The 115,343-nt window shown below is 69.1% G+C and carries 86 protein-coding genes (1 of these 86 running past the window's edge); 41 read left to right on the top strand and 45 right to left on the bottom strand.

The window, feature by feature from the left end; all coding sequences use genetic code 11:
• The 4 genes from RN729_RS10155 to RN729_RS10140 all read left to right on the top strand — a co-directional run.
• On the top strand, positions 1-1,429 hold the 3' end of the coding sequence (locus RN729_RS10155; protein ID WP_310784430.1) for a tetratricopeptide repeat protein. Its footprint begins 1,691 nt before the window's first position; the window shows 1,429 of its 3,120 coding nt (coding positions 1,692-3,120); its start codon lies beyond the left edge, outside the window; the stop codon is at positions 1,427-1,429.
• Positions 1,426-3,222 carry a CRTAC1 family protein gene (locus tag RN729_RS10150; protein WP_310784428.1) on the top strand — a complete coding sequence of 599 codons (1,797 nt, stop codon included), beginning with the start codon at positions 1,426-1,428 and terminating at the stop codon, positions 3,220-3,222. The genes RN729_RS10155 and RN729_RS10150 overlap by 4 nt, the downstream gene beginning before the upstream one ends.
• A gap of 110 nt (positions 3,223-3,332) precedes the next feature.
• Positions 3,333-5,858 carry a choice-of-anchor B family protein gene (locus RN729_RS10145; protein ID WP_310784427.1) on the top strand — a complete coding sequence of 842 codons (2,526 nt, stop codon included), beginning with the start codon at positions 3,333-3,335 and terminating at the stop codon, positions 5,856-5,858.
• A gap of 142 nt (positions 5,859-6,000) precedes the next feature.
• Complete coding sequence (locus RN729_RS10140; RefSeq protein ID WP_310784425.1) at positions 6,001-9,570, top strand: FG-GAP-like repeat-containing protein; 3,570 nt, start codon at positions 6,001-6,003, stop codon at positions 9,568-9,570.
• Between the two features lie 187 nt (positions 9,571-9,757).
• Here the strand turns inward: RN729_RS10140 and RN729_RS10135 are convergent, their stop codons facing one another.
• Both RN729_RS10135 and RN729_RS10130 read right to left on the bottom strand, forming a co-directional pair.
• Entirely contained in the window at positions 9,758-10,816 is a 1,059-nt protein-coding gene (locus RN729_RS10135) for a hypothetical protein (protein ID WP_310784423.1), read from the bottom strand.
• A gap of 20 nt (positions 10,817-10,836) precedes the next feature.
• Positions 10,837-11,463: a Uma2 family endonuclease gene (locus RN729_RS10130; RefSeq protein ID WP_310784421.1), complete on the bottom strand. Its 627-nt coding sequence runs from the start codon at positions 11,461-11,463 to the stop codon at positions 10,837-10,839.
• Between the two features lie 209 nt (positions 11,464-11,672).
• Here RN729_RS10130 and RN729_RS10125 point away from each other — a divergent pair, with 209 nt between their 5' ends.
• The 3 genes from RN729_RS10125 to RN729_RS10115 all read left to right on the top strand — a co-directional run bounded on the left by RN729_RS10125 (position 11,673) and on the right by RN729_RS10115 (position 12,832).
• On the top strand, positions 11,673-12,035 hold the full coding sequence (locus RN729_RS10125) for a cupin domain-containing protein (RefSeq protein ID WP_310784419.1): 363 nt from the start codon (positions 11,673-11,675) through the stop codon (positions 12,033-12,035).
• A 135-nt stretch (positions 12,036-12,170) separates the two neighbouring features.
• Positions 12,171-12,404, top strand: coding sequence for a YlcI/YnfO family protein (locus tag RN729_RS10120; protein ID WP_310784417.1), 234 nt, complete (start codon positions 12,171-12,173; stop codon positions 12,402-12,404).
• Entirely contained in the window at positions 12,401-12,832 is a 432-nt protein-coding gene (locus RN729_RS10115) for a type II toxin-antitoxin system VapC family toxin (RefSeq protein ID WP_310784415.1), read from the top strand. The genes RN729_RS10120 and RN729_RS10115 overlap by 4 nt, the downstream gene beginning before the upstream one ends.
• A 20-nt stretch (positions 12,833-12,852) precedes the next feature.
• On the opposite strand, the gene RN729_RS10110 is transcribed toward RN729_RS10115, so the two are convergent.
• On the bottom strand, positions 12,853-14,076 hold the full coding sequence (locus RN729_RS10110; protein WP_310784413.1) for a Uma2 family endonuclease: 1,224 nt from the start codon (positions 14,074-14,076) through the stop codon (positions 12,853-12,855).
• A gap of 166 nt (positions 14,077-14,242) precedes the next feature.
• Here RN729_RS10110 and RN729_RS10105 point away from each other — a divergent pair, with 166 nt between their 5' ends.
• Genes RN729_RS10105 through RN729_RS10095 form a run of 3 tightly spaced genes read left to right on the top strand, consistent with a single transcriptional unit; the run spans position 14,243 to position 21,887 of the window.
• The gene (locus RN729_RS10105; protein ID WP_310784411.1) at positions 14,243-17,464 is read left to right on the top strand and encodes a hypothetical protein; all 3,222 of its coding nucleotides are present in this window, start codon (positions 14,243-14,245) and stop codon (positions 17,462-17,464) included.
• Between the two features lie 51 nt (positions 17,465-17,515).
• On the top strand, positions 17,516-20,197 hold the full coding sequence (locus RN729_RS10100; protein ID WP_310784409.1) for a TonB-dependent receptor: 2,682 nt from the start codon (positions 17,516-17,518) through the stop codon (positions 20,195-20,197).
• Between the two features lie 49 nt (positions 20,198-20,246).
• Positions 20,247-21,887, top strand: coding sequence for an amidase (locus tag RN729_RS10095; protein WP_310784407.1), 1,641 nt, complete (start codon positions 20,247-20,249; stop codon positions 21,885-21,887).
• Positions 21,888-21,908: 21 nt separating this feature from the next.
• Here the strand turns inward: RN729_RS10095 and RN729_RS10090 are convergent, their stop codons facing one another.
• From RN729_RS10090 to RN729_RS10070, 5 genes are all read right to left on the bottom strand, one after another.
• Entirely contained in the window at positions 21,909-22,694 is a 786-nt protein-coding gene (locus RN729_RS10090) for a hypothetical protein (RefSeq protein WP_310784405.1), read from the bottom strand.
• A 30-nt stretch (positions 22,695-22,724) separates the two neighbouring features.
• Positions 22,725-23,582, bottom strand: a complete 858-nt coding sequence (locus tag RN729_RS10085; RefSeq protein WP_310784404.1) for a DUF4097 family beta strand repeat-containing protein — start codon at positions 23,580-23,582, stop codon at positions 22,725-22,727.
• On the bottom strand, positions 23,582-24,334 hold the full coding sequence (locus RN729_RS10080) for a zf-HC2 domain-containing protein (protein WP_310784402.1): 753 nt from the start codon (positions 24,332-24,334) through the stop codon (positions 23,582-23,584). Before RN729_RS10080 ends, RN729_RS10085 begins: the two co-directional genes overlap by 1 nt.
• Positions 24,335-24,342: 8 nt before the next feature.
• Positions 24,343-24,924, bottom strand: a complete 582-nt coding sequence (locus RN729_RS10075; RefSeq protein ID WP_310784400.1) for an RNA polymerase sigma factor — start codon at positions 24,922-24,924, stop codon at positions 24,343-24,345.
• Positions 24,925-24,998: 74 nt separating this feature from the next.
• On the bottom strand, positions 24,999-25,883 hold the full coding sequence (locus RN729_RS10070) for a DMT family transporter (RefSeq protein WP_310784398.1): 885 nt from the start codon (positions 25,881-25,883) through the stop codon (positions 24,999-25,001).
• An 88-nt stretch (positions 25,884-25,971) separates the two neighbouring features.
• Here RN729_RS10070 and RN729_RS10065 point away from each other — a divergent pair, with 88 nt between their 5' ends.
• Both RN729_RS10065 and ggt (RN729_RS10060) read left to right on the top strand, forming a co-directional pair.
• Positions 25,972-26,841, top strand: a complete 870-nt coding sequence (locus tag RN729_RS10065) for a cyclase family protein (protein WP_310784396.1) — start codon at positions 25,972-25,974, stop codon at positions 26,839-26,841.
• 100 nt (positions 26,842-26,941) lie between these two features.
• Positions 26,942-28,678 carry a gamma-glutamyltransferase gene (gene ggt / locus RN729_RS10060; RefSeq protein ID WP_310784394.1) on the top strand — a complete coding sequence of 579 codons (1,737 nt, stop codon included), beginning with the start codon at positions 26,942-26,944 and terminating at the stop codon, positions 28,676-28,678.
• Positions 28,679-28,718: 40 nt separating this feature from the next.
• On the opposite strand, the gene RN729_RS10055 is transcribed toward ggt (RN729_RS10060), so the two are convergent.
• The 3 genes from RN729_RS10055 to RN729_RS10045 form a co-directional block, all read right to left on the bottom strand.
• Positions 28,719-29,462, bottom strand: coding sequence for a hypothetical protein (locus RN729_RS10055; RefSeq protein WP_310784392.1), 744 nt, complete (start codon positions 29,460-29,462; stop codon positions 28,719-28,721).
• Positions 29,459-30,034, bottom strand: coding sequence for a PadR family transcriptional regulator (locus RN729_RS10050; protein WP_310784390.1), 576 nt, complete (start codon positions 30,032-30,034; stop codon positions 29,459-29,461). The genes RN729_RS10055 and RN729_RS10050 overlap by 4 nt, the downstream gene beginning before the upstream one ends.
• A 130-nt stretch (positions 30,035-30,164) precedes the next feature.
• Entirely contained in the window at positions 30,165-31,826 is a 1,662-nt protein-coding gene (locus tag RN729_RS10045; protein ID WP_343218919.1) for a D-aminoacylase, read from the bottom strand.
• 189 nt (positions 31,827-32,015) lie between these two features.
• On the opposite strand from RN729_RS10045, the gene RN729_RS10040 reads away from it, so the two are divergent.
• Together RN729_RS10040 and RN729_RS10035 are read left to right on the top strand one after the other, a co-directional pair.
• Positions 32,016-32,861 (top strand): prohibitin family protein, encoded by an 846-nt coding sequence (locus RN729_RS10040; protein WP_310784386.1) that lies wholly within the window; start codon positions 32,016-32,018, stop codon positions 32,859-32,861.
• A 102-nt stretch (positions 32,862-32,963) separates the two neighbouring features.
• Positions 32,964-33,902: a PDZ domain-containing protein gene (locus RN729_RS10035; protein WP_310784385.1), complete on the top strand. Its 939-nt coding sequence runs from the start codon at positions 32,964-32,966 to the stop codon at positions 33,900-33,902.
• Here the strand turns inward: RN729_RS10035 and RN729_RS10030 are convergent.
• Complete coding sequence (locus RN729_RS10030; RefSeq protein WP_310784383.1) at positions 33,899-34,984, bottom strand: PA0069 family radical SAM protein; 1,086 nt, start codon at positions 34,982-34,984, stop codon at positions 33,899-33,901. The genes RN729_RS10035 and RN729_RS10030 overlap by 4 nt on opposite strands.
• Before the next feature lie 110 nt (positions 34,985-35,094).
• Positions 35,095-35,715, bottom strand: a complete 621-nt coding sequence (locus RN729_RS10025; RefSeq protein WP_310784381.1) for a hypothetical protein — start codon at positions 35,713-35,715, stop codon at positions 35,095-35,097.
• A gap of 192 nt (positions 35,716-35,907) precedes the next feature.
• On the opposite strand from RN729_RS10025, the gene RN729_RS10020 reads away from it, so the two are divergent.
• Positions 35,908-37,683 (top strand): amidohydrolase, encoded by a 1,776-nt coding sequence (locus RN729_RS10020; protein WP_310784380.1) that lies wholly within the window; start codon positions 35,908-35,910, stop codon positions 37,681-37,683.
• Between the two features lie 29 nt (positions 37,684-37,712).
• Here RN729_RS10020 and RN729_RS10015 read toward each other — a convergent pair whose 3' ends face one another.
• The 6 genes from RN729_RS10015 to RN729_RS09990 form a co-directional block, all read right to left on the bottom strand.
• Positions 37,713-38,819, bottom strand: a complete 1,107-nt coding sequence (locus tag RN729_RS10015; protein WP_310784379.1) for a hypothetical protein — start codon at positions 38,817-38,819, stop codon at positions 37,713-37,715.
• A 34-nt stretch (positions 38,820-38,853) separates the two neighbouring features.
• Positions 38,854-39,570 (bottom strand): hypothetical protein, encoded by a 717-nt coding sequence (locus RN729_RS10010; RefSeq protein ID WP_310784378.1) that lies wholly within the window; start codon positions 39,568-39,570, stop codon positions 38,854-38,856.
• A 159-nt stretch (positions 39,571-39,729) separates the two neighbouring features.
• The gene (locus RN729_RS10005) at positions 39,730-41,550 is read right to left on the bottom strand and encodes a DUF4153 domain-containing protein (RefSeq protein WP_310784377.1); all 1,821 of its coding nucleotides are present in this window, start codon (positions 41,548-41,550) and stop codon (positions 39,730-39,732) included.
• Positions 41,547-42,713 carry an aminotransferase class I/II-fold pyridoxal phosphate-dependent enzyme gene (locus RN729_RS10000; protein WP_310784375.1) on the bottom strand — a complete coding sequence of 389 codons (1,167 nt, stop codon included), beginning with the start codon at positions 42,711-42,713 and terminating at the stop codon, positions 41,547-41,549. Before RN729_RS10000 ends, RN729_RS10005 begins: the two co-directional genes overlap by 4 nt.
• On the bottom strand, positions 42,710-44,665 hold the full coding sequence (locus RN729_RS09995; protein ID WP_310784373.1) for a cation:proton antiporter: 1,956 nt from the start codon (positions 44,663-44,665) through the stop codon (positions 42,710-42,712). Before RN729_RS09995 ends, RN729_RS10000 begins: the two co-directional genes overlap by 4 nt.
• Entirely contained in the window at positions 44,662-45,573 is a 912-nt protein-coding gene (locus RN729_RS09990) for a DUF3810 family protein (RefSeq protein ID WP_310784372.1), read from the bottom strand. The genes RN729_RS09995 and RN729_RS09990 overlap by 4 nt, the downstream gene beginning before the upstream one ends.
• A gap of 155 nt (positions 45,574-45,728) precedes the next feature.
• Here RN729_RS09990 and RN729_RS09985 point away from each other — a divergent pair, with 155 nt between their 5' ends.
• A complete protein-coding gene (locus RN729_RS09985) occupies positions 45,729-46,238 on the top strand; it encodes a hypothetical protein (protein ID WP_310784371.1) in 510 nt (169 codons plus the stop codon).
• A gap of 30 nt (positions 46,239-46,268) precedes the next feature.
• On the opposite strand, the gene RN729_RS09980 is transcribed toward RN729_RS09985, so the two are convergent.
• The 4 genes from RN729_RS09980 to RN729_RS09965 are packed head-to-tail and all read right to left on the bottom strand — an operon-like array spanning position 46,269 to position 49,615.
• Entirely contained in the window at positions 46,269-47,927 is a 1,659-nt protein-coding gene (locus RN729_RS09980; RefSeq protein WP_310784369.1) for a hypothetical protein, read from the bottom strand.
• 28 nt (positions 47,928-47,955) lie between these two features.
• A complete protein-coding gene (folK, locus tag RN729_RS09975; protein ID WP_310784367.1) occupies positions 47,956-48,465 on the bottom strand; it encodes a 2-amino-4-hydroxy-6-hydroxymethyldihydropteridine diphosphokinase in 510 nt (169 codons plus the stop codon).
• Positions 48,462-48,830 (bottom strand): dihydroneopterin aldolase, encoded by a 369-nt coding sequence (folB, locus tag RN729_RS09970; RefSeq protein WP_310784365.1) that lies wholly within the window; start codon positions 48,828-48,830, stop codon positions 48,462-48,464. The genes folK and folB overlap by 4 nt, the downstream gene beginning before the upstream one ends.
• On the bottom strand, positions 48,830-49,615 hold the full coding sequence (locus RN729_RS09965; protein ID WP_310784363.1) for an SDR family oxidoreductase: 786 nt from the start codon (positions 49,613-49,615) through the stop codon (positions 48,830-48,832). Before RN729_RS09965 ends, folB begins: the two co-directional genes overlap by 1 nt.
• A gap of 209 nt (positions 49,616-49,824) precedes the next feature.
• Between RN729_RS09965 and RN729_RS09960 the strand changes: the two genes are divergently transcribed.
• Entirely contained in the window at positions 49,825-50,811 is a 987-nt protein-coding gene (locus RN729_RS09960; protein ID WP_310784361.1) for an NADPH:quinone reductase, read from the top strand.
• Between the two features lie 13 nt (positions 50,812-50,824).
• Here RN729_RS09960 and RN729_RS09955 read toward each other — a convergent pair whose 3' ends face one another.
• The 3 genes from RN729_RS09955 to RN729_RS09945 form a co-directional block, all read right to left on the bottom strand.
• Complete coding sequence (locus RN729_RS09955; RefSeq protein WP_310784359.1) at positions 50,825-52,498, bottom strand: serine hydrolase; 1,674 nt, start codon at positions 52,496-52,498, stop codon at positions 50,825-50,827.
• 160 nt (positions 52,499-52,658) lie between these two features.
• Entirely contained in the window at positions 52,659-54,332 is a 1,674-nt protein-coding gene (locus RN729_RS09950; protein ID WP_310784357.1) for a serine hydrolase domain-containing protein, read from the bottom strand.
• 298 nt (positions 54,333-54,630) lie between these two features.
• Positions 54,631-56,061: an amidohydrolase family protein gene (locus RN729_RS09945; RefSeq protein ID WP_310784355.1), complete on the bottom strand. Its 1,431-nt coding sequence runs from the start codon at positions 56,059-56,061 to the stop codon at positions 54,631-54,633.
• Positions 56,062-56,191: 130 nt separating this feature from the next.
• Between RN729_RS09945 and RN729_RS09940 the strand changes: the two genes are divergently transcribed.
• Both RN729_RS09940 and RN729_RS09935 read left to right on the top strand, forming a co-directional pair.
• Positions 56,192-59,344: a PD-(D/E)XK nuclease family protein gene (locus RN729_RS09940; protein ID WP_310784353.1), complete on the top strand. Its 3,153-nt coding sequence runs from the start codon at positions 56,192-56,194 to the stop codon at positions 59,342-59,344.
• Positions 59,341-62,976, top strand: coding sequence for a UvrD-helicase domain-containing protein (locus tag RN729_RS09935; protein WP_310784351.1), 3,636 nt, complete (start codon positions 59,341-59,343; stop codon positions 62,974-62,976). The genes RN729_RS09940 and RN729_RS09935 overlap by 4 nt, the downstream gene beginning before the upstream one ends.
• Before the next feature lie 5 nt (positions 62,977-62,981).
• Here the strand turns inward: RN729_RS09935 and RN729_RS09930 are convergent, their stop codons facing one another.
• Positions 62,982-63,572, bottom strand: coding sequence for a hypothetical protein (locus tag RN729_RS09930; RefSeq protein WP_310784349.1), 591 nt, complete (start codon positions 63,570-63,572; stop codon positions 62,982-62,984).
• 179 nt (positions 63,573-63,751) lie between these two features.
• Here RN729_RS09930 and RN729_RS09925 point away from each other — a divergent pair, with 179 nt between their 5' ends.
• From RN729_RS09925 to RN729_RS09905, 5 genes are all read left to right on the top strand, one after another.
• Complete coding sequence (locus RN729_RS09925; RefSeq protein ID WP_310784347.1) at positions 63,752-64,765, top strand: M14 family zinc carboxypeptidase; 1,014 nt, start codon at positions 63,752-63,754, stop codon at positions 64,763-64,765.
• 52 nt (positions 64,766-64,817) lie between these two features.
• A complete protein-coding gene (locus RN729_RS09920) occupies positions 64,818-66,632 on the top strand; it encodes a M66 family metalloprotease (RefSeq protein ID WP_310784344.1) in 1,815 nt (604 codons plus the stop codon).
• Between the two features lie 8 nt (positions 66,633-66,640).
• Positions 66,641-67,189, top strand: a complete 549-nt coding sequence (locus RN729_RS09915; RefSeq protein WP_310784342.1) for a hypothetical protein — start codon at positions 66,641-66,643, stop codon at positions 67,187-67,189.
• Between the two features lie 176 nt (positions 67,190-67,365).
• Positions 67,366-69,300, top strand: coding sequence for a prolyl oligopeptidase family serine peptidase (locus tag RN729_RS09910; RefSeq protein WP_310784340.1), 1,935 nt, complete (start codon positions 67,366-67,368; stop codon positions 69,298-69,300).
• A 103-nt stretch (positions 69,301-69,403) separates the two neighbouring features.
• Complete coding sequence (locus RN729_RS09905) at positions 69,404-69,610, top strand: hypothetical protein (protein ID WP_310784338.1); 207 nt, start codon at positions 69,404-69,406, stop codon at positions 69,608-69,610.
• 69 nt (positions 69,611-69,679) lie between these two features.
• Here RN729_RS09905 and RN729_RS09900 read toward each other — a convergent pair whose 3' ends face one another.
• The 5 genes from RN729_RS09900 to RN729_RS09880 all read right to left on the bottom strand — a co-directional run bounded on the left by RN729_RS09900 (position 69,680) and on the right by RN729_RS09880 (position 76,637).
• On the bottom strand, positions 69,680-71,413 hold the full coding sequence (locus RN729_RS09900) for a serine hydrolase (RefSeq protein WP_310784336.1): 1,734 nt from the start codon (positions 71,411-71,413) through the stop codon (positions 69,680-69,682).
• A 52-nt stretch (positions 71,414-71,465) separates the two neighbouring features.
• Positions 71,466-73,070: a PQQ-dependent dehydrogenase, methanol/ethanol family gene (locus RN729_RS09895; RefSeq protein ID WP_310784334.1), complete on the bottom strand. Its 1,605-nt coding sequence runs from the start codon at positions 73,068-73,070 to the stop codon at positions 71,466-71,468.
• Positions 73,067-73,888, bottom strand: coding sequence for a c-type cytochrome (locus RN729_RS09890; RefSeq protein ID WP_310784333.1), 822 nt, complete (start codon positions 73,886-73,888; stop codon positions 73,067-73,069). Before RN729_RS09890 ends, RN729_RS09895 begins: the two co-directional genes overlap by 4 nt.
• A 62-nt stretch (positions 73,889-73,950) precedes the next feature.
• Positions 73,951-76,017, bottom strand: coding sequence for a S9 family peptidase (locus tag RN729_RS09885; RefSeq protein ID WP_310784331.1), 2,067 nt, complete (start codon positions 76,015-76,017; stop codon positions 73,951-73,953).
• A gap of 2 nt (positions 76,018-76,019) precedes the next feature.
• Positions 76,020-76,637: a hypothetical protein gene (locus RN729_RS09880; RefSeq protein WP_310784329.1), complete on the bottom strand. Its 618-nt coding sequence runs from the start codon at positions 76,635-76,637 to the stop codon at positions 76,020-76,022.
• A gap of 106 nt (positions 76,638-76,743) precedes the next feature.
• On the opposite strand from RN729_RS09880, the gene RN729_RS09875 reads away from it, so the two are divergent.
• From RN729_RS09875 to RN729_RS09855, 5 genes are all read left to right on the top strand, one after another.
• Complete coding sequence (locus RN729_RS09875) at positions 76,744-78,741, top strand: prolyl oligopeptidase family serine peptidase (protein ID WP_310784327.1); 1,998 nt, start codon at positions 76,744-76,746, stop codon at positions 78,739-78,741.
• Between the two features lie 107 nt (positions 78,742-78,848).
• A complete protein-coding gene (locus tag RN729_RS09870; RefSeq protein ID WP_310784324.1) occupies positions 78,849-80,282 on the top strand; it encodes an Ig-like domain-containing protein in 1,434 nt (477 codons plus the stop codon).
• A 207-nt stretch (positions 80,283-80,489) separates the two neighbouring features.
• Positions 80,490-82,127, top strand: coding sequence for a hypothetical protein (locus tag RN729_RS09865; RefSeq protein ID WP_310784321.1), 1,638 nt, complete (start codon positions 80,490-80,492; stop codon positions 82,125-82,127).
• Positions 82,128-82,210: 83 nt separating this feature from the next.
• Positions 82,211-84,646 carry a CehA/McbA family metallohydrolase gene (locus RN729_RS09860; protein WP_310784318.1) on the top strand — a complete coding sequence of 812 codons (2,436 nt, stop codon included), beginning with the start codon at positions 82,211-82,213 and terminating at the stop codon, positions 84,644-84,646.
• On the top strand, positions 84,643-85,110 hold the full coding sequence (locus RN729_RS09855; RefSeq protein WP_310784315.1) for an NUDIX domain-containing protein: 468 nt from the start codon (positions 84,643-84,645) through the stop codon (positions 85,108-85,110). Before RN729_RS09860 ends, RN729_RS09855 begins: the two co-directional genes overlap by 4 nt.
• Before the next feature lie 31 nt (positions 85,111-85,141).
• Here RN729_RS09855 and RN729_RS09850 read toward each other — a convergent pair whose 3' ends face one another.
• Complete coding sequence (locus RN729_RS09850; RefSeq protein ID WP_310784312.1) at positions 85,142-86,602, bottom strand: sodium/solute symporter; 1,461 nt, start codon at positions 86,600-86,602, stop codon at positions 85,142-85,144.
• Positions 86,603-86,845: 243 nt separating this feature from the next.
• Here RN729_RS09850 and RN729_RS09845 point away from each other — a divergent pair, with 243 nt between their 5' ends.
• The 4 genes from RN729_RS09845 to ggt (RN729_RS09830) are packed head-to-tail and all read left to right on the top strand — an operon-like array spanning position 86,846 to position 91,332.
• On the top strand, positions 86,846-88,141 hold the full coding sequence (locus RN729_RS09845; protein WP_310784310.1) for a pyridoxal-dependent decarboxylase: 1,296 nt from the start codon (positions 86,846-86,848) through the stop codon (positions 88,139-88,141).
• 29 nt (positions 88,142-88,170) lie between these two features.
• The gene (locus RN729_RS09840) at positions 88,171-88,842 is read left to right on the top strand and encodes a hypothetical protein (protein WP_310784307.1); all 672 of its coding nucleotides are present in this window, start codon (positions 88,171-88,173) and stop codon (positions 88,840-88,842) included.
• A 3-nt stretch (positions 88,843-88,845) separates the two neighbouring features.
• Positions 88,846-89,484 carry a thymidine kinase gene (locus RN729_RS09835; RefSeq protein WP_310784304.1) on the top strand — a complete coding sequence of 213 codons (639 nt, stop codon included), beginning with the start codon at positions 88,846-88,848 and terminating at the stop codon, positions 89,482-89,484.
• Entirely contained in the window at positions 89,485-91,332 is a 1,848-nt protein-coding gene (gene ggt, locus RN729_RS09830) for a gamma-glutamyltransferase (protein ID WP_310784301.1), read from the top strand.
• Here ggt (RN729_RS09830) and RN729_RS09825 read toward each other — a convergent pair.
• The 6 genes from RN729_RS09825 to RN729_RS09800 form a co-directional block, all read right to left on the bottom strand.
• The gene (locus RN729_RS09825) at positions 91,314-92,222 is read right to left on the bottom strand and encodes a Kdo hydroxylase family protein (protein WP_343218918.1); all 909 of its coding nucleotides are present in this window, start codon (positions 92,220-92,222) and stop codon (positions 91,314-91,316) included. The two genes, ggt (RN729_RS09830) and RN729_RS09825, sit on opposite strands and share 19 nt — an antisense overlap.
• A 28-nt stretch (positions 92,223-92,250) precedes the next feature.
• Positions 92,251-92,697 (bottom strand): RidA family protein, encoded by a 447-nt coding sequence (locus RN729_RS09820; protein ID WP_310784298.1) that lies wholly within the window; start codon positions 92,695-92,697, stop codon positions 92,251-92,253.
• 52 nt (positions 92,698-92,749) lie between these two features.
• Positions 92,750-94,873 carry a PQQ-dependent dehydrogenase, methanol/ethanol family gene (locus RN729_RS09815; RefSeq protein WP_310784295.1) on the bottom strand — a complete coding sequence of 708 codons (2,124 nt, stop codon included), beginning with the start codon at positions 94,871-94,873 and terminating at the stop codon, positions 92,750-92,752.
• Between the two features lie 86 nt (positions 94,874-94,959).
• Positions 94,960-95,379, bottom strand: a complete 420-nt coding sequence (locus RN729_RS09810) for a type II toxin-antitoxin system VapC family toxin (protein WP_343218916.1) — start codon at positions 95,377-95,379, stop codon at positions 94,960-94,962.
• Positions 95,376-95,675: a type II toxin-antitoxin system prevent-host-death family antitoxin gene (locus RN729_RS09805; protein WP_310776559.1), complete on the bottom strand. Its 300-nt coding sequence runs from the start codon at positions 95,673-95,675 to the stop codon at positions 95,376-95,378. The genes RN729_RS09810 and RN729_RS09805 overlap by 4 nt, the downstream gene beginning before the upstream one ends.
• A 69-nt stretch (positions 95,676-95,744) precedes the next feature.
• Complete coding sequence (locus tag RN729_RS09800; RefSeq protein WP_310784290.1) at positions 95,745-97,499, bottom strand: amidohydrolase family protein; 1,755 nt, start codon at positions 97,497-97,499, stop codon at positions 95,745-95,747.
• A 138-nt stretch (positions 97,500-97,637) separates the two neighbouring features.
• On the opposite strand from RN729_RS09800, the gene RN729_RS09795 reads away from it, so the two are divergent.
• Together RN729_RS09795 and RN729_RS09790 are read left to right on the top strand one after the other, a co-directional pair.
• Positions 97,638-99,710, top strand: coding sequence for a S9 family peptidase (locus tag RN729_RS09795; RefSeq protein WP_310784287.1), 2,073 nt, complete (start codon positions 97,638-97,640; stop codon positions 99,708-99,710).
• Positions 99,711-99,759: 49 nt separating this feature from the next.
• Positions 99,760-100,995, top strand: coding sequence for a CoA transferase (locus RN729_RS09790; protein ID WP_310784284.1), 1,236 nt, complete (start codon positions 99,760-99,762; stop codon positions 100,993-100,995).
• 34 nt (positions 100,996-101,029) lie between these two features.
• Here the strand turns inward: RN729_RS09790 and RN729_RS09785 are convergent, their stop codons facing one another.
• Positions 101,030-102,055 carry a YpdA family putative bacillithiol disulfide reductase gene (locus tag RN729_RS09785; protein WP_310784281.1) on the bottom strand — a complete coding sequence of 342 codons (1,026 nt, stop codon included), beginning with the start codon at positions 102,053-102,055 and terminating at the stop codon, positions 101,030-101,032.
• Between the two features lie 137 nt (positions 102,056-102,192).
• Between RN729_RS09785 and RN729_RS09780 the strand changes: the two genes are divergently transcribed.
• Positions 102,193-102,975 carry a class II aldolase/adducin family protein gene (locus tag RN729_RS09780; protein WP_310784278.1) on the top strand — a complete coding sequence of 261 codons (783 nt, stop codon included), beginning with the start codon at positions 102,193-102,195 and terminating at the stop codon, positions 102,973-102,975.
• 6 nt (positions 102,976-102,981) lie between these two features.
• On the opposite strand, the gene lhgO is transcribed toward RN729_RS09780, so the two are convergent.
• The 5 genes from lhgO to RN729_RS09755 form a co-directional block, all read right to left on the bottom strand.
• A complete protein-coding gene (gene lhgO / locus RN729_RS09775; protein ID WP_310784274.1) occupies positions 102,982-104,181 on the bottom strand; it encodes an L-2-hydroxyglutarate oxidase in 1,200 nt (399 codons plus the stop codon).
• Positions 104,182-105,000 (bottom strand): hypothetical protein, encoded by an 819-nt coding sequence (locus RN729_RS09770; RefSeq protein ID WP_310784271.1) that lies wholly within the window; start codon positions 104,998-105,000, stop codon positions 104,182-104,184.
• A gap of 89 nt (positions 105,001-105,089) precedes the next feature.
• Positions 105,090-106,169 (bottom strand): hypothetical protein, encoded by a 1,080-nt coding sequence (locus RN729_RS09765; protein ID WP_310784267.1) that lies wholly within the window; start codon positions 106,167-106,169, stop codon positions 105,090-105,092.
• Positions 106,170-106,257: 88 nt separating this feature from the next.
• Positions 106,258-107,415, bottom strand: a complete 1,158-nt coding sequence (locus RN729_RS09760) for a crosslink repair DNA glycosylase YcaQ family protein (RefSeq protein WP_310784265.1) — start codon at positions 107,413-107,415, stop codon at positions 106,258-106,260.
• A gap of 44 nt (positions 107,416-107,459) precedes the next feature.
• Positions 107,460-109,655 carry a S9 family peptidase gene (locus RN729_RS09755; RefSeq protein ID WP_310784262.1) on the bottom strand — a complete coding sequence of 732 codons (2,196 nt, stop codon included), beginning with the start codon at positions 109,653-109,655 and terminating at the stop codon, positions 107,460-107,462.
• A gap of 80 nt (positions 109,656-109,735) precedes the next feature.
• On the opposite strand from RN729_RS09755, the gene RN729_RS09750 reads away from it, so the two are divergent.
• From RN729_RS09750 to RN729_RS09730, 5 genes are all read left to right on the top strand, one after another.
• A complete protein-coding gene (locus RN729_RS09750; RefSeq protein ID WP_310784259.1) occupies positions 109,736-110,995 on the top strand; it encodes a DUF418 domain-containing protein in 1,260 nt (419 codons plus the stop codon).
• Positions 110,996-111,035: 40 nt separating this feature from the next.
• On the top strand, positions 111,036-113,099 hold the full coding sequence (locus RN729_RS09745) for a M1 family metallopeptidase (protein ID WP_310784256.1): 2,064 nt from the start codon (positions 111,036-111,038) through the stop codon (positions 113,097-113,099).
• 99 nt (positions 113,100-113,198) lie between these two features.
• Entirely contained in the window at positions 113,199-113,489 is a 291-nt protein-coding gene (locus RN729_RS09740; RefSeq protein ID WP_310784253.1) for a hypothetical protein, read from the top strand.
• Positions 113,486-114,421 carry an ABC transporter ATP-binding protein gene (locus tag RN729_RS09735; RefSeq protein WP_310784250.1) on the top strand — a complete coding sequence of 312 codons (936 nt, stop codon included), beginning with the start codon at positions 113,486-113,488 and terminating at the stop codon, positions 114,419-114,421. The genes RN729_RS09740 and RN729_RS09735 overlap by 4 nt, the downstream gene beginning before the upstream one ends.
• On the top strand, positions 114,418-115,251 hold the full coding sequence (locus tag RN729_RS09730) for a hypothetical protein (protein WP_310784248.1): 834 nt from the start codon (positions 114,418-114,420) through the stop codon (positions 115,249-115,251). Before RN729_RS09735 ends, RN729_RS09730 begins: the two co-directional genes overlap by 4 nt.
• The last annotated feature ends 92 nt before the right edge of the window (positions 115,252-115,343 follow it).

The raw sequence follows: 115,343 nt of genomic DNA, 5'->3' as shown, positions 1-115,343 counted from the left end.
CGGGATGGTGCGCTCGCACCGTTTCCTGGCCGTGAACACGGCGCTCCCCTTCCTGCGCGGGGACACGGCGACGATCCGCCGCATCGAGGAGTTCCTGCGGGACGAGAAGCTGCGGGTCGACATCTTCGCCATCCGGCGCGGTCCCAACGACGACCCCGAGATGGGGCTCGATCTCTCGCCTCCGAGCGTGTCTCCGGGGGAGACGGTGATGTTCGAGGTCGTGGTCCGGAACCAGGGCGTGGGCCACACCTTCCCCGGCGGGACGAACGACTCCAACGAGGGCTGGCTCGAGTTCGAACTGGTGGACGCCGAGGGCCGGCGGATCGCGATCAGCGGCGAGATCGGCGCGGACGGACACCTCGATCCGATGGCGCACTTCTTCAAGTCGGTGATCCTCGACCGCGAGGGGCGGCCCATCCAGAAGCGGAACGCGCAGGACATCCACGTGACCGCCGCCGTGAACGTGATCGGGCCCGGAAGCGCGGACGTCGCCCACTACCGGATCACGCTGCCGCCCGACCTGCCCGAGGGTTCGCTGACAGCGCGGGCGCGCCTCCTGTGGCGGAAGTTCGACCGGGCTTACACGGAGTTCGCGTTCGGCGCCAACCCGCAGGGGTTCGCGGAGTTCGACGACGTCCCGGAGCTGCCGATCACCGAGATCGCCCGCGACGAGGTCACGATCGGGGTGGGCGGCCGCGTGGATCCGGTCTCGACCGAGGAACAGGATGAGGAGATCTGGGTCCGCTACAACGACTACGGGATCGCCCTCCTCAGGGAAGGGAACGACCGGCTCGCCGAACGCCCCTTCGAGCGCGTGGCGGAATTCTTCCCGGACCGCGTGGACGGGCCGCTCAACCTGGCCCGCATGGCGCTCATCGCCGGCAACCTCGACGACGCGTTCGACAACCTCGAGCGGGCCGAAACCATCGAACCGGGCAACCCGCGCGTGGCGTGGGTGTGGGGCGGCGCGCACCAGGAGGACGGCGCGTACGATGCCTCCGAGGCGGCGTACCTGGCGGTGCTCGACGCCTTCCCGGAGGACCGCGAGGCTTGGTTCCAGTTGGGACGGACGCGATACCTTGCCCAGCGGTACGAGGCGGCGGTCGAAGCGTTCGACCGGACGCTGGCCATCGATCCCGAGCACCGGCAGGCGCACTACAGCCGCATGCTCAGCCTGCGGGCGCTGGGGCGCGACGAGGAAGCCGCGCTGGGCGAGGCGGCGTTCGAGCGTTACCGGATCGACGAGGCGGCGCAGGCGATCACGAGGGCCTACAGGGCGGAGAACCCCGGCGTGAACCTGATGGCACAGGACATCCGCACGCACGAACTGCGGCCGATCGCGCGATCGGAGGCCGGGAGTCCGGCGGGTCCGGCGCCCGCGGCGGGTTCTGCGGGGCCCGCGCGACCGGGCCGCGGCGGAGGTCGATGAACGCTCGCCGCGCCGGACCCCTCTCGATCTGCCTCCTCGCGGCGGCGACGGCCTGCGGTCCCGACGAACCGGAAGACGCGGAGGCGCCGTCCTATACCCAGACGCGCCCGAGCTTCACGGCGCGCGAGGGCAGCGACGCGACGACCTCGATCCGTTTCACGGACGTCACCGCGTCCGCGGGGATCGACTTCGTCCACGCCACGGGCGCCTTCGGAGAGAAGTGGATGCCCGAGACCATGGGGAGCGGCGTCGTCGTGCTCGACTACGACGGCGACCGGTGGCCGGACCTCTTCTTCGTCAACAGCACCGGCTGGGAGGGGCGCGCGGAGGACCGGGGCGCCCGGTCCATGCTCCTCCGGAACCTCGGGGACGGGACGTTCCGCGACGTCACGCGCGAGGCGGGCCTGGACCGGCCCATCTACGGGATGGGCGGGGCGGCGGCCGACTTCGACGCGGACGGGGACACGGACCTCTACCTGACGGCGGTCGGGGACAACCGGCTGTACCGGAACGACGGGGGACGATTCACCGACGTGACCGCGGAGACGGGCACGGCGGGGAACGCGCCGGGCGCGGCGGATCCCGCCTGGTCCACGGCGTCGGCCTGGTTCGACGCGGACGGGGACGGCTGGCTCGACCTCCTCGTCTGCAACTACGTCGACTGGACGCCGGAGACCGACCTCTTCTTCACCCGCGATGGGGTGAATAAATCCTATGCGACCCCCGAGGAATACAACGGCGAATCCTGCCGCCTCCTGCGGAACGAGCCGGCCTCGGTGGAGGCCGGCGGCTCCTCGGTTCCGGGCGCGGCCGCCCGGATCTCCGCGCGGCGCTTCCGGGACGTGACGGCCGAATCCGGCCTCGAGAACCCCGAGGGGAAATCGCTCGGCATCGTCATCGACGACTTCACCGGGGACGGTCGCCCGGATGTCGCGATCGCGAACGACACCTACCAGAACTTCCTGTACGAGAATCTCGGGGAAGGGAACTTCGCCGACGTGGCGCTCGATGCGGGCGTCGCCTTCGACGAGTTCGGCCGGGCGCGGGCCGGGATGGGGGTCGACGTCGGGGACATCCTCAACCGGGGGCAACTCTCGATCGCGATCGGCAACTTCTCCAACGAGCCCGTGTCGCTCTTCACGCAGATCCAGGCGGGGCTGTTCCAGGATCTGGCCGGGTCGGCGCGGCTCACGCGGTCGACGCTCCTCCCGCTGACGTTCGGGCTCCGCTTCGCGGACTTCGATCTCGACCGCTACGTGGATCTCGTGCTCGGGAACGGCCACATCGAGCCGGAGATCGAGGCGATCCAGGGGGACGTGACCTTCGCCCAGCCGCCGCAACTGTTTCGGAACGACGGGCGCGGGGGGTTCGTCGACGCCGGCGCGATGGCGGGCGGGGGATTCGATGAGCCGATCGTGGCGCGCGGGGTGGCGACCTTCGACTACGACCGCGACGGGGATCTCGACCTGGTGATCTCGACGAACGGCGGGGCGGCGAAGCTCTTCCGGAACGATCTCGAGCCCGGTCCGGGCTGGGTCCGGTTGCGGCTGGAGGGGGCGGCGCCGAATCTCGGCGCCATCGGGGCGACCGTGCAGGTGTTCGTGGGAGACGTGGCGCAGCGGTTCGTGGTCTCGACCGCCTCGTCGTATCTCTCGCAGTCCGAGGCGAACCCCGTGCTCGCGGGCCTGGGCGGCGGCGCGCGCGCCGACAGCGTAGTCGTCGTCTGGCCGGGAGGTGCCCGAACCGTCACCGGACCCGTTGAGGCGGGCGCGGTACTCACAATCCGCGAGTAGCCCTCCGCCGGCGCGGCGGCGGCCGTCGCGAGGGCGATGGCATCTGGCGCGAGCGCCGACCGAAACCGATCATTCGTCCGCCAAGACCCGCCTCCAGGAGACCGTCCGCGATGACCCCATCGAGCCCCACGCGCCTCGCCGCCGCCCTCCGTCCCGCCACGCCGCAGCCCGCCCTGCTCTTCGTGATCGCGTGCGCCGCCGCCGTCTTCGCCGGCACTCCGGTCGCCGGCCAGTCGGGCTCGTTCGGCCACTCGGTGCTGATCCACGAAGGCGAGCTCCTCGTAGGTGAGCCGACCACCAACTTCCGCCCCGGAGCCGTGTATGTGTACACAAGGGGAGAGGAGGGGTGGATGGAGTCCGGCGTGATTCGCGGGCCGGACCCCGAGATCGCCGATGGCTTTGGCACGGTGCTGGCCGCCGCCGGCGACCATCTCTTCATCGGCATGCGCGGGACCGGCATCCAGATCTTCGGGCGTGGCGAGGGCGGCGGGTGGGTATGGCGGGACGCGATCACGGCCGATGAGGTCCGCGGTCTTTCGCCGGACTGCCGCTTCGACGGCTATTGCGGGACCGACTTCGGATTGGCGCTGGCGGCGGAGGGCGAGTGGCTGATGGTGGGCACGCCCGACCCGGCCGATGGTCCGGGCGGAGGGGGGCCGGACGTCCGGGACGATGCCGGCGCGGCGGGCACGATCCACGCGTACCGGCGCGGCGCCGACGGCCGGTGGACGAAGCGGACGGAGTTGCGCCCTTCGGGCGGCGGCCCGGGCGACCGCTTCGGAGCGGTGATGGCCTTTACGGAACGCGGCCTGCTCGTCGGTGCACCGGGCTGGGGTCCGCGGATCGAGGGAGGCGGCGAGGCCCGGGGCGAGAGCCGCGAGGGGACGGGCCGCGTCTACCGCTTCGACCTGAGTGGGGACGGCTGGACGGAGACCGGATCGATAGGGTCGGCGGAAGGCGCGGGCTCCGGCTTCGGTGTCGCGCTCTCCGCGGAGGGCGACCGGCTTCTGATCGGCGCGCCGGGCGCGGACGCCGATCGCGGGGCGGTGCTCGTGTACGCCCGGGAGGCCGGCTCCGGTTCGTGGGTGGCCGAGGAGCGGATAGTGCTCGAAGGCGGCGCAGAGGGCGACCGCTTCGGCGCGGCGGTCGCCTTCTCCGGACCCGACGTGTGGGTGGGTGCGCCAACGGAGCGCGAGAACGAGACCGGTGCCGTCCTGGTCTACGAGGCCGAAGCGGACGGCACCCTTCCCCGGCGGCCGCGCCGCATCGCCCTCCCTCGCGAAGAGACGGTGGAGCGCGACCGTTTCGGCGGACTGGTGGTCGCGGACGGAGCGCTCGCGGCGGTTGGAGCGCCCGGCATGCACCATCAGTCGGGCTCCGTCCACCTCTTCGAGAACAGCGGTCCCGGCTGGGCGGCGGCGGGCATGCTCGCAAGCGCCCCCGATGCCCTCGAGCCCATGGTCGGCGAGGAGCGCCGCTGCGTGGAGGGCAGCGTCGGCCCCTTCGATTGCAGCGAAGTCGAGCTGCTCGCGTTCATTCCCAACTCCATTCTGCGGGCCGAGGGCAGCGCCCGGGGCGTCCGCGCCAACGACAACTGGGGGTGGACCGACCGGGAGACCGGGCGCGAGTATGCGCTGGTGGGACGCAACGACGGCACCTCGTTCATCGACCTGTCGGATCCCACCCGTCCGGTCCTGGTCGGCGATCTGCCCAAACCCGACGGCACGCCGCCGTCGCAGCTGTGGCGCGACATCAAGACGTACAAGGACCACGCCTTCATCGTGGCCGACGGAGCGGGCGACCACGGCATGCAGGTCTTCGACCTCACCCGCCTGCGCGACGTGGCGCCCGGCGACATGCCCGCGCTCTTCGAGCCCGACGTCCACTACCGTGGGGTGGCGAGCTCGCACAACATCGTGATCAACGAGGAAACCGGGTTCGCCTACGCGGTGGGTAGCGGCGCGGGGCGCGAATCCTGCGGCGGCGGTCTTCACATGATCGACATCAACGACCCCCGGAATCCCGAGTTCGTCGGGTGCTTTCAGGAGGACGGCGGCACCCACGACGCGCAGTGCGTGCTCTACCGGGGTCCCGACGAACGATACGAGGGGCGCGAGATCTGCCTCAACTCGAACGGACGGTACTTTCAGATCGCCGACGTGACCGACAAGGAGAACCCCTACGCGGTGTCTCGCGCGACGTCGCCCAATGCCGCCTACATCCACCAGGGCTGGCTCACTCCCGATCACCGCTACTTCTATCAGGACGACGAGTCCGACGTGATCGCCGGCGCGGTCGAAACCACGCGGACCTTGATTTGGGACTTGAGCGACCTGGAGGATCCGGTGCTCGTCAACCAGTTCATGGGCTCGCTTCCCGCCAGCGCCCACAATCTCTACCTGAAGGACGGCTTCGCGTATCAGGCCAACTACCGCTACGGCCTCCATGTGCTCGACATCTCCGATCCCGTGAACCCGCGCGAAGTGGGCTTCTTCGACACGGCCCCGTATCAGGAGGGTCCGGGCTTCGGCGGGGCGTGGAGCACGTATCCGTTCTTCGAGAGCGGCACCATTATCGTCACGAGCATGCGCGAGGGGCTCTTCGTGCTCAAGAAGAGGGTGCAGTCGGTGAGTTAGCAGTCCGTGGCAAAACCCTGCGTCAGCGCCGCTCGAACGTAGCGGGGTTTTGCCACGGACTGTTAGGGCGGTATCGGGCTTTCCGGCGGCGCTCGAAGCGGCGGGGCGGTTCGCGTAATTCCATGGACGGGAGGAGTGTGCGGTGACGGAACCGAAGCGGTCTAGGAAGTCGAGCCTGGGCGGTGCCCCGATCCGAGTTTGCGGGTTGACCTTCCTCGCGCTGATCGTTGGCTGCGGGGAGGCGGGGGCGCCGGTGCCGGAGGCGTCTCTGGCGGAGATCCTCGCGACGCGCGGGACGGCGGACGCGGCGCTTCAGCAGGACCGCCTGGAGGACGCGCGGATCGACTACCAGCGCCTCGTCGAGATGGCGCCGGCGGAGGCCGCAGGGTACGCGGGACTCGGCCTCACGGCGCTCAAGGCGGCGGACTACGAGACGGCCGAGGAAAACCTCATCGAGGCCCGGGAGCGGGCGCCGGACGATCCGGAACTGGCGCTGGCGCTGGCCACGCTGCGGACCGAGACGGGCGACTTCGGGGAGGCGCGGGCGCTGCTGGACGAGACGCTGGCGGCGGACCCGGGCCACGCGCGCAGCCTGTGGGGGCTGGCGGAGGTGGAGGCCCGGGCGGCGGGCCCGGACTCCGATGCCCGCGCGGACGTGTTGGCGCGCCTGGCGGCGGCCGCGCCGGGCAACCTGGCTGCCCTCGCCGCGCTCGCCGATGCGCAACTCGCGCGCGGCGAACTCGACGCCGCCCTCGGCACGATGGAGAGCCTGCGACAGCTCGCGCCGGACTTCCGCCCCGGGCCGCGCGCGGCCTTCGAGGCCGCCGAAGATGCCCTCCTGGATGGCGACGCATCGACGGCGATCGGCCAGCTCGCGGATTTCCGCGCCGCATTCGAGGTCACCTCGCCCTACCAGGCGAGCCTCGACGAACTGAGGCAGCCGGGCGGCCCCCTCGCCGGCGTCGCCGCACTCGACTTCAGCTTCCTCGTCACCCTCCGCGTCCAGGAGCCCGAAGCCGTGCTTGCCTCCCTCCGCTACACGAACGCGTCGACCCTCGCCGGGCTGGTGGGCATCCTGCCGGCGCACGACGGAACCCCTCCCCCCGCCACGATCGCAACGGGCGACTTCGATGGCGACGGCGACGAAGACCTTCTCTGGAGCCACAGCGGGATAGGGCGCGTCCTTCGCATCGACCTCGGCCGCTACGTGGACACCTCCGGCGATCTCGGCACCCTTGACGCGGGGGAGGCAGAGGCGGCGGCGATCTGGGTCGATTTCGACGACGATCGCCGTCTCGACGTGTGGTTCGCGGGGCGCTCGCCGCGCGCGTACCACAACGACCCAGCCGGAGGTTTCCGGGAGATCGCGCTCCCATCGGCTGCCACGGGGGAGGCGGGCGACGCGGCCAATGACGTCTTCGCGGCGGATCTGGACCAGGACGGCGACCTCGACCTGTTCGAACCGCACACCGGTGCGAACCGCCTCTTCCGCAACAACGGCGACCTCACCTTCGCGGAGATGGCGGTCGACTTCGGACTCGCCGGCCCGGCGGACGCCGACACGCGCGACGCGGCCTTCGGCGACCTCGACAATGATCGCGATCTCGACATTGTCCTCGCGGAAGGCTCGGGCGGCCTCCGCCTGCTCGACAACGAGCGCGCGGCCACCTTCGCCGACCGCACCGACCGTCTCGGCGCGGAGGGCGAGGCGGCTGCGGAGGAAGCGCTGGCCGTGGCGGTCGGCGACGTGAACGGCGACGGCCGGCTCGATATCGTGGCCGCCGGAGGGGACCGCGTTCGCCTCCTGCACGGATCGGCCGACGATTTCGCGCTCGCGGCGACGGTGCCGCTGAACGGTCTCGTCCCGCGCGACCTGCTCCTGGTCGACTTCGACAACGACGGTCGGCTGGACCTCGCCGTCGCCGGCTCGCCCCCGGGTCCGGCCTCGGGCGTTGGCTTCACGACCGGCCCCGGGTTGCGGCTCTTCCGCAATGAAGGGAATGGGCGCCTCGTGCCGGCCGACGAGTTTCTCCCCGATGTCGCCTCGGGAGATTTCCGTGATGTCCGTTCGTTCGATTACAACGAGGACGGCGACGCCGACCTTCTCCTCCTCGGTGGTGACGGGCACCCAACCCTCTTCCGTAACGACGGCGGGAACGCGAACCACTACTTCCGACTCGACCTCGCGGGCCTGGGGGAGGGAAGCCGCAAGAACAACCGCTTCGGGATCGGGGCGCGCGTCGAGGTGCGGGCCGGCGACCTCTTCCAGGTCCACACCGTCACGGACCCGACCACCCTCATCGGCCTCGACGGCCGCCTGAAGGCCGATGTCGTCCGCGTGTACTGGCCGAACGGCGTCCCGCAGGACCTCTACTTCCCGGGCACCGACCAGGACCTCGTCGAGGAGCAGACGCTCAAGGGTTCCTGCCCGATGCTCTACGTGTGGGACGGCGACGGTTTCGAGTTCGTGGGCGACATGATGTGGAAAAGCGCGCTCGGCATGCCCCTCGGCATCCTCGGCGGCGGCCAGCGCGCCTACGCCCCCGCCTTCCCCTCGCAGGAGTACCGGCGCCTCCCCGACGGCGTGCTTCAGCCGCTGGACGGCGAGTACGTGATGCAGATCACCGAGGAACTGTGGGAGACGATCTACGTGGACGGCGTGAACCTCGTCTCCGTCGACCATCCCTCGGAGATCGACGTGTACGTGAACGAGGCCTTCATCCCCCCAGCGCCCATCGACCTCGAACTGTGGCGGGTGGGCGAGCGGCACGCCCCGGTATCGGCCATGGACGAGAGCGGACGGGATCACCGGGATGCGCTCGCCGAACGCGACTTCGACTACGTGTCCGCGTTCCGGCCCGGCCGCTTCCAGGGGATCGCGGAGCCCCACGAACTCATCCTCGACCTCGGCCCCGAGGCCGCCTCCGGCGATGTCACGCTCTTCCTCACTGGGTGGATCTTCCCCACCGACGCGAGCATCAACGTGGCGCTGGGCCAGTCGGACGCGCTTGCGCCGCACTTCCCGGAACTCGACGTGATGGGCCCCGGCGGCGAGTGGCAGCCCGCGGTGCCCGGCCTCAGCTTCCCGTCGGGCAAGGACAAGACGGTCGTCGCCGACCTGCGCGGCCTCTTCCCGACGGACGACCGAAGAGTGCGGATCCGCACGAACCTCATGGTCTACTGGGACGAGGCCTTCTTCACGACCGGCCCCGCCCACCCCGCGGCGGACGAGCATCGCGTGACGTCGCTCGCCCCGCGCAACGCCGACATCCACTACCGCGGCTTCGCGCGCGAGTTCAGAAAGGGGGGCCGCTACGGCCCCCACTGGTTCGACTACGATTCCGTCACCGTCGAACCGCGCTGGCACGACCTGTTCGGCCTCTACACCCGCTTCGGCGACGTGACCGACCTGGTTACCGAGGGCGACGACCGCTACGTGATCCAGAACGCCGGCGACGAGATCACCCTCCGCTTCGATGCCGAGGCGTTTCCCGCGCTGCCCGAGGGCTGGAGGCGCACCTTCCTCATCTACTCCGACGGCTGGGTGAAGGACGGAGACCTCAACACCGCCACCGGCGACCGCGTCGTGCCGCTCCCCGCGCGAACGCTGTCCGGCTATCCGCCGTCCCCGGAGGAGGGGCGCGCCGAAGCTCCCGACGCGGCACTCGCGGACTACCTCACGCGCGTGATCCCGCCCCCGGAGGACCGATGAGCGTCATGCTGCTGGACGAGATCGAGCGCTGGGAGAATCCGTTGCGATGACAGACAAAAGGCAAGTCCTCGAACCCGAATTCGCGCCGCTCTTCAGCCAACAACAACTCGATACGGCCCGCAAACGTCTCAAGGAATTGGGTTACGAGGTCGTAACACCTTGAACGACGACGTCTGAGCAACACTGGTCACGATCCACGCGCGTCGGTACTCCATGCCGCAATTTGAGCACTCGTCGCCTTGTCGAGGCGGTAGTAGCCACGGCGCGGAGATGTGATGACGAAGCCGCGGACCGGCTTCCCGTGCTTCGCCAGCCAGCGACATGCAAAGTAGATGGCGGAGCCCTTCCCGCCACGCGGCCCGGCGTACCCCTGCTCGAGTACATGGGCCACCACGTCGTGGAGTCGGACCGCTTGATTCTGGCCTTCCAAAGCGATCAGGCCCAATACCAACGCATCGTCCCTGAAGAGCCCCCCGTAGCGCCCCGTCCCTCCTGACTGCGGCACCGGGTGGTCCATGACGGCCCGTGAAGGCGGGGATGAATCATCCTTCGCATCCGTGCTGCCCAGTATTGGACGTGTCGTTTCCTTTGGCCACCGCCCGCCACGTTCTCGGTTGGAGGGATGCAGGAGCACGTGCCATTCGACGCCAAGCCGATCGACGGAACTGGGGATTCGTCGGAATCGAGGCTTGGCGAAGACCGCGCCTTGGAACACGACGACGTGCGGCGCAAGGAGGCGTACTTCTTCCAGGAGCAACTTGGTCTCCAGATGGCGGTCGACGTGCGTGCGATCCTGACCGCCCCCCTTTTTCCCCCGGTTCTTCGTCACCCACTTGTAGAAGTTCGTCAGGGCAACGTACGACAGCGGATTGCTTCCGAGTGCGTGACCGTCCTTCAGGATAGCTCTGCAGGTCTGGTCGCGGTCCTTGACTTGGTCCCAGCCCTGGCCGGGGCAGGCGTACTTCAGGGCCGTGAAGTACGTGCCTGCGATATGCGCGTTGAGTTCAGGCAACGGCGTGCACTCGATGGCTTGACGCCTCTCCTCGAAGTGCTGGAGTCGACCCGGTGTCTCGTCCGACCCGATGTCGAGTCCGACAACGAGGAGCCTCCTTACATCTGGATCCGTGCCGTACCGCGAGCCGATGTACGGATAGGCCGCGAACTTCCGGTCGGCTTGCCGCGTCGTCGTCCCCGTCTCCGGATCGATCTCCATGTCGCGAAAAAAGTGCCGGTAAGCGGCTTCCACCCGCTTGCGGTATCGGATTTTCAGGAGTCGGGGCGGAAGACGTCCCGCAGGTCGATGGTGCCGAGGCGCTCCGAGCCGAGCCGCACGGGGAGCGTTGTCGTGTGGCGCTCGTGCTCGGGATCTTCACCGAAGCGCCACACATCCACGGCGTTCGCGTCCGGATCGACGATCCAGTACTCGGGCACGCCGTGGCGCTCGTACAGGTCCCGCTTCTTGCTCCGGTCGCGGCGGGCCGTGGAGGGGGAGAGGATCTCGGCCACCAGATCGGGCGCGCCCCGGATCCAGTCCTTCCCCACGATCCCCCTCCGCTCGGCGGACACGAACATCAGGTCGGGCTCGACTCCCTCGCCCGTGACCGGGAACTCAACCCCGACGGGTGCCCAGAACAGCTCTCCGCGTCCTGCCTTCACGAGCAGAGGATCGAGGGCGCGGAAGAGCCGTCTGGTGATGCGGTGGTGGCGGATCGAGGGTGCGGGGGTCACGTACAGCTTGCCCCCGATGACTTCGTAACGGTTGCCGTCGTCCGGCATTCGCTGGGCGTCGAGCCAGGTGAGGGGTGCGGTCGAGGATTGCGGCATGGTCTGCACATCATAGCTCCGGGCGGGGGTGAAACCAAAGTCCAACCCCACGGTCCGGCCCCTGCTCATCCAGCTCTCAACCGCAATGCCGCCCCTCTGGCGGGGCCGGAATGAGCCGCGAGCAATTCCGGCTCGACGCTCCCGCTCGACACCCCGCACCTACGAGGCATACCGTGACTCGGTATGACGCATCGTTGTGTTGCTCATGGAGATCGGGATATGGACCTGCGGGAGGCTCAAGTGACGACCGAAGCGAACCACGGAGCGGAGAGTCGAGGATGAAGGAAGCCGTCAACCTGGAGGAGAAGTTCGGCAAGCTGCCCGACTACTGGCAGCCGCGGGTCGTGGCCGAAGTCAACGACTACCAGTTCAAGATCGTGCGGGTGAAGGGCGAGTTCGTGTGGCACGACCACGCGGACACAGACGAGGCGTTCTTCGTCCTCGAGGGCACGCTCCGGATCGACCTCCCCGACGGCGCCGTCGAGATCGGCCCCGGCGAACTCTACGTGGTCCCGCGCGGCGTGCGGCACCGCCCGGTTGCCGAGGAAGAGGTCAAGCTCATCGTCGTCGAACCCCGCGGCGTCGTGAACACCGGCGAAGAACGCGGCGACCTCACTGCCGAGTCTGACGTCTGGATCTGATGGAGGTCCGGCAGTAGGCGCAGGCCAGCGGGCGTTGGTGGATCCTGTCCACGCCAAAGTACGCGACCGAGGCGCGCAAGCTGGCTCCACGTGGAAGTACTTGCAGGCATGACAACAGCATGCTAATGTCATGCCATGGCCAATCTACAGGTGAAAAACGTACCGGAGGCCGTCCACGAACGGCTGCGTCGGCAGGCACGGGAGAACAATTGCACCATGAGCGCCTTCGTGCTGGCCGCAATCGAGCGCGAGTTGGCGCGATGCGAGTGGCGGGAGCACCTGCGCCGGCAGCCGACGACGGATCTCGGTGTCCAGGCCGCGACGCTGATCAGGGAGGAACGCGGCATGCGCGACGCCGGCGCCGAGTGACCCGGTACGTCGTCGACGCCTCAGTAGCCGTCGAATACCTCCTGCGGACACCGCTCGGCCTCGCTGCGGCCGATACGCTGGACAGCGCCGCTCTGATTGCTCCGGAACTCATGGACGTCGAAGTGGCGTCAGCGCTGAGGAAAGCAGTGCTGCTGGGGCGTCTCGACGAATCTCGTGCGCTCACCGCGGTCACCGACTTGGCTCGTTGGCCCGTCGACCGCATTTCCCATCAGGCCTTGACCCGCGTGGCTTGGCGTTACCGTCACAACGTCAGCGCATACGATGCGTTCTACGTTGCAACTGCTCATTCGTACCGAGTGCCACTGCTTACGGCCGATGGCAAGCTGGCGGGAGCGTCCGGCCTCGACATCACGGTCCAGCACATATTCGGTAGCTCAGGCCACGTGATGGAACGCGGCCCCGAATAGCACCGGATCCGACGGCGCGATTACAGGTCGGGGGCGAAGACGGCTTCCAGGTCGATCGAGCCGACCTCTTCCGTTCCGAGTCTGACCGGGAGGGTGTTCGTGAAGCGCTCGTGCGCGGGATCCTCCCCGAACCGCCACACGTCGACGGTGTTCTTGTCGGAATCCACGATCCAGTACTCGCGAACACCCTGACGCTCGTAGAGGCGGAGCTTGAGGCCCCGGTCACGGCTGGCGGTGGAGGGAGAGAGGATCTCGACGACGAGATCCGGCGCTCCCGTGAGACCCGCGTTGGCAATGAGTCCGCGCCGCTCGTTGGAGACAAACAGCAGGTCGGGCTGCACACCTTCTCCGGTGGCGGGGAACTCGACCCCCAAAGGCGCGGACACTACGACTCCGTGTCCGGGCTCTTCCAGGATCCGGTCGAGCGCCTTGCCGAGCCGGTGGCCTACGCGCTGATGACGGAACGTAGGGGCGGGGGTCATGTAGCTACTGCCCTCGATCGCCTCGTAGCGATTGCCGTCGTCCGGAATCTGCTGGACGTCCTGCCAAGTGATCGAGGGGATTTCCATGGTCGGCACGTCATAGCTCCGGGCGGGAGTCGTCTCCAAGTCCGAGCCTATGATCGCCGGCTTCATCATCCTGCCCTCAACGGAGCACCGTGTACCGCTTCTGCGAGCCACGCTTTCGTGGGACCGGAACAAGTCTCGCGAGAAAACGACGTCCAGGTCGATCGTGCCCACCTGATCCGCACCAAGCCGTACGGGTAGCTCCGTCTTGAAGCGTTCCTCCTCGGGTTCCTCCCCGAACCGCCATACGTCAACGACATCCTCGTCGGGATTGACGATCCAGTACTCGCGGACTCCCTGCCTCCTGTACAAGTCGAGCTTGATCCCGCGATCCCGGTCTTCCGTTACTGGAGAAGTGATCTCGATCACCAGGTCCGGCGCGCCCACGAGCCAGTCCTCCGTGATGATCCCTCGTCGTTCGTTGGACACGAACATGAGGTCCGGCATGACGCCTTCGCGCGTCTCCGGGAACTCGACGGCCGTCATGGTGATGAACGTCTCGCCGTATCCCGGCTTGTCCAGGACGTGTCCCAGCGCGGTGAGGAGACATCCGCTGACAAGCTGGTGGCGCGTGCTCGGAGCCGGCGTGCCGTACAACTCGCCATCGATCGCTTCGTGGCGACGTCCGTCCTCCGGCATCTGGAGGGCATCCTGCCAAGTGATGTAGGGAAGTGACATGGTAGACTCACGATAGGCCCGCGGGCGGACCGCAGCCACTTTCGAGGCACGGTATCCCGTTTCTCCGAAAGGGGCCGGCGGGTCTTGTCAGCCGGGCTCGTCCGGCGCACCGTGCTTGCCCGGCACATTTCCGGCATTCGTCCAGTTCAACCCGGCGAGGCACAACATGCGCGTCCGACCTTTCTGCGCGTTTTTCGCGCTTCTCATCCTCTCCCTTCCGGCCGTCGCACCGCTGGCGGCGCAGTCCGCTCCCGATCCGGCCGCCTACGAGACGCTCCGGTGGCGGAACATCGGTCCCGAGGGGAATCGCTTCAGCGCGGCGGCGGGGATCCCCGGCCAGCCGTACACCTACTACGTGGGCGCGGCCTCGGGCGGGATCTACAAGACGACGGACGGCGGCGTGAACTGGGACGAGATGTTCGACGACCAGCCGGTGCAGTCGATCGGGTCGCTCGCCGTCTCTCCCACGGATCCCAACATCGTCTGGACGGGGACGGGAGAGGGGAAGATCCGGAGCCACGTCTCCATCGGTCAGGGCGTCTACAAGTCGACGGACGCGGGAGAGACCTGGACGCTCATGGGGCTCGAGCCCACGGGACGGGTCCCGCGCCTCGTCATCCATCCGACGAACCCGGACATCGTCTACGTGTGCGCGCTGGGCCACTCCTACGGGCCGCAGCCGGAGCGCGGCGTCTACCGCACCACCGACGGCGGAGAGAGCTGGGAGCACGTCCTCTTCATCGACGAGGACACGGGGTGCTCGGACATCGCGATGGACCCGACGAACCCGCGCGTCCTCTTCGCGGGCACCTGGCAGCTCGAGATCCACACCTGGGGGCGAACGAGCGGCGGTCCCGGCGGCGGCCTCCACGTCTCGCGCGACGGCGGGGACACGTGGGAGAAACTGAACGGGCCCGACAACACGATCGGCCTGCCGAAGAAGCCGGTCGGCAAGGTGGCCGTGGCGATCGCCGCCTCGAACACGCAGCGGGTGTACGCGATGCTCGAGACGGGGGACGGGATCCCTTGGGACGGCCAGCCCACCGAGGACGGCCAGTTGTGGCGCTCCGAGGACGGCGGCCGGACGTGGGCGCTCATCACGCGCAACCGCAATGCGATGGGGCGGCCGCACTACTACTCGCGCGTCGTGATCTCGCCGGATGACGAGGACGAGGCCTACTTCCTCACCGCCTCGTTCACGGTGTCGACGGACGGGGGACGCACGCTGGACGTGATCCCGCGGGCGCAGGCGCCGGGGGGCGACCACCACGACATGTGGATCGATCCCACGAACCCGGACCGCATGATCGTGGCGCACGACCAGGGGCTCTCGATCTCGATCAACCGCACGAAGACGTGGTTCCGTCAGCGGCTCACGAACGCGCAGATGTACCACGTGACGGTGGACAACGCGGTCCCCTACAACGTGCTCGGGAACAAGCAGGATGAGCCGACGTATCGCGGCCCCAGCAACAGCCGGATCCTCGGCGTCCGGCGCATCAACCACATCCCGCGCGGCATGTGGCACCACGTCGGGGGCGGCGAGAGCGGCTTCGCCACGCCGGACCCGACCGATCCGAACGTCGTGTGGTCCTCGGCCTCGGGGTCGGGGATGGTGGGCGGGATCGTCGTCCGCTACGAGGAGGAGCGCCGGCAGTACCGGCCCGTCGAGGTGTGGCCGGAGCAGAGCCGCGGGCCGGCCTCCGGCGTGCGCTACCGCTTCATATGGGACGCGCCGGTCCACATTTCGCCGCACGACAACGAGACGGTCTACGTGGGGAGCCAGCACGTCCACCGCACGCGGAACCGCGGGCAGAGCTGGGAGGTCATCAGCCCGGACCTGACGCTGAACGACCGGAGCCGAATGGGACTCTCGGGCGGGCTCACGGGCGACAATATCGGCGTCGAGTACGCGGGCACCGTGTTCGGGATCGCGGAGTCGCCCATCGAGGCGGGGCTCATCTGGGCGGGGACGAACGACGGCAAGCTCCACATCACCCGCGACGGCGGAGAGAACTGGACGGACGTGACGGGCAACGTCGCCGGGCTTCCGGAGTGGATCGCCGTGCGCAGCATCGCGCCCTCCCGCTACGACGCGGGCACGGCCTACATCGCGGCGGACGGCCATCAGGTGAACATCCGCGACCCGCACGTCTACCGGACGCGCGACTTCGGCGCCTCGTGGGAGAAGATCACCGACGGGATCCCGCCCAGCATGCTGAGCTACACGAAGATCATCGTCGAGGATCCGGTGCGGCGGGGGATGCTCTACGTGGGAACGGAGAACGCGATCTACGTCTCCTTCAACGACGGGGACGACTGGCAGCCGCTGCAGAACAACCTGCCGGCGGCGCCCGTGTCGGGGATCGTCGTCCAGGAGCACTTCAACGATCTCGTGGTGGGCACGTACGGGCGCGGGTTCTGGATCTTCGACGACCTGTCGCCGATCCAGCAGATGACGCCGGAGGTGATGGCCTCGGCCTCGCACCTGTTCGCGCCGCGCGATGCGTACCGCTTCCGGCCCATCACGCCGCCCTCGATCCCGTACGACGATCCCACGATCGGCGAGGATCCGCAGTACGGCGCCTCGCTCAACTACTGGCTCGCGGCGGAGGCTTCGGAGGCGCCGACGATCGAGATTCTGGACGGGTCGGGGACGGTCGTGCGCACGCTGGAGGGGCCGAACCGGGCGGGCGTGAGCCGGATCCACTGGGACCTCCGGGATGAACCCAACGAGCCGATCCGGATGCTCACGTCGCCCAGGTACGCCGAACATATCGAGGTCGGCGACGAGGGGAGGCCTGCGCCTGGCGGGCAGCAGATCTCGATTCTCATGCCGCCGGGGCAGTACACGGTGCGCCTCTCGGTGGACGGGGCGACGCACGAGCAACCGCTGACGGTCCTCAAGGACCCGCATTCGGCGGGAACGGAGGCGGAGATCGCCGAGCAACTCGCCTTCATTCGCGAGGTGCGTGAGGATGTCGTGCGGGCGGGCGATGCGGTGCACCGGGTGGAGGCGATGCGCGTGCAGCTGAGGACGCTGGCGCGGTTCGCGGAGGATGAGGATCTCTCCGCATCGGTCGAGGACCTGCGGCAGAAGCTGATCGACCTGCAGGAGACGATGGTCGACCTGCGGCTCACGGGGCAGGGGCAGGACGGCGTCCGCTTCGAGGCGCGGCTCCTCCAGAAGCTCGGCTACCTGGTCGGTGCGCTCTCCATCGCGGACTTCCGGCCCACGGACCAGGAGATGGAGGTGAAGGTGATCCTCCACGATGCGCTGGAGGCACACCTGGCCGAGCTGGAGGAGCTGGTGCGGACGGACGTCGCGGCGCTCAACGAGACGCTGCGCGGGCTCGGCATGCTCATCATCACCGATGACGGGTTCTGAGTCGCGGCGCCTGCTCAGGCTCGCTGCGGGACCCTGCGACTGGAGGAAGCAATGAACCCGCGATCTGCGCTGGCCCGAAATGTCCTGGTCGCGGCCCTGTTCGCGGCGTCCTTCACCCCGGTCGCCGCGCAGCAGGGGACCATCACCGGCCGTGTCACCGACATGGAAACGGGCGCACCGGTGACGAATGCTTCCGTCCAGGCTCTGGGCCAGCCGGACGGCCCGGTCGCCAGCGACGAATCCGGCGCCTTCCGCCTCTCCGTGCCCGCCGGCACGCATTCCGTTCTGGTGACCCGGATCGGGTACGAGACGTCGCGAACCGATGGTGTGACCGTAGACGCGGGCGGTGCCGTCTCCGTAACCATCGAACTCCGCTCCCGGGCGTTGACGCTCAACCAACTCGTGGTGACGGTCTCGCGGAGGGAGGAGAAGGAACTCGACGCGCCGGCCTCGATCTCGACGCTCAGTGGCGAAGAGATTTCCCGCCTGATCTCGCGCACGCCCGCCGACCACATCAGGACGCTCCCGGGCGTCGACATGGCATCCACCGGACTCACACAGAGTTACGTGGTCGTGCGGGGATTCAATAACGTCTCTTCCGGACGCCTGCTGAGCATCGTCGACAACCGCTATGCGCGCATTCCGGCGCTCAGGATCAACGCCATAAACATGATCCCGACGACGGACATGGATATCGAGCGGATCGAGTTGGCGCGCGGCCCGGGTGCGGCGCTCTACGGCCCCAACGCGGCCGAGGGCGTCATGCACATCATCACACACTCCCCGATCGACAGGCCCGGATCGACGGTGACCCTGGGCGGCGGCGAGCGGTCGCTCTTCCAGTTTCTCGGCCGGAGCGCCCACCGGGTGTCGGAGCGCTTCGGTCTGAAGGTCTCCGGCCAGTATCTTCGGGGCGACGACTGGGAGTACGTGGATCCCTGGGAGGTCTCGGCTCGGGAGCAGAACCCGGGGCATCCGCGCATCGGCGTCCGCGATCCGGTCAACGAGCGCTATTTTGCCGATCTTCGCGCCGACTATCGATTTGCCGGCGACGGGGAGTTCATCCTCTCGGGTGGGCTCAACAACTCGCTGAGCAGCATCAACCTCACCACCGTCGGCTCCGCGCAGACGCACGACTGGCAGTACCGCTACGGCCAGGCAAGGCTGCTCAAGGGCCGTTTGTTCGGGCAGGTCTTCCTCAACCAGACGCACTCGGGCGACAACAGCTACCTGTTGCGCAGCGGGGAACTCATCGTCGACCGGTCACGCACGATGGCCGCCCAATTGCAGCACGGCCTCGATCTGGGCGACGGGCAGAGCTTCACCTACGGCGTCGACTGGCAGCGCGTCGAACCCCGTTCGGAGGGCACGATTTACGGGCGCAACGAGGACGACGACATACTGATCGAGAGGGGTGCGTACCTGCACTCCGAGACGCGCCTCGGCGACCGGATGGATCTTGTCACGGCCCTGCGGGTCGACGACCACAACCGGCTGGCCGGGGTGAACATCTCTCCCCGCGCCGCCCTGGTCTTCCGGCCCGCCCAGGACCAGAACCTGCGCCTGACCTATAATCGGGCCTTCGCGACGCCTTCAACCTCCAGCCTGTTCCTGGACCTCCCGACCGGAGCGATCCCGGTCGCGCCGGGCGTCGGCTACACGCTGCGGGCGTTCGGCGTTCCGGCCGGCGGCCTGACCTTCGCCGACCGGTGTCCGGGCGGGCTCATGGGGCACTGCATGCGCTCCCCGTTCCGCCCCGGCCAGCTTCCTGCGAGCGCGGCGCTGTTCTGGGACGCGCTGATCACGCAGTTGGCCCCGCGGACCCTGCACGACTTCCTGCTGGAGCCCGGGCGTCTCCCCGCCGACCCCCAGCTGGGCACGGTCTTCCGTCGCCTGGACCCGAACGCCCTGGGTTCAGGCGGCGAGATCTTCCCCCTCGACACCGGCCCCGCCGACCTTCCCGAACTCGTGCCCACGGTGTTCAACAGCTTCGAGGTCGGGTACAAGGGGTTGATCAGGGATCGCGTGAGTCTGGCGGCGGACCTGTACCTGGCCAACGTCGAGAATTTCGTTGGCCCGCTCAAGGTCGAATCTCCCAATGTCTTTCTGGATCCCGCTTCGGTCGGCGCCTTCCTCACGAGCCGGCTTGCTCCGCTCATTCAGGCGGGGCAGATCACTCCCGATCAGGTCACCGAGCTGGCTGCCGGGCTCGCCGCGGTTCCGGTCGGTGCCGTGACCCCGGATCAGGTGGACTCCGCAGATCTGCTGATGGCCGCGCGCAACTTCGGGTCGGCCAGCTACTGGGGCGTCGACCTGTCCGCCCGCATCCTGGCCTCCGACCGGCTGAGCCTTTCGGCGGCCTATTCGTTCCAGAGCACGGAGTGCTTCGACTTCGACGAGGACGAACACTGCCCCGGATCGGACGACCTGACGCTCAACGCACCGAGCCACAAGGGCTCGATCGGGGTCGCGTTCACCGATCGAGCCGCAGGCCTCTTCCTGAATGGGCGCTGGCGCTTCGCCGATGCCTTCGCCATGGCTTCGGGCGTCTTCGCCGGCATGGTGGATGCCTATCACGTTCTCGACGTGTCCGGGGGCTATCAGCTGCCCTTCCAGACGAACGCCCGTGTCGAGCTGACCGTGTACAATCTGCTGAACAACCGCCACCGGGAGTTCGTCGGTGCACCGGAGCTGGGAAGGCTCGCGCTCGTGCGGGTGCGGTACGACTTCTGAGCGGAGCAGTGTCGGCGTGAGAAGTGACAGGAGGCCAAAGGGGACCGCGATGATCGATCGACGAGGCTTTATCGGGGCCAGCGTGGCCGGCGGACTGGGGGCCGTGGCGGCCGTGTCGGGCTGCGCGTCCGACGGCGACTCGGCGGGCGCCGGGGCCGGGGAGGAGGCCGGCGCGACGGCGGTGCCGCCGTTCGAACTGGACGAGGCGACGGTCGATCAGCTCCAGGCGAGCATGGCGTCGGGCGAGCGCACGGCCCGTTCGATCGCGGAGATGTACCTGGAACGGATCGAGGCGCTGGACGGGCAGGGGCCCGCACTGCGTTCGATCATCGAGACGAACCCCGACGCGCTCGCGATCGCGGATGAACTCGACGCGGAGCGCGCCGCCGGCAACGTGCGCGGCCCGCTGCACGGGATCCCGGTCGCGCTCAAGGATAACCTCGATACGCACGACCGGATGACGACGACGGCCGGGTCGTTGGCGCTGGAGGGTTCGGTCCCGCCGCAGGACTCGTTCATCGCCGCCCGGCTGCGCGAGGCGGGCGCCGTAATCCTCGCCAAGGCGAACCTGAGCGAGTGGGCCTATTTCAGGGGCATCAGGGCGACGAGCGGATGGAGCGCGCGCGGCGGCCAGTGCCGGAACCCCTACGCGCTCGACCGGAATCCGTGCGGTTCGAGTTCCGGCTCCGGCGTCGCGGCGTCGGCGAACCTGTGCGCGCTCACGGTGGGGACGGAGACGGGCGGCTCCATCATGTGTCCCTCCTCGAGCAACGGGATCGTGGGGATCAAGCCGACGGTCGGGCTCTGGAGCCGAGCCGGGGTTATCCCCATTTCCCATTCACAGGACACCGCGGGACCCATGTGCCGGACGGTCCGCGACGCCGCCATCCTGCTCGGCGCGTGCATCGGCGTCGATCCCCGGGATTCCGCCACCGCCGGGAGCGAGGGCCGCGGGCATGCCGACTACACGCAGTTCCTCGATCCGGCGGGGCTTCAGGGCGCCCGCATCGGGGTCGTGCGCAGCTTCCCGGGCTTCGATCCGCGCGTACTGGCGCTGTTCGACGAGGCGGTCGAGGCGATGCGGGCGGAGGGCGCGGTCATCATCGATTCCGCGAACATGGACGCGGCCGCCTGGAACGACCCGCTCTCGCTCGTCCTGCTTGAATACGAGTTCAAGGCCGATCTCAACGCCTATCTCGCCGGGCTGGGTCCGGACGCCCCCGTGAAGAGCCTCGCCGAGGTCATCGACTTCAACGAGCGCAACGCCGACCGGGAGATGCAGCACTTCGGCCAGGAGCGCCTGATCGCCTCCCAGGCGAGGGGACCGCTCACGGACCCCGAATACCTGAACGCGAAGGCGACGATTCAGCAGGCAAACCGGGAGGATGGGATCGACCGTCTTGCCCGCGAACACGGCCTCGATGCGATCATCGCCCCGACGCGGGACCTCCCGTGGCCGACCGACCACATCAAGGGCGACAGGCTCGACGGGGGGTCGTCAGCCGCGCCCGCCGCGATCGCCGGCTACCCGGACATCACGGTGCCGATGGGGTTCGTGAAGGGGCTTCCGACGGGGGTCTCCTTCTTCGGTCCGGCCTGGACGGAGCCCACGCTGCTGCGGATCGCCTACGCCTACGAGCAGGCCACGCAGCAGCGCCGGGCGCCCACGTTCGCTACGACCCTCGGCTGAACGCTCGTTTCACCGAGCGTTTCAGCCGCCGCGGACGAGGGCGATGCTCCCGTTCACCGTGCTGAGTTCGATTTCCGGTCCACCGGCACCGATCTCGCCGGAGGCGGACCTGGGGCCCCAGCGCCCGCGGATGGTGAGCGGGAAATCCGTGTCGATGGCGCCGTTGACCGTCCGGATGTCGACGTCGGCATCGGTCCCGTTCGGGAGCACGAGCCGGATCCCCCCGTTCACCGTCTTGAAGCGGAGGTCTTCGGAAGGCCCGCTTCCCAGCCGCGCCTCGATCGATCCGTTCACGGTCTCGGCGGACACCGGTCCGGCGCTTTCGATCGCGATCCCGCCGTTTACCGTTCGCGCCTCCACGTCATCGGCGATCCCGCGCGCCTCGATCTCTCCGTTCACGCTCCGGGCCTCCAGTTCGACACCGGCCGGAACCTCGACCGTGAAATGCACCTTCACGTCATTGTTTCGGACATTCATCTCGTAGGCGTCGCCCCGGCCGCACCGGTTCGGGTCCCGCCCGCGCCTCGAGGGGTAGACGGCGCAGATCAGCACGCCGCGCGAATCCTCCACCACCTCGATGCGGACCGAATCCGGATCGTCATCATCCCATTCCTTCGTGGCCCGCACCTGTACCTGGCTGCCGCTCGCGGCGCTCGCCGTGATTGACCCGTTCACGCCCCGGATCGTGACCGCGTCTCCGCGATCCACGGACCCCTGCCATTCGAAATCCTGGGCCTGCGTTTCCGCAGCCCCCCAGATCATGAGCCATGCCGCCGCCGCGGCGAGTTGTCGCACTGTTTTTCGCATCACGCTGCTCCCGGTTTCGTGGATTCGCTGTTACTCGAGTTCGAGGTCGGGGGTGCGCTCCCCCGGCCGGATGAGGAGGATGTCTCCGTCGAACGACTTCAGCGTCACGGCGGCGGAGCCGTCCCCGACCGTGAACTCGCCGCCCCGCAGACGGCCTCCGCGGAACTGGATGGGGAACGAGGGGACGAGTTCTCCATCGAAGGTGGACACGGAGACGCGGGCGCCGGCGTTCTCCGGGACGGCGAACGTCACATCGCCGTCGTGGGTGCTGAGCGAGTAGCTGCCGTCCGCCTGAACGGCGCCGTCGTACCAGACATCGCCGTCCACGACCGTGACCGCGACGGCGCGGGTGTCGGTATTCGTGACGACGACGTCGGCGTCGATCCCGCTTACGCTGATGCTCCCGGCGACCTGGTCGAGCCACACGTCGCCGTCCGTCACGCTGACCGTCGCGGATCCGGCGTTCGATATCGTCACGCCGCCGTCCAGCGTGGCGACGCTGACGCTGCCGGCCCCATCGATCCCCACGTCTCCATCCGCCGTTCTCACAGACACCGCACCCCGGGCGATGCCCGCGACCGTGATGTCGCCCTCGTGTCCAGCCACGCTCACCTCGACGTCCTCCGGAAGCCAGATGAGCAAGTCCGCGCCGTCGCCGCCCCGGTTCGTGCCGAGCCGAATCGTGCCACCCGAGGACTGCACGCGAATCCTGCCGTCATCGTCGTCGAGCACGACCCGCGCCTCGCGGCTGTTCGCGCCCATCACGCGGATGTCTCCGTCGCGGTGTTCGATCTCGATGCGCGCGCCCTCGGGCACGACGAACGTCGTGTCGCGCTCGCCGGGGCTTGTCGCTGCGAGGACCGCCAGGAAAACCGTCGCCGGGGCCATCAGTCTGTCGCCGCGAGCTGTACGGCCTGGGCAAGGAACTCCGACTTGCGTCGCATAGTGTTCTCCATGTGTTGCTGTATGTAGGGGTCATCGGGCAGCTCGAGCAGCGCGGCTCGCGCGTCCTCGATGGCCCGGTCGATCGTCACGAGAGCGCGCCGGATACGCGCCACGGTCTCCGGCGGCAGCGGCCGCTCCGAGTCGAACAGCACGCGCTCGAGTTCAGCGATCAGACGGGCGTATTCCTCGGCGCTCGATCCGTCGCCTTGAAGCGTCGAGGCGCTTTGCACGGACGGCGGCAGGAGCGACGGAGCGCCGATTACCGGGGAGGTGCCCGCCGTGCCCGGGATCCCCGCGATGTGGTCCCGCGTCACGGCCGTCCACACGAGGGCCCCGGAGAGCCACGCCAGCGCGATGCCGGCCGCGAGCTGCGGCGCGAAACGCGCGATGAAGCGGACGGGCGGCCTCCTTCGGGTTGGCGCTTCGGAGGTGTCGGGCGCCACGCCCGCGAGCCTGGCGGGCCGGACGCCGATCCGCTCCGCGATGCCGGGCCAGAGATCCTCGGCCGGTTCGCGCGGCCCGAGGCTCGCGGCCCGGTCCACCACGGCCTCGAGCTCCGCGAGCGTTCGGGCGGAGTCCTCGCAGCGCTCCAGGTGCCGCTCGATCAGGACCTCCTCCTCGACGCCGAGGTTGCCGTCGATGTACTCGGAAAGACGGTCCCGAAAGCGATCCTTCCGCTGTTCTCGATCTGTCATCGGCTCAACTACCTGTCCAGGTGCCGTCTCAGAATCATCCGTGCCCGGTGCAGCTGGGACTTCGAAGTCCCGGGCGTGATCTCCATCATCTCCGCGATCTCGCGGTGCTTGTAACCCTCGACGTCGTGCAGGACGAAGACCTCGCGCGCCCCATCCGGGAGCCGTTCGAGCGCAACCTCGAAGTCGAGACGGATCTCGATGCTGTCTCGGCGCGCCCGGGCCAACGCCAGGGGAATCTCGTTCGCCATCTCCCGTTCCCTCTGCAGCTTCAGCGCTCGCAGCCGGCTGCACAGGAGGTTCACCGCCAACCGGTACAGCCACGAACTGAAGGCCGATTCCCCGCGGAACGTCCCGAGCTTCTCCCACGCCCGAACGAAGACGTCCTGCGTGAGTTCGTCCGCCCGCTCGCTCCCGGCCATTCGGCACGCGAGCCCGTACACCCGCGACACGTGGGCGCGGTAGAGACGCTCGAACGCCTCGGCATCCCCGAACGTCGCCGCCCGCACGTCCGCCTCGACGCCGGCGGAAGGTTGCCCCTCCGCCCGCGCGTCCGGCCCGAGCTCCCGGGATTTACCGTTCGGTTCGATCACGTCCTGGTCCGCGTTCCTGTTTCGATCTTGAGACGCGCCTTGCGCCCGGATGGTTGGAGTGCCGTCACGGCCTGCTAGGGATGGCCATCGGCGATATCCGATCGAGGCTCCAGCCGAAGCGAGATGACCCCGGCGAGGATGAGCGCGGCGCCGAGCCACTGCGCGGCCGAGAGGCGGTCGCCGAGCACGGCGGCGGCGAGCGCGAGCGTCACCGCGGGCTCCATGGTCGCGGCGGTCGCCGCCCTGCCCGGGCCGATCCACTGGATCCCGATGAGGAAGGCCGTGATCGGGACGGCGGTCGAGAAGAGGCCGATCGCCCCGAGGAGGAGAAGCGGGGCGGGCGTGAGCGGCACCCCGATTCCGCCGGTAGCCAGCCCGGTCACCGAGATCGCTAACGCGGTGGACGTCAGCGCCGTGGCCGTCGCGGAGATGGGCGGCAGCCCGGCGAAGACCCCATGGCTCCGCACGATCCACGCCGCCAGGAACACGACCGCGAGCAAAACGAGCCCCACGCCCAGCGGGTCCCCCCCTCCGAGTCCGGCTCCAACGGTCAGCGCGCACCCGATGGTCGTGAGCGCCAGGGCGGCGATGCGACGCGGAGTCAGCCGTTCGCCGACCCAGAGCCGCGACAGGAGCACGGTCATCGCCGGATAACTGAACAGAACGAGCGTCGCGACCGACGCCGGCAGGCGGTCGAGCCCGAGCATGTAGCACACAGAGTTGAACGCGTACAGCAGACCGAGGAGGACGAGACCGGTCCGTCGTCCTCGCGGGGGCCGGGGCCGCCCGGTGGCGACCACGAAGATCCACAGCAGCCCGCTCCCGAGCAGGAAGCGCCAGGCGAGCAGCGGCAGCACCTCGACTCCCTCGGCGAGCGCGAGCTTGGCGAAGATCGGCAGGGCCCCATAGCCGAGGGAGGCAAGGAAGACGATGAGGAGGCCCCGAGTGATCCTGCGCATGCGCGAATCTCGCTTCGCCAACCGCGAGTCGCCACTTTCAGGTTTCGGGCGACGTCCCGTAAGGCACAGGAGGGAAGGGAGGAGAAACATGGCGATCTCGGAGCTTTCGCGCGCGGCGGCAGCGGCCCTCATCGGGGGCGTGGCGGCGGCCTGTTCGGTGTGGGTGGAGACCCCCGGCGACACGTCGGCCGCCTCGGCACACCCGGGCGGCGAAGCTCCGGGACCGCTCGATCTGGAGGGCTACAGCCTCGTCGATCTCAGCCACGCCTTCGGCGACGAGACGGTCTACTGGCCGACGGACACGGCAGGGTTCGCGCTGCAGGAACTGGCCTTCGGGGAGACCGAGGCCGGCTACTTCTACTCCGCCTACTCCCTCGCGACGGCCGAGCACGGCGGCACCCACATCGATGCCCCCATCCATTTCCTCGAGGGAGGGCCTGACGTCGCATCGATCCCGCTCGGGCGGCTCATCGGTCCGGCGATCGTGATCGATATCACGGCTCAGGCGGCCGAAGATGCGGACTATCGACTGACCGCAGCCGACGTCGCGGCACACGAGGCGGAGTACGGCCTGATCGAGCCCGGGAGCCTCGTTCTCCTCCGAACGGGGTGGAGCGCGCGCTGGCCCGACGCCCTCTCATACCTCGGCGACGACACGCCCGGAGATGCCTCGCAACTCCACTTCCCAAGTTACGGCGAGGCCGCCGCGCGCCTCCTCGTCGAGGAGCGAGGGGCCGCCGCCCTCGGAGCCGATGTGGCTTCCATCGACTACGGGGCTTCCACCGACTTCATCGTGCACCAGATCGTCGCCGCGGCGAATGCGCCGGGTCTCGAGAATCTCACGAACCTCGACCGCCTTCCGCCCCGCGGCGCCACCGTCATCGCCCTGCCCATGAAGATCTCGGGCGGGTCCGGCGCCCCCCTGCGCGCGATCGCGATCGTGCCGCCCTCGAATTGACCGTGCACCTTCCCGGCCGCTCTTTCCGACCGCGGGCGGTCACCCGACATTGCGCGCGACTGCGCGACATTGCCCGCGAAACCCGCAGAGGAGGCGCTTGATGCCCAGGAAGTTCGCGTTCGCCATCCGGACCCTCGCCCTGAGCGCGTCCATCGCCATCATCGTCCTCGCGCCGCTCGCCGCCCAGTCCGGCCGCATGGCCGCGCCCTCGCGCGGAGGCATGGTCGTGAGCAGCCACTACCTCGCCTCGGAAGCGGGCCAGGAGATCCTGAACCGGGGCGGCAACGCAGTCGACGCCGCCGTGGCCACCGCCTTCGCGCTGGCCGTAACGCTGCCTTCGGCCGGCAACGTGGGTGGTGGCGGCTTCCTCGTGTATCACGGGGCGGACGGCGAGGTGACGACGTTCAACTTCCGCGAAAAGGCGGCGCTCTCGGCGACGGAGCGCATGTACCTGGGCGAGAACGGCGAGGTCCGGGATAACTCGAACCACATCGGCCTGCTCGCCGTCGGCGTGCCGGGCACCGTGGCCGGCATGTGGAAGGCGCACCAGCGGCTGGGCCGCCTGCCGTGGGCGGATCTCGTCGAGCCCGCGATCCGGCTGGCCGAGGACGGCATGCCCTCCACGTGGGCGATGCAGAACTGGCTCCGCTCCCTGCCCGGGCGGGCGGGGCCGCTCTATGATGCGACCCGCGCGGCCTTCCTCAAGGACGGCGTCCGCATGTACGAGCCGGGGGAGACCTTCCGTCAGCCGGACCTCGCCGAGACGCTGCGCCGCATCCAGAGCGACGGGCACGACGGTTTCTACCGCGGCACGACGGCGAAGCTGCTCGCCGATTTCATGGCCGAGCACGGAGGCCTGATCACGGAGGAGGACCTGGCCCGCTACGAGGCGGACGAGTTGACCCCGATTCACGGAACGTACCGGGGCTACGACGTCTACTCGATGCCGCCGCCGAGTTCGGGCGGCACGGGGCTCGTGGAGATGCTCAATATCCTCGAGGGGTACGACCTGGCCGAGATCGGGCACAACTCGGCGCTCTACCTGCACCTGCTCACCGAATCGATGCGGCGCTCGTACGCGGACCGAGCCCTCCACCTCGGCGACCCGAAGTTCAATCCGGAGATGCCGATCGACCGTCTGACGTCCAAGGAATACGCCGGTCTCCTGCGGGCGAGCATCGACACGGAGAGGGCTTCCAGGAGCGATTCGGCGGCCTTCAACGGCGCCTTCCTCGAGGAGAGCGAGGAGACGACCCACTATTCCGTCGTGGACTCGGACGGGAACGCGGTCGCGGTCACGTACACGCTCGAGTTCGGCTACGGGTCCAGCATCGTCGTCCCCGGGGCCGGTTTTCTGCTGAACAACGAACTCGGCGACTTCAACGCGATCCCCGGCCGCACGAATTCGCGCGGCACGATCGGGACGCCGCCCAACCTCGTGGCGCCCGAGAAGCAACCGCTGTCCAGCATGACACCGACGATCGTCGCGCGTGACGGCCGTCCGGTGCTCGCGATCGGAAGTCCGGGGGGGCGGACGATCATCAACACCACGCTGCAGGTCGTGCTCAACGTCGTCGACCACGGGATGACCGGGTCGCAGTTCGGCCGGGCCATCGAGTCGCCGCGCATCCACCACCAGTGGCTGCCCGACGTGACCTCGTTCGAGGAGTGGGGCTTCTCGCCCGACACGCAGCGTCTCTACGAGGGCATGGGACACGTGACGCGGACGCGGAGCGGACAGGGTCAGGCGATGGGCATCTATATCGACTGGGACACGGGGCTCCGCTGGGGCGCTTCCGACAGCCGTGCCTTCGACGGCGGCGCCCGCGGCAACTAGCCGGGCCGCGCGCGGACACCAGCCGGAGCGCGCGCGGGAACTAGCCGGGAGCCGCGCGGCGGGCGGCGGGCCTGAACTTCCGCCGGTAGTACCGGGTCCAGACGGTGATGGCCGGAATGCCGATGATCGCCGGCAGGATCCAGGGCACGATGCCGAGCGCTCCCGCGATCTCGTAGGCGAAGAGGCGCTGCGCCCCGAAGACGAAGAACGCCGTGTGGAAGGCGATCCCGCCGCCGAGCATCGACGCCATGTGGCTGTAGAACCAGCCCATGTGCTCCGCCCCGGGGTTTTTCATGAGCCGCAGCATGTTCCGCCCCGTGACGAGGCCGACAGGGCTCAGCCCCAACAGCACCGGCGAGAGGCCGGACCACGCCCCGAGCGCGAAGGCGATGACGACGACGCTGCCGGCGATCGACGCCCAGGCGACGGCCTCGTGGAACGGGGTCCGCAGCGTCTCCGGCGCGCGCCGGGTGGCCACGGCCCGCATCGCCTGGCGCACCAGGGCGAATGTCGCGACGCCGAGGTAGCCGAGGAAGAGGGGGAAGGCGTAGAGGTCGGGTCGCTCCGCCAAGCCGACGCCCTGAGTCCAATGGGTGGCGATACGCCCCGCCCCCACGACGGCCGCCGTCACCGCCACGACGTAGGCGCACCAGGCGTAGACGAGTCCCGCCCGCACATGCGCCCGGCCACCCTTGCGGGCGACCACCGGGACCCAGAACGCGGCGAGACCCACGAAGCCGGCGGCCACGTGTATCCGGAGGAGCCCGTCGAGCAGCGGGGTCATGGCGCGGGCTCCGGTGGGGAAGCGAGCCGCCGGTCGATGGCCGCCAGCGTGAGGTCGCACCAGGTCACCTTCGCACCGATGGAATCGATGCCCATGCGCAGCGTCGCGAAGCGGTGAAACCCGTCGTCGCTGTATCGGTCCGGCTGATCGCCGTGCGCGGCGAAGATCTTCCGTTCGATCGTCCGCAGTTCCGCCAGCCGGCCCGCCAGCCGGTCGCGCAGCTCCGCCATGAAGGCACGCGTCTCGCAGAGATCGTCGATCGCGCTCATGAAGTAGAGCTGGGCGAGGTAGGCGAACCGTTCCGTGCCGACCACCGGTTCGCTGCGCACCCAGCGGCGCAGTTCCTCCTGCCCGTCCCCGGTCAGCGTGTAGACGCGGCGGTCCGGTCCCCTCGGCGAGGGTTCGAGCCGGCTCCGCAGCAGGCCCCGCTCCTCGAGACTCTTGAGGGTGGGGTAGATCTGGCTGAGTTCGGCCGACCAGAAGTGCGCGACGGTCTCGCTGAAGGCGTCCTTGAGGTCGTACCCGCTCGCAGGCTCGCGCAGCAGGCCGAGAAGGATGTGATCGAGGCTCATGGGCTTCCGGGGCACACTATATAAGTAACGATATACTAACTATATAAACTCTGCCATACTCCGTCAACACTGCGTCGGAAAGGTCGAGGATCGCCTTACGACACGCGGAGTCGCCCGCGTGTCGAGCACGTCAGCGGGAGGCGCCCTCCCACCCCGGGCCCCGGACCACGCGCCCGGGCGTGGCGCCCGTCGGCTCCTCCTCCGCCAGGACATGCACGCCGTTCACGAACACATCGCGCACGCCCGTCGCAAGCTGGTGCGGTTCCTCGAACGTCGCGTGATCCGCGATCGTCGCCGGGTCGAAGATCACGACGTCGGCGAAATACCCGGGCGCCAGCCGGCCGCGCCCCTCCAGCCGGAGATTGGCGGCCGGCAGCGACGTGAGTTTCCGGATCGCCTCCTCCAGCGGGATGATGCCTTCGTCCCGCACGTACCGGCCGAGGAGCCGCGCGAAGTTGCCGTACGCGCGCGGATGCGTGCTCGAGCGCACGAAGGGTTCCTCCGGGGCGAGCGATCCCGCGTCGGACCCGAAGCTCACCCACGGAATCGCGACCTGACGCCGCACGTTGTCCTCGGACATCATGAAATAGACCGTCCCCACGCGGCTGTCGTCCTGCACGACGAGGTCCATCGCGGTCTCTTCGATGCCCGTGCCGCGCGACTCCGCCACTTCCGCGAGCGTCCGGCCCGTCAGGTACTTGAGGGAATCCTGCCGGAAGCCGACGAGGAGCGCGCGGTCGGGGGAGCCGGCCGCGAGCAGCAGGTTCTCCCACTCGTCCGTGGGCGTCCGCATCTCCGCCGCGATCCGCGCGCGCGTCTCGGGGTCGCGGAGCCGCGCGATCATCGCGGTGTGCCCGCCCTCGTGGATCCACGGCGGCATCGCCGCATCGAGCCCGGTCGAGCCGGCCGTGTAGGTGTACATGTCTGCCGTGATCTCGAGTCCTTCCGCCTGCGCCCGCTCCACACGCTCGATGACCTCGTCCAGCTTCGCCCAGTTCTCGCTCCCGGCGGCCTTCAGGTGGTAGATCTCCGCCCGCACGCCGGCTTCCCGGGCGATCGAGATCAGCTCGTCCACGGACTCGATGAGCCGGTTCCCCTCGCTCCGCAGGTGGGAGATGTAGCCGCCGCCGAACTCTCCGGCCGCGCTCGCGAGGGCGATGAGCTCATCCGTATCGGCGTAGAAGGCGGGCGCGTAGATGAGCGACGATCCGACGCCGACGGCGCCCTCGCGCATCGCCTCCCGCACGAGCTCCTGCATCCGCCCGAGCTCCTCGGGCGTCGGGGGTCGGTCCTCGTGGCCGATCTCGTGCACGCGCACGGTTGTGGCCCCGACGTACGAGGCCACGTTGGTTGCGACGCCGCGTTCCACGAGGTGGTCCAGGTACTCGCCGAGCGAAGTCCACGGAATCTCGAAGCGCACATCGCCCTGGCGGGCGAGCATATCCGCCTTCATCTGCGGATTCAGCGGCCCCATGGAGTTACCCTCGCCGAACACCTCGAGCGTGACGCCCTGGCGGATGTCGCTCAGCGAACGGCCGTCGACGATGAGCGATTCGGTCCCCCACGAGAGCATGTTGATGAAGCCGGGGGACACCGCGAGCCCGGCGGCGTCGATCGTCGTCCGGGCGGAGGCCGGGGCGAAGTCGCCGATGCCCGCGATCGTGTCGCCGGCGATCGCCACATCCGCCGTGCGCGGCGGGTCCTCGGACCCGTCGTAGACCATCCCCCCGCGGATGAGGACGTCGTAGTCGGGGGTCGGGGCCGAGCAGGCCCACGCCACGACCGGCGCCATCAATGCCGCGCGCAACACCTGTCGAATCACGAATGGTCCTCCCGCCAGGCGTGTAGATGCGACCACAGATCCCGCCCGCGAGGTGGGACGGGCGCGACCGCGCGCTTACCTTGCAATGAACTACGTACGATACCGTCCGCACGGCCTCGCCGCCCGCGGACACTGTCTCGATTTTTCGGGAGGACGAGAATGGCTCAATCAGTGAAGTCGCTTCGCATCGGCACGGTGGCCGCCGTCGCCGGGGTTCTCTTCGTGCTCATCCTGTTCGTGTTCGGCTTCAACCGCGTTGACGAGTACGAGGTGGCGGTCAAGCGGAACCCGGTCACCGGCGCCGTGGCGTCCCGCCCCTACACGCAGGGGCTGTACCACAACGTCCTGCGCTCGTGGACGAACTACCCACTGCGCGAGGTCCAGTACCCCGCGGGCGGACAGGCCGAGCGCCTGGACGCCCTCACCTCGGACCAGCTCCAGATCGCCGTCGACGCCGCCTACCGCTACCGCATCAACCCGGACAGCGCCGTCCACCTCTATCTCACGGTGGGGAACGAGAACGCCGTTGCCGCGTTCGTCTACAACACGTATCGCTCGGCCATCCGGGACGCGATCGCGGAGATCGAGGCTTCGGACATCCTGTCCACCAACCGGACGGGCATCTCCGGCCGCATCGAGGCGCTGATGACGGACCGCCTCAACCCGCGCGGGCTCGAGATCACCGATTTCTTCGTGCGCGAGGTCGTGCCGCCGGAGACGATCCGCGAGGCGATCGAGGCCAAGCTGTCGCGCGAGCAGCAGGTGCAGTCCGAGGAGTACCAGACCCAGGTCGTGGTCGAACAGGCGAACCAGCAGCGCGCGGAGGCCGAGGGGATCCGGGATGCGCAGGACATCATCGCGGAGAGCCTCGCCGGCATCTCGGGCCAGCGCTACCTGTACTGGCGCTACCTGGAGATGCTCGGTCGGATCGGCGAGGGGAGCAACAACATGGTCATCGCGCCGACGGAGGGAGGCATCCCCCTCTTCTTCGCCCCGGACCGCTGAGGCTGCCCCGCCGGGCAACCGACCGGCCTCCCCGGAGTGTCCGACCCTGCAGGAAACGAAGGCGTTGGTTCACGACCTGGGAATGATCCCGAGGGGGGATACATGAAGAACTGGAGGGAGTCACTCGCCATCGGGCTTGCGGTGGCGCTGGTCGCCGGGCTGTACGCCGGTGGGGCGCCGGTCGCGGCCCAGGAGGACGATGAGGACGAGCGGCGCGAACGGGTCCGGGTGGCCTTTTCCGGGGGTGGCGCATACCTCGGTGTGGAGATCCTGGATGTCGACGGGGAGCGCGCTTCGGAGCTCGGGATGTCCCGCGCGTACGGCGTCTACATCGACGGCGTCGTCGACGGCGAACCGGCGGCCGAGGCCGGCATCGAGGACGGCGACGTCGTCGTGGCCTGGAACGGCGAGCGCGTCGAGAGCGTTGCGGGGCTTCGGCGGCTGGTGAGCGAGACGCTGCCCGGGCGTGTCGTCGATCTGACGGTGCTCCGTGACGGAGCGGAACGCGAGGTGTCCGTCGAACTCGCCGAGCGGACGGGCGTCTTCTCGAGCCGTGGCTTGACCTTCGTCTCCCCGCAGGTCGAGCTGACGCGAGTCCGGCCCTCGTCGGCGCGCGCGCGGGAACGGGCTCTCGAAGTGGAAGAGCGGCTCCGGGAGGTCCGGGAACGAGCCGCCGACGGGGCGGTGAGTCGCATCTTCTACGAACTGTCGGGGCGCCCGCGACTCGGCGCGAACACGCAGAGCCTGGGCGATCAGCTCGCGGAGTACTTCGGCGTGGAAGGTGGCGTCCTCGTCACCTCCGTCTACGAGGACACGCCGGCCGCTGAGGGCGGCTTGCGGGCGGGCGACGTCATCGTCGGGCTCGGCGACGAGGAGATCGAGGACCCCGACGACCTGCGACGGGCTCTCTCCGATCTCGAGCCGGGGGAGGTGTCGGTCCACATCGTCCGCGGCGGTGCGGAGCAGACGCTCACCGTCGAGTTGGAGGAGCGGGAGGGTGCATTCAGGTGGCGGCCGCGCGCCGGAGACCTCGACCGCTAGTCGAACAGTCCCAATTGGGGGCCGGCCCGCGGCGGCCGGAAGTGTTCCGCCGTGAGGTTGTAGTCGCGCGGCTCGAGGCCGTGCTTCGCACGCGCCAGTGAGAAGAGCCGCGCGACCTGTTCGGCGAACGGGCCGCGCCCTCGCATCCGCTCCCCGAAGTTCGAAGCATAGAGGCTCCCGCCCCGCAGCTCCCGCATGCGGTTGAACACCTTCTCCGCCCGGCCCGGACAGTTCCGTTGCAGCCAGTCCTCGAACAGGGCGGCGACCCCGTACGGAAGGCGGAGCATGATGTAGATCGCCCTCCCGGCTCCGGCCTTCGCCGCCGCGTCGACGATGGCCGGGATCTCATGGTCCGTGAGTCCGGGAATCACGGGCGCGACGTTCACCCCCACCGGGATGCCCGCGTCCGCCAGGCGCGCAATCGCGTCGAGCCGCCGCTCGGGGGTCGACGCCCGCGGCTCCAACCTTCGCTGCAGCGAGCGGTCCAGCGTCGTGATGGAGAGTTGAACCTGCACGGCGTCGTACGGCGCGAGTTCACGCAGGAGGTCGATGTCCCGCGTCACGCGGTGGTGCTTCGTCACGATCCCGACCGGGTTCCGGGCTTCGGCCAGCACCTCGAGGCAGCGGCGCGTGATCCCGAGGCGGCGCTCCACGGGCTGATACGGGTCCGTCACCCCGCTGAGGACGAGCACCTGCGGCTTCCACCGCGGAGAGGCCAGTTCGAGTCGGAGGAGGGCGGGGGCCTCCGGCTTCGCCAGGATCCGGCTCTCGAAGTCGAGCCCCGCCGAGAGTCCGAAATACTCGTGGGTGGGTCGCGCGTAGCAGTACGAACACCCGGTCTCGCACCCGCGGTACGGGTTCAGACTCGCGTCGAAGCCGAGGTCCGGACTGTTGTTGTAAGAGATGATCGAGCGCGATCGATCCTCCAGGATCTCCGTCCGCGGATCCGGGTCGGAAGCGAGCGTCCAGGCCTCCCGCTCCACCGCGAGAGGAAGGAAGCGGTTCGCCGGGTTGTGCGCGCTTCCGCGTCCCCGAATCGAGCGCCGTCTCTCGGAAACTCCCCGCATCGTCTCCCGATTCATCGGTTTCGGTGTTTGTTCGGTATTCTTTCGGAGCCATAATGGGGAACGGGCCGTCGAAGCGTCAAGTCCGGCCAGCCCCGGGGACGCAGCGGGACTCTTGCCGCGAGCTGCTAAAAGCTGATGCCGAGCCGGAGCGTCAGGGAGTCGTGCCGGGGCTCTCCTTCGCCCTGGAGTACCCGGGATCCGACGGCGACATCGGATCCCATCAGCGAACCGAGCCCGAATCCGTAGCGCACTTCGGGCCAGAGCCGGAAACCGAGGTCGAGTTCGACGCCGACTCCGAACTCCGCGCGCACCGGGCGTGCCGTGAGGAGGTCGTCCACGCCCGAAAACGTGCTGGAGGGGAAGGTCAGGACGGGCCCGCCCAGCACATAGGGCTGGATGGCAGGCAGGGGGAGCCGAATGCGGAAGTCGAGCGGGATTTCCACCAGATCGATGTCGAACCGGACCCGTTCCTCGCCCGCCATCGCGACGAGTTCCGGCATGCGGTGGTAAATGACGGCCGGCCGGATGGAGAAGGTCGCGAGGTTGAAATTCAGGAAGACTCCGACGTGATACCCATCGGTGAGTTCCGTGAGATCGAACCCGTTCTCCGGCAGGAACTCCGCGAGCGTGTCGCGGTTGTAGCCCGCGAGGATGCCGATCTGGGCCCCGGCGTCGGCCGGAAGGGCGAAGGCGAGACCCAGCGCGAGGCCGACTCCCCACCTTCCGACACTACGCCTTCGCCCCATCGCACCCGTCCTCTCCCGCCTCGTTTGCGGACGATCCGGGAGCGCCCGGAAGCCCAGCGGATTCCCGTGAAACGTACCCGCACGGGCCCCGGCGGGGTAGTTGAGCGCGCGGACGGCCTGCCCCTCCTGTGCACGGTCAACGGCGTGCCGCTATGATCAGCCGAACCGCTCTACATCAAGGTCAGAGATACCATGATTCGACATCGTGAAGTACCGTCCGCTTTCGTCCGATCGTTGCTTCTCCCCGCCCTTGCGGCCTGCGCGACCGACGCCGGGGATTCGGCGGAAGCGGGCGGCGCGACGGCCGCCGATCCGCCGATGGGCGTGGCTGAACTCGTCCTCACCAACGGGAAGATCGCGACTCTGGCGGGCGACGGCGGGGAGGTGGTCAGCGCTCTGGCGTCGAGGGAAGGGCGTATCGTCGCGCTCGGGGCGGACGACGACGTCTCCGGATGGATCGGGGAAGGCACCGAAGTCATCGACCTCGGGGGCCGGCTCGCGATCCCGGGGTTCATCGAAGGTCACGGTCACTTCATGGGTCTGGGAAACGCGCGCATGATCCTCGACCTGACGACCGCCGACACCTGGGATGACATCGTCAGCCTGGTGGGCGAGACGGCCTCGAGCGCGGCACCGGGCGCCTGGATCAGCGGCAGGGGCTGGCACCAGGAGAAATGGAGCGAGCCGCCGGATCCGATGGTCGAGGGGCAGCCGGTCCACGACGGCCTCAGCGCGGTGAGCCCCGCCAATCCGGTCATTCTGACGCATGCGAGCGGGCACGCTTCGTTCGTGAACGCGAGGGCGCTCGAGTTGGCCGGGATCGACGCCGACACGCCCAACCCTCCGGGCGGCGAGATCGTCCATGACGCGGAGGGGCAACCCACCGGCGTGCTGAGAGAGACCGCGCAGCGCCTGGCGCGGGCGGCGTTTGCCGAGGAGGAGGCGAACCGCTCAGAGGCCGAGCGCGAGGAGCGGGCCCGCGAGCAGGTGCGGCTCGCGAACGAGGAGCTGCTTCGGAAGGGAGTCACGAGCTTTCAGGACGCGGGTTCCGGCTTCGGGACGGTGGACCTGCTCAGGACGCTCGCGGACGAGGGCGCGCTGCCCGTGCGGCTCTACGTGATGCTGCAGGGCGGGATGGAGACGCTCGAGGGGCGACTGGACGACTACTACATGGTGGGATATGGGGATGATCGGCTCACCGTGCGGTCGATCAAGCAAGTCGCGGATGGGGCGCTCGGATCGCACGGCGCCTGGCTGCTTGAGCCCTATTCGGACATGCCGGCCTCCATCGGACTGCCGACGACGCCGCCGGAGGAGATCGAGCGCATCGCGCGACTCGCGATAGAGCGGGGCTATCAGGTCAATACGCATGCGATCGGCGACCGCGCGAACCGCGAGGTGCTCGACCTGTACGGGCGCACCTTTGCCGACCACGCGGAGACGAGTGACCTGCGCTGGCGGATCGAGCACGCGCAGCACGTCAATCCGGCGGATATTCCGCGCTTTGCCGAGCTGGGGGTCATCGCCTCCATGCAGGGCGTCCACGCCTGCTCCGACGGTCCCTGGATCATCCTCCGGCTCGGGCCGGGCCGGGCGCGCTCGGGCGCCTACGTGTGGCGGGACTTCATGCGGGCCGGCGTCGTCGTGACGAACGGTACGGATGTCCCGGTCGAGGACGCGGACCCCCTGGCGAGCTTCCACTGTACCGTCACCCGCGTGATCGAAGGTGGCGAGACCTTCTTCGAGGAGCAGGCGATGACGCGCGAGGAGGCGCTGCGTTCCTATACGTGGGCCAACGCGTACGCCGCGTTCGAGGAAAACCTCAAGGGGACGCTGGAAGTCGGGAAGCTGGCGGACATCACCGTCCTGTCCCGGGACATCCTCACGATTCCCGCGGACGAGATCCTTGAGACCGTGGTGGACTACACGATTATCGGCGGTCGCACAGAGTACAGCCGGGGGAGCTGAGCGGCGCGCCGCGGTGGGTCGGACGGGCGTCAGCGCCCGGCGGGCTTGCCGTGGCCTTCGTGCACGGCCCCGTGTTCGACCTGACTGCGGACGACCCAGTCGTAGTCGGCGGCGAATAGCGCCTCCCGGGGATTCGCGGCGGGCCAGTCCTCCAGCGGGATTAAGGCGCCGGCGATCGAACCCATGCCGCCGTCCTCGATCACCGTATCGAACGGGTTTCGGTACTCGACGGTGATCCGGTACCGGTGTTCCGGGACGACGAGCGCGCCCACGCCCCGCCCCCTGTGCAGGAGTGCCGGGATGTCCACGACGTGGCCATCCGCATCGAGCCTGGGCCGGATGTCGTACAGTACGTCGCCCGTCGACAGATTCTCGAAGCGGAGCCGGGACGCGTGCGCGTGGAGATGACCGCCGAGACCGATGATGAGCCCGCGGATCGCCGGACTCGCGTCCCATGTCTTGACCGAATGGCCGGGCGGAAGGTCCCAGGCTTTCGTCGCGGAGACCTCGGGGTACATCGCATCGAGATGGAACGGCGCCACCGGGTAGACGGGGAGGCGGGCGAGGCGCTCGTACTCGAGCGTCAGGTGGACGGTGACGCCCTCGTAGTCCGCTTCCGTCGGATTGTGCAGCATGGTGAGCGCGAGGAATCTCGAACCGCCCTTCATCGGAATGCCGAACAGCCAGCCGGGGAAGCTCACGGGCCGCGTCTCATGGCTCGCCGCCAGAACCCGCAGCATGATCGGCAGGAACAGCTCCCGCCGCCCCGGATCGAGCAGGTTCATGTGATGCAGGACGACGCGCGGCACCGGCGCGCCGTGGCCATCGATGATGTGGGTGCGATAGCCCCGGATCGTCAGGTCGAAGGGGACGGTGCCTTCCTGCACGGGCAGCTGGGCCATGTGGTGGGATGAATGGGCGGGGAGGTCGATCGGCCCCAGGATGACCGCGAGTTCCTTGCGTTCCGGATCATCGACGACCCGGATGCTCGCCGTCGACGTCGTCGGCCGGCCCCCTTCCGGCGACCCGGCGTGGCCCGCATGCGCCTCCTGCGCGGACACGACGGGTACCACGCCCGCGAACGAGACCGCAACCAGCAGCCCGGCCGCTCCGGCCCGCCCACCCTGGCGCTTCATGGGGTTCCGGCGTCGTGTACCGAAAATCCGCGAGCTACCGGCCGCCCTCGAACCCCTGCAGATCCTCCAGCAGATCGAGGAGCTTCTCAAGCCGCTTCTTGAGCTTGTCCCGGTCGAGGTTGGCATCGACATCCAGTCTGATCGACGCCTCATCCAGCGCGGACCCCGCCTCCGCGGCCTTGAGGGAGAACGTCTCCCCGTGTCTCGCGGCGTGCAGCTTGAGATCCGCTTCAGACGATCCGGCCGGGGCCTTCTCGGTCCGGTCGATCCAGATTCCCGCGTCTCGCGTCCGTAACGGGTTCCCCGCGGACAGGCGCAGCCCATGGAGTTCCGCGAGCCGCGCGCGGCCCGCATCGGACCTCGCATCCATCCTGATCGTCATGTGGGCATTGCCGATGACGGCCTTGGCATCCCGTTCGCCGACCACTACCGCGGACCCGAAGCGCACCTGCCGGCCGTGGGCCGCGTCGTGTCCGAGGCCGTCCAGCCAGGCTCCGATGGCGCGCTCGATGCCTCCGTTGATCCGTCCGGCCGTGTGTGCCGTGCGGCGCAACTGCTCTGCGGCAAACCGCGGCGCGCGGAGCGAGCCCGGCGGATCCGCCCGTTCGACGAGGCTCGCCATCCCCTCCAGAGTCGCCGTACTCGCCTTTGCCGGTCCGGGCAGGCTCGTGAGGTGGGAAAGGGCGGCCCACACGCAGATCGCGAGGGCCCAGAGGGTGAAGGCGGCGGCGACTCTTCGAATGAACGTCACGTCGGCTCCAGGAGGAAAGGTCGAGTGTCCGCAAGCTCGCTGTGGTTGTCTCACTGACATACGCGCGGGTGCGCGGTCAGGTTCCAACCACTACGACCGAATCCCGCTCCGAAAGGTTGTCCGCCGCCGTCGATGGCCGGCGGTCCGGGCAGCCCTGCGTCAGCCGCCCTCGGGGGGCGCGAGGAGCAGCGTGCCGGTGACGCGGGTCGGTCGCCGTTCCCCATCGCTGTCACGGAGCCGCAGCAGCGTGACCTGGATGCGTGCCGTCACGTCCGCCCCGGAGATCTCGAGCCGCAGCGAGTCCGGAGGCAGTTGCACCCTTCCCGGTGCGGTCGTGGTCCCGGAGCGCCCGGCGCGCGCGATGAGTTCGGCGAACGAGACCGTGGCCAGTTCGTCCCCGCCGAGCCGGATCGTCGTACCGAGGCTGTCCGGAGTGGCCTCGAAGGTGAGGGAGTCGCCCTCGAACGGGTAGCGTCCTCCCAGGAGGTTGCGCTCGAAGACGGCCCGGTCGAAGCCGGCCACGGTGATCGCCGCGTTCCGGCCCCCCGGGGGCGAAATGTCGACGAACCCGTAGGGATCCGCGAGCAGTCCCTCGGACGGCACGAGTTCGAAATGGTCCGCGATGAGCGTCGCCCGGCGCCCGGCCTCCGCGACCCGCATCGAGGCCGCCATTCCGTCTCCGATCGTATCCACCGCCGCCACCCCGCCCTCGAACCATTCGTCGATGGGGGACGTCCCATGCCACGAAATCAGGTACAGCAGGACATCGTTGATCTGTTGCCAGTCCTCCGGCGGGACCTCGACGGCGGCCGGCGAGATCCTGCTCTCCGCCAGGACGCCGTGCGCCGAGAGCAGGTCCTCGAGCCGGCCCGTCTGGCTCCGTTCGGCCACGGCGTACGCGGACCAGGGGCCAACGAAAGTGACGGCGCCGATGATCGCCAGCGTCAGCGGAATCCCCTTGATCTCGCGCGACCGCGTCACCGTGTAGAAGAGGGCGGTGCCCGCCAGCCAGATCCCGAGCAGCAGCAGGAGATACCGGCGCTCCGTGATCCCGTACTGCTCGATGCGCTGCCCGATGGCGAGCAGGAGCATGACGATGGACGGGATGATGAGGATCCAGAAGATGCGGGCGTACGTGTCGATCCACGCGTGGTCCTCCTGTCCGCGCCGCGGATGCACGAGGAGGAGCGACAGGATGCCGAAGGCGGCGAGGGCGGAGACGAGAAGTCCGATCCACCCGCTGGGCCACGTCGTCGTGATGACGACGCGTCCGAGGTAGGCGGTGAGGATGATCAGATAGACGGCGACGAGCGGGAGGAGCACGTATTGGGCGAAGACGCGCAGACCTGCGGGATAGTCGTCGCGGCGTTCCAGTTGCTCGAAATCGTCCGGCACGCCCGCGAGCACGAACCACGTCTGAAAGACGAAGCCGAGGAAGAAGAAGAGTCGGCCGTAGTTCTCATCGGCGATGTCGATGTTGAAGAGATTCTCGATGCCGAACATGGCGATGGAGAGTCCGCCGAAGAGGACGCCCGTGTAGATCGCCCCGAGGCCGAAGCGGAAGAAGAGCGTACGGTTGAAGTGCCAGAAACCGTTCGGCTCGCGGACGCCGAGGTAGGCGATAAAGGCGACGAGCAGATGCAGGGTCGCGGTCAGATGAAAATGGCGGAGACCGGCGATGTTCTCACCCCAGCTCGGCCACTGCCAGTAGTAGAGGGCGAGCACGGCCAGGCCGAGTCCGCGCAGCGCCCAGTGCCGCGGCAGCGGGAGCTTCCAGCGCTCCGCGAACAGGGTGAGCCCGGTAAGCAGCGGCAGACCAAGACTGGCCGAGGCCAGGAGGCGCAGCTCGAGCGCCGTTTCCGCGTTGATCGCGCGCATCGCGGCGATCGCCGCGACGACTGCGCAGGCCAGGACGACGGGGAACCGCCGAGCCGTCGCCCACGCCGCTCCGGCGAGCCGCTCGACCGAAGGGAGCTTCACACCCGGGCTTTGGTCGTTACGAGCCTTTCGGCGGCCTGCTCGAGCAGCGCTTCCGTCTTGCAGAAGGCGAACCGCACGAGCTTGCGCCCATCCTCCGGGTTGTGGAAGAAGCTGGATCCGGGGACGGGAGCCACGCCGACCGTGCGCGTGAGCCAGAACGCGAACTCGTCGTCCGGCAGATCCGAGAGGTCGGAGAAGTCCGCGAGCACGTAGTACGCGCCCTCCGGCTTGCGGCAGTCGAACCCGGCCTCCACGAGCGCGGGATAGAAGAGATCCCGCTTCGCGCCGTATACGTCGGCGAGCCCCTCGTAGTAGGACGACGGAAGCATCTCGAGGCCGGTGGCCACGCCTTCCTGCAGGGGCGCGGCGGCTCCCACGGTGAGGAAGTCGTGGACCTTGCGGATGGCGTCCGACAACTCCGGGTGCGCGACGATCGTCCCCATCCGCCAGCCCGTGACCGCGAACGTCTTCGAGGCGGCGCTGATCGTAATCGTCCGGTCCCGCATGCCGGGAAGCGTCGCCATCGGAATGTGCCGCGCACCGTCGTAGAGGATGTGCTCGTAGACCTCGTCCGTGATCGCGTAGGCGTCGAACTCCTGGCACAGGATCGCGATCTTCTCGAGTTCGTCGCGGCTGAACACGCGGCCCGTGGGGTTGTTCGGGGTGTTCACGATGATCGCGCGCGTCCGGTCGCTGAACGCCGCGCGCAGGCGGTCGAAGTCGATCTGCCACTCCGCGGTCAGCGGCACGAACACGGGGGTTGCGTCGCAGAGCGTCGTGTCCGGGCCGTAGTTCTCGTAGAACGGCTCGAAGACGATGACTTCCTCCCCCGGGTCCACGACCGCCAGGAGCACGGCCATCATCGCCTCGGTCGCGCCGCAGGTGATCGTGAGGTGCGCTTCCGGATCGACGTCGAGCCCGTACCAGTCGCGGTAGCTCGCGGCGAGCGCGTCGCGGTACCGTTTCGCGCCCCACGTGATCGCGTACTGGTTCACGTCGTCGTAGATCGCGCGCGCGGCACCGATCTTCAGCGTGTCGGGCGACTCGAAGTCGGGGAAGCCCTGCGACAGGTTGATGGCACCGTGCTCGTTCGAGAGCCGGGTCATCATCCGGATCACGGATTCCGTGAAGCCGTGGGTCCGCCGGGCGGTGTGGATCTTCATCGGTCCGAATCTGGCCCGTCAACGAACGGTGTGCCACCGGCGCCGGGGATGTTTTCCTCCGCCGTCCCGCCGCCGTCCTCCGGGCTCTCGACGTCCGGGCGGCGGAATCCGGCCCGGGCGAGACGCGGTTCGACGATTTCCGCCTGTCCGCGCAGCCAGCCGAACCAGACGACGTCGCCGGGCTTCAGCGTCGTGTCGCTCGACACCGGCTGTTCGCGCTTGCCGCGGCGATGCACGAGGGCGAGGGCGGGGAGCCGGCGGTCGGCGAGCGCGTCGATCTGGGGGATGCGCAGCCCGGCGAGGCCCTCGAAGATGAGAGGTTCGATCTCCACGCGGTCCCGCCGGAAGTTGTGCGCCCAGCGCTCGTAGTCGATCCCGAGCCCGAACAGTACCGAGGCGCCGCCCTCCTCGACCTGCTCGGGTCCGACTCCCGGCGTGAGCGGATCGATGGCCACGAGGCGGCTCACGCCCGGGCAGCTTTCCCCGACCCGTTTGGCAATGAGCAGGTTCACGCCTTCGTTCGGCGTGAGGGCGACGAGGGCGCGGCGCGATTCGACCCCCGCCTTCAGGAGCGCGCGCGACTCGTTCGCGTTACCGAGCACGACGCGAAAGCCGTCGCTCTCCGCCGCCCCCGCTTCCGTCGGGTTCGTGTCGATGAGAACGATGGGTGCATCCCCGCGGCGGGCGAGGCGCAGGGTTCGGGCGAGCGCGCGTCCGATGGGATTCGCCCCGACGACGGCGAACCCGTGGTTGGACGGTTTCCGTACCCCCAGCAGACGCGCCATGAGCCCGCCGGTCCCGCCGAGGACGACGACGGTGACGGCGATGACGAGGAAGACCATCGCCCGCAGCTGGTTGCCTTCCACCTCCATCCCGCTGTGCGCGAGTTCCGCCGCGAACAGCGACGAGACGGCGAAGGCGACGATCCCGCGCGGGGCGAGCCAGGCGAGGAACGCCTGCTCGTTGCGGCTGAGGCCGGCGCCCCAGGTGCAGAGGAGAACACAGAGGGGACGGACGACGGCGACGAGGACGATCACGGTCACGATCCCGCCCACCCCCAGCGCGCGCACGTCGCCGAGGTCCACCGCCGCCGACAGGAGGACGAAGAGGAGCCCCACGAGCAGGAAGGTGAGCTGCTCCTTGAACTCGACGAGTTCGCGCGCGTGCCGGGGCCCCATGTTGCCGACGACGAGGCCGGCGATCGCGACGGTCATGATGCCGCTCTCGGGCAGGATGGCGTGCGAACCCTGGTAGAGCGCGAGGACGCAGGCGAGCGTGAAGATGTTCCGAAGATCGGAGGGGATCGCGCGCCGCATCCTCAATAGTCCTCCGATGATGAACCCTCCGGCCACGCCGATGACGGAGCCGAGGCCCAGGCGCGTGAGGAGGCCGAGGAAACCGGCCCCCACGTCGCCCGCCGTCGACGCGAGCGCCAACTCGAACGCGACGACCGCGAGGATCGCGCCGACCGGATCTATGAGCACGCCCTCCGCCTCGAGGATCGTCCGCAGGTTGTTTCGCAGGCGAATCCGCCGCGTGAGCGGGTTGATCACCGTCGGACCCGTGACCGAGACGAGCGCCCCGAACAGCAACGCGATGCGGAGGCTCCAGCCCAGCGCGAGCATCGCCGTGACGGTGGCCCCTGCGATCGTGACGAGCGCGCCGAGCGTGATCAGGCGGCGGATCGTCACCGCCTCGCGCCGCAGCCGGTCGAGGTTGAGTTGCAGCGCGCCCTCGAAGAGGATCACCGCGACGGCCAGCCCGACGATGGGGTTGAGGCCTCCCCCCAGCGTGTCGGGCCGCACGATGTTGGCGAAGGCCGGCCCGAGGAGGATGCCGGTCGCGAGCAGGAAGAGGATGCCGGGTACGCGTGCGTGTCGCGCGACCGACTGCGCAACGACGCCCGCGGTGACGGCGAGGGCGAAGGTGAGCGCCGGATCCTGGAGGTTCACGAGTCGGCGGTTCGCTCGGTCGCGAGGAGGAAGTTCGTGAAGCCTTCGTCGTAGTCGGAGAGGCCGTTCTGCCCCGTGAGCTTCATGCGGGCGTTGTAGGCGTTTTTCATCATCGGACCCACGACGCCGCTGACCGGACCCTCGGCCGGGTGGCGCACGGCGAAGGCATCCTTCAACTCCTCCCGAAGTCCGATCTCGGCGAGGAGATCGTTGTACGCAGCGGCGTCCCGCTCCGCCAGCACCCAGAGTTGGCGGTCCAGGCGCTCGCAGTGGGCCGACTGCTCGAGGACGGCCTCACCCGAATGCAACAGGGCGAAGTAGCCGAGGACCTGCGCCTCGACTTCCTTCATGTATCCCTTGCGGTGGCAGAACTCGTGCGCGATCACATGGGGTTCGAAGATGCCCGTGCTCCGGAAGATCGCGACGTCCCCGGTCAGGGGGTCCGCCGCCCCGAGCGCGAAGGGGAAGACGATCTGCGCCAGCATGAACTCCCGGACCTGCGAACTCGTCTCCAGACGCTGGCCCGTGTGCTCCGCAAGAAAATCGGTGAGACACAGGTCGACCTGTTCCGCCAGTTCCTTCCGCGGCGTCTCCAGCGGCACATAATTCGCGTTCAGCCGCTCGACGAGACCTTCGACGTCCCGCATCCGCTCCTCCTCCGACGCCGGGGGCGGGGAGAGCGGGTCGAAGCCGAACGCGTCCTCGAAGTTCACGCGACGGGCGTCCGCCCGAACCGCCCAGTCGAGGAGCGCGCTGCCCGCGTACACGCCGAGCGCCGCCGCCTGCACGACCCGCCCGGCCGGGCTCAGACCGAAGAGGACCCGGGCCGCAACGGGGGCGGCGAGAAGCAGATCGGAAGGCGCGACCGGCAGGTACGTCGCTAGGTTGGGGATCCGGAGTCTTTCCATGGGGCCTCGTACGCGGGTCGGTGGACGAAAGTTCGGGATCGACGGGCCGGGTGCAACCGTCGGGGCCTTCGCGGCGTCCCACTCCTGTCGGAAGCCGGAGCGGGACCGACGGCGAGTCCAGGAAGCGGGGAGTTCGAGAAACGGGGGAGGGGAATATGCGTCGAAGAACGTCGGGGTCGCTCATCGTTCTGCTCGCGGTCGTCGTGGGCGGGCCGCCCCTGGCCGCGCAGGAATTCAAGGCCGGGGGCCAGGTCACCTTCGGGGACGACGCGGACTTCGGCCTCGGCCCGCGCGCGCAGCTGTCGCTGCCCTGGATCGCCCCCGGGGCCTGGCTCGCCGGGTCCTTCGACTACTTCTTCCCCGACTCGGGCCTCGGCGATCCCGGCGGCGACTACGACTACCACGAACTCAACGTGAACGTCCTCGTGGACATCCCGCTCGATCGGGTCACGAACCTGGTCCCGTACGCCGGCGGCGGACTCAACCTGGCGTGGGAAAAGGTTCCGTCCAACGGAAGAGAAGGGGTTTCGGAGCGGCGGTCCGGCCTGAACGTCATCGCCGGATTCCGCTTCCCCCTCGTCGGGTTCACGCCCTTCGTCGAGGCGAGGTACGAACTCGAGGGCGGCGAGCAACTCCTCGTCGCCGGCGGCATCCTGCTGCCCTAGCGCCGTGCGTCCGGGGACCGGAGAACTCCGTCAGAATCGTAAACCGCCGCCGGCGCTGAAGGCCCACCTCGATCTCTCGCTCTCACCGATCCCTCCGCCGAAGCGGTAACCGACATTGAGGTTCGTTACCTGCGCGAAGGAGGAGAGCGGGGATCCTCCGAACACGGTGACCCCGATGTTGCCGCCCAGCCTCGAATCCTGGTCGGGGTACCAGGCGCCTCCATAGTCGACGAAGGCGCCGACGCCGAGCCCGAACAGGTTGTAGAAGTTGTCCACCAGGTAGGAGCGGTGTTCGAGCGTCGCGCGCACCGTGCGGGTGCCCACGAACGCGTGTGGACCCCAGAGGCGCGGCAATATCTGGAAGCCGATGTCGTGCTCGGAGCCCGGGCGGGGCGATTCCTGGACCCCTGCGGATGCCTGCAGAAACGTCGTGTTCCGCTCCGTCTCCCGCACCGCCGCCGTTCCGGTGCCGAAGACGTAGCCGGAGTCGAGGCCCGCCGAGTTGAAGAGGCCGCCGCCGTCGAGCACACCCTTGAGAATCGCGGGGCCCGCCCGCCTTCCGGACGACAGGAGAAGACGCGTTCCGATTCCCGTCGACCTGTATCCCAGGCGTTCGTGGGCGAGCTTGACGGAGACGAACACGCGGTCGCTGAGATCCTGATCCTCCTCGGAAAACCCGTTGAAGCGCTGCACGCGCTCGAAGCGGGCCCGCCGCCATTCGGCGTATACGCCGATGAGCCCGTACACGGAGTCCGGCACCGTGGCGTCGAGGCTGTCCGGATTGACGCCGGGATGTTCGAGCCGGAGGTGTTCCTCATGCCGGACTTCGAGCGTTGCCCCGATGCGGAGGAACTTCCGCGGACTCGCGATCGGCGCGATCGCTCCCGTCAGGCGGTGGATGTGGGCTCGCCGCCGCCACTCGATCGTCTGGAGGCTGTCCGGATTGTGGCGCACGTACTGCGGGATACGCCCCTGGAAGTCCCGTCCCTCGTAATAGAACGCCGAGCGGTCCGAGAGCGCGCGGAAGGGATTCGACAGGCGCCACGCGACGACGTCGCGGTCCGACAGGTTGAGCCACGTCGCGTTGGCCGCGAGCCGGGTGGAGGCCAGTCGATTCGACGTCAGCCGGAGATCCATGCCGTCGCGGTCGGTCTCACGGACGTACCACACGCGCATGGCGTTTCCGCTGCCCGCAAGGTTGATCTCGGTGACCCCGAAGGTGCCGGTCAGCGTGCCGTCCGCTGCGAGCCGCCCCGTGATGCGCGGCTGCAGACTCCACGCGTCGCGCGTTCTCACGCTCAGCGCGAGTTTCCCGTCGACGCGGGCGGTGTCCACGCGGACCCGGCGGAAGAGGCCGAGGCGGCGGAGGTTCCGTTCGCTCTCGGCGGCCAGGAGCGAGTCGTAGGGCGTCCCCGGCCCCAGGAGCAGCTCGCGGCGGATGACCCAGGGCTGCGTCGTCCCGTGCAGTCCGTTGCCGAGCCGGTAGATGAAGTTTCCGGCTGCGGCATCCTCCGGGAAGACGTCCTGCCGGCCGATGATGACCGTGTCGATGATGGCGCCCGCGCCGTCCTGCGCCTGCGCCGCGGACGTCGGGAAGAGCCCCAGCAGGCACAGAAATCGGACGACGTTCGCGCCCCGGAACGGAGCAGGGCGAGTCCCCCTTTCCGGGAGGGCCGCGGACGGAATCATGGGGCGGGAAGGTACGGTCGAACCGGGTTCACGGCCACCGGACATCGTCGCGTTTCGCGAGGCCCGGCTCGTCACGGAAACGGGCCGCGATCTCACCCAGTGTGATTCCCAGCCCGGGATGCCGGAATCCCGGCGCCACATCGGCGAGGGGCACCGCCAGATGCGCCCTCGTCGGGATCTCCGGGTCCGGGAGTTGCAGCTCCTCCTGGTCGAGGACCAGGCCCTGCACGGCGGCGATGTCGATGTCGATCGTGCGGGGGGCGTTGGGGTCGGCGGTGCGGACGCGTCCGAGGCGCCGCTCCAGCGGCCGGATGACCTCGAACTTCAACTCACCCGGGGAGAGATCGGTCGTGATGCGCACCGCCGCGTTCAGGAAGCGGGGCATCCCGGGGTTCCCGACCGGTTCCGCTTCGTAGATGGGCGAGGCTCCGTCGATGCCCAGCAGTTCGTCGAGCGCCTCGAGGGCCGCGACGATGTGCCGCTCCGGATCGATGTTCGAGCCGAGCGTGAGGAGGGCTGTCCGGGGCGAGGCGTTCACGCGTAGTCCGCCGCCGTCCGTTCGACTTCGACCCCCACCGAGCGCGCGTAGCGCAGCGCGCCGGGCTTCTCCACGCGGACCTTCGCCCGCACGGCGCCGAAATCGACGATCGCGATCCGTGCGATCTGGTGCGCGAGGGCTTCGACGAGATACGGCTCGGCCCCTTCAACGTGCGCGATGACGCGCTTCGTCAGCGTCCGGTAGTTCAGCACGTCCGCGACGTCATCGGACTCGCCCGCGGCCCGGGCGTCCACGGAGAGGGAGAGGTTGATCACGATGTCCTGTTTCTTCTCGCGCTCCCAGTCGTTGACTCCGATGATGCCTCGAACGAGGAGATCACGGATGATGACCGTATCGGACGCCATCAGACCCGTCTTCCCGTCAGCAGATGTTCGCCGCCGTCCACGTAGATCGTCGCTCCCGTCACATAGTCGTTCTCGGCCAGGAACCGCGCCGCGTGTGCCACGTACTCCGGATCGCCCGTCCGACCGAGCGGAATCCTCCGACCCTTCTCCCGCCAGGCCTCGTCCTCCGCCGTCTCGCCGGGAGGCGGAAGGATCGGGCCGGGGACGATCGCGTTCGCGCGCACCTCCGCGCCCAGTTCGCGGGCCGTGAGCGCCGTCAGGTGCAGAAGTCCCGCCTTGCTGACCCCGTGCGGCGCAAACCCCTTCCAGGCTGCGACCGCCGCCATGTCCGACATGTTGAGTATGACGCCGGGCGCCAGAGGTTCCCCCTGGGTTCCGCGCCGGTCGGGCACGGCCCGCATCCGGAGGGCGGCCCGCTGCGTCATGAGGAAGGGAGCGCGCAGGTTGAGCGCTTGCGCGGCGTCCCACTCGGCGACCGTCACTTCGTCGAAGGGGGTGCGCTCGAAGCTCGCGGCGGAGTTCACCAGGATGTCGAGACGTGCGAACGCCGCGTCGAACGCGTCGAACAGGTTGTCGATCTGCTCCGGACGTGACAGGTCCGCCGCGGCCGTCGCCGCCCGCCGCCCCAGGGCCCGCACCTCGTTCGCCGTGTGGTCGGCCGCCTCGGCCGAGCTCCGGTAGTGGATGAAGACGTCGCATCCCGCCTCCGCCAGACCCAGCGACAGCGCGCGGCCCAGCCGGCGTGCGCCCCCCGTCACGAGTGCGACGGCACCCTTGAGTCTCACGGCATCTCTCCGTTCACGAGCATCCCCGGCGGCCCCGGCAAATCCCCCGGCGGATGTCCCCGGGGCGTGTGATTCCCCGGCCGTCCCGCCCCGGGGAAGCCGGGAATGTACAAGATTCGAGGGCGGTTGGGGCGTTGCACGCGGAGGCGGCGCATGCCCCATTGCGGCGCACCCGCGGCGGGCGTGGGATTCCAACCGGGAGAAGGCGCGTGAAAGCGATCTGGTATGAGACGACCGGCCCCGCGCCGGAGGTGCTCCGGTTCGGGCGGCAGGAAGCACCCGTGCCGGGGGCGGGAGAAGTTCGGGTGCGGCTGGCCGCCTCTGGTGTGAATCCGTCGGACACCAAGCGGAGGGCCGGCTGGATCGGTCTGTCGATGCCTCACCCGCGCATCGTCCCGCATTCCGACGGGGCGGGAACGATCGATGCGGTGGGGGCGGAGGTGGACGGGTCTCGCGTCGGCGAGCGCGTCTGGCTGTGGAATGCCCAGAGCGGTGGCCGTCCGTTCGGGACGGCGGCGGAGTACACGGCGGTGCCGGCCGCGCAGGCCGTGCCGTTGCCGGACAATGCCTCCTTCGCGGACGGGGCGGGCCTCGGAGTGCCCGGCTGTACGGCGCACTACGCCGTGTACGGGGACGGACCGGTGGGCGGGAAGCGGATCCTCGTGCAGGGAGGCGCCGGGGCCGTCGGCCATCTGGCGGTGCAACTGGCCACTCTGGGCGGCGCCGAGGTCATCGCCACGGTGAGCAGCGCCGCCAAGGCGGAGGTCGGGCGGGGCGGCGGCGCGAGACATGCGATCGACTACCGGCGGGAGGACGTTGCCGGCCGGGTCCTCGACCTCACGGATGGGAAAGGCGTGGACCGCATCATCGAGGTGGACCTCGCCGCGAACCTCGAGACGGACGTCGCGGTTCTGCGGGAGAACGGAACCATCGCCTCGTACTCGTCAACCTCCGGCCCGGAACTGCCGCTCGCCTACTATCCGCTCGCCTTCAAGGACCTGCGCATCCATTTTCTGCAGGGCTACCTGCTGCCCGCCGCCGCCCGCCGCGCCGCGGTCCGGGATCTCACGACCTGGCTCGCGGCCGGACAACTCGACGTGCGGATCGCCGCCACCTTCCCCCTCGCGGAGACGGCGTCCGCACACGAGGCCCTCGAGTCCGGCCGCGCGGACGGGAAGATCCTCGTCGAGCTCTGACGGGCGTGTCGCGCTACTGCACCCGTTCGAAGCGCAGATCCCAGACGCGTCCCTGGCTCAGGCTCGCCTGCGTGACCCGCCCGCTCTCGTCGCGCCGGAAGACGAAGGTGCTGCCTCCCTGCCTGAACGCATCGGGATACACCGGCACGAGCGACGGTCCGTCCCCGTAGCGGTCCTTCAATACGAGGCCGCCGTCCTCGACCTCGACCCAGTACGTGACTTCCGCCTCGTCGCTGTGGTACGCGCCCACGTAGGCGGCCAGGTCCGACGCGGTGGGCTCGAACCCCTCGACGGGCTCGATCCTCACGTCATCGGCGACCGGCGTGTCCATCGTGGCCCCGGGCCTCGCTCCGCCGTCGGCCGCGGCGTCGAAGACGATGGATACGCCCGCCGGTGAGGCGAACTCGGTCTCGCTCATCGCCGCGAGCGACATCGCGCCCGGCCCTCCGCCCATGCGGAGCGAGGCGCCGTCCGCCGTCAACTCCATGAACTGGCCCGTGCGGGTGTCGCGGTATCCGCCGGCGAGAGCGGCGACGCGGGCCGGGTCGACGTCCGCGCCCGCGGGATCCTCCGACGCTTCCTCGCCGATGGCGTCCCCGAGGTAGAGGTCGGCCACGGCGCGGGCGAGCCTGCCGGGGTTGGCCTCGCCCACGTTGCACATCACCGACACCGCGAGCCCGTGGTCGGGGAAGCGGGTGAGGAAGCCCCGGTACGCCGCGGTTCCTCCGGAATGCTGGACCTCGCGCACGCCCTTGTAATCGCCGACGAAGAGTCCGCCCGCGTAGCTGATCTGCCGCCCCGAGTCGAGCATCCCCTGCTCATGCATGAGCCGGATGAACTCGGGCCCGCCGACTTCGCCCGTGTCGAGGTTGCGGGTGAACCTGAGAAGGTCGCCGACGGTCGTGAGCAGACCGCCGTTTCCGTGCACGTTTTCGAACGGCATCAGCATGTGCCATTCGTCGTCGTCGCCGCGCCGGTATCCGATCGAGCGCTCCTCGACGATCTCCGTGAAATCGTCCCGCCACTGCGTTTTCGTCATGCCGAGGGGGCGGAAGATCCGCTCCTGCGAGAACTCGTCGAACGTCTGTCCGGTTACCCTCTCCACGAGCATCGCCTGGAGGTTGTATCCGGTGTTCGTGTAGGAGTAGTAGCGGCCCGGCTCGTAGTTGAGGGCGCGCTGGCGGCTCGCGATGTCGAGCGCGTGCTTGTGCGTGTGGATCCGGGTCGTCCGCGCCCAGCCATGGATGCCCGCGACCGACCCCCAGTCGCGGAGCCCGCTCGTGTGATGGATGAGCATGCGCACCGTGATCGGCTCGCCGTAGTCGGGCATCTCGGGAAAGTACTCCCGGATGTCGTCGTCCAGGTCGATGCGTCCGTCCAGCGCGAGCAGGATCGTGGCCGCCGCGGTGAACTGTTTCGAGACGGAGCCCGGCTCGAACACGGTCTCGGGTGTGTTCGGCAGGTCCCACTCGAGGTTCGCCATGCCGTACGCGCGCGCCATGACCTGCTGTCCGTCCCGCGACACCGCGAAGGCGCACCCGGGGCCGTCCGAAGCGCTGTAGTCCGCGAATACGGCGTCGAGCGCCGCCATTTCGACGGTCCCCCCGGACGCATCGTCGCGACTCGCGTCCGCGCAGGCGAGTCCTGCGGCGAGGGGGAGGATGAGGGTCCCGAGTCGTGTCTTCATCGTCTTCCTCCTGACGGAATTGCGCCGCTCACCGTGTCGTCGCCGGCCGAAGCCGTCTGCGCGGCCGCTAGAGCAATGTCGGTGCACATCTCCGCCCCGTCGAGATCCCGCGACCGCGTCCCGGCCAGCGGGGAGGCGGACCTGGCGGTCCCGTAGCGATCTATTGCACCCGCTCGAAGCGGAGATCCCAGACCCGCCCCTCGCTCAGACTTGCCTGCGTGACCCGTCCCGTCGCATCCCGGCGGAAGATGATCGTGCCGGACTCTCGCCCGAACGCGTCGGGATACAGGGGATCGAGAGCCGCGCCGTCCCCGTACCGGTCCCGGAACACGAGACGCCCGTCCTCGACTGCGAACCAGTACGTCACCTCGGCTTCTTCGCTGTGGTAGGCTCCGACGTAATCCGCCAGGTCGGCCGAGGTCGGTTCGAACGCGCCGACGGGCTCGATCCGCACGCCATCCGCCGCGGGCATGTTCAGGATGCCTGCGGGTCGTTCGCCGGCGTTCGCCGGACCTTCGAACGCGATGGATACGCCGGTCGCCGAGGCGAACCCGGTTGCGCTGGTGGCCGCGAGCGGCGGCCCGCCGGGTCCTCCGCTCATGAGCAGGGATGAACCGTCCGCGGTCAGCTCGAGATACTGTCCCGTTCGCGTGTCCCGGTATCCGCCGGCGAAGGCGGCGACGTCCGCGGGATCGACATCCGCCCCTCCCGCATCGGCCCGAGGCTCCTCGGTCATGGCGTCCGCGAGGTAGAGTTCCGCCACCTGGTGGACGAGTCCGCGCGAGTCGGCCTCGGCCACGTTGCACATCAGGGACACCGCCACACCGTGATCCGGATAGCGTGTGAGGAAAGCCCGGTACGCGGCCGTCGAACCGCCGTGCGAGACCTCGCGCACGCCCTTGTATTCTCCCACGCGCAGCCCGCCCGCATAGCCGGTCTTCCACCCCGAGTCGAGCGTGCCCTCCTCGTGCATGAGACGGACGAATTCCGGCCCGCCGACCTCGCCCGTATCCAGATTATGTGTGAAGCGGAGGAGGTCCCCCACGGTCGTGAGCAGACCGCCGTTGCCGTGGACGTTCTCGAACGGCATCAGCATGTGCCATTCGCCGTCCTCTCCGCGCCGGTAACCGACGGAGCGCTCGTCCACGATCTCGGTGAAATCGTCCCGCCACTGCGTCTTCGTCATGCCGAGGGGGCGAAAGATCCGCTCCTGCGAAAACTCGTCGAAGGTCTGGCCCGTGACCCGCTCGATGAGCATCGCCTGGAGGTTGTATCCGGTGTTCGTGTACGAGTAGTAGCGGCCCGGCTCGTAGTTCAGGGCGCGCTGACGGCTCGCGATGTCGAGCGCGTGCTTGTGTGAGTGGACCCGGCTCCAGCGCGGCCAGCCCTGAATGGCGGCGACCGAGCCCCAGTCCCGAAGACCGCTCGTGTGGTGGATCAGCATCCGCACGGTGACGGCTTCGCCGTAGTCGGGCATCTCCGGAAAGTACGCCCGGATGTCGTCATCCAGATCGATCCGTCCATCCAGCGCGAGCAGAATCGTGGCCGCGGCGGCGAACTGCTTCGAGACGGAGCCGGGCTCGAACACCGTCCCCGGCGTGTTCGGAACGCGCCACTCCAGATCCGCCATCCCGTACGCGCGCGACATGACCTGTTGCCCGTCCCGCGAAACGGCGAATGCGCACCCGGGCCCCTCGGAGCCGGCGTAATCCGCGAAGATCGCGTCGAGGGCCGTCAGTTCGGGAGCGCCCTCCGAAGGGCCTCCCGGGTTCGCGCCCGCGCAGGCGAGTCCCGCGGCGGTCGGAAGGATCAGTGTCCAGAGCGGTGTCTTCATCGTTCTACTCCCCGACGGAGGTCCAGAAAACGGAGTGAGCCCATCTCAGCGCGAGACATCGATGACTCCGGCGTCCCCTTCGATGCGAAGTGTGGTCCCCAACTCTGCCGAGCGCGCGCGAATGTCCTCGAGCAGGGTGCGGGCGGCTTCGCCTTCGAGCAGATACGGATGGGACGATCGTGATTTCCTGGCCGGGAAGAGGTCGGGGCACCAGGGCCGCCACGGCCAGGCCCGCCGCCAGGAGCGTGCGAACCACGTGTTCTCGGGATGCGGGCATGGGGCGTCTCCCGTTGCCGGACTACTCGGCCGGTGCGGCGGCCAGGATCTCGGCGGGGTCGAGGGCGCGTCCGCCGCGCACGACGGTCCGAATGCGTCTCGTGTTGCGGATGTCCTCGAGAGGGTCTGCTTCGAGCAGTACGAGATCGGCCTCCAGTCCCGCCTCGACGGCCCCGCGGCTCTCCTCTTCCTTCAGAATCCGCGCGTTCTCGAGCGTGGCGGCGGACAGGACTTCGCGTGCCGGCATGCCGGCTTCGACGAGAAACTCCATCTCGTGGTGCAGCGAGGCGCCCGGCGCGACTTGCGGCTCCGGGGCGTCGGTCCCGACGAGCAACTGCACGCCGGCTTCATGCAGCATGCCGGTGAGCCGCAGGTATTTTTCCCACGTCCCCTCGCGCACGGAGATGGGCGACGCGCCCCAGTCCAGACTGCGCCGCGCCCGGTCCTTGTCCCAGAACGCCTTGAGGCGGGCCGGCATGGGGTCGTGGTCGGGGTGTCCGTAGACTTCGGGCAGATCCATGAAGAGGAGCGTGCCCCAGAAGACCATGAGCGTCGGGTCGACGCGCGCGCCGTGTTCGGCGATGACGTCGATGAGGCGGCGCGCCTCGTCCGAGTCGAGGTTGATCGAATGGCGGTCGTCGGGGTCGTCGAGGAGGAAGTTGGACACCGTATAGATGTGCTCGACGCAGTCGAGTCCGTCGGTGACGGCGTCCGCCGTGTGATAGTCGAGGAGGTGCCCGCTCACGACGAGACCGTGTTCGTGGCCGACCTCGATCACGCGGCGCCCGACCTCGCGCGTGACGCCGACATACAGCTTGAGCGTCTTCACGCCCCACGCCGCCATGTCGGCCACGAAGGGGTCCACGTCGGCGGGCGTCGCCAGGTACCAGCCGACATCGGGATGCCAGGGCGGGTTGCCGTCGATGAGGAAGCTGCACCGGAAGAGGTTCGGAGAGATCTCCGGGTGGTCCTCGGCGTAGCGTTCGATAAGGCGCTGAGCCGGGACGTTGTCTCCCGTGCTCCGGATCGACGTGACCCCGTGTCCGAGGTAGAAGGGAAGGACCTCGTCGCCGGTCATGTGTGACTGGTAGAGGATGTGGGTGACGTGGACGTGCGCGTCGATGAGTCCGGGGAGGACGAAGAGGCCGGCCCCGTCGATGCGCGCCGCGCCCGCGGCGGCGTCGGAATCCGCGTTCAACTCCGCGCCGGGGGCGACGGCTTCGATCCGGCCGTCCCGGATGAGGACGCTCGTGTCCGGGCGCATGGCGCCGGCCCGGACGTCGAAGACGCTGGCCCGGTCGATGAGCAGGGGGGGAGCCGTCGCCGTTCCGGCCTCGTCGCCGGTCGCCGTCGCCGGTGCCGCCCGCCGGTCGTCCGCATCGCAGCCGAGTGCGAGCCCGGCGCCCGCCAGCGCGGCGCCCCGCATGAAGTCGCGGCGATCGATGGCGGCCACGGGTGCTACGCGGAGATGAAGCGCAAGAGCGTCATTTCTGAGGATCGTCCGTGACCCTCGGCGGCGTCAAGCAGCGCGCCCATCATGCGGAGTTGATAGCGCGTTGCGTTCGCGGCGATAGGTTGTGTCCATGCCCGCTTCTTCTGCCCGCTTCATCGTCTCCCCCACCGCCGCCGTGCGCTTCGACGCCGCGCGGTCATGGCTCGGAGGGCAACCCTCCACGGCGGGCGTGACGATCATCGGCGAGACGCTTTCGGGGCCTCACGAACTGCTCCTGCGCGGGGTCCGGACGGCGGGGGCCGCGATGGGCTGGCGGCGCACGACGCTGCACCTCCTGGCCCGCGACGTCGCGCTCTCGCGACTCGCTTCCGATGGGAGGGCGATCGGAGATTCGGTGGCTCGCGACGCCATCGTCGCGCGCGCGCTGGCGGGGCTCGGTCGGCGGAAACTGGGGCGGTTGGCGGGGGTGTCGGACACGCCCGGCTTCGTTCGCGCCGTGGGCCGGGCCCTGGACGCCCTCCGCATGGCGGGCGTCACGCCGTCCGAGCTCGCCCCCGTCGACGCGGACCTCGCCGTCTTCTTCGAAGCGGTCGAGGCGGAGTGGCGGGCGGCGGGACTCGCGGATCGGGCCGGCGTATTCGAGGCCGCGCTGTCCGCGCTGCGCGATCCGGAATCCCGGAGCAGGGTCGAGGACGACCGTTTCATGATTCTCGACGCCCGGATCTGGACCGAACTGGAGGAGCGGTTCGTTGCGGCCCTCATCGCGCGGGGCCGCGAGTTGCTGGCGACCGTCCCGGAGGGGGATGACCGCACGCTGCGGGCCCTGGAAGAAGCAGGCGCGCGCCGTTCCGATCCGCCCGGGATCGATGGGACCGCCACCGGGGCGGTCGGGCGCCTTCACGGGCACCTCTTCGGCTCGGCGCCGGCCGAATCCGCCGTGGACGATGCGGTCACCGTGTTCTCGGCTCCCGGCGAGGGCCGGGAAGCCGTGGAGATCGCCCGGAGACTCATCGCGCTCGCCGAGGCCGGTACGCCCTTCGACCGGTGCGCGATCCTTCTCCGGCAGCCCGAGGACTATCGACCGTACCTGGAGGAGGCTCTCAATCGGGCGGGAATCCGGCCCTGGTTCGCGCGCGGCGTGCGGCGTCCGGATCCGGCGGGCCGGGCCTTTCTCGCCCTTCTCCGTTGCCGGGCCGAGGACTACTCGGCGATTCGCTTCTCGGAGTATGTCTCGATCGGGGAGGTGCCGAACAAGGGAGAGGACGCGGAGCGGGTGCCGCGGCGCTGGGAGCGGCTGCTCGTCGACGCGGCCGTTGTCGGTGGCCTGGATCGATGGGAGCGGCGACTCGATGGGCTCGCCGCGGAACTCGAATTCAAGCGCGCCGCGCTGGAAACGGAGGACGCCGAGAACCCGCGCCTCGCATGGATCGACGGGACGCGCGCCAATCTCGCTTCGCTCCGGGAGTACGCCTTGCCGCTGCTGTCGGAACTGTCCGAACTGCCCGCGGAGGCCCGCTGGGAGAGCTGGCTGGCCGCGCTGGTCCCGCTCGCCGCCCGCTCGCTTCGGCGGCCCGGCAACGTGCTCGCCGCCTTGTCCGACCTCGCGCCGATGGGGCCTCTGGGTCCGGTGAAGCTGGACGAAGTCGTGCGCGTTCTCACGCCCCGACTCCTGCAGGCTCCCGAGCCGCCGCCTGCGAACCGTTACGGCCGCGTGTTCATCGGGTCGATCGATGCGGCTCGGGGGCTCGCCTTCGATGTCGTGTTCGTCCCCGGCATGGCCGAGCGCGTGTTTCCTCCCAAGATCGGGGAAGATCCGATCCTCCTCGACGAGATGCGGCGCCGGCTGGCTCCCGGCCGTCTTCTGACGAACCGCGACCGCGTTCAGCATGAGCGGCTCGCCTTCAGGCTCGCCGTCGGGGCGGCGCGGAAGCAGGTCATCCTCTCCTATCCGCGCATCGACGCCATGAAGACCCGGCCCCGCGTCCCCTCCTTCTACGCGCTCGAGGCGATTCGCGCCGCGGAGGGGCGGCTGCCCGGCTTCGAGGTCCTCGCACAGCGGGCGGAGGAGGTCTCCGATGCCCGGATCGGATGGCCGGCGCCCAAGTCCCGCGCGCAGGCGATCGATGAAGCCGAATACGACCTCGCCGTGCTCGACGAACTCGACGGGCACGATCTCCGCGGGGAACGCGCGGTGAAGGCCGCCGGTCATCTCCTCCACTCGAACCCCCACCTCGCGCGCGCCCTCCGCTTCCGCGCCTACCGATGGGAGGTGCCGCGATGGACGTGGGCGGACGGACTCATTCAACTCTCAGAGCGTGCGGCGGAAGTGCTGGCGGGGCGGTCGCCCGACGCACGTCCTTACTCGGCGACGGCGCTCCAGCACTTCGCGGCCTGTCCGTACCGCTTCTATCTCCAGGCGATCCAGGGTCTGCGCCCGCGCGAGGAACCGGCCGGGATCGAGGCGCTCGATCCGCTGCAGCGCGGTTCGCTCGTGCACCAGGTGCAGTTCGAACTCCTGACCCGGCTCCAGGCCGAAAGCACGAAGGAGCGGCCCCTCCTTCCGGTGGGGCCGGAGAACGACGCGCGGGTATCCGAACTCCTCGAGGACGTGCTCGAGAAGGTGGCGGGGGACTTCCGCGATCGCCTCGTGCCCGCGATCGACCGGGTCTGGGACGACGGCATTGAAGCGATCCGACAGGACCTGCGGGAGTGGCTGCGGCACGAGATCGACAGCAAGTCGCCGTTCGAGCCGTGGCGCTTCGAACTCTCCTTCGGGCTCCCGCAGGACCCGAACCGCGACGCGCACTCCGTGGGGGAGCCCGTCGACCTGGCCGTCGGACTGAAGCTCCGCGGCGCCATCGACCTGATCGAACGGACCCCGGCCGGGGTCCTGCGAGTCACGGACCACAAGACGGGCCGTTACCGGGCAAAGGCGGGCGCCACGATCCAGGGCGGCGAACTCCTGCAGCCGGTCCTCTACGCGCTCGCCGCACAGTCGCTCTTTCCGGACCAGCGCGTGGAATCGGGCCGGCTCTACTACTGCACGGCGGACGGCGAATTCCGGGACCACGTCGTGCCGCTCGACGACCGGGCGCTCGAAGCGGCGGGGATCCTGAGCGAGATCGTGAGCGGGGCCTTCGAGGCCGGGAGTTTTCCGGCGCTTCCGCGGGAGGATGCCTGCCGCTGGTGCGACTACCGGCAGGTCTGCGGACCCGACGAGGAGCTGCGCACCCGGAGCAAACCCCCGCCCGTCCATCTGCGGCGTCTGAGGGAGTACCCGTGACCCCGCCCGCCCGCCTCGCCGACCAGGAGGCCCGCGACGCGATCCTGAACGACCTCGGGGACACGCTCTTCGTCGAAGCGGCGGCGGGCACGGGGAAGACGACCGCGCTCACGGGCCGGATCGTCGAGGTGCTGAAACACGGTCTGGGCACGCTGGAGGACATCGTTGCCGTCACCTTCACCGAGAAGGCGGCCGGCGAAATGAAGCTCCGGCTGCGGGCGGCCATCGGGGAGGCCCGGGTGGCCGAGGAGAACAGGGAAGTTCGTGAGCGTCTCTCGCGTGCGCTGGGCCACCTGGAACTCGCTCACATCGGCACGATCCACGGCTTCTGTGCCGACGTGCTGCGGGAGCGGCCGATCGAGGCCGGCGTCGACCCGGCGTTCCGGGTCGCCGCCGAGGACGAAGCCGGGCGTCTCCTCGATCGCGCCTTCGAGAGCTGGTTCGAGGGCGCCCTGGCAGACCCCGGTCCCGGCGTGAGGAGGGCGTTGCGCCGTCACTATCCGCGGAATTCGGGCGGTCCGCGCGCGGCCCTGCGGGCGGCGGCCGGCAGTCTCGTGGACCAGCGCGACTTCGACGCGCCGTGGTCCAGACCCGAGTGGGACCGGGAGGCCGAACTCGACCGCGCGCTCGACCTCCTGCGGGAGCTTGCCGCCTTCGCCCCGCGGGCCTCTCGTCCGGAAGACTATCTCACGCAGAACCTGCGCCACATCGAACGCGGCGTGCGCGAAATCGAACTGAGGGAGAAGACGCGCGGACGCGACCATGACTACCTGGAGGCCTGGCTGCGGCCCTTCGTGCGCGCGCGCTGGCGCGGCTGGTTCTGGCGCGGCTTCCGCTCGCGGGATTTCGGCGGCGGCCTCGCGAAGGCGGACGTCGTCGCGCGCCGCGACGCGGTTCGGGCGGAAGTCGAGGAGATCCTGCAGACGGCGGATGCGGGCCTGGCGGCGCACCTCCGGGACGAACTCTGGCCCGTGACGGAGCGATACGAGCGGGCCAAGCGGCGCGACGGATGCCTCGACTTCGTGGACCTCCTGATCCGGGCGCGGGGCCTTCTCCGCGACAACGAGGAGATCCGGAGGCACTACCGAAAGCGCTTCACGCGGTTCTTCGTCGACGAGTTCCAGGACACCGACCCGCTGCAGGTCGAGATCCTCCTTCTCCTCTGCGGCGAGGACCCGGACGAGACGCGCCCGGGGCGCATCGTGCCCGCCCGCGGCAAGCTCTTCGTGGTCGGCGATCCGAAGCAGTCGATCTACCGCTTTCGTCGGGCCGACGTGATGCTGTACGAGAAGACGAAACGCCGCCTGGCGGAGGCGGATGCGCGGGTGCTGCACCTGTCCACGAGCTTCCGGTCGCAGCCGCGCTTGCAGGCCGCCGTAAACGGGGCGTTCGCGACGCGCATGAAGGCGAGCGAGGACGGCAGCCAGGCGGCCTACGTGCCGCTCGCGCCCTTCCGCGCGGACACCGGGAGCCAACCTGCAATCATCGCCCTTCCGGTTCCGGCACCGTACGGACGCTTCGGAAAGGTCCGGGGAGTCGATATCGAGGGATCTCTGCCCGTCGCGGTCGGGGAGATGGTGCGCTGGCTGGTCCACGAGTCGGGGTGGGTCGTGACGGAACGGGAGCGTCCGGAAGATCCGGTCCCGGTCCAGGCCCGCCACATCTGCCTCCTCTTCCGTCGCTTTCAGAAGTGGGGGGAGGACGTGACGCGCCCCTACGTGCGTGCGCTCGAGGCCCGCGCCATTCCGCATGTGCTGGTCGGCGGCCGCTCATACCACGATCGGGAGGAGGTGCTTGCCGTCCGCAACGCGCTCACGGCCATCGAGTGGCCCGACGATCGACTGGCGGTCTACGCCGCCCTCCGGGGTCCGCTCTTCTCGCTCGGCGATCGCGCGCTGTTCGAGTTCGGCGTCGATGTGGGTCCGCTGCATCCGCTCGCCGGGTGGGAGCCGGGCGGCGGAAACGGCCGCACGGAGGACGGAACGGCTCTGAAGCCTGAACTGCGGGACGTGGCGGCGGTTCTCGGGCTCCTCGGCGACCTCCACCGGCATCGGAACCGGCGTCCGATTCCGGAGACCGTCCGACGCCTGCTCTCGGCCGCGCGCGCCCACGCGGGTATCGCGATCTGGCCCACGGGAGAACAGGCGCTGGCCAACGTGCTCCGGCTCGTCGACCGGGCGCGCGCGTTCGAGCGCGGGGGCAGCGCATCCTTCCGGGCGTTTCTCGACCGGCTCGAAGATGAAGCCGAACGTGGGCAGTCCGAGGAGGCGCCGATCGTGGAGGAGGGGACCGAAGGCGTGAGGATGATGACGGTACACAAGGCGAAGGGCCTCGAGTTCCCGGTCGTCATCCTGGCGGACATGACCTGCGCCGCGGCGCACGAGCCGCCATCGCGCCACATGGACGCCGCCCGGCGTCTCTGGGCTCAGCGCCTCTGTGGCGCGACCCCCCGTGACATTCTGGATAACGCCGAGGTCGAGCGGCGCCGGGAGATGGCCGAAGCCGATCGGCTCGCGTACGTGGCGGCCACGCGGGCACGCGACCTGCTCGTCGTGCCGGCCCTCGGAGACGGCCGCGACGGCCGCGGGGGCGTCTCCGGGGAAGATGGTGAGTGGTGGCTCGAGTCGCTGAATCCGGCGGTGTACCCGCCCCACGGTGCACGCCGACGGCCGTCCTCTGCCGAGAGCCTGGGAGCTCCGGCCTTCGGCGATGAGTCGGTTCTCGATCGTCCGGATGGGAAGGGCGGTCAGCGCCCCACGCCGCCGGATTCGGTCGCGCCGGGGCTGCATGCCGCTGAAGCGGGAACGGAGATCGTGTGGTGGGATCCCGCCGCGCTCGATCTCGAGGTGGATCCACGCGCGGGCGATCGCCAGCGCCGATTGCTCGAGGTCGAGAGAGAGGAGCAACCCTCCCTGGACGTCGAGGCGGGGCGCGGCGCGCACCGGGAATGGCAGGCGGCTCGCGCGGCGAGACTGGCGGCGGGCGGGCGCCGGACGATGTCGGTTGCCACGGCGGGAGCGATCGCGCGCCGCGCCGCCGAAGCCGCTGAAACCGGCGAGGAGCCCCGCTCCGACACCCGTATCGCGTGGATCGACGTGCCCCGGCCGGAAACCGAGGGACCGGACGGGGCAGGGCGCCCCGGAGGCGAGCGGTTCGGCGATCTCGTCCATCGCATCCTCGCCGAGGTTCCCCTCGACGCCGACTCCGCTGCGGTCGAAGGACTGGCCGGGACGCTGGGTCGGACGCTGGGAAGTCACGAGACCGAAGTTGTCGCGGCGGCGGCTCTCGCGACGCGCGCGCTGGAACACGAAGTGCTCGACCGGGCGCGGGCCGCCCTGGGCTCCCGGCCCGGCGCGGTCCATCGCGAGGTCCCGGTCTTCCACGTCGCACACACCGCGGCACCGGACGGGGAGGGGGACGGCGAGCAGGGCGCGGCCATTGTCGAAGGGGTCGCGGATCTCGCCTTCCGCGAGGTCACCGGTTCCGGCCCGTGCTGGACCGTCGTCGACTACAAGACGGATCGGCGGCCCGCCCGGCGGCGCACCGAGTACGAGGCACAGGTCGCCTGCTACGTCGAGGCCATTGAGGGGGCCAGAGGAGAACCGGCCCGAGGGGTCGTGCTTGCGCTGTAGGAACGCTAGGCGTCGTACTCCCGGCGGTGGAGTTCGGCCGCGCGTTCGGACCACTCCTTGAGTCGGATCCGTGCTCCGAGCCCCCTGCCGAGAGTGTCGAGGTCTTCGGAGGTCCAGCGGGCCAGATCGAGGTACGTTCGGTAGCCCATTTCGTTCAGCCGCGCCTCGAAGGCGGGGCCGATCCCCTTGATCCGCGTCAGGTCGTCGCCCTCGCTCGATGCCCGCGCCCGCGCCCGTGCCCGTTCCGCTGCGGGGCGCGCATTGCGCTTGCGGACCGTTCGTGCCCGGGGGAGGCGGGCGCGCCGCGCGGAGTTGACCCGCCGGCTCCCCTCGGGATCCAGCTTCGAGAGGCGGGTGTACAGCCGGTCCCGCTCGGCCTCGATCCTCCGGCGCGCCGCCTCGGATTCGAGCCGCGCACGCTCGAGCATCTGCCGTGCGTCGTGTTCGATGGCGGACAGGCGGTTGTCGAATTGACGCTTGAGCGTCAGCTCTCTCCCGGCCATCTGTCGGCCACGGAACCACGAGCCGACGACAAAACCCGCCGACGCGGCCAACAGCAGCCCCAGCACGACGATCGGGGTCAGGATGTCCATCATCTTCGAGCGGACTCCGGTTTCCGGCGTAGTCCCGCCGCGAGGTGACGCGAAGGGGAACCCAATATAGGGTGACGGAGGAAACCGCCCAACCCCGGCGCGACCGGGAACCGCGACCCGAATCAGCCGGCCGGCAAGGAGAATCCATCGAGACCCCGCTGACGGGACGGTTCGACCGGATCATGGCTTCACCGGACATTTCCGCGGCTTCCGGGCGCGTGCTCGGGTCGTCGCGCGAGGGGCGGCCGGTTGTGGGGTTCCGCTTCGGGCGGGGACCCGAGGCCGTGAGTCTGCTCGGCGGCTGCCACGCCGACGAACCGGTGGGGCCGCGGCTCCTGCGTCGTCTCGCCGGCTATCTGGCGGGACTCGACGCGGAGGATTCAATGCTCACCCGTTACCAGTGGTGGATCATCCCGCACATCAACCCCGACGGCGCGATCCGTAACGCCCCGTGGCAGGATCCCGATGCGAAGGCGTACGACCTCGGGCGATACCTGGCGGGCAAGGTGCGGGAACTGCCGGGCGACGACATCGAGTTCGGTTTTCCGCGCGACGAGGCCGATCCCGGAGCGCGGCCCGAGAATCGGGCGGCGTACGACTGGTGGCGGACCTGCGATCGACCGTTCGCGCTGCACGCCTCCCTGCACGGTATGGGCTTCGCCGCCGGTCCCTTCTTCCTCATCGATCGCGCCTGGGAGGATCGATGCGAAGCGTTGAAGGCCTCATGCCGGCAGCGCGCAGAGGCTCTCGGCTACTCGCTGCACGACGTCGAGCGTCACGGAGAGAAGGGCTTTTTTCGCTTCGAGCGGGGGTTCGCCTCACGGCCCGACTCGAAACTCATGGCCGCGCACTTCGAGGCCCTCGACGACTCGGCGACGGCGTCCCGCTTCTGGCCGAGTTCGATGGAAACGCTGCGCTCCTTCGGCCACGACACGCTGACCCTCGTCTCGGAGATGCCGCTCTTCATCCTCCCCGGCGTGGGAGAAAGGCCGGGCCCGCCGGATCCGGCCGCCGAACGCTGGAAGAGACGGCTGGACGGCTGGAGGAGCGAGCTTACCGTGGGGGGCGCGCCGGACGCCGTCTCCGCCGATGCGGCAAGACACGGGCTTGTCCCCATGCCGGTGCGCGACCAGATGACGCTGCAGTGGACGTTCATCGCCGCGGGATTGAATCAGATGAGCGCCCCGGCCGCGTGACGTCGCGCGGCGCCTCGCGTCCGGCTTGCCTGTGCCGCGGCAAGAGAACAACGTGACCAGCGTGAACAGGCGATTTCTACTCGCGATCCTCGCGGCGGCCGGCTGCAGCGATCTGGCATCGCAACCCGAGCGCGTCCCGGCCTCGCTCGAGCTCCTTCCCGCCGACGCCGTCATCCTCGAAGGCGAGGCCGTTCGGTATCAGTTTCGGGTATTGGACGAGGGCGGCGCGGCTTTCGACCGGGTACCGGCGTGGGCGCCGCCGCGCTGGTCCGTGTCCGATCCGTCGGTCGCCGAGGTCGATGCGGACGGCGAGGTCATCGGCCTCGAGGGCGGTCGTGAGACGCGGGTGGCCGCGGAAGTGGCGAGCATGCAGGCCGGAGCCTGGGTGCGGGTGAACCCGACGAGCGTCAAGATCGAAGCGTCCGCCGTGCATCTGACGCAGGCGGTCCAGACGCTGGGCGGAGACGTTCCTCTGATCGCGGGCCGTTCGGCGCTCCTTCGAGTCTTCTTCACGGGCGACAAGCTGAGCTTCTATCGTCCCCGCCCACTGGCGACCTTCTACCAGGACGGGGCCCCGATCCACGAGATGCGACTGGATCCCGCGGTGGACCGGATCCCGACGGAGCCCGAGGAGGGGCGACTCGACCGGTCGTTCAACGTGGTCGTGCCGGGGCTGGTGGTGCAACCCCGCGTTGAACTGGTAGTGGAACTGGATCCGGACGGCGCCGTGCCGGCGGTTTCGGGAAGCGACCGGCGCGTGCCCGCCGAAGGACGACTGAGGCTGGACGTGCTGACGGTGCCCCCAATGGAGCTGACGGTGGTGCCGGTGGTGCACTCCGCGGATTCGGAGGCGATTCTGACCTGGGTGGAAGGGATTACGGAGACAAGCCCCGGGATGGAGTTCGTGCGTTCCATACTCCCCATCGGCGAACTGGAACTGACCGTGAACGAGCCCTACCGCACGACAGCGGACCTCGGAACGGTGGCAGGCTGGCTGGGGCTTCTGCGCGAGATCAGCGTGCTCCGGCTCACGGAGCGACGGTCGGACTATTACTACGCTGCCGTCGCAGCCCCTCCGAACGCTCCCCTCAAGGGGTTGGGCTACATTGGGCTGCCGATCGGAGTCGGAATACCTGATGTCGACACGTTTGCCCACGAACTGGGGCACAACATGGGGCTCCGACACGCTCCCTGCGGCCTCGCCGTGAACCCCGATCCGGACTTCCCGTACGAGGACGGCTCCATCGGAGTCTTCGGATACGAGACCCGGGGCGGGAACACGCAGATGGTCGATCCCGCCGAGTATTGGGACCTGATGACGTACTGCGATCCGAGCTGGATCAGCGACTATCATTTCATCAAGGCCATGGAGTTCCGGCGGGAGCACGAGTCGCTGGTCCTGCGGAGCGTCGATCCTGAGCCGACGCTGCTCCTCTGGGGGAATGCCGGCACCCCGGATCTTCTGCTGGAGCCCGCCTTCGTCCTCGACGCGCCCCCGAAGCTGCCGGCCCGGGAGGGCCCGTATCGCCTGGAGGGGTTCGACGCGGCCGGCCGGCCCCTGTTCTCCTTCCCCTTCACTCCGGACGAATTGGAGTACGGGGGGGGACAGTTCGCCTTCGCGATTCCCTATGATGACCGCTGGGGCGGTCCTGAAGGACTGGATCATGTCCGCCTCTCGGGCCCGGACGGCTCCGTCACCGTCGAGAGGTCGGGGAGTCGCCGGGCGTCGCTGGTCATGGACCCCGACACGGGTCGCCTGCGCGGCATCCTGAGGGGGCGGGAGGCCCCTCCTCCGTGGGCCGATGACATGGAGATCGTAGCCAGCGACGGAGTGCCCCTCGTCAGGGTCTCGGGCCCCCGCCAGTGAGCGTCCGGGTGCCCCGCACCGGTCTCGCGCTGGCGCTGGGCGTGGCCGGCACGTTGTTGGCGGGTGGCGGCGCGCGGGCCCAGACCTTCGTGGAGGTGCGAAGCGGTCTTACGGTGGGAAATCACACGTCAACCGCGGCGGGTCTCGAATGGGTTCCCGCCCTGTCGCACGAAGTCCGGATTTCGAGGCGGCTGCGCCCGCGGGTCGCCGTCCACGCCGGGTATGTCCGGACCGCATTCGGCTGCCGGGAGGGATTCTGCCGCGGCAGGGAGCCGACGGTCACCGGCCAACATGCGGCCATCGGTGCGGAGTTGTCGCAGGGCTGGCTGTGGGGCCGGGTCGGCGTCCTCTACGGGACCACGCGCGTCGGGACGGAAGGGGAGACGCCGCAGGCGGGCCCCGGCCTGGAGGCGGGCGCCGGACTCCGCCTTCGCTTCGGCCGCCTTCGCGTCGGGCCGGGTCTGTCGTGGCGGCGCATGTCCGCGGACACCCCGTCGAGCGCCGACCATGCCGTGTCGCTCGGTTTCGATCTGGGCGTCGGGTTCGAATTCGACTAGCTTCGGATGCCCCACATACCGGAGGATCGGATGGGCTTCCCACACCGCCGGACCCGCGCCACGCATGGCGTGCATATTTTTTATACTTCCAACGATGACGAGTCCGGTACGCACATACTCGAGCGAATGGGCGCTTTCCTCACCCGGCACCTGCGCCTGCGGGAGGAGGGGGCGCGATGAAAGCCCGCACTCTTCCCGGTACTTCGTGGATTGCCTCTCTGCTCCTGGTTTCGGCCGCGTGCGGGACGCCCGACGATGCGATGCCCGGCGGGGGCGCGCCGGTCGTACTCGATCTCACGCTCGACAACATCCACCGCAACAGCGCGGGCGCGCACGGCGTCTCCATCTCGCCGGACGGTCGCCGCCTGGCGATCTCCGGCTCGGGGCCGGACGGTGCGGGGCTGTACCTGGCGGCCCGCGACGGCGCCGGCGGCTTCGGGACGCCGCGCTTCTGGCTTCAGGGCTCGAACCCGGTCTGGGCACCGGGCGGCGACCGGATCGCCTTCGCGGCCGGTGGTCAGATCCGGGTCGCGGACGTCGGCGACGTCGAAGCACGCCCGCTGATGGACCGCATGGAGGGTGTCCGGGCCCCCGCCTTCTCCCCGGACGGGCGGACGATCGCGTTCTACTCGACGGCGAGCGGCCACCAGGACATCTGGCTCGTGCCGGCCGACGGTGCGACCCCGCCGCGCCAGCTGACCGAGGCCGCCATGGCCCTCGACGATCCGCGCTTCGCGCCCGCCTGGCGGCCGGACGGCCGCGAGATCCTCTACGTGTCGAACGCCTCCGACTACTGGCGCGATGACCTCTGGCTCGTCAACGTCGAGACGGGCGACCGCCGCCAGCTCACCCGCTCCCTGATGGCGATGTCCACCCCCGTATGGTCGCCGCAGGGCGACCGGATCGCCGTCTTCGGCACCGCCAGGGATGAGTACTGGTACGAGGACCTGTCCTACATCTACGTGATCGAGGATCTGGAGGCGGGCGCCGGGGCGTCGGAACGCATCGTGGACATGCAGGTCTACGCGACCGATGCGGCGATGCGGCACGCCCCGTCCTGGTCGGCGGACGGCGCGTTCATCTACTTCCCCTACCTCGAACGCGGCACGGTCAACGTGTGGGCGGTGCCCCACGCCGGCGGCGTGGCCACGCGCGTCACCCACCTGGAGGGGACGATCTCGCGCGTCAGCCACACGGCGGGCGCCGGCACCCTCGCCTTCGTCCACTCGTCGCCGACACGGGGAGGGGAAGCGTACGCCCTCGACCTCATCGGCGGCGTACCGGAGCGCCTCACCTCGTTCGCGCCGTCCTGGCGATCCGTCGCGGCGCCCCGCGAGATCGCCTTCCCCAGCTTCGATGGGCTCCGGATCCAGGGCTTCCTCTACGACCCGCCGCAAGGGGCGGAAGGAGCCACGTGCCCGGCGCTCGTCCAGGTCCACGGGGGCGGGACGAATTCCTACCAGCAGGGTCTCAATCTCACCGAACAGTACCTCGCCTCAAAGGGGTTCGTGGTGCTCGCGATCAACTACCGCGGGGGATCCGGCTTCGGTCGCGAGTTCCAGGAACTCTCCGTCGAGGACTGGCTGTGGGACCAGGCGCGCGATGCCGGCGCGGCGGCCGATTTCCTGCGCACGCTCCCCTACGTGAACGGAAAGGTGGGGATCTACGGCGGCAGCTACGGCGGGAGCATGTCGCTGTCGGCGATCAGTCTGACGCCGGACCGGTTCGACGCGGCCGTCCCCATGCGCGGTGCCTACTCGAAGCTGAACACGCTCGAGTACACGGACCGGCTGGGGAAGATCTTCTCCGTCACCGGCCACGGCGGCACGCCCGAGGAGCGCCCCGACACGTATGCCAAGAGCAACGTCGTGTCGCGCATCGCCGACATCACGGCCCCCGTTCTCCTCATGCACGGGGAACTCGACCGCCGCGTTCCGATCCAGAACTTCGAGAACGCGGTGGCCGAATTCGAGCGGCTCGGCAAGAGCATCGAGGTGAAGACGTACCCGGACGAAGCGCACGGTTTCCGGAACCCGGACAACCGCGTCGACACCTGGTCGCGCCTGGAGGAGTTCTTCAGCCGGCATCTCGGGGGCTGCGCCGCGGGCTGAAGGCCGCCGGTCCGGAAACTCCCATCGCCGACCCCGCGTAGGAAGTCACGGTACGGGCGTGGCCCCGCCCGCCCGGAACGACGGACTCCCGGGGAGGACACACGTGAAGAACCCATTGACGGCCGCCGTGCTGAGCTTCCTGGTGCCGGGCATCGGCCAGTGGTACAACGGCAAGTTCCTGCGCGGACTCTTCTGGCTGCTGGTGACCCCCGGCCTGTGGCTCGGCACCGGCGGCACGCTGGGCTGGATCTGCCACATCGTGTCGGCGGTCACCGCGTACAGCTACGCGAACCGGCTGTACGTCCGCTGACCCCCGGCAGGCCGAGGCAGACCCCGCGTCAGCGCCGCTTGAGCGCAGCGGGGCTCGTTGCCGCGGCCACTAGGGCACGCGTTCGAAGCGACCGTAGTAGTCCATCTCGACGCCCGTCACGCGCGCGGTGTCATCGAGCAGGAACGAGACGCCGATCCTGACATCGCCGAACCACATGTCGAAGCGGTCGACGTGCCAGTGCTCGAGAGGCATCCGCACGGGCCGTTCCCGGCCATCGAACTCGGCCACGAGCCGCAGTTCGTCGGCCGATTCTTCAGCTCCGTTCGCCGGCCCGTTGCCTGTCCCGTTGCGTGCGGCGCCCGCCGATGCGTTCGCGGCCGGCCGTTCGTTCACTCCCGGAGTCCCGTCCCAGCGGCCCAGCCGGCCCTCCGCGGGCATGAGCGGCGGGATCGCTTCGTCCGTCAGGCGGATGCGCAACTCGCCGGCGTAGCCGTTGCGGTACGTGCCGACGTAGGCCTCGAGCGGCACCGAGGGCCCCTGGTCGAGCCGGGCTGCCTGCCGCGCCTCCTCCGCCTCGAAGATCCGGCGGTTCCCCTCGGCGACGCTCCGTTCGAATTCCGCATGCCAATCGCGGCTCCGCAGTTCATCCGTGCCCACGAAACGCGCCATCGCCCACTGCGTGAGCACCCACGGAAGCTCGGAGTTCCGATTCGTCGTCGCCCACACGCCGAAGCCCTGTTCCGGCGCCAGCGCGATCGAGCAGTTGAACCCCAGGGCATTCCCTCCGTGGCCCACGCCCGTGACGTCCCCGAATCTCCCCGTCGACCAACCCATCGCGTACGCGCCCGGCCCCTCGAAGGGCATCCAGCTGCTCGGGTTCGGTATCACGGTGTGCGGCGTATGCATGAGTTCGACGGTTGACCGCGAGAGCGGCGGGTTCGGGTGTGTGCCGACGTGGAACCGCATCCACTCGGTGATCTCGTCCGCCGAGGTGATCACGCCGCCTGAGGGCACGGTGACGTCCTCCGCGTACTGCCACGGCACGGGCTCCAGCGGCATTCCCGTGGTCGCCGCGTTCCCGATGAACCGCCGCTCAACGATCGCGTGCGGCTCGGCGTGGTTCGGGCTCGCGTTGGCGGGCGCCATGCGCGCCGTCGTCGTCGTCATCCCCAGCGGATTCCAGAGCTTCTCGCGCGCGTAGGAGTCCCAATCCGTTCCGGAAACCGTCTCCACCAGATGGCCGGTGAGCACGAACATGTCGTTCGTGTAGCCGTAGCGGTCGCGGAAGGCGTGGTCCGGATCGGTGTGGGGGAGGCGCATGAGATAGTCTCGCCGGTCCGTGACGAGCGGGCGCAGCGGCTGGTTGCTCCCGGTCCCGACACGGTGCGTGACGATGTCCCGCACGCGGATCTCGCGCGTCGTCCACGGGTCGTGGAGACGGAACCACGGGATGTGGTCCGTGATGCGGTCGTCCCAGCGCAGCTTCCCCTCTTCGACCAGGGACGCGATGGTGGCGGCTCCGAACGCCTTCGAGCAGGAGCCGATGCTGAACAGCGTCCCTCCGTCGACGGGCGTGTCCCGACCCAGTTCGCGCACCCCGTAACCGGTCGACAGGTAGCTCCGGCCTTCATGGACGATGGCGAGACCCAGCCCCGGCACTTCCCACCGCGCCATGGCGTCCTCGACCCACGCGTCGATCTCCTCGACGCTCGGCGGAGACGGCAAGGGCGACTGCGCCCGCGCGGCGACGGTCGCCGACAGGAGCGCTGCTCCGAGAAGCGCCATGGCCGGCACGGCGCGGCGCCGCAGCTGTTGCACGGAAAGACGGTTCCGGGATGTCATGACGGCCTCCTGCTCAAGTCACCAGTTGTTCGATCTTCGTCCGTACACGAGGCTAGGGGAGTCCGAATACCCACAGGACGGCGCCCGCGGCGGTGGCGACGCGCTGTTCTCCGTCCACCTCGAACGACATGGGGGCGGTGCGGACACCGGCGCCGGCCTGGAAGTCCCACAACGCCTCGCCTGTCTCGGCGTCAAGGGCGAAGATGTTGCCCTCGTTACTCCCCCCGAAGACGAGACCGCCGCGCGTGGCCATCACGCCCGCCCACGGCGGGGAGAGCAGGGGGAACTCCCACTGCAGTTCTCCCGTGAGGACGTCGAGTGCCTTGACCGCACCGCTCGCGTCGTCTCCCGATAGCGCCTGCTCACCGCCGCCGAGAAACGGCTGGCCGGGTTCGTATTCGACTTCCGCCTTGTAGTAGATGGCCCCCATGATCCGGGTCGGCTGGTAGAAGAGCCCGGTGTCGGGGCTGTAGGAGGGGCTGAACCAGTTCGCCGCCCCCTGCAGGCTGGGCCAGACGAGGTTCCCCTCCTCGGTGGGTTCCGTTCCCGGGATCACGATCGGCCGGCCGTTCTCGTCGAGGCCCTCGGCCCACGTCTGCTTCGAGTACTCCACGCCGTGCAGGAACTCGCCGGTCTGGCGGTCGAGCACGTAGTAGAAGGCGTTCCGGTTCGCCGTCACGACCAGCTTGCGCGGTTCACCCTCCCATTCGGCGTCCACGAGCACCTGGATCTGATTCGCATCCCAGTCGTGCGTGTCGTGCGGCGTGTACTGGAAGTACCACTGCATCTCGCCCGTGTCGGGATCCAGGGCGAGGATGGAGTTCGTGTACAGGTTGTCGCCGGGCCGCAGGTCCCCGTTCCAGTCGGGCGCCGGATTCCCGGTGGGCCAGTAAAGGAGATCCAGCTCGGCGTCGTACGAACCGGTGAGCCACGTCGAACCGCCGCCGTGCTCCCAGCTGTCGCCGCCCCACGTCTCACTCCCCGGCTCGCCCGGCCGCGGGATCGTGAACGTGCGCCAGAGGAGAGTTCCGGTGCCGGGGTCGTAGGCGTCGACGAACCCGTTCGCGCCGGCCTCCGCGCCCGACACGCCGACGATGACCTTGCCGTCGAGCGCGAGCGGCGCCGTCGTGATCGAGAAGCCGAGAAAGTTGTCCGCGACGTCCACCTCCCAGCGGACGGCGCCGGATCCGGCGTCCAGGGCCACGAGGCGGGCGTCGAGCGTGCCCACGAACACCGTCTCATCGAGGATCGCGACGCCCCGGTTCACCCGCGGAAAGCCGATGTTCTTCGTCGAGGACGGGACATCGGCGGACCAGTGCCAGAGGCGGCGCCCGGTGCGGGCGTCGAGCGCGCTCACGTTGCTCGGCGGCTCCGTCACGTACATCACGCCGTCGACCACGACCGGCGTCGTCTCGATGAGCCCGCCGCTCATCTGGTAGGCCCAGATCACCTTCAGCTCTCCGACGTTGCCGCGGTGGATCTCGTCGAGCGCGGAAAAACGGTGCGAGGCGTAGTTGCCGGAGTACGTGAACCAGTTGTGCGGCTCGTCGTCCGCGTTCACGAGGCGCTCGAACGGTACCTGCGCGGCTGTGCCCGCGAGAACCCCGCTGCACAGCAAGGTCGCCGCCGCGAGCGCGGAGACCGTGACAGTCTTCATGATCCCCCTCCGAGGTCGGTCAGGAAGGCGACGAGGTCGTCGATGTCCGCTTCCGTCATCTCCTCCACGGCGGGCATCAGCGAGTGATCGAACTGTTTCTCGAGTTCCACGAGGTCTTCCTTGCGAAGCGAGACCGTGCGGCCGGAGATCGACCGCAACTGGATCGTGAAGGCATCCTCGTTCACGCGCATGCCCGTGATGACGCGGCCCTCGCGCGTGACGGCGCGGATCGGCAGGTATCCCCTGAACCCCCGCAGAATGCCTCGTCTGGTGACCGGCAACTCCGACCCGGGCGTCCGCAGCGACGCGTAGAGGTAATCGACGCCGCGCCGCTGCCCGATCCCTGTGAGTTCGGGGCCGATCCCCGTCCCGCGGCCGTCGACGACGTGGCAGGAGTAGCAGTCGCCCGCGGAGGCGAACACTTCCTGTCCCCGCGCGGCGTCCCCCGCGACCTCCCTGACGACGTCCTCCGCCAGCGAGCGGACGTAGGCGGCGATGAGGTCGACCTCGAGGTCCGACACGAGGTTGGATCGCGTCCCCGGCATGCCGGTACCTGAGATCCCGCCCCGGATCACCTCGACGAGCGATTCGTGGTCCGGCGCGCGGGGCAGGGTGGGGCGCGCCAGGCTCGGCCCCTCTCCCCCCTGGCCGAGCATGCCGTGGCACCGGCCGCAGTGGGCCTGGTAGAACATCTCGCCGCGCGCGAGACCGGCTTCCGTGACGTCGGGCTCCTCCTGGGCCGCGGCCGGGCCGGTTGTTGTCGCGAGCATGCCTGCCGCGAGCACGAGACCGCAAAGACTCGGACGGGAGCGTCGCACGATCCTCCTCCTCCGCGGGCGTACCTTCATGTCGTTAATGAACGTAGCGGCCCAACAGGGCGTCACGGAACCAGCGCTTCCGGCTCCAGGACCCAGCGCGTGAGCCATTCCACGTTTCTCGACATGAGATCCCGCTGGAGACGAGGGGATCTAACACCATGTGGCTGATCGGGATAAAGCACGAGGGTCGTCGGCGCCTTACCGATGGCGCGGACGGCCTCGAAGAACTGGATGCTCTGTTCAGCGGGCACCCTCTCGTCCCTTTCGCCCACCTGGATCAGGAGCGGTGTCGTCACGTTTTCAACATGGCGGTACGCGGAGCGCTCCTCGTAGAGATCCCAGTCCTCCCACGGCTTCGGACCCAGATACGTGTGGTAGAATTCGGGGATGTCCGTCTGCGAGTACATGGAGATGAGGTCGTTCGCGCCGGCGCCCGCGCTCGCGGCCCTGAAGCGGTCGGTCTGCGTGATCCCCCAGTAGGTGTGGTGGCCTCCGAAGCTCCATCCGCTCACCGCGAGCCGTTCGGGATCCGCGATTCCGCGCTCGACCATGGCGTCCACCCCGGAGTCGATGTCGACCCAGTCCCGGCCCGAGATGTCGCCGCGGTTGAGACCCCGAAAACGCTCGCCGTAGCCGCTCGAGCCCCGGTAGTTCGGCTGCAGCACGGCGAATCCCATGCCCGCGTACACCTGCACCGGGTAGGCGCCGCGCGTCGCGTTGAAACGGTCCGATGAGATGCCGGAAGGGCCGCCGTGGATCACGAGGACCATCGGGACGCGGTCCCCTTCCTCGTACCCGACGGGAAGCGTGAGCACGCCTTCGATCTCCTCTCCTCCGGCCCGCGAAGGCCACGACTCGACCCCCTGCTCGCCGAGCGCGAGATCGGCCACCTGCGGGTTCAGGTCGGTCAGACGCTCGGGACGAAACGTGTCCATCGAGGTGATGAAGATGTCCGGAGGCGTCATGCCGTCCTCGGCGGTGAAGGCGAGGAAGTTCCCGTCCGCGGATGCGGAGGCGCCGGAGTAGTAGCGCCGGCCATCGGTCAGATCGCCCGGCGCGCCCGCCGCGGCGCCGTCGGCGAGAGGGATCCGGTACACCGTGGCTCCGGTGCGCCGGGCCGCGGAGACGATGAGCCGCGCCCCATCGATGTGGACGAGGTTCGCGTTCGCGTCCAGATCGCCCGTGAGCGAAACAGGGTCCAGCGCGCTGCCGTCCGCGCCGAACGGCACCCGCCACAGCTGCCGATTGAAGGTTCCGAGGAGTTGTCCCGTCCCGGACACGATGAGTCCCGATTCATCGTCCCACGCTACCGGATTCTCGCCGCCCGGGATGGAGGTGACGCTCCGGGCCTCCGCTTCCGCCCCCGCCTGGACGTACGTCGCCCCGTAGTAGGTCGTCCTCAGCACGGGCGACGACCGCGCCCCGAACGCGACGGCTCGCGAGTCCGGGGACCATACGAAGGACACCACGTGGAGGCCGTCCGGCGACCACCTGACTCCCTCGCCGGCCACATTGTCCTCGACTTCGGCAACGTGGAGGCGCGACCACTGGTCCGTGTAGACGGAGTCCCAGACCATCGGGCGTCCCCGCACCTCCTCGAGTTCGCGGTCCGCCTCCGTCGCGGAGGGGCTCGCCACGAAGCCGAGCCGCCGGCCATTGGGCGCGAAGCGGAAGCTCCCGACCGAGGTCTCGTGGGACGTCACCTGCCATGCCTCGCCGCCGTCCGGCCGGATGCCGTAGACCTGCCTCACCCCTTCGCGGTCCGAGGAGAAGGCGAGCCATTCCCCCGATGGGTGCCAGACCGGCGAATCGTCGGATCCCGGGCGGAAGGTGAGCTGACGGACGTCCGCGGGGCCGCCCGCCGCCGGAACGACCCATACGTCCGTCTCCTGGCGGTCCTCTCCCATGTCCCGTTCCGTGACGACGTAGGCCACCCACTGTCCGTCCGGGCTCACGGAGACCTGCGACAGGCTCTTGAGGGCGAGGACATCCTCGACCGTCATCGGGCGGCTTTCCTGGGCGAGCAATCCGGTGGAGAGGACGAGGGAGAGAACGGAACCCGCGGCGAGAAGCCGGGAGCCGGGGAAGGTGACGTCACGCATGGCACACCCCTGACGTTGGAGAAACATCGTTACTCTTCGCCGCTGATCCCCTGATAGAGCAGGATGAACGCCGCCGCCTGCACGACGTGGTACAGCGCGTTGTGGTCGAACCAGACGGGGTGGATCGGGATCTGAAGTTGCTGGATGGCCGCCGCGGCGAAGGTGAGCCCGAAGCCGATCAGCGCCCGCCGCCGGCTCGCGGTGGGGCGGCGACGCCAAGCCCGTGCAAAGCGCACGGTGAGAAAGATGACGGCAGGCAGATAGAAGGCGACCGCGACGGCGAACGCCTGCCACCCTGCCAGCACGATGGCGACGTAGGCGATGTAGGCGAGCCCGGCGAGCCTGGTGATCCACCGCGTACCCCCGGGCGGGCCATCGATCCGTGCGCCCAGGCCCCAGGCGGCGAGTCCCGTAGCTCCCACCGTGAGAATCGTGGCGGGCCAGAGGACGCGGTATCCGAGGGTCGCGGCGTCCCCGAAGAAGCCGTGCACCGTGCCGGCGAAGAGGGCCGCGGCGCCCGAGCCGGCGAAGAGTCCCATCGCCCACGGGCGCAGATCGGCCCTCACGTGTGAGCGCGCGAGCCACACCAGCACGGCGCAGAGCAGCGTGAGCCCGTAGTCGGTCAGCGTGACGGCAGGTTCGGTCAAGGCGCTTCGACCTCCGGTCGCGGAATGGGTTTTTCCTTCTCTGATCGGTATTGTCGGACCATCGCCCCGGGCAATACTCATGCGAAACCGTCCCTCAGGAGGAACCGTGTCTCGATCCCCGCGATCCGTCCGAAAGCGCCACAGGCGGTACGCGGTCCTGGGGCTCCTCGCAATCGGCTGCTCGCCCCCCGGCGGCGGGGTCGTCGACGACGGCCGGATCCCGCTGACGCTGGAGAACCTCTTCACGGCCGCGGGGGGCGCCGGACGCGCCGTGCTCTCGCCCGACGGATCCATGCTCGCGGTGGCCGGACCTGTCGAAGGCGCGGGGGGACGCGGGATCCACCTTGTCCCGACTTCGGCGACGGGGGAGGTGGCGGCCGCGGAGGGAGAAGCCGCGACCTTCCGGCTCGCCGGCGGCGCGCAGACGTGGTCCCCGGAGGGGGAGCGGTTGGCCTTCATCGCCGGAGGAAGCCTCGTCGTCGCAGAAGCGGGAACATCGGACCGGGTGGTCGTGGTGGAAGGCGTGAGCGGTCTTCGCGCCCCCTCGTGGTCGCCGGACGGCACGACGCTCGCCTACTACTCCACGGCCTCCGGCTCCCAGGACATCTGGCTCGTCAACGCGACCGGGGCGACGCCCCCGCGGCAGCTGACGGCCGGCGCGGCGGAGGCCGACGACAGCCGCTTCAGCCCCATGTGGTCGCCGGACGGTCGGTGGATCGCCTACATCTCCAACCGGGCCGACTGGTGGCACGACGACGTGTGGCTCGTCGCCGTGGCGTCCGGCGAAGCGCACCGGGTCTCCGCTTCGCTCATGGCTTCCTCGAGCCCCGTCTGGTCGCCGGACGGATCGAGCCTCGTCCTGATGGGGACGTCCAAGGACGAGTACTGGTACGAGGACCTCGCGTACCTGTACCGTATCGACCTCGATCTCGCCGGTACCGTCCCGCGCGTCCTCCGCGAAGCGCCGCTCGACATGCAGGTCTACGCGACCGACGCGATCATGCGCTTCGACCCCTTCTGGTCCGGCGATGGCGAGCGCATCTACTTCCCGTACCAGCAGCGCGGCGCCTTCGATCTGTGGTCCGTCCCCGCCTCCGGCGGCGTCGCCACGCGGGTCACGAACGTCGGCGGGGCGTGGTCGTCGCTGCACGCGACGCCGGACGGCAGCCGCGCCGTGTTCACGCGGGATGCGGCGACGGAGGGCAGGGAAGCCTGGCTCCTCGACCTCGACGGTGGAACCCCGGCCCGCGTGACGGACTTTTCGCCGGACTTCGAAGGCGTCCAGCGTCCCGCGGAGATCTCCTTCCGCTCCTTCGACGGCCTGTACATCCAGGGATTTCTCTACCTGCCGCCGGCGGTCCGGGTCGCGCGCTCCGCCGGCTCCGACCCGCCCGCGTGCCCGGCCCTCGTCCAGGTGCATGGGGGAGGGACGAACTCCTACACGCAGGGGACGAACCTCGTGGAGCAGTACCTCGCGAACGAGGGTTTCGTCGTGCTCGCCATCAACTATCGCGGGGGGTCCGGCTTCGGTCGCGAGTTTCAGGATCTGTCGGTCGAGGACTGGCTGAACGACCAGTCGAAGGACCCGGGCGCCGCGGCGGACTGGCTGCGCCGCCAGCCGTACGTCAACGGGCGCGTGGGCATCTACGGCGGGAGCTACGGAGGCATGCAGTCCATGTCCGCGATCACGCGCACGCCCGACAAGTTCGATGCGGCTGTCCCCATGCGCGGTATCTACTCGGAGTCGCTGACCCTCCGCTACGCGGACCGTCTGGGGAAGATCTTCACGATCACGGGGCATGGCGGGACGCCCGAGGAGCGGCCCGAGATCTACGCGAAGAGCGAGACGCTCGACCGGATGGACCGCATCACCGCCCCCGTCCTCATCATGCACGGAGAGTTCGACGTAAGGGCGCCGTTCGAGAACTTCGAACTCGCGGTCGAGCGGCTTGAGGCGCTCGGCAAGGAGTTCGAATCGAAGACGTATCCCGAGGGACACGGCTTCCGGGATCCCTCCAACTCGGTCGACATGTACAGCCGGCTCGACGCCTTCTTTGACGAGCACCTCGGAGGGTGCCAACCGGACGACAGGTCTTTAGACTAAAAAATAACCGGTCCTGTTTGCAGGCACACTCGGGGGCGTTGCCCGGTAGCGGACATGGCGGTCCTTCACGGCCGGCACCCGTCCCCGAAAAGACGGAAGGCGAACCCATGGCGAAGCGCATCCGCACGACCTCCGGCAGCTCCGATTCCTATCGCTCCCCCCGTGCACGCGCCGCGCGTTCCGCGGTGCTCGGCTTTGCCGGTCTGGCGGTCCTCTCCTGTGGAGGGGACGAGACGGCGGGACCACCGCCCGGGCCGCCGCCGCCGCCCCCAACCGCGACCGTGCCGGCGAGGATCACCCTGGACCCGGAGACGGTTGCCGTCGTGGCGGGGGATACGATCCGCGTGAGGGCGCGCGTCCTGAACGACCGGGCGCAGCCCATCTCGGATGCGGTGGTGACGTGGACCATCAGCGATCCGGCCGTCGCGACGATCGATGCCACCGGGCTCGTGACCGGCCTGAAGGAGGGCAGCGCGAGTCTGACGGCCACGTCGGGCCCCGTCTCGAACTCCGCGCCGGTCGCGGTGCACAGCCTGGATCGGGCGACGCTCATGGACCTCTACGTCGGCACGCGCGGGGGCGAATGGACGAACAACGACGGTTGGGGGACGGACGCGCCGGTCGGAAGCTGGTACGGCGTGACGGCGAATGCGAACTCGCGCGTGACGGCGATCGACCTGAGCGAGAACGGCCTGAGCGGTCAGCTTCCGGAGGACCTCGGCCGTCTGGCCTTCCTCACCGAACTGCGCGTGCACGGAAACGCGGGGCTCTCCGGCCCCATCCCGGCTTCTCTCACGGAGTTGGGCATACAGACGCTGCAGTACGGCGGCACGATGCTGTGCACGGTGCGCGACGAGGGCTTTCAAGCGTGGCTGAACGCGATTGCGACGCGCGATGGCGAGTTCCTCGCCTGCAACGAGGAACGGTCGGACCTGATGAAGTTGTACGCGGCCATGGGCGGAGAGAGTTGGACGGAATCGGGCAACTGGGGGACGGACGACCCGCTCGAAGACTGGTTCGGCATCTCGGTGGACGATACGACGGGACGGGTCACTACGATCAACCTGAATCGCAACAACCTGTCGGGTGAGATCCCTCCCGAGATCCAGTACTTCCCCAGCCTCCGGGTGTTGCGGCTGGACTACAACCGGCTCGAGGGCGAGATCCCGGCGGAGATTGGCCTCCTCACCGAACTGCGGCGGATCGACATTGACGGAAACGCGTTCCAGGGCGAGATCCCGCCCGAAATCGGAAACCTGGAGAACCTGAGAGTGCTGTGGATCGGCGGGGGTGAAAACCAGCTGTCCGGCTCCATCCCACCCGAACTGGGCAACCTGGAGAGCCTCGAGGAAATCCACCTGTACGAGGCGCGGTTGGACGGTTCGATCCCGGTGGAGTTCGGAAACCTGACCGAACTGGAGGTGCTCCGTATCACCGAGACAAGGATCGACGGGGGGCTGCCCGAGAGCCTGGCGGCGCTTGGGAAGCTCCGAAGGATCCTCCTCTACGACAACGAGCTGTCGAACCCCCTGCCGTCCTAGCTTGGCCAACTCGATAGCCTGCGAACCCTGTTTGTTGCCGACAACAACATCGAGGGCCCGATCCCTGCGGAGCTCGGACAGATCGACAGCCTCGCGTTTCTCCTGGTTGAAAACAACGAGCTGTCTGGCCCTCTGCCGCCGGAGTTGGGCGACGCCAGCGAACTTTATCGGATATGGGTCCAGGGTAATGCTGACCTGTCGGGCCCCTTGCCCGAAGACCTGACCCAGCTCGAGGAACTCTGGGAGTTGATCGCGGAGGACACCGGACTGTGCATGCCTCAGACGCCCGCCTTCCGAGACTGGATGGAATCGGTGTACTTCAAGACCCGAATCCAGTTGTGCGGCGGGGAGGCCCACGCCGAGGCCTACCTGATTCAGGCGGCGCAGTCGCGCGAGTTCCCTGTCCCCCTCGTCGCCGGCAGGGAGGCGCTCCTGCGCGTGTTCGTGGCGTCCGAACAGGAGACCGGGGCCATGCTCCCGCCGGTGCGGGTCACGTTCTTCGTGGACGGTGCGGAAGTGCACGTCGAAGACATCCCGGCGGGTTCGTCCGCGATACCGACGGAAGTACAGGAAGGCGAACTCGATCTTTCGCCCCACGCCGTCATCTCCGCCGAGGTGATTCAGCCCGGACTTGAGATGGTCGTGGAGATCGACCCCGACGGGACGCTGGATCCGAATCTCGGCGTGTCGAAACGCATCCCCGAGAGCGGACGGACGACGGTCGATGTGAGGGCCGTCCCCCCGCTGCTCCTGACCCTGCTCCCCATGGTCTGGACCGAGGACAACGATCGCGAGGCCGCGACGTTCGTGAGCACCGCCGACCCTGAAGACGAGTTCTTCCGGCAGACGAGGACGTATCTTCCGGTGGCGGAAATCGAGATTGCGCGCCATGCGAGCATTACGGTCGATTCGAACGACTCCGGTGACCTCATAGCGGACGTTGGAAGGATCCGGGTCATGGAGGAGGGGGTGGGACACTGGGTCGGTCTGATCCCGGACATCGGGGGTAACATCGCGGGCCGCGCGACCTTCCCGTTCTTTTCAGACGAGATCCCCTATTCGGGGAAGGTCGCAATCTCGGTCTTGAGCGCGGAGACGTTCGCGCACGAGCTCGGACATAACCTGAGCCTGTTCCATGCGGAGTGCTCGGGGAACGAAGGCGGTCCGGATCCGAGCTTCCCCTACGAAGGGGGGCGAATCGGCATCTGGGGTTGGGATTCGCGGGACGGCGGGTCGCTGGTCGACCCAGCGTCCCCGGTGCGGGATTTTATGTCATACTGCGATCCGACGTGGGTCAGCGACTACTACTTTGCGAACGCGCTGCGCTACCGGCTGCAGGATACGCTCGAGGTGTGGGAGGCGCCGGCCGCGAGCCGGACGCTGCTCGTATCCGGGGGGGCCGACGCGGACGGTGCGCTCCACCTCGACCCCGCGTTCGTCGTCGACGCGCGCCCCGTGCTGCCGCACGCCCCCGGGCCGTACACGCTGACCGGAAGGCGGGCGGACGGCAGCGAACTGTTCTCTCTCCGCTTCGACATGGGAGTGATCTGGGACGGGGACGGGGAGTCCGGATTCACGTTTGCGCTTCCCGTGGAGCCGGCATGGGAGACGGCGTTGGCGAGTCTCTCCCTCGCCGGGCCGGGCGGCAGCGTCGAAATCGCCGAGGGGAGCGAGCCGCCCATGGCGATCCTGCGCGATCCGGCCACGGGGCAGGTCAGGGCCATCTTCCGCGATCTGCCTTCCGGTCCGCTGGCCCAGAGCGCGGCGGATGCGCGCGCTCCGGAGCCGGGGCTCGAAGTGATGGTGAGCAGCGGGCTCCCCGGCGCGTCGGCCTGGCGGCGCTGAGCTCGTCGCGCGTGGGGGCGCATCCGGTTCGTCCGTCGCCGGTATCGAGCGGCCGGTCCGCGGTTTGCGGGGCGCTCGGCGCGATGTTCCTCGCCCTCGCGGCGGCCCCCGCGGACGGGGCGGCGCAGTGGACGAATCGCTACCCGAAGGTCGCGGGGTACGGCCATCACGTGTACCTCGAGGGCTATGAGCTGCCCACGCTCACGGCCGGGCCCATCGATCCGGCGCTGTCGCCGGGCGGCGCGCGGGTGGCCTTCGCCTCGCACGGCTGGATCTGGGTCATGGATCTGTCGAGCGGAGTCGCGCGGCGGCTGACCCGCGGCGGGGGGATCGACGCGCGGCCCGCCTGGTCTCCCGACGGCGAGCTCATCGCGTTCGTGCGCGATGACACCGAAGACACGGAGATCGTCTGGGTCGCCGCGGGCAGCGGAACGGAACTAGGCCGCGTCGACAGCCCCGGACTCGAACTCGACCCTGCGTTTTCCGCTGACGGGACGAAGATCTTCTACTCATCGGCCGAATCGGAGGCCGGGGCCCTGGATCTGTGGGCGGTCGACATCGAGAGCGGCGTGCGGCGGCCGGTGACCGACGCACGCGGGATCGAACTGAAGCCCCAGCCCGGCGAACGGGCGCTCGTCTACCTTTGGAAAGGCGGCGGCCGCGACCGTGTCGTCCTGCGGTCGGGCGATGCGGCGGAGCCGCGGACGCTCATCGAGGGGAGCATCGCGTCCATGGCGCGGCCCGCTCTGAGTCCCGACGGGTCCACCGTGGCCGTAAACTGGCCGACGCAGGAGGGGTGGGACCTCCGGCTCCTCAACGTGGCGGAGCCCGGGCCATCCATCCTGCTGGCCTCGGGCGGCTTGCCGCTGACGCCCGCCTGGGACCCAGCCGGCGAGTGGGTCTACTTCGCCGAGGCCGATGACCGGGAACGCATGAATCTCAAGCGTGTGCGAGCCGCCGGCGGTCCCATCGAGACGGTGGACGTGACGGCCTGGGACTGGGGTGTTGCGACGGCGAGTCTTCGGATACGGACGGTGGCCGAGGAGGGCGGCGCTCCGGTGGCGGCCCGGCTCGCGGTCGTGGACGGCGCGGGGCACCCGCTGGTCCCGGACGGTCCGGCGTCGCGGTTCGACGGACAGAGCGGCCGCGTCTTCTTCTATTCGCCAGGTGTCATCGAACTCACCGTTCCGGTCGGCGAGGTCACGGTCTCGGCCGTTCAGGGGCTCGCGACGCCCGAAGCATCCGCGACGGTACAGGTGGGTGCCGCGTCCGCCGCCGCGGAGGTCGAAGTCGTGCTTTCTCCCGTTTGGGACGCCCGCGCCGGCGGCTGGAGTTCGGGCGAACACCATTTCCATCTCAACTACGGCGGCCCCTACGACCTCTCGCCGGACGACCTGATGCCGATGATGCGGGGCGAGGCGCTGGACTTCGCCACGCCGCTCCTCGCGAACCTCCACAACCGGTTCGAGGATCAGGATCTGTGGACGTGGCGGCACTCGGGCGGCCCGCCCTTCGTCCGCTTCGGGCAGGAGGTCCGGTCCCACTTCCTCGGCCACCTGGGCCTGATCGAGATCGACGACCTGTTCTGGCCCTGGGTGTGGGGACCCGGCTACCAGGTCTACGGATCGGACGACCGCGCGAACGCCGAGCCGCTGCGACATGCCCGGGCCCAGGGAGGCTTCCAGTACTACGTGCACCCCGTGAGCACGCGCGGCATGCCGCGCGCGACGCCCTGGGCCGAAGCGTCGATCGCCGACCTCTACGGCGTCGTGCCGATCGAACTCGTCCCCGACGCCGTGCTGGGGAATCTGGATGCGCTCGAGATCGTCTGCCTGTGGAGCGACGAGATCCTCACCTCGCAGATCTGGCACCTGCTGCTGAATGCCGGGATCCCGATCGTGCCCTCGGCCGGGACCGACGTGATGAACAACTTCTACCGCACGATGGCCATCGGCACTTCGCGCGTGTACGCGCAGACCGGGACGGTGGAAAACTGGTCGACCTACATGGACGCGCTGCGAAACGGCCGCAGCTTCGTGACCAACGGACCGTTCATCGAGTTCAGCATCGACGGAGCCGAGCCCGGCCACATCGTGTCCGCCGGGGAGGTCTCGTGGTCGCTCGACGTCGCGACCGCCACGGAGGTGGAGCGGGTCGAGGTGCTGGTGAACGGCGAGGTGGCGTGGAGCGGGGAGGGGCTCGGCGGCCCCGGCTCGCGCCGCTTCGAGGGCGACCTGACGCTTCCGGAGGGGGGATGGGTCGCTGCGCGTGCCGTCGGAGGCCCGGCCCGCTGGCCGATGATGGCGAACTACCCGTTCGCGCACACCGCGCCCGTGTGGATCGGAAGCGTCGGCAGTTCCGATCCCGCCGTCCGCCGAGCTGCGGCTGCCGAACTCCTCGCGATCCTCGGCGTAGCGCGGCTCAGGTTGACCGCGGGTTACGGCGGTGCGGACATCCCGAATATCCTCGATCGCTTTGACGCCGCGCGGGAACGGCTGGAGGCGCTGGCTGCGAGATGACGGGCGACTGCGGTCCCAACGCCCGCCCTACGCGTCACGCGATGGCCCTCGTGATCGAGGATCCGGAATCGGCCGGTAAGACGCCCCGTTGGCTGCTCGTGCGCCGCCCCGATGACGATCCCGATCTGCCCGGCGTGTGGGGTCTGCCCGCGGGCTCGCATGCCGACGGCGAGGCGGACAGAGCTCTCGTTCGGCGCATCGGCCGCGAGAAACTCGGCGTGGAGACCGAGGACCTCGGCCGCCTGAGCGAGGGCCAGCTCGAACGCCCTGGCTATCGGCTCGAGATGCGCCTGCACGCGGCCCGGATCGCGGCGGGCGAACCCCGCGTGCCGCAGTCCGTCCCCGGCGTCACCCAGTATTCCGAGTGGGGCTGGAAGCCGTCGGTCGAACTCCGGCACGGGGCCGACCGGGGGTCGCTGTGCTGCCGCCTCGCCCTCGATGTCGCGGCGGCGAGCGGAGAATAAGCTCGAAGGCCTGCCACAGGCCGGCTACTGGCTAGAGCTTGATGTCGAGGCGCTTGGCCGCCGCCAGCGGCGGGGCCGCGAGGCCGCAGCCCACGTACGCGGCGAGCGAGAGCGCCATCGCGGGGAACACCTCGTGCACGGCGTCCGAGAACGGAACCAGATCCCAGCACAGCAGCACCGTAAAGCCGGTCAGCAGCGAAGCCACGGCCCCGGCCCCGGTGCCTCGCCGCCAGAGCAGGCCGAGCACCACGGCCGGGAAGAAGCAGGCCGCATAGAGACCGCCCGAGAACGCGGTCAGCGTGACGATGCTCCCCGGCGGGTTGAGCGCGAGCCAGGCCGTGATGATCGCGAACAGCGCGACCCAGAGCCGCGTGTGCGCCACGGCGCGTCCCTCGTCGCGTCCTTCCTCCACGCGGCGGAAGAGCGAGATCACGTCCCGCTCCCAGGTCGAGGCCATCACGAGCAGTACGCTGTCCAGCGACGACATCGCCGCCGCGAGCATGGCCACGAGGATGAACGCCGCCGGGAGCGCCGGCAGGATCCCGGCGTCCCCGAGCAGCGTCGGCACGACGAGATCCGATTCCGCGAGTCCGCTGCCGATCACCGCGTGGGCATAGAGCCCGATCGGGAGCAGGAGCGTGTACACGCCGAGAAAGGCAATCGTCGACACGATGAGCCCGCGGCGCACCGCCTGCGGATCGGCAAGAGCGTAGAAGCGCGAAAGCTGTCTCGGGTCGACGATGAACTTGAGCGTCCCCGCCACGATGATTCCCACGAGGACGGGGAAGGGCATCGCCGCGTCCCAGCGGAAGAGTCCCGAGGTGTCGGGCGCCGCGCGGATCGCGTCGATGGCCCCCAGCCCCCCGGCGCTGTTCAGCGTCCCCCAGAAGAGGAGGATGGCGGCGATCGACATCACGATCCCCTGCACCGCATCCGTCTTCACGACCGAGATGAACCCCCCGACGGCCGTGTAGAGGACGACGACGACGAACACGAACCCGATCGCGCCCCTGTAGGGGATGTCGAGGAAGATCTCGAGCAGATTCCCGATCCCCTTGAAGACCGCGATCATGTACAGGAAGCTGGCGAAGATCACAATGATCGCCGCCAGGACGCGCGCCGCCCGGCTCTCGAAGCGGAACCCCACGTAGTCGGCGAGCGTGACCGAGTCCACCGCCCCCGTGAAGGCGCGGAGCCTCGGCGCGACCCAGATCCAGGCCGAGAGCGAGAAGATGACGACGGCGGGCGCGAGCAGCAGCCACGGCGCCCCGTAGGTGTACGCCTGTCCCGAGAACCCGACGAAGCTGTTTGTGCTCGAATAGGTCGCGAAGAAGGAGAGGCCAAGCACGACTCCACCCATCGACCGCCCGCCGACGTAGTAGTCCGCCCGGCCCTTCGTCCCGCGCCGGCCCTCGATCGCGTGCCGCACGAGCAGGGCGCCGTACACGGCGAGGAGAGCCACCGCGATCCAGTGTGTCTGCAGCCAGGCCATTCGTTTGTCAGGTCCCGGGTTTGGGGGGGCGGTCTCGGGTCCGGCTTCGGCAGTACGGCGACCCCGGTATCTGACGGGACGCCGCCTCCTCAGACAAGCCCCTGCTCCAGGCCCCGGATCGCTCGTCGGCCCCGTGCGTTGCCCCGCCCATCTTCTCAGACAAGGTTGGATTTCGACGACCGGCAACGGACGGTGACGCGGGCGGATCCCGGGTCACGCTACCGTACGACGGAGGGCATCGAATTGGCACAGGCAACGAGTACCGCGAGTCCCGGCGTTCAGACCCGAAAGCGGATCCCCGAGCAGGGAATCGACTGGGAGACGCTCGAGAGCGAACTGCTCGGCCGGAAGGCGATCGACTACGACTGGAAGAACGGTCGCGTCCCGTACCTCGTCTACTATGTCAATGAGGCGCTGAAGCGGGTGCAGGATGCGTCGCACGCCATCTACTCCGTGGAGAACGCCCTCTCGGGCCAAGGCTCCTTCCCGAGCGTCGGGGCGATGGAGGAAGAGGTCGTCCAGATGGGCCTCGACCTCTTCAACGCGCCGGAAGGTGCGGCGGGCCAGTTCACCTCCGGAGGCACGGAGAGCATCTTCCAGGCCGTGAAGGTCGCGCGGGACATGAAGCGGGAGGCGCGTCCCGACCTCGGCCGGCTCAACATCGTCGCCGCCTACAGCCGGCACCCGTCGGTGGACAAGGCGGCCCAGATCCTCGACCTCGACATGAAGTACGCGGATTGCCGGCCGGACTTCCGCGCGGACGTGGACGCCATCCGCGACGCCATCGACGAATCCTCCATCTTCATCTACGCCGGCGCCCCCACGATCTACTACGGGCTCATCGATCCCATGCGGGAACTCGGTGAGCTTGCCCTCGAGACGGGCGTCCGCCTGCACTCGGATGCCTGCTACGGCGGCTTCATCTCTCCCTTTGCGCGGGAACTCGGCTATCCGGTCCCCGATTTCGACCTCTCCGTGCCGGGCGTGTCCAGCCTGTCCGCAGACCTCCACAAGTTCGGCTTCGCGCAGAAGAGCGCCTCGCTCGTGCTCTTCGCCGACGGCAACGATGTCGATTACGCCCGGTACGTCGTTCGCGACCTCGCCGGCGGCTCCTACGCCTCGGCCACCGCCCAGGGCTCCCGGCCGGGCGGCGCCGTGGCCTGCGCGTGGACGATGCTCCGGCACATCGGCCGGGAGGGATACCGGGAGATCGTGCGCGGGATCATGGAGACGACCCACGCTGCGATCGAGGGCGTAAGGGCGATCGACGGCCTCTACGTGTTCGAGCCCGAAGGGGACACGAACCTCTTCCGCTACGATGTCGAACCCGGGGAACCGTTCAATATCTTCGCCGTCGCGCGACTCATGAACGAGCGGGGCTGGATGATGGGTCAGCACCGCAAGCCGCCCGCCATCCACCAGCCCATCACGTCCGTCCACACGCCCGTGCTCGGCGAGTACCTCTCGGACCTCGGTGAGTGCGTCGCCATCGCGCGGCGCGACCGTCTCCAGGACACGTTCCTCGACGGCACCTACTAGGGCCGCCGCCTACCTAACAGGGAGGCAGAATGCCGGCCGGAGCACTCTCGGCGGTGGTGATCGCGATCCTTACCCTGCTCGGGATCGGTACGCGCTACTACGTCCACGGAGATCTCAACGCCATCCACTGTCTGTTCAGCCTGTTCTTCTCCACGAATCTGCTCATCTGCTATTGGGAGGCGTGTCTACAACTGCGGCTGGACTACATCGAGAAGCGGGCCGTGTATTGGCGCGAACGGCGGCGCGAGACCGGCCGGAGCCCGGCGGTCGAGTTCCTCACCACGAGGGTGCCGCCGGGACGGATGTTCTCCTCGGCGGTCTGGGCGGACGCCTGGGCCACGTACTCGATGTTCGATGGGTCGTATTCGGATCGCCGCACCTTCGGGTTCATCGTCGATATCGCCAACGGTTACTTCACGCCGGTGCCGACGCTGATCCTGTATGGGGCCTTTACCGTCGGTTTCCTGCCGGCTGTCGTCGCCGGCATTATCGCCGCCATGCTGTTCTGGCAGTGGACGTACGTGTCGTCGCTCTATTGGGTGAGTTTCTTCGTGGCGGGGAGGCGGGCGCTCATCACGAAGCGGGAGTTCTTCGTCTACATTGGCGTCCCGAACGCGTTCTGGGTGCTATGCCCGGCGTTCGGATTGTACGTCTCCGTGCGCCTGATCCTGGATGGCAACTACGGCATTCTGGGCTTCTGATCGATGCTGCACGGGGCGAGACACGGATGGATCGAGGTCGTCGCCGGCGTCATGTTCAGCGGGAAGTCCGAGGAGTTGATCCGGCGCGTGCGGCGCGCCCTCATTGCCGGGCGGCGGGTACAACTCTTCAAGTCTCACCTGGACGATCGCTACGGTGGCGAGTTCCGGATCTCGTCCCACGACGGCCGGCAGATCGACGCCGAACCCGTGTCCAGTTCCGTGCAGGTGGCCGGGAAGGTCCGCCCGTCGACGCAGGTCGTGGCGATCGACGAGGCCCAGTTCCTGGACGACGGGATCTGCGCGGTGGCCGACGCTCTGGCGGATGCCGGGATGCGCGTCATCGTGGCCGGCACCGACATGGATTTCCGCGGCGAGCCCTTCGGTCCCATGGGACCGCTTCTGGCGCGCGCGGAGCGCATCGACAAGCTGCACGCGATCTGCGTGGCATGCGGCGATCCGGCGACGAGGAACCAGCGTCTCATCGATGGGAAGCCGGCGCCCGCCGAGGGGCCGACGATCCAGGTGGGAGGCGCCGAATCGTACGAGGCGCGCTGCCGCCGTTGCCACGACGTGCCTGAGCGAGGCCGGGCCCAGAGGGAACTGCTGCCGAGACGTGACACGGAGGAATGGAGGGGGATCTAGATGAAAGCACCCGCTTGGAGGATGATCACGGTTTTCGCCATGTCTCTTCTCCTGCTGCCGCTGCAGGCCACGGCCTGGCAGGCGGGCGGGGATCGGAGTCCCGACCGGCCGGCGCACCGGCCTGCGGTGCCGGGCCCGAACGGGCTGGTCACGGCCGGCCACCCCCTGGCATCCATGGCGGGTCTCCGCATGCTCATGGCCGGGGGAAACGCCGCCGATGCCGCCGTCGCGACCCTCGCCACGCTGAACGTCGTGCGGCCGCAGATGTCCGGGATGGCGGGGAACGGGTTCGTGACCCTCTACGACCGCGTCTCCGACCGCGTGTACTCGCTGGGGGCCACCGGCGCCGCTCCGCTGGCCATCGATCCCGCGAGCCGCACGGCCGACGAGTTGAACAAGGGGATTCACGCGGGCGTCGTCCCCGGCCTCTTCGGGGGATGGATCGCCCTGCTGGACCGTTTCGGCACGATGAGCCTGGCGCAGGCGCTCGCTCCGGCCATCGACTACGCGGAGAACGGCCATCCGATCGAGGCGTCCGTGGTGGCCGCGATCGAATCTCATCGGGAACTCTTCGAGAGCTTCCCATCCAGCCGGCGGATGTTCCTCCCCCGCGGCCGGGTGCCCGAGCCGGGCGAGACGTTCCGCATGCCCGACCTGGCGAACACACTCCGCAAGGTCGTCGAGGCCGAGCAGGCGGCCCTGGCGGCCGGCAAGACGCGCTCGGAGGCGCTCCAGGCCGCCTTCGACCGGTTCTACCGGGGCGACATCGCCGAGGAGATGGCTCAATTTTATGCGGAGAACGGCGGCGACTTCACCACGGAGGACCTCGCCCGTTACGAGCCCATCTGGGCGGAGCCGATCCACACGACGTACCGGGGATACGACATCTACACCAGCCCGCCGACGTCGCGCGGAGGGCTGGAGGTCGCGATGCAGCTGAACCTCGTCGAGGGGTTCGACCTGGGGGCCCTCGGCGCGGGCAGCGCCGAGACGACCCACCTGCTGTCGGAGGCGATCAAGGTCGCGAAGGCCGATGTCTACGCCTACGCAGCCGATCCCGCCCTGGTCGACGTGCCCGTCGACGAATTGCTCTCGAAGGACTACGCGGCGGCCCGGCGGTCCCTCATCGACCCGTCCCGCGTGATGGCGTACCCGGGGTCCGGGAATCCCGTGCGCGTCGACGAAATTCAGGTGGGTGTGCCGGAGGCCTCACGACCGGGGCCCGCGCCGCTGCGCGGCCATCTTGCCGAGCGGTCATACGAAGGCAGCACGACCAGCTTTTCCATCGCCGACCGGTTCGGCAACGTCGTCGCCGCCACGCCCACCCACGGCGGGGCCTTCGGCACGGGGGTGGTGGTGGGCAACACCGGACTGACCTTCAACAACGGGAGCCGCGTCGGCTCGACATCGCCGTACCCCGACCACGTGAACTACGTCCGGGGCGGCCAGATTCCGATCCTCAACAACTCCCCGATCATCGTGCTCAGGGACGGGCAGTTCCACGCGGCGCTGGGGACGCCGGGGGGCGAGACGATCGGCCAGACCCAGTTCCAGGTGCTCGTGAACCTCCTCGACTTCGGGATGCCCATCCAGGAGGCCATCGCGGCGCCCCGCTTCACGCTGAGCGGGGAGCCGAACTTCTACAGCCCCGGAGCCGAGATCCGTTTCCGCCTGGAGGATCGCCTGCCCGCCGCAGTGGTCGGGACGCTGGAAGGGTTGGGATACACCGTGGAACTCGCGCCCGGATACGCCTTCGGCAGCATCCAGGGCATCACCCTCGACGCCGTGACGGGCACGCTCATGGCTGGCGCCGATCCCCGCCGCGTAGCCTACGCCGTGGGGTGGTGAAGAGTCCGGTCGCGGAGGACGTTGATGGGGGCGAGTTCCGGGTGGCGGCAGGCGGCGAGCCGGAGGATGAACGTGTCGACGAGGGCGTGCTGACCTGACAGGCTCGCGTGGCTCACCATGTCGGTGAGGACCATCCAGGCGGAGAAGGGCGGGAAGCGGATCTCGCGCCACGTCTCGTCCCGCTCCTGGAAGGCCGGCGTGTCCTTCATGTAGTTGTGGAAGCGTCGCATGAGACGGTCGTACGGACTGGAGTCCGCGAGCACCGCCTCACCCAGCCCCGCCTTCGCGATTCCCCGCAACAGGCGACCGCGGAGACGGTCGACGGGGCCCCTCTCGAGCGAGCCGCCGTTCGTCACGCCCGCCTCGGCCCCGTAGCGCGCGAACACGTCGGGGAACGTCCCCTTCGTGCACCACACGCGGTCCTCGTCCGGGTTCACGTTCACGAAGAAACGGAGGATGCGGTCACCGTCGGTCGCCCCGTAGGCGCCGGCGTCGAAGTGGATCAGCTCGTTGCTCGCGTGCGCGGAGAGGCCGCGGCCGTGTTCCTCGATCGGGCGGAAGCTCGTCGTCCCCACCGTCCAGCCCTCGGTGAGCCCGGGCATGCACTCCCGCAGGAAGGCGCGGACCCTGGCTCCGTGCGCGGTGAGGGTGTCGAGAACCGCGTCCCGCAGCCCTCCGTGCCCCCTTATGCCGCGGAGACGCCCGCTTTCCGGGTGGTAGCTGACGTTCTTCGCTCGCAACTGGTTCGGGAGTTCCGCGCGCAGCCGCTCGAGATCCTCGTCCGGCGGAGGTTCCACCGGACAGGCGGGGAAGAAGACGATCTCCCCCCGCTCCAGCGCGACGGCGAGATCGGGTCGGGGCCCTCGAACGGGCCCCGCCTCGGTGACCAGATCCCGCCCTCCGCTCAGCTGCCCCGACTCAGTTACGCGAGCCGATCGCCATCACTTCGAACCGCGCTCCGAAGAGCAGCGGCCCCGAGCCGAGGAAGGCGCGCGCGGGGAAGTTCTCCGTGAAGTAGGTCCGGTAAACCTCGTTGAAGACGTCGTAGAGATCGACGTTCGAGCAGAACACCTGCACGGAGACGAGGTCGTCCATCGTGATCCCGGCCTCCTCCACCGTGCTCTTGATCGACTCCATGACGAGCCGGGCCTCCTCCTCCGCGTCGTTCGGCGGACGGCCATCGACGAGTCCGAGCGACCCGGATACGAAGAGCAGGTCGCCGACCCAGACGGCGCCGCTGAAGGGCAGGACGCCCTCTTCGCTCGCGTGCTGCGGGTTGATGTACTCACGCTGGGCCGAAAGATCGGAAGCCATGGCCGCGAAACCTCCGGTGGCAAGAAGTGAGACCAGGATGAAGCGCTTCATGAGTCGGTTCCTCTTGTCGTGGTTCAATGGTCGCCGGTTCACGGCTCCCGGTTCAGTGGTCGCCATCCGCCGGCGTCTCAGCCTCCGCAGCGAGCGTCTCCTTCGCCTGCGACACGATGTATGCCTGGATCGCCCGAACCTCCTCGGAATCGAGCAATCCCTCGTACGACGGCATTCCCTGCGCCTCGCGACTCCCTCCGAGCACGATGTCCTCGAAGTTGCGGTGCACGATGTCGGTCGACCGCTGCAGGTTCGGCATTGCGCCCTCTGAGCCGCCTCCGCCGCCGTGACAGATGCCGCAATACTGCCCGTACACGTCCGCCCCGCGCTCCAGCGACTCGGCGTCCGCGGGCAGATCGAGGTCGGGCACGTTCGCGGGCCGTTTCCGCTGCGGCGTCGGCATGGGTTCCGTCCCGCCCAGCACGAAGGTGAAGACCCGCCCCCGCTGCTCGTAGTTCGCCGCGTCGCCGTACGGGGATCCGCTGCGGCCGCGGGCGCCGCCCCAGCCGGCCGCCACGGACACGTGCTGCCGCCCGTCAACGAGGTAGGTCACCGGGCCGCCGAGGATGCCGAGGCCGGTGGAGACATCCCACAACTGGTCTCCCGTCTCGGCGTCGTAGGCGACGAAGCGGCCGTCCCCGCCGCCCTGGAACACGAGGCCCGTTGTCGTCGTCATCGTGCCGCCGTTCCAGTAGCCGAGCTGAGGGACGGTCCAGCGCGCCTCCTGCGCCTTGGGGTCCCAGGCGACGAGGAACCCGGCGTCGTCCCGGGCGCCGTAGCGGCTCGTCATCCCGAGGTTTCTCACGGCCGGTCCGTAGCTGTGGTCCTCGATATCGAGGTCCGTGAACACCCAGTCGGGCGGCTCGCTGCGCTCGACCCACCCCTCCTGGATCGGCAGGTACATGAGCCCCGTCTCCGGGTTGAACGACTGCGGCTGCCAGTTGTGGCCTCCGAGGGCGGCCGGCGTGATCAGCGTCCAGACCTCCGCGTGCACGGCTTCCGGCCGCTCGGTGGGCCGGCCGGTCTCGAGGTCGAGTCCCTCTGCCCAGTTCTGCACGATGTATTCCTGACCCGACAGGAACTCGCCCGTCTCCGCGTCCAGGACGTAGAAGAAGCCGTTCTTCGGCGCCTGCATGATCACGCGGCGCATGCGGCCGTCGAACTCGAGATCCGCGAGCGTCATCGGCTGGACCGCCGTGTAGTCCCAGTGGTCGCCGGGCGTCGTCTGGAAGTGCCACACGTACTCGCCCGTCTGCGGGCGCAGCGCGAGAATCGAGGCGAGGAAGAGGTTGTCGCCGCCCCCCGGGCTCCGGTGGTTTCGCGACCACGGGGACCCGTTGCCGGTTCCGATGTAGAGGAGGTCGAGCTCCGGGTCGTAGATGATGGAGTCCCACGCCGTGCCGCCGCCGCCCGCGATCCACCACTCGCCGCTCCACGTCTCCGCCGCCATCTCCATGGTCTCGGATTCGAAGCCGTCCGCCGGGTTGCCGGGCACCGTGTAGGTGCGCCACACGAGTTCGCCGTCGTCCGCGTCGTACGCGGAGACGTAGCCGCGGACGCCGTACTCGGCTCCCCCGTTGCCGATGATCGCGAGCCCCTGCACCACGCGGACCGCGCCCGTGATCGTGTAGGCCTCGTTCGGGTCGATGGTGAGCGTCTCCCACACCACGTCGCCCGTCTCCGCGTCGAGGGCGACGAGGCGGCCGTCGATCGTGCCCACGATCACCTTGCCCTCGTAGAGCGCGACGCCCCGGTTCACCACGTCGCAGCAGGCGAGGCGCCCGCGAATGCGCGGAACGCCGGGGTCGTGGCGCCACAGCCGCTCGCCCGTACGCGTGTCGATCGCGTGCACCACGCTCCACGGCGAACTGATGTACATGACGCCGCCCACGACGAGCGGCGTGGCCTCGACCCCGCCCCGCAGTTCGATGTCGTACGTCCAGGCGAGGCCGAGTTCGTTGACGTTGTCCCGCGTGACTTCATCCAGCGTGCTGAAGCGGTCCTCCGCGTAGTTGCCGCCGTAGGTGAGCCAGTTGCCGTCGGGCCGCGCCGCCTCCAGCACGGCGTCGGTCACATCGCTGGCGCTCCGCACGGCCGACGGCTCGGGCGGCGGCGCGTCCGCGGTGCAGGCGGCGACGGGAGCGAGGAGCAGCAGGGCATGGAATCGCGTGCGCATGGTCTCTCCCGGTGACGGGGATGGGGTACGGCCTCAACCGAACAGTGTACGATCTAAACTGTTGGATGTCCTTAGTCACGACCCGTTCAAAGGACCTTGAACCCCTCCCGCCTTGCCGCGTTGGAGAGGCGGTGGTCGCTGCTGACCAGCTCGAGCCGCTGCGGATCTTCGGCCGCAGCGGCAAGGGCTGCCGCCAACTGCAGCGCGTCCGCCCCCCGCAGCGGGTGAAGCCGAAGCAGTCTGATCGCACGGTTGCGAACCTGTTCGAGAGGCTCGACCTCTATCCAACCGGCCGCCAACCGCCGAAGCCGCTCCAGGGACCGGTCGAGCCCGCCGGGTTCGAAATGCTGCTCCCGGTGGAGACGGTTCAGGGCCGACGCGCATTCGACGCGGCTCCCCCACCACGTAACGATCGCCGGATCGTCCCGGATCGTGGCACGGCGCTCGGCGCTGCCCGCCTCGTCCACGAGAAGTGTCACGAGAGCTGACGAATCCCAGTATTTCAACGGCCCTCGGCGCGCTCGGCCACGATCATGTCGCTGGCGCTCACCCCTTCGGCGAGCCGCGGGGCGGGGACACTCAGGAAGCGTTCGACATCGAAGGGAGTGCGGGGAGGGGTCGCCACGCCCCGGCGTACGAGGTCCGCGACTTCATGGTCGCCGCCCAGGTCGTCCGGGCGGCAAGGTTCGATTCGCGCCACGGGCTCCCCGCGATGCGTGATCAACACGGCTTCCCCGCGACGGACGTCGCCCAGGAGCCCGCTGAGTGCGTTCTTCGCTTCGCTGACGCTGGCTCGTCTCATCTGGCCATTCTGGCCATATCGATATCGCCTGTCAAGCGTTCCAGCTCGTCGACACGACGACGGCCCGAGCTAGTTCGCGGAGTTTCCGGGCCGGAGGATGACCTCGCCGGGGAGTTCGTTGGTGAACTCGCCCGCGTCCACCGTGAACACGCCGTTGACCATCACGTAGTCGACACCCTCGCTGAACAGGTCCGGCTCCAGCACGGTGGCCCGGTCCCGGAGCCGCTCGAGGTCGAAGACGACGAGGTCGGCCCGGTACCCTTCGCGGAGGAAGCCGCGGTCCTCCAGCCCGATGATCCGCGCCGGCAGCCCCGTCATCGAGCGGACCGCGAACGGAAGCGTGATCGCCTGCAGGTCCTTCACGTAGCGGGCGATCTTGCGCGTGAAGGCGCCGAAATGGCGGGGGTGCGCGCCGGGCCGCGAGGCGAACTCGGGCACGCCTTCGACCCCGCTCACGGCCGCGTCCGACGCCGTGGCCGTGTAGTCCTGCCGGTAGTAGTTGATGACGTCCGAATCGTGGATTCCGTAACCGCGCGTCCAGGCTCCGCCGAGCACCTCCGGGTATCCGTTGAGCGCCATGTGGACGACGACCTCCTGGTACGTGATGTCCAAGGTGCGGCCCAGTTCCTCCAGCGTGCGCCCCACCCAGGTCGAGTCCGGGTAGCCCACCACGACCACGCGGTCCGGCCCCCCGTTGTGGTCGACGATCCACTCGATGTCGCGGGCGATGAGGCCCCGGAGTTCCGGGTCCGCCCAGCGGCGCTCCAGGTGCGCCCGGGCATCGTCGAACACCCCCGGGCGGTTGTAGACCGGGCTGTCCCTCCCGCCGCTCGTGTCCACGGTGTCGTGCACCAGGCTCCAGCGCGGGATCATGGGGCGCGCGCCCCCGCCGAACGTCTCGTAGGGATAGACGTCGAGGTAGACTTCCAGCCCCTCCGCGCGCGCCCGGTTCACGACCAGCGTGTCCTGCCCGGAGCGGCCGAAGCTGGCGCGGCCCCGCGCCTTGTGGTGGCTCGCCACGACGCGGATCCCCGTTTCACGGGCGATGTTCACGGTCTCCGCCAGCCCCTCGTTCCCGTCCACGGGCCCCTCCGTCGCGGTGCTCGGCAGTTCCCACAGCGGCATGGCCGCCTCGCTGCGCTGGTGCGCGACGTAGAAGCCGTCGTAGGGGGCCACGGCCCCGGCGAGGGCGATGACCTCCTCCGGCGTGCTGTAGCGGGCGGGGCGGTACTCGACGCCGGCGCCCAGCCCCCACGCCCCCGACTCCATTCCCTCGCGCACGAGCGCCTGCATGCGGGCGATCTCGTCCTCCGTCGCCGCACGCCAGTAGTCGTTGCCCATCACTTCGGCGCGCACCGTGCTGTGGCCGACCATGGGGACGAAGTTCATCGCGTGTCCCAGCTCGCGGAGAGCCGCGATCTCCGCGCTGAGCGGCCATGACTGATTGCGGCCGTCCGGCCCGCCGATGACCGTCGTGAGCCCCTGGCTGTTCAGGCTCTTCGCCCGCCGGGCCTCCAGGTGCTCGGAGGTCATGGCGCGGTCGGCGTGCGAGTGCAGGTCGATGAACCCCGGCGAGACGTACATCCCCGTTGCGTCCACGACCCGCCGCGCCGTCGCGTCGCCGAGCCCCCCGATCCGCACGATCCGGTCGCCGGCGATGGCGATGTCCGCCGCGAACCACGGGTTTCCGGTGCCGTCGATGACGCGCCCGTTCCGGATGAGGATGTCGTACTCCTGCCCGGATAGCGGGAGGGGGAAGGCGCCTCCCGCGAGGGCGGCGCTCGTGACCAGGAAGGCGGCGCATGGTGCGGTAAGCCGAATCATGTCAATGACCCCGGGGAAGCAACGCGGCACTGTCGGACGACCCTGACCAGCCGGACGATAACGCGACGGTTGCCCGCGGGTCGAATCGGGGAGATATGTTTCGGGCCCTGTCCCCTGTCCGATCCCGGGAGCCCGACGATGCGCGAGACGAGCGAGAAGAGCCTTCACAAGATCCGAATGACGAAGTTCGCCCTGGTCCTGTTCGCCTTGGTCCTGCTCGCCGTCTCAGGCACGCTGAGCGCGGGTCCCCTGGCCGGGCAGGGCCGGTTCGAGCCGATGGACGTGTTCCAGATCGAATACGCCGCGGACCCGCGGATTTCGCCCGACGGCAGTCAGGTCGTCTATGTCCGCACGTCGATGGACATCATGCGGGACGCGAAGAAATCCGAGCTGTGGATCATGAATGCCGACGGGTCGGATCACCGGCGGGTGGGCGTGGGCGGTTCCCCGCGGTGGTCGCCCGACGGAAGCCGCATCGCGTACACGGACGACGGCCAGATCCACGTGCGCTGGATGGACACGGGCGAGGAGGCGACGCTCACGCAACTCCTCGAATCGCCGCGCGGGCTCCGCTGGTCGCCGGACGGGCGCTACCTCGCGTTCAACAAGCTCGTTCCCTACCCGCCGCCGAGCCTCGCCCCGCCGCCCAGGCCCCCCGCCGGGGCGGAGTGGGCCGATCCTCCCATCATGGAGGACCGCTTCAAGAACCGGCAGGACGGCGTCGGCTATCTCGACTTCGGCTACGACCACATCTTCATCGTCCCGGTCGAGGGCGGGACGCCCACACAGGTCACATCGGGCGACTTCCAGCACCAGAGCCCGGCCGCCTGGACCCCGGACGGCGCGAGCCTCGTCTTCTCGTCGAACCGGAATGAGGACTGGGTCCACGATTACCGGAACTCCGAACTCTACATCGTCTCGGTCGCGACCGGTGAAGTGCGTTCCCTCACCGACCGCCCCGGACCGGACCGGAATCCGGCCGTGTCTCCGGACGGACGACAGATCGCGTTCGTCGGCTACGAGGACCGCACGCGCACCTACCAGGTGAGCCAGCTGCAGGTGATGAACCTCGATGGGAGCGGGCGGCGCGTCCTCACCGGCGATCTCGACCGCGGCGTCTCCAACCCGGTGTGGGCTTCCGACGGGAGCGGGGTCTACTTCCAGTACGACGACGAGGGGAACTCCAAGGTCGGCTTCGCCACGCTCGCCGGCGATCTCGAGGTGCTGGCGGAGGACCTGGGAGGCACGTCCTACGGGCGTCCCTACGGCGGCGGCTCGTTCAGCGTGGCCAACGACGGGAGCTTCGCACTCAACCAGACGCGTCCCGAATCCCCGGGCGAGGTCGCCGTGGGCTCGAGAGGCGGAGCCGTGCGCCGCATCACGTCGCTCAACGAAGACCTGCTCGCGAACCGTCAACTGGGTGAAGTCGAGGAGATCTGGTGGGACTCGTCCTTCGACGGCCGTCCGGTTCAGGGGTGGATCGTGAAGCCGCCCGATTTCGATCCGGACCGGCGCTATCCCCTCATCCTGGAGATTCACGGCGGACCCGTCTCGAACTACGGAGACCGCTTCTCGGCGGAGATGCAGCTTCTCGCCGCGGCCGGCTACGTCGTCCTCTACGCGAACCCGCGCGGGAGCACGAGCTACGGCGAGGAGTTCGCGGACCTCCTCTATCACAACTATCCGGGGCAGGACTATGACGATCTCATCTCCGGCGTCGATGCCGTGATCGAGCGTGGGTATATCGACGAGGACAACCTCTTCGTCACCGGAGGGAGCGCCGGCGGCATCATGACGGCCTGGATCGTCGGCAAGACGGATCGCTTCCGGGCCGCGGTGTCCCAGAAGCCCGTCGTCAACTGGATCAGCAAGACGCTCACGGCGGACAACTGGTACGGCTACTACCACAGCCGCTACGAGGGGCTGCCGTGGGAGAACCCGGACGCGTACTGGGATTACTCTCCCATCTCGCTCGTGGGGAACGTGAACACGCCCACGATGATCATCACGGGGGAGGAGGACCTGCGAACGCCGCTGTCGGAGTCGTACCAGATGTTCCACGCGCTCAAGCTGCGCGGGATCGACACGGCCGTGATCCGGCTACCCGGCGCCTCGCACGACATGAGCCGCCGCCCGAGCCAGCTCATGGCCAAGATCGCGAACATCGTCGCCTGGTTCGACAAGTACCGCGCGGTGGCAGCGACGAGCTGACCCGCTCGGCGGACCCAGACCAGACCCCTCGAACCCGGGAGATCCACCCATGACCGACTCCGGTCGGCCGCTGGCGGGCGTGCGCGTGATCGCGCTCGAACAATACATGTCCGCCCCCTACTGCTCGCTTCTGCTCGCAGATGCGGGGGCCGAGGTCATCAAGATCGAGCGCCCGGGTGCGGGGGATCCGCGCCGGTCCATCCCTCCGTTCGTCGAGCGGCACGGCGTCCGCATGGGCGTCGGGTTCATGGCCTACAACCGGAACAAGAAGTCCCTCGCGCTCAACCTCAAGAGCGACGAGGGGCGCGACCTCTACCGGTCCCTGGTGACGAAGTCCGATGTCGTGGTCGAGAACCTGCGGCCGGGGTCCGTCGACCGGATGGGTCTCGGCTACGAGGCGCTCTCGGAACTGAATCCGGGACTGATTTACGCGGCGGTGTCGGGCTTCGGGCGGCTGCCGGGGCGGGAGGGGCCGTACGGGGACTGGCCGTCGTTCGACGTGGTGGCGGAGGCGATGGGGGGCGTCATGCACATGATCGGCTTCGCCGACAAGCCGCCGTCGCCGTCGATCTACGGGATGCCGGACCTGTACGCGGGAATGGCGGCGGCGCACGGCGTCTCGATGGCGCTCTACCGGCGCACCGTGACGGGGAAGGGCCAGTTCATCGACTCCGCCATGTACGACGGGGTGCTGTCGCTGAACGAGCGCATGGTCTCGCTCGCCGCCAACACCGGGGCGCGGCCGAGGCGGGGCGATCCGCCCGGCTTCTACCCCCGCGGACCGATGCCGGTGAGCGACGGATACGTGGCCTTCACGATCCCCGACGACATCATGTGGCGCCGCTTCTGCCGCATGCTGGAACGCCCCGACCTGGTGGAGGATCCGCGCCTGGATTCCCCCGACGCGCGCACCGAGAACCGCGCGCTCCTCGACGAGGTCGTCCGCCCCGTGTTCGCCGAACTGACCCGAGACGAGGCGGTGCACCGGCTCCAGGAGGTGGGTGTCCCCGCGGGGCCCGTGCAGACCTCCGACGACCTGCTCGAGTGTCCGCAATTGGAGGCGCGCGACGTGCGGGTCACGGTGGACTACGACGGACTCGGAGAACTCCAGTTCGTGCGCACCCCGCTCCTCACCTCCGACGCTCCCGACGTGCCGGTGAACCCCGCGCCCACCCTGGGCCGCGACACGAGACGGATCCTGACCGAGATCCTCGACCTCCCCGACGCCGAGGTCTCCCGCCTGGCGGAGGACGCCGTGGTCGGCACCGAATCGACACGGGGTTAACCCGGCGGTTTATCTGGGGGCAGGCAGGTCGAACTCAGCGGCGGGCACTCGCCAGGTGGGTCGCGATGAGGGCGCCGTGCTCGCGGCCGTTCTCGATGAAGATCCTGTTCGCGTTGAAGCCGGCGGCGATGACGCCGGCGATGTAGACCCCCGGGATCGACGTTGCCATGGTCGCGGGGTCGTGCGCGGGGATCCCCGTCTCCGGATCCGTGGGAACGCCGAGGCTGGTGAGCAGGGCGGCGTCCGGTCGCCAGCCCGTCATCGCCAGCACCCAGTCGTTCGCGACCTCGGTCTCCCGGCTTGTCTCCTCATGGACGACCGTGGCTGTGCCCGGTCCGAGCCCGGCGACCCGCGAGTTCCAGTGCATCGGAATCTCCCCGCCCGCGATCCGGTTCTCGATGTCCGGGCGCACCCAGGGCTTGACGCCGCGGTCGAGCGTGTCGGCGAAGTGGACCATCCGCACGCGGACGCCGTTGCGGTACATGTCCAGCGCCGCCTCGACGGCGGAGTTTCCCCCGCCCACGACGATGACGTCCTGGTCGAAGAAGGGATACGGTTCCCTGTAGTAGTGGACGACGCGGTCGTGCGGGCGGTCTCCCTCGAACTCCAGCCGGTTCGGCGCTCCGAAGCCTCCCGTGGCGATGACCACGGCCCGCGAGGCGATCCGCCGCTCGCGTCCGTCCCGTGTTCGGGTGTCAAGCGTGAAGGCGCCCGCCTCACCGTGGACGGCCGTGACCTCCTCGTACTGGCGGACGTCGATGCCGTGGTGAGCGACGACCTTCCGGTAGTAGGCGAGCGCGTCGCGCCGGGTGGGTTTCGGCTCGGGAATCGTGAACGGCACGTCGCCGATCTCCAACAACTCCGCCGTCGAGAAGAACGTCATGTAGGAGGGATAGCGGGTCAGCGACTCGGTGATGCACCCGCGGTCGAGGATCGCGTAACTCAGCCCGCATTCCTTCACGGCCACCGCCGCGGCGAGCCCGCACGGGCCGGCCCCGACGATGATCACGTCAAGCGGTTCGGTCTCGGCGTTGGCGTCCGGTGTCGTCCGCACTGTCACCCGCGTTTCTCCGGAGGGTTCGTGAGCGCGGCATGGTAATCGTTCGGACGGGAACGGGGAACCGACCGGGGGCGCTTGACCCCCCGCGCGCCCGGCGTGAAGTTCGCGGAAAGTCCCGAGCCCGAAGGAGGCAGGCCATGAGCGCGCCGAAGACCGCATCCCCCCCGAATCCGTCCGCGACCGAAGCGGACGTCGATGAGGCCGCGATCCGTCGGGCGCGCATCGACTTTGCCGCGGTGCACCGGATCATCGTGCACGAGAACATGCACGAGGGCACGTGGAACCACCTCAGCTGCAAGGTGCCGGGCAGGCCGGGGCACCTGCTCATTTCGCCCGGAAGGACGCATTTCTCGCGTGTGACGGCAAGCAACCTCGTCGAGGTGAATGCCGACGGGCGTTCGGTGGGCGGGGAGGGGCGGCTGAACGTGAGCGCGTGGGCGATCCACGCGCCCATCCAGCGCGCTCGACCCGACGTCACGTGCGCGCTTCACGTCCACCCTCCCTACAGCACGGCGCTCGCCTCCATCGACGGCTGGGAGTTCGATGAACGGGGCAGCCAGAACGCGGCGATCTTCTACGGGAACTGTGCGTACTTCGGGTACGAGGGGATCGTGACCGAGGCGGACGAAGGTGAGCGCATGGTCGAGGCCCTGGGCGACAAGCGCGTCCTCTTCCTCGCGAACCACGGCGTGCTGATGGTCGGCGACACGATCGAGAAGACGATGCTGTGGCTCTACCAACTCGAGCGCGCCTGCATGAACGAGATGCTGGCGCTTCAGTCGGGCGGGAAGATCCGTCCGATCCCCGTCGAGGCCGCGCGATACAACGCCGCCCTCTCCGCCTACGCCGTGGGCGAGGCCGGCTACCTCGACGGCATGAAGGACGTGCTCGACGCCGACGGCCAGGACTACGCCACCTGACGCTGGTCAGAGCTGCTGGAGGGCGCGGTCCGCGATGTGGTGTCCGATGGCGAGGCAGGCGGTGGCGGCGGGGGAGGGAGCGTTGAGCACATTCACGACGCCGGGCGCTTCCCGGATCACGAAGTCGTGGACGAGGGCGCCATCCGTGTCCACGGCCTGCGCGCGGATGCCTGAGCGCCATGTCTCGAGGTCGCGCACTTCGAGTTCGGGTAGCATGGCACGCGCCTTCCGCACCACGGATCGCCGGTCCAGCGAGCGCCACTGCTCCTCGACGGCGGTCCGCCAGTGGGCCTGCGCCAGGCGCCGGAAGCCGCGGTAACTCAGCGCCTCCAGGGCGTCGGGAAGGCGGCCTGAGAGGCGGCCGTACGCCTCCCGGCCCCAGGCCCAGACCGCGTTCGGGCCGAGTTCCACGCGCCCGGCCACGTTCCGGGTGAAGTGGACGCCCAGATGGGGGAGCCGGGGGTCCGGAACCGGGTAGATGTGGCCCCGCACACGTCCGGCGGCGGCTTCGGAGAGGCCCCAGTACTCGCCCCGGAAGGGAAGGACCTTGAGGTCGGGCTCGTGCCCGAGGGTCCGCATCATGCGGTCGACGTGCAGCCCGGCGCAGTTGACTACGACGCGGGCGGCGATGTCGCCCGGGGGGCCGGCGAGCACGGTGCGGCGCCCGGAGCGGCGGGCTTCCCGCACCTCGAAGCCGGTGCGGATGGGGTGGCCCGCGCGGGAAAGATCCGCCGCGAAGGCTCGCGCCACGTCACCGAAGTCGACCGCCCCGGTGGCCGGGACGTGGAGCGCCTCGACGCCGCGCGCGTGCGGTTCGATCTCTGCGATTCCGCCGGGGCCGATCCGCTGCATGGCCACGCCGTTCGCCGTGCCGCGCCGCTCGAGTTCGGCGAGGGCGGTGAGCTGATCGCGCGAGGTGGCGACGACGACCTTGCCGGTGTGCGTGGTCGGAATGCCTCGCTCGGCGCAGTAGCGAAACAGCCGCTCGGCGCCCTCGGTGCACAGCCGCGCCTTGAGCGACCCCGGCGCGTAGTACAGACCGGCGTGGATGACCCCGCTGTTGCGGCCCGTCTGGTGCGCCGCGACCTCCGGCTCCTTCTCGAGCACGGTGAGCGAAAGGTCCGGCCGGGTCCGGCGGAGGGCGTCGGCCGTGGCGAGCCCGACGATCCCGCCCCCGATGACGGCGATGTCGAGCGGTTTCGTCATCTACTCGCGGCTGCTGCCGGCGTCGGCCTCCGTTCCGACCACGCACTCCGGGGTCTCGCCGCGCACCCAGGCGGCGAGCATCCGCCATTCGGGATCGTCCGTCGAATCCCAGCGACGCGGCCCGCCGTGGAAGTAGTCGCCGCCCGCGGCGGGGGCGAGCGGATGCGTGAGAAGCCGGCTCATCATGGGCTCGCCGGGCTCCACGTAGCGGCGGGTGATCGCGAAGTTGCCGCGCGATTCCTCCTGGTTCCAGAAGTCGCGCCCCTCGGGGATGTGCCGCGCGAAGCCGCGCACGCCCGTCTCATGACAGTGGATGCATTCCACGTCGCCCGGGCGCTTGTCGAGGTACATCCTCTGGACGCAGTCGCGGAAGAAATCGAAGTCGAGCCGCGGTGGGGCAGGGCGTTCCACTGCATCGGCCGCCGCGACCCAGTCGGCCATGGCCTGCCATTCCGGGTCGGATTTCGACTCGAAGAACTTCCCGCCCACATGCAACGCGGCGCCGCCCGCCGGCACCACGAGCGCCTTTCTCAGAAGGCGGCTGCCGTCCGCATCCCCCGGCGTGACGAGGCGGGACACGACCTCGAAGTTCCGGCGGGAATCCTCCTCCGACCAATACACGTCGCCGCTCGCCGTCTCGCGAAGCCGCTGAAGCCGCAGCGGCGTCCCCTGCTCGGCGTGGCAGGTCACGCAGGGCGCCCGCCCGGGTCCCCACCCGCCGCGGTCCGCGAGGAAAATGGGCTCAACGGTCTCGCGGTAACGCTCGAAGCTCAGGGGTTCCTGGCCCATGACGCCGCTGGGCGCCGAACCTGACGCCATCAGCGTGAATGCAGTCGTGAGGATGGGCAGCCGGCCGAGAGAGCGTCGGCGCGCAGGGAGGGCCGGTCGTCGAAGTCGGTGGACGCGACTCACGGGAACACCACGGTCTTGTTGCGCTTCGGCGTCTGGCCCACGGGGATGCGGGCGATCTCCACCATCTCCTGCGTGTCCACCACGGACACATCGTTGGAGCCCGCGTTCGCCACGTACAGGTAGCGGCTGTCCGGCGTCATCGTGAGCCAGTCGGGGATGTGGCCGACCTCGACCCCGCCCAGGTACTCAAGGTCCGGGAGCGACCACGCGTAGACGTGCCCGTTGGGCTTGCTCGTCGACCAGAGTTGCCGCCCGTCCGGGGACACCGCGAGGCCGTGGCCCGGCGATCCCTGCAGCGCGTCGTTCGTCACCCGCGAGATCGGGAGCGAAGGCATGTCCAGCTTCTCCACGACCCTCCGCTTCTCGAAGTCGACGACGTACACGCCGTGGTAGTTCGAGATCTGGATGAAGAGGCGTTTCGTGGAGCCGTCCGGGTGCGTCTCGAACGCCATCGGGCGCACCCCGCCGTCCGCATAGCCCCCCGTCGTGCGTCCGCTGAAGTGGAGCGACCAGATTGCCTCGTCGATCGCCGTGTCGATGATCGTCAGCGTGCGCGCCCCGATCATCCCCGCCGCGACGTGCAGCCCGTCCGGTGACATGAACACGTTGTGTACCGTCCCCCGCGTGGGGATCGATTTCACGACCGCGCCCTTCGCCAGGTCCACGATATCGACGCAACTGCAGTCCTGGATGATCGCGACGTACACCTTCGTGCCGTCGTTGCTGATCGCCACGTTGTGCGGCCGCCCCGACAACGGGATCCGCTCCACGACCTCCATGACGTCCGTGGGGACGATCTCCAGCGTGCGGTCGATCTCGTTGCTGAAATAGAGCGCGCTCCCGTCCGGTGCGGCGGCGACGCCGTGCGCCTTCGGAATCCCGTCGATCACCTGCACGACCTGGTTCGTGGCCGGATCGATGATGTGGACGTTGTCCCCCGCCGAGTTCGTCTGAACGATCCGCAGCTTCCCCTGCTGCGCCGCCAGGGCGGTGGCGGAAGAGAGCGCGAGGGCGAAAAGGCCCGCGACGATGGCCGCGGGAGCGTGGGCGGGACAGGGCCGGAACAGGCGTTTCATCGTGAACCTCCGAAGTTCGCGAGAACCTTTCCAACGGTACGACCCGGCAGTCTCGCGGGTCCATACCCGACCCCCCGCGAAGCTCCGCTCAGCCGCGCGGCGGCATGGCGATGTCGGTCGCGCCCAGGAAACCGGCGAGGTCCGCGACGGCGTCGTTCAGCCCGGCCTCGAAGCGCGCGGTCGGGGCGAACTCCGGCTCGAAGTGCAGCGCCCGGATTTCGAGCACGTTGCGGTCGCGGTGGAGTTTCGGGTCGAGCCGGCCCACGAGGCGGCCCTCGTGCAGGATGGGCAGGACGTAGTAGCCGTACTTCCGCTTCGCGGCCGGGACGTAGATTTCGACCGTGTAGCTGAAATCCAGGAATTCGGCGGCCCGCTTCCGCTGCCAGAGCAGCGAGTCGAAAGGGCAGATGAGCGTCGTCCCGGCGGGCTCCGGGAGTCGATCGATGCCGTCCAGGTGTTCGGGCAGGGCGTAGCACGGCCCCCGCAGCCCCTCGACCTCGACCTCGACGATCCGCTTCTTCCGCAGGTTGCGGGCGATGGTCCGGCGCCGCTCCGCCGCGTTGAGTTCGGGTCCGGTGAAGTAGTTGACGAGGTGCCTCTCAGGAGCGATGCCGCAGCCCGAAAGCGCGATGAGAAGCCAGCTGTCGTGGTACGCGGCGAGCGTCGCGGCGGGCCCGTCGGGGTAGACCCGTTCCGCCAGGTCATAGATACAGCGGAAGTGGCGCCGCCGCGTCACCGCGACGCGTCCGTCGTGCCACAACAGCTTGAGCGAGCGCTTGTCCTCCTTCAGGCGCCACCCGAGCGAGTCGGTCTTCTCCCCGCGTTCGGCCGGCTGCGGCTGAAAGTCGACGCTCTCCAGGGGTCCCTCGGCGCGCAGCCGCCGCAGCACTCGCCGCTTCGACGCCGTCGACGTCGCGTATCGGCCCCACCACGCGCGTCCCGACCAGCTCTCGGGCGGGAAGCGTCGCATGCGCCGCCGTCCGAGAGGGAGGTGGGAGATGGGAAGGATCGACGCTTCGTGCCCCCAGTACTCGTACGCGAGGCGGTCCCCGTATACCCACCGGTCCACGTCCGCGCGGTCGTACGCACCGAACCGGCTCCAGAGGGTCAGGTAATGGGCCCGGTCCACGACGTTCACGCTGTCGAGTTGAAGGGCGCCCGTCCGCTCCAGGTGGCCGACGAACGCCGCGGCGTCGAGCGGAGTCGACCCGCGGGGCCCGTCGAACCCCTGCCGGTGCAGCCACAATCGGGTGGCCGCCTCCCTGGTGAACCTCGGGAGGCTCCGGCGGCTCAGCGGCTCTCGTCCCCGGCCGCGACCGCGTCCGCTCCCAGGTGCTTCCGGAACCAGGTCAGGATCCGCTCCGACACGTCCATGACGAACTTCGGCTCGCGCGGCCCGTGCGGCGTGCGCGGGTACACGACCATCTCCGTAGGCACGCCGCGCCGGTCGAGGGCGCGGTAGAACTCCTGCCCCTGGGTGAACGGCACCCTCAGATCCTGCGCACCGTGGATTACCTGCGTCGGCGTGACCACGTTCGCGATGTGGTACATGGCGGAGTGCCGCTCGTAGCGCTCGTAGTCTTCCCAGAACTCGACCCCCATATGACCCACGAGGTAGTCCTGGATGTCCGTCGTCGTCGTCATCGAGATCAGGTTCGGGAGTCCGGCCCCCATGCTTGCCGCGACGAAACGGTCCGTCTGGGTGACGGCCCACGAGGTCATGTAGCCGCCGTAGCTCCAGCCCATGAGGAGGAGGCGGTCCGGGTCCGCCACGCCCATCTCGATTGCGTGGTCGACGCCCGACATGAGGTCGCGGAAGTCGCCGTAGCCCCAGTCCTGGAAGTTCGCGTAGCGGAAGTCCTTCCCGTAGCCGGTGGAGCCGCGCGGGTTCGGGCGCAGGATCGCGAAGCCCTGCTGGGCGAAGTACTGCAGCATGTACGCGGACGCGCTGCCCGTGAAGCCCTGGCTGAAGACGCCCGCCGGCCCGCCGTGCACGTTCAGGATGAGCGGCACGCGCTCGCCCTCCTCGTAGCCGACGGGATACGTGAGGAGGCCCTCGATCTCGAACCCTTCCGTCGAGGTCCAGGAGACGAGTTGCGTGCGCCCCATCTCCGGGCGCGGCACGCCGGCATGGAGGTCCGTGACCTGCGTCGGCGCGTACCCGTTCGTGGGCGAGACGAAGACGTCCCACGGCTCATCGGGGGTCTGCCAGGTGAAAGCCATGCGGCTCGCGTCGTCCGTGAGCGCGACCGAGCCGACCAGGCCGTCCCCGTAGGAGATGAAGCGCAGCTCGCCGCCATCGACCGGGACCGCCAGCACGTGCCGGCGCGTGCCGAGCGATTCGAGCAGAAGCAGTTCGGAGGAATCCCCGGACCAGCCGAGCACGGACGCGCTGCGGTTCGGCGTGTCGAGCCGCCTCGCCTCGCCTCCCGCGGCCGGCATGACGTACACGTCGCCGAGCCCGATCGGCTCCGGCTGATCGCCGGTCGACACGTAGGCGATCCAGGCGCCGTCCGGCGACCAGTGCGGGCTCCGCTCGATCCCCGCTCCGCCCACGAGGAGCTCGACCTCGCCGACCGCGGCCGGACCGCTGTCGGCGTCCTCGGCCGGGTCTTCGTCGTCGTCTCCCCCGGCTTCCCGCGCGGCCAGGATTTCACCGATCTCCGCGGCGTCCGGGACGGTGGTCGTGGAGAGGTCTCCGCTCAGCCGCCCCGTGTTGATGCGGGGATCGACCTGGTGCGCGAACACGATGCGCCCCCCGTCCGGCGCCCAGCTGAAGCCGGTGACGTGGAAGTCGCCCGCCGTAAGTCGCACCGGCTCCGCGGGCTCGTCCGCCCCCGGGTCGATCGCGGCCACATAGAGGTGCGAGAACTTGTAGTTCCGGTCCACGAGGATGACGTCCCGCTTTTCATCCGTCGCCTTCTTCTCCTCCGCGGTCTGCGGATCCCGCATGAGGAAGGCGATCCGCGTCCCGTCGGGCGACCACCGGTATCCCCCCACGGACCCTTCCGCCTTCGTGAGCTGCCGTGCCTCGCCGCCCGCCATCGGCAGCGCCCACACCTGGCTGCCCGCCTCGCCTTCTCCCTCGCGTCCGGATGTGAAGCTCAACCAGGCGCCGTCGGGCGAGAACTGCGGCGACCCCGCCGACGCTTCACCGCGCGTCCACTGTGCGGGCCCCGCCCCATCCGCGTTCGTCATCCAGATGTGACTCAGATACTCCGACTGCGGTCCTTCCATCAGCGGCTCGCGCACGACGAAGGCGATGCGGGAGCCGTCGGGGGAGATCGCGGTCCCCGAGACCCCGCGATACTGCATGCTCAGCGCAGGCGTCCACCCGGCGTCGGCCGGCGCGGGATCCGCCTGAGCTTGGACGACCAGGGGGGCCAGGGGGAGGAACAGGATGGCGGCGAGCGCGAGCCATCTCGATCCCGGCGCCGGCGTTCGAAGGGGAAGAGATGTGGAGACAAGGCTCTGGGACCCGGACATGTTGACACCTCTCGCTTATCTTGATGCTGCGATGCGCTCCCGTGCGGGACGGATGTATCAACATTACGAACAGGTACGCGATGTCCGAAACGCCGCCCGAAGCCCGATCGTCCCCGCGGGTCGCCGCGCCGGTGTCGGAATCCGGGCGGATCCACGCGATCGACAGCCTCCGCGGCTTCGCCGTGCTGGGCATCCTCATCGTCAACATCTGGAGTTTCGCCTGGGTCTCCTCGGCGTACCGGAACCCGTCCTCCGCTCCGGGTGGCGGCATCGGAGGCACCGACTTCTGGATCTGGGCCGCGGTCAACGTCTTCGCGGACACGAAGTTCATCTCGATCTTCTCCCTGTTGTTCGGCGCGGGGATCGCGATGATGAGCGAGCGCATGGACCGTCGCGGCATCCCCGGAGGTCGGTTGCACTATCGCCGCCAGTTCTGGCTCCTCGTGATCGGACTCCTTCACGCCTACGGGATCTGGCACGGGGACATCCTCGTCCCCTACGCCCTCTGCGGCTTCATCCTGTACGGGTTCCGCGGCTGGGCGCCCCGCCGCCTGCTGTGGGCCGGCGGGTGCGCGGTCGGGATCGTCGTACTCGTCATGGGTCTCGCCGACTGGTCGATTCCGTACTGGCCGGCCGGCGACCGGGCGGAGGTCGCGGCCCAGTGGGCGCCCTCGGCGGCGGAGATCGGCGCGGAGATCGAAGCCATGCGCGGGGGCTGGGCGCAGCAGATGCCGGTTCGTGCCTACTACGCCTTCCTCGTCGAGACCGTCGCTTTCGCGGGCTACCTCGTGTGGCGAGCGGGGGGGCTCATGCTCGTGGGGATGGCGCTCTACAAGCTGGGCGTGCTCTCGGCGAGGTGGCCGGCGTCGTTCTACCGCCGGCTCGTCCTCTGGGGGCTCGGACTCGGGCTCCCGCTCGCCGCCGCCGGGGTCTGGTACAACGTGGAGGCCGGCTTCGCCTGGGAGCAGTCGAAGCTCGGAGGGACCCTCTTCAACTACGTCGGCTCCGTCGGTGTCTTTCTGGGCTACGTGGGGTTGGTGATGCTCCTGGCTCGAACCGGGCGGCTGGCTCGGGCTCGGCTGCGCCTGGCCGCCGTCGGTCGCATGGCGTTCACGAACTACATTGCACAGAGCGTACTGTGCTCGCTCGTCTTCTATGGCCACGGGTTGGGCCTGTTCGAGCGGGTGGGGGGCGCGGGATGCGTCGGCATCGTCGTGGCGATCTGGGGGCTCCAGTTGGCGTGGTCGCCGTGGTGGCTCGCGCGGTTCCGTTTCGGACCCCTGGAGTGGCTCTGGCGTACCCTTTCCTACGGGCAGCGGCAGCCAATGAGGATCGCGTGAGAAGAACGGCCATGAACATGGTGAGGGACAGGGAGATTCGATGAGAGCGACTGGACGGGGGGCACGCACGTTTTCCGCCGTGATGCTGCTCGCGGTGCTTACGCCGGTCCTGCCGCAGCTGTCCCATCCGTCACCGTACGGCGGGCTGGCGGCGCAGGAAGATGAACGAGAAGAACGTGAGGCGGCGGAGGCGGCCGAACTCGCGCGCCGCGATTCCCTGCGCCGGATCTTCGACCCGGCGGGCGCCTTCGCACCCCTCGATCTCCCCGAGCCCGACGAGTTCCGGGATGTCGCCGGCGCCCCGGGCGAAGCCTACTGGCAGCAGCGGGCCGACTACCACATCCGGGTCACACTCGACGACGACCGCATCGAAGGCACGGAACGCATCACCTATACGAACAACAGCCCCGATTCGCTCACGAGTCTCTGGGTGCAGCTCGACCAGAACCTCTTCCGGGAAACCAGCTACGGGGCGCAGAGGGCGGAGGAACTCGGCGGGGACGTGCGCCACGGCGGCTTTTTCAAGGACGGCGGTTTCGTGATCTCGGGCGTCCGCGCCGACCTCGAGGGCGAGATGACGGTCCCCGAGTACCGGACCGAGGACACGATGATGGAGATCCTCCTCGGCGAACCCCTCCCTCCCGGCGGCAGCCAGCTCGAGGTCGAGATCGATTTCGCGTTCGAGATCCCGGAGACGGGCGGCGACCGCATGGGACAACTCGACATCCGGGGCGGGATCATCTATCAGCTCGCGCAGTGGTATCCCCGCGTCTTCACGTACGATGACGTGAACGGGTGGAACCAGTCTCCCTTCCTGGGGCAGGGCGAGTGGTATCTGGAGTACGGCGACTTTGAAGTCGAACTCACCGTCCCGCGGGACTTCGTCGTCGTCGCCACGGGAGAACTCCTCAATCCCGACGATGTCCTCACGCCGATGCAGCGCGAGCGGCTCGCGGAGGCGCGCCTCTCCGAGGAGACCGTCCACATCATCGGGCCGGACGAAGCCGGGGAGGATCACACGCGGCCCCCCGGCGAGACCCCGCTCACGTGGCGCTTCCGCGCGGAGAACGTGCGCGACTTTGCGTGGGCCACGTCCGACCGCTTTGTCTGGGACGCCGCCGGCTGGGAGGACGTCCTCATCATGTCCGCCTACCCGCAGGAGAGCATCGGCGGGCCCGCGAGCAGCGGCTGGGAGCGCTCCACGGAATATCTCCGCCACAGCGTCCGGTACTATTCCGAGCAGTGGCTCCGCTATCCGTATCCCGTCGCCATCAACGTCGCCGGCCTCGCCCTCGGGATGGAGTATCCCATGATCGTCTTCTGTTCCTGGCGGTCCCGCGGCGCCTTCCTCTTCTCCGTCACGGACCACGAGATCGGACACACGTGGTTCCCGATGATCGTGGGCTCGGACGAGCGCCGGTACGCGTGGATGGACGAGGGGTTCAACACCTTCATCAACTACTATTCGGGCATCGAATTCGCGGGTGGAGAGCCGATCCTGGGCCAACTCATGTCCCCGGCCCAGATCGCGACGGACACGCGCCTCCCGACTCACGCCGTGTACACGCCGGCCGACAGCATTCCGGAAGCGGACATCGGGGTTCTCGCCTACAACAAGCCGGCCGCGGTGCTCGTCCTGCTGCGCGAGGAGATCCTCGGGCCCGAGGTGTTCGACGAGGGCTTCCGGGAGTACATCCGGCGCTGGGCGTACAAGCACCCGCAGCCGGCCGATTTCATCCGCACGATGGAGGACGTGTCGGGGCAGGATCTCGACTGGTTCTTCAGGGGCTGGATCTACGAGGACGCGATCCTCGACCAGGCGATCGCCTCCGTGACGCGCCTGGGGGATACGACACGGGTCGTGTTCGAGAATCGTGGAGGCATCCCGATGCCGCTCGAGGTGCGGATCCTCTTCCGGGACGGGGAAGAGCACCGACATGAGGTTCCGGTGGAGGCCTGGGAGGCGGACGGCACCTATGTGCTGGAGGTGCCCGGCGGGCCCGTGCGCAACGTCCAGATCGACCCGGACGGCGTGCTGCCGGACGTGAACCGCGGAAACAACGTGTGGGGCCGGGGCATTCTCGGCCGCCGGCCTCCCCGCTAACCCCGCCGCTCCTCGCGGGGGCGGATTCCGTCCTCGCGAAACCACCGCGCCATGCGTTCCGTTCTTATGCCGCATGAAGCGCATGCGCAGGGGTGAGATATGGAAGAGATGATCATCGCCATCGTCGCGATCTTCTTCACGATCGGCATCCCGGTTCTTGCGATGGCGACGCACTTCGCCCTGCGGCCGCTGGTGCGGGATCTGGCGGAAGCGTTGGGGCCGATGAGGCGGGACCGCGAGACGATCGCCCGGCTGACGGAGCGGATCGAGCAGCTTGAAGGCGAGCACCGGGAGCGGGGCGAACTCCTGGATCAGCTCGCCGAGGCGGAACTGTTCCGGCGGCAGCTGGAAGAGCGCACCGGCGGTGAAACGCCACGGGACCCCACATGACGATCATCGAAACCGACGGACTCTCCAAGCGATACGCCGCGTTGCGCGGAGCGGGGACGCTCGCCGTCGACGAGCTTTCCGTCCAGGTGGAAGCCGGGCAGGTCTACGGTTTCCTGGGGCCGAACGGAAGCGGCAAGACGACGACCATCGGGATGCTCCTCGGGATCATCAACCCGACGGGCGGCTCCTTCCGACTGTTCGGCGGGGAAACGCCCGCCGAGTTGCACGCCGCGCGACAGCGGATCGGCGCCACGCTCGAATACCCCAACTTCTACCCCTACCTGAGCTGCCGGGACAACCTGCGGGTCGTGGCCCGGGTGAAGGGGAGCGACGAGGCGGACATCGCCGAGGTGCTCGAAATCGTGGGGCTGGCCTCGCGCCGGAAGACGAAGTTCAAGGCGTGTTCGCTGGGCATGAAGCAGCGACTCGCCCTGGCAGCCACGATGATCGGCGATCCGGAACTCATCATCCTCGACGAGCCGGCCAACGGACTCGATCCGGCGGGACAGCGGGAGATCCGCGACATCATCCGCGAACTCGCCGGCCGCGGGAAGACGATCTTCCTCTCGAGCCACATGCTGCACGAGGTCGAACGCACCTGCACTCACGTCGCGATCATCGAGACCGGCCGTCTCGTCCGCGAGGGGAGCGTGGACGAACTCACCTCCGCCCGAACGGTGGCCGCGGTGGCCGCCGACGGGGACGTCGAGGCGCTTCGGCAGGCCGTGTCGGAGTTCGAGGGCGCGGGCCATGCGCGGGTCGAGGATGACCGCGTCCTGGTGCAGGTCGGAGGCGCCGGGCTCTCCGAACTGAACCGCTTCCTTGCCGGGCGCGGGATCTACGCCTCGCACCTGTCTCTTGAACGGCAATCGCTGGAGGACGCCTTCATGGAGATCACGGGCACGCCCGAGGGGTTCGGAGAGATCCAATGAAGGGCGCGCGGGCGTTCGGCGTGCTGTTGCGCAACGAGTGGTTCAAGGCGAGGAAGCGGGTCGCCTTCTGGATCGCCCTCGGCTTCTACGCGTTCTTCACGCTCATGAACCACGGCCAACCGTTCCTCGAGCGCAGCGAGGGCTTCCGGCTCCCCGACATCTGGACCGCCGTGTTCGGGGACGAATCCACCATGGTCGTGATCTTCGCCGCTCTCACGCTCGTGCTGCTGTCCGCGACGGAGTTCGGCTGGCGGACCGCGCGGCAGAACGTGATCGACGGCCTCTCCAAGTCCCAGTGGTTCTGGGGAAAATCGCTCCTGCTGCCCGTCGTGGGGCTCGCCTTCATCGGTGTCCACGTGGCGATCCCGACGCTGCTCGCTCTGATTCGGACCGATCTCGCCACTGCCGAGGGGCCGCTCGTCCCGCTGTCCGTTCTTCAGGCGGCCGGAGGGCTCGGGCTGGCGTTTCTGAGCGTGGCCGCGCTCGCGTTCCTGCTGTCGCTCGGAATCCGCAGGACGGGAGCGGCGCTGGCCGTATGGTTCCTCTGGATCGGCCCGATCGAGTCCGGGATGCTGCCCGCGCTCGTCCGCCGCTTCCTGCCGGACTACACCGGCTGGCTCGACTACCTGCCGTTTTCGAACACCTTCCCGCTCCTGGAATTCCGCAACTACGACGCCACCGCCTACGAGCGTTACGCCGCCGCCGTCGAGGCCGCGGGCCGGACACCGCCACCCGCGGTGGATCCCGCGTGGCACCTCGTCACGGCCGCCGCCTGGACGACGCTCCTCGTCGGCATCGCCTTCATCCTGTTCCGCCGCCGCGACCTCTGACCCCGGCCCCCATAGCTGAGGTTCCAGCGTGGTGTCTCCATCTTCACCGGGGTCGTCAGTTCGGCGCGGCCACGGCCCGGTACGCGCGCGGG

This window comes from Candidatus Palauibacter polyketidifaciens (genome assembly GCF_947581785.1).
GTDB lineage: Bacteria > Gemmatimonadota > Gemmatimonadetes > Palauibacterales > Palauibacteraceae > Palauibacter > Palauibacter polyketidifaciens.
The sequence above is the reverse complement of the archived record's forward strand: the minus strand, read 5'-3'. Positions and strand labels throughout refer to the sequence as shown.

Excerpts from the sequence above, each read along its gene's own strand:
- RN729_RS10150 (WP_310784428.1), top strand. The coding sequence starts at position 1,426 with ATGAACGCTCGCCGCGCCGGACCCCTCTCGATCTGCCTCCTCGCGGCG.
- RN729_RS10145 (WP_310784427.1), top strand. The coding sequence starts at position 3,333 with ATGACCCCATCGAGCCCCACGCGCCTCGCCGCCGCCCTCCGTCCCGCC.
- RN729_RS10130 (WP_310784421.1), bottom strand. The coding sequence starts at position 11,463 with ATGAGCAGGGGCCGGACCGTGGGGTTGGACTTTGGTTTCACCCCCGCC.
- RN729_RS10125 (WP_310784419.1), top strand. The coding sequence starts at position 11,673 with ATGAAGGAAGCCGTCAACCTGGAGGAGAAGTTCGGCAAGCTGCCCGAC.
- RN729_RS10120 (WP_310784417.1), top strand. The coding sequence starts at position 12,171 with ATGGCCAATCTACAGGTGAAAAACGTACCGGAGGCCGTCCACGAACGG.
- RN729_RS10110 (WP_310784413.1), bottom strand. The coding sequence starts at position 14,076 with ATGTCACTTCCCTACATCACTTGGCAGGATGCCCTCCAGATGCCGGAG.
- RN729_RS10105 (WP_310784411.1), top strand. The coding sequence starts at position 14,243 with ATGCGCGTCCGACCTTTCTGCGCGTTTTTCGCGCTTCTCATCCTCTCC.
- RN729_RS10100 (WP_310784409.1), top strand. The coding sequence starts at position 17,516 with ATGAACCCGCGATCTGCGCTGGCCCGAAATGTCCTGGTCGCGGCCCTG.
- RN729_RS10095 (WP_310784407.1), top strand. The coding sequence starts at position 20,247 with ATGATCGATCGACGAGGCTTTATCGGGGCCAGCGTGGCCGGCGGACTG.
- RN729_RS10090 (WP_310784405.1), bottom strand. The coding sequence starts at position 22,694 with ATGCGAAAAACAGTGCGACAACTCGCCGCGGCGGCGGCATGGCTCATG.
- RN729_RS10085 (WP_310784404.1), bottom strand. The coding sequence starts at position 23,582 with ATGGCCCCGGCGACGGTTTTCCTGGCGGTCCTCGCAGCGACAAGCCCC.
- RN729_RS10080 (WP_310784402.1), bottom strand. The coding sequence starts at position 24,334 with ATGACAGATCGAGAACAGCGGAAGGATCGCTTTCGGGACCGTCTTTCC.
- RN729_RS10070 (WP_310784398.1), bottom strand. The coding sequence starts at position 25,883 with ATGCGCAGGATCACTCGGGGCCTCCTCATCGTCTTCCTTGCCTCCCTC.
- RN729_RS10065 (WP_310784396.1), top strand. The coding sequence starts at position 25,972 with ATGGCGATCTCGGAGCTTTCGCGCGCGGCGGCAGCGGCCCTCATCGGG.
- ggt (WP_310784394.1), top strand. The coding sequence starts at position 26,942 with ATGCCCAGGAAGTTCGCGTTCGCCATCCGGACCCTCGCCCTGAGCGCG.
- RN729_RS10055 (WP_310784392.1), bottom strand. The coding sequence starts at position 29,462 with ATGACCCCGCTGCTCGACGGGCTCCTCCGGATACACGTGGCCGCCGGC.
- RN729_RS10050 (WP_310784390.1), bottom strand. The coding sequence starts at position 30,034 with ATGAGCCTCGATCACATCCTTCTCGGCCTGCTGCGCGAGCCTGCGAGC.
- RN729_RS10045 (WP_343218919.1), bottom strand. The coding sequence starts at position 31,826 with ATGGCGCCGGTCGTGGCGTGGGCCTGCTCGGCCCCGACCCCCGACTAC.
- RN729_RS10040 (WP_310784386.1), top strand. The coding sequence starts at position 32,016 with ATGGCTCAATCAGTGAAGTCGCTTCGCATCGGCACGGTGGCCGCCGTC.
- RN729_RS10035 (WP_310784385.1), top strand. The coding sequence starts at position 32,964 with ATGAAGAACTGGAGGGAGTCACTCGCCATCGGGCTTGCGGTGGCGCTG.
- RN729_RS10030 (WP_310784383.1), bottom strand. The coding sequence starts at position 34,984 with ATGAATCGGGAGACGATGCGGGGAGTTTCCGAGAGACGGCGCTCGATT.
- RN729_RS10025 (WP_310784381.1), bottom strand. The coding sequence starts at position 35,715 with ATGGGGCGAAGGCGTAGTGTCGGAAGGTGGGGAGTCGGCCTCGCGCTG.
- RN729_RS10020 (WP_310784380.1), top strand. The coding sequence starts at position 35,908 with ATGATTCGACATCGTGAAGTACCGTCCGCTTTCGTCCGATCGTTGCTT.
- RN729_RS10015 (WP_310784379.1), bottom strand. The coding sequence starts at position 38,819 with ATGAAGCGCCAGGGTGGGCGGGCCGGAGCGGCCGGGCTGCTGGTTGCG.
- RN729_RS10000 (WP_310784375.1), bottom strand. The coding sequence starts at position 42,713 with ATGAAGATCCACACCGCCCGGCGGACCCACGGCTTCACGGAATCCGTG.
- RN729_RS09990 (WP_310784372.1), bottom strand. The coding sequence starts at position 45,573 with ATGGAAAGACTCCGGATCCCCAACCTAGCGACGTACCTGCCGGTCGCG.
- RN729_RS09985 (WP_310784371.1), top strand. The coding sequence starts at position 45,729 with ATGCGTCGAAGAACGTCGGGGTCGCTCATCGTTCTGCTCGCGGTCGTC.
- RN729_RS09980 (WP_310784369.1), bottom strand. The coding sequence starts at position 47,927 with ATGATTCCGTCCGCGGCCCTCCCGGAAAGGGGGACTCGCCCTGCTCCG.
- folB (WP_310784365.1), bottom strand. The coding sequence starts at position 48,830 with ATGGCGTCCGATACGGTCATCATCCGTGATCTCCTCGTTCGAGGCATC.
- RN729_RS09955 (WP_310784359.1), bottom strand. The coding sequence starts at position 52,498 with ATGAAGACACGACTCGGGACCCTCATCCTCCCCCTCGCCGCAGGACTC.
- RN729_RS09950 (WP_310784357.1), bottom strand. The coding sequence starts at position 54,332 with ATGAAGACACCGCTCTGGACACTGATCCTTCCGACCGCCGCGGGACTC.
- RN729_RS09940 (WP_310784353.1), top strand. The coding sequence starts at position 56,192 with ATGCCCGCTTCTTCTGCCCGCTTCATCGTCTCCCCCACCGCCGCCGTG.
- RN729_RS09930 (WP_310784349.1), bottom strand. The coding sequence starts at position 63,572 with ATGATGGACATCCTGACCCCGATCGTCGTGCTGGGGCTGCTGTTGGCC.
- RN729_RS09925 (WP_310784347.1), top strand. The coding sequence starts at position 63,752 with ATGGCTTCACCGGACATTTCCGCGGCTTCCGGGCGCGTGCTCGGGTCG.
- RN729_RS09910 (WP_310784340.1), top strand. The coding sequence starts at position 67,366 with ATGAAAGCCCGCACTCTTCCCGGTACTTCGTGGATTGCCTCTCTGCTC.
- RN729_RS09900 (WP_310784336.1), bottom strand. The coding sequence starts at position 71,413 with ATGACATCCCGGAACCGTCTTTCCGTGCAACAGCTGCGGCGCCGCGCC.
- RN729_RS09895 (WP_310784334.1), bottom strand. The coding sequence starts at position 73,070 with ATGAAGACTGTCACGGTCTCCGCGCTCGCGGCGGCGACCTTGCTGTGC.
- RN729_RS09885 (WP_310784331.1), bottom strand. The coding sequence starts at position 76,017 with ATGTTTCTCCAACGTCAGGGGTGTGCCATGCGTGACGTCACCTTCCCC.
- RN729_RS09870 (WP_310784324.1), top strand. The coding sequence starts at position 78,849 with ATGGCGAAGCGCATCCGCACGACCTCCGGCAGCTCCGATTCCTATCGC.
- RN729_RS09860 (WP_310784318.1), top strand. The coding sequence starts at position 82,211 with ATGTTCCTCGCCCTCGCGGCGGCCCCCGCGGACGGGGCGGCGCAGTGG.
- RN729_RS09855 (WP_310784315.1), top strand. The coding sequence starts at position 84,643 with ATGACGGGCGACTGCGGTCCCAACGCCCGCCCTACGCGTCACGCGATG.
- RN729_RS09850 (WP_310784312.1), bottom strand. The coding sequence starts at position 86,602 with ATGGCCTGGCTGCAGACACACTGGATCGCGGTGGCTCTCCTCGCCGTG.
- RN729_RS09840 (WP_310784307.1), top strand. The coding sequence starts at position 88,171 with ATGCCGGCCGGAGCACTCTCGGCGGTGGTGATCGCGATCCTTACCCTG.
- RN729_RS09835 (WP_310784304.1), top strand. The coding sequence starts at position 88,846 with ATGCTGCACGGGGCGAGACACGGATGGATCGAGGTCGTCGCCGGCGTC.
- ggt (WP_310784301.1), top strand. The coding sequence starts at position 89,485 with ATGAAAGCACCCGCTTGGAGGATGATCACGGTTTTCGCCATGTCTCTT.
- RN729_RS09820 (WP_310784298.1), bottom strand. The coding sequence starts at position 92,697 with ATGAAGCGCTTCATCCTGGTCTCACTTCTTGCCACCGGAGGTTTCGCG.
- RN729_RS09815 (WP_310784295.1), bottom strand. The coding sequence starts at position 94,873 with ATGCGCACGCGATTCCATGCCCTGCTGCTCCTCGCTCCCGTCGCCGCC.
- RN729_RS09805 (WP_310776559.1), bottom strand. The coding sequence starts at position 95,675 with ATGAGACGAGCCAGCGTCAGCGAAGCGAAGAACGCACTCAGCGGGCTC.
- RN729_RS09800 (WP_310784290.1), bottom strand. The coding sequence starts at position 97,499 with ATGATTCGGCTTACCGCACCATGCGCCGCCTTCCTGGTCACGAGCGCC.
- RN729_RS09795 (WP_310784287.1), top strand. The coding sequence starts at position 97,638 with ATGCGCGAGACGAGCGAGAAGAGCCTTCACAAGATCCGAATGACGAAG.
- RN729_RS09790 (WP_310784284.1), top strand. The coding sequence starts at position 99,760 with ATGACCGACTCCGGTCGGCCGCTGGCGGGCGTGCGCGTGATCGCGCTC.
- RN729_RS09780 (WP_310784278.1), top strand. The coding sequence starts at position 102,193 with ATGAGCGCGCCGAAGACCGCATCCCCCCCGAATCCGTCCGCGACCGAA.
- lhgO (WP_310784274.1), bottom strand. The coding sequence starts at position 104,181 with ATGACGAAACCGCTCGACATCGCCGTCATCGGGGGCGGGATCGTCGGG.
- RN729_RS09770 (WP_310784271.1), bottom strand. The coding sequence starts at position 105,000 with ATGGCGTCAGGTTCGGCGCCCAGCGGCGTCATGGGCCAGGAACCCCTG.
- RN729_RS09765 (WP_310784267.1), bottom strand. The coding sequence starts at position 106,169 with ATGAAACGCCTGTTCCGGCCCTGTCCCGCCCACGCTCCCGCGGCCATC.
- RN729_RS09755 (WP_310784262.1), bottom strand. The coding sequence starts at position 109,655 with ATGTCCGGGTCCCAGAGCCTTGTCTCCACATCTCTTCCCCTTCGAACG.
- RN729_RS09750 (WP_310784259.1), top strand. The coding sequence starts at position 109,736 with ATGTCCGAAACGCCGCCCGAAGCCCGATCGTCCCCGCGGGTCGCCGCG.
- RN729_RS09745 (WP_310784256.1), top strand. The coding sequence starts at position 111,036 with ATGAGAGCGACTGGACGGGGGGCACGCACGTTTTCCGCCGTGATGCTG.
- RN729_RS09740 (WP_310784253.1), top strand. The coding sequence starts at position 113,199 with ATGGAAGAGATGATCATCGCCATCGTCGCGATCTTCTTCACGATCGGC.
- RN729_RS09735 (WP_310784250.1), top strand. The coding sequence starts at position 113,486 with ATGACGATCATCGAAACCGACGGACTCTCCAAGCGATACGCCGCGTTG.
- RN729_RS09730 (WP_310784248.1), top strand. The coding sequence starts at position 114,418 with ATGAAGGGCGCGCGGGCGTTCGGCGTGCTGTTGCGCAACGAGTGGTTC.